We start from the raw sequence: 114962 nt of genomic DNA, 5'->3' as shown, positions 1-114962 counted from the left end.
TGACATCACCTGTTCTGTCGGCGAGCGCGTGGGGCCCGCCGGAGGGAAATTCGTGGGTTCAGCTGTTTTGCGCTTTTGGGATCGGAGAGCCGAACTGCTGACTCGCTCCGACCGGTCCCCTCTCCCCCTGGGAGAGGATTAGGGTGAGGGTGCTACCGGCGACTTCTGTGCTCGGCCACTTCCCTCACCCCCCGCCCTCTCCCAGAGGGAGAGGGAGCTATCCGTGCCGGCTGAAAGGTCCGGCGTACTCCTGGTATATCCATCCACTCCGATCAGTCCCCTCTCCCCCTGGGAGAGGGTTAGGGTGAGGGTGCTACCGGCGACTTCTGTGCTCGGCCATTTCCCTCACCCCCGGCCCTGGCTGCGCGCCCTGCTCCGAAGGGAGAGGGAGCTATCCGTGCAACCTTGAGGCTTACGCGTCAGCGCCATGCCCTTCCGCCATCGCCACCACCACCTTTCGCGGGCCGCTGAAAGGCGAGCGCGCGTGGGCAGCGAGCATGTTGTCGAGCATCAGGACGTCGCCGCTGGTCCAGGGGAAACTCACCTTGGCCTCCTCCAGCACGCCGCGGATTTCGTCGAGCACCGAGGGCTCGATGGGGCTGCCGTCGCCGTAGTAGACGTTGCGCGGCAGGTCTTCCTCGTCGACGATTTCCAGCAGGCTTTCGCGCACTTCCGGCGGCAGGTTCGAGACGTGGAACAGGTGCGCCTGGTTGAACCAGACCCAGTCGCGGGTGACCGGATGCTGCGCCACTGCCTGGCAGACCTGGCGGGTACGGAGTTCGCCGTCTTCCTTCCACTCCCAGGCGATCTTGTGGGCCTTGCAGTAGGCCTCGACCACCGCCGGATCGGCGCTGTTGAACACCTGTTCCCAGGCCACGTCCAGGCCGTTGCCAAAGTTGCGGGTGTACATCAGCCCGCGCTCGGTGAAGCGGCGGCGGATGCCTTCATCGACCCGGCGATAGATCTCACGGCTGTCGGCGATCGGCGTTTCGCCGCCGCTTTGCGCGGCCTGCACGCAGTAGAACCAGATCTTCATCGGCCACTCGCGGGTGTAGGCCTGCTCGTTGTGCAGCGGGATGTGCTGGTGCGGCGGGTACTCGGTGGAGGTGTAGATGCCGCTGGTGACGTTGCTGCGCGGGGTGGAGCCGAACTCGTAGTTGAGCAGCGGATGGCCGAAGCCGGCGGCGAACTCGCGGAAGCGCTCCGGCGCGCCGACCTGGAAGCCACGGAAGAGAATGCCGGCACAGACCGGCAGGCGCTCATCCACCAGCGGGCAAAGTTCGGCCAGGGCGTCGAGCAGGTCGATGCCGTCGCCGCGGGCCTGCACCAGCAGTGGCAGACCACCGCGCGCTTCGGCCAGGGGAGCAATGTCGAACAGAGTGGAGGTGGGCATCTGGATCTCCGCTTGAATCGATCAGGCCAGCGCTGCGCTGGTCGACTGGCCGGGCTGGCGCAGGTGGCCGAGCAGCAGCTCGAGCAGGCGCGCCTCGCCGGCATTGAGGAAGAAGTGGCCGCCGTCGAGCATCTCCAGGGAGAAGCCAGCGCTGGTCTCGTCCTGCCACGCGGACAGGGACTCCACCGAGAGCCGGTCGCCCTTGCCGCCGAACACGTGGATCGGGCAGGCCAGCGGCGCGCGGCGGCGGTAGTCGTAGAGGCCGCAGAGGAGAAAGTCGGCGCGCATCACCGGCAGGGTCAGGCGCAGCATTTCCTGGTCGGCGAACACCGCTTCGGACGTGCCGCCCAGGCGGCGCATACGCTCGATCAGCTGGGCGTCGCTCTGCTCTTGCGCCAGCTCGCGATGACTGTCGCGGCGCGCCGGTGCGGAGGCCGCCGAGGCGAACAGCGCCTGCGGCATCGGCAGACCGCGCTCACGCAGCGCATGGGCCAGCTCGAAGGCCAGCAGGCCGCCGAGGCTGTGGCCGAAGAGGGCGTAGGGCTGGTCCAGGCGTGCGGCAATTTCATCGGCCAGTTGGCTGGCCAGGGCGCGCAAGTCGGTCTGCAGGCTTTCGGCGAAGCGCCGGCCACGGCCGGGCAGCTCCACCGGGCAGACGTCGATCCAGCTCGGCAGCTGGCGCTTCCAGCGTGCATAGACCATGGCGCTGGCGCCGGAGTACGGCAGGCAGAACAGACGCAGCATGGGTTACTGCCCCTCGGCCATCTTCTGCCGCAGGCTGAGCGGGCGCATGTCGGTCCAGTTGGCTTCGACGAAGGCCAGGCAGTCGGCCTTGCTCCCCTGCTTGCCGGCTTCGCGCCAGCCGGCCGGAACTTCCTTGTACTGCGGCCACAGCGAGTACTGCTCTTCACCGTTGACCAGCACCTTGTAAACCGCATCTTCGCGATCGAACGCCATCGCCCTTCTCCTTCCGCTGTATGGGATGCCGGCCACCGGCCATTACCGATGTTTTCCAGCTCTGCCATGAAGACGAGGGAGACAATGAAATAGTTAGTGTTCTCGGATGCGATTAATTCTCATAAGATATGCACCGGCGAAATTTCCTGGCTTGCCCTTTACCCGAGTGCCGAGAGATCTGACGAATGGATGCGAATGAAAAATCTTCACACTTGTGTGGGAACCCTGTCGCAGAGCGATAGTCGGAGTCTCTCGAATAAATTGATAATAATTATCATTTGATCTAGATTGGCCGCCTCAACCCATGTGGACGTCCCCGCCTCCGCCGCCGCATAGGAAACCTTGCATGTCCAAGCCAATGCCCGCCGAGCCGCGCCCCGCTCTCCACGAGCTGTTCGCTACCCACCGGCAGACCTTCATCAATGCGGCCGCACGCATCCTCGGCTGCCGCAGCCATGCCGAAGACGTGGTCCACGATGCGTACATCAAGCTCAATGCGAGCGACCTCACTCCCGGCATCCAGTCGCAGAGCGGCTACCTGATGCGCGTGGTGCGTAACCTGGCCATCGACCTCTATCGCCGCCAGGCGCTGGAGAAGCGCTACTCGGGTAGCGAGGAAGAAGGCATGCACATCGCGACGGCGTCCGCGTCACCGGAGATCGAGCACGAGGACCGGCAGACCCTCGAAGCCATTTCCAGCGCCCTGCAGACGCTGCCCGAGCGCACCCGCTACGCCTTCGAGATGTACCGCCTGCACGGCCGCACGCAGAAGGAAATCGCCGAGGAACTGGGCGTCTCCCCGACCCTGGTGAACTTCATGGTGCGCGACGCGCTGATCCACTGCCGCAAGACCCTCAAGGGGCTGGAGGACGGCAAGGTCTGAGAGTCCGCTCTGAGCCTCAGCCTCCCGCCAGGGCGCGGAAGGTCGAGCGATACTGCTCCGGCGTGGTGCCGGACAGCCGCCGGAACATCGCGATGAACGCCGAAGGGCTGCTGTAGCCCAGGTTGAAGGCGATCTGCTGTACCCCTTCCCCCGATGCCAGTGCCTCGATGGCGGCGAGAAACCGCAGGCGCTGACGCCATTCGCCGAATGACATCCCCAGTTCACGCTGACAGGCCCGCGCCAGGGTGCGCTCGGTACTGTGCACGCGCTCGGCCCATTGAGCCAGTGTGCGGTTGTCGCCAGGCACGGCCTGCAGCGCGGCCAGAACTTCGCCCAGGGCGCCACTGCTGGCGTACGGCAGGTAATCGTCGTGGGGCTGCGCGGCCTGCAGCTGGTCGATCACCACTTCGGCCAGTCGCTGGTCGGCGGCGCTCTGCGGGATGTTTACCTGGCGTGCGGCGAAGTCGGAGAGGATCGCCTTGAGGATGTCGCTGATCGCCAGGGTGCAGGGGCTCTGCGGCAGCTTGCGCGCCAGTTCGGCGGATACGTAGAGCGAGCGGTAGATGATGGCCTGGCGGTTGTAGCAGCTGTGTTCGAGCCCCGGCGGCACCCATACGGCGTACTGCGGCGGCGAGAGAAAGCGCTGGCCGTCCACCTCCAGCTCCATCACCCCGTGGGACGCGTAGTTGAGCTGGCCCCAGGCGTGACGATGGCTGGGGGAATGGGTTCCAGCGTCGAACTCGTCGTAGCGGAAGTACAGGTCGGCGGGCAGCTGGTCGATGTCGGGAAGCGGGAGCGGCAGTGCGCGGGTCATGTCCGAATGCCGGGGTGGATTGTCCGGTTTTCATTATACGTCTGGTTTCGGACGAGCGGACAATACGCTCCGTTATCCCCGGAAGCGTTCCTTCATGAATTACCTGTTCCCCCTGCTGGCCGTGGTCATCTGGTCCGGCAACACCGTCGTCAACAAGCTCGCCGTGGGGCAGATCGCCCCGGCGGAGATCGGCTTCTACCGCTGGGTGCTGGCCGGCGCACTGCTGACGCCCTTCCTGCTGCGCGCCACCCTCGCCCACTGGCCGGTGATCCGCGCCAACCTGGGCAAGATCATCACCCTCGGCCTGCTCGGCATGGCCGTCTACCAGTGCCTGGCCTACTACGCCGCCGCGCTCACCTCGGCGACCAACATGGGCATCATTCTCTCGCTGATGCCGCTGATGTCCCTCGCCCTGGCCTCGGTGCTGCTGCGCCACAAGCTGAGTGCTGCCGCCGTGCTGGGCGCACTGGTCTCTCTGGGCGGCGTGCTGCTGGTGATCACCCAGGGCAACCCGCAGCAACTGATCAGCCACGGCGTGAACCTGGGTGACGGCATGATGATCATCGCCACCCTCGCCTACGGCGTGTATGGCGTGCTGCTGAAGAAGTGGAACCTGCCGTTACCGCCGCTGCTGATGCTCTATCTGCAGGTGCTGGTGGCCATCGTCGCGCTGGCGCCGCTGTACCTCGCCTCACCGCGCCACGGCCTGAACGCCGCCAACCTGCCGCTGGTGCTGTATGCCGGACTACTGGCGTCCATCGTCGGCGCGCTGGCGTGGATGCAGGGCGTGCAACGCATGGGGCCGAGCCGCATGTCGCTTTTCTTCAACCTGTTGCCGGTACTGACCGCCGCCATCGCCGCCGTAGTGCTGAACGAGCAACTGACCAGTTATCACCTGGTGGGTGGCGCGCTGACTCTGGCCGGCGTGCTGCTGGCCGAGCTGTGGCGTCCGCGGGAGAAGCCCGCAGCCGCCGTCAGCGCCCGCTGACTCGGATGCTCTTGCAGGAGCGAGCTTGCTCGCGAACCGATTGGCCCTGATGTCGCCGGAAAACTGTTCGCGAGCAAGCTCGCCCTACTGGTTGGCGCCGCCACGGAAGCCTCGTAGGACGCATAACGCGCCAGCGTTATCCGCCGCGAATGAGCCGGCGGATAACCTGTTCCAGGTTATCCGCCCTACGCCTGGCTCCTACCGCTCTACGCTGCCGCGGAATTCGGCCATGAGGGTCAAGACCAGCTCCGCCGCCGACATCTCCCGCGACAGCGGCGCGCCCTGCCCGGCCCATTGCACGGCGAAATCGCTGTTGCCCCTGGCCGTGGCTGCAGCCGTCAGTGCCTTGGCCGCATCGTAGGTGATGGGGTAGTCGGGCAGCGCCGGCGCATCCGCACTGCCCACGTCAGTGAATAGCCGATTGACCATCCCCCGCGCGGCACGACCGGAAATCGCTGCCGTCACTTCGGTGCGTTCCCCGCGCTCACCGCGCAGCGCCGCCTTGAACGCCGCGTTGGCCGAGGATTCGTCGGCAGAAATGAATGCCGTGCCCATCTGCACCGCCTGCGCACCCAGTTCGAACACCGCGCGCATGCCCTGCCCGTCCATGATTCCGCCTGCCGCAATCACCGGCAGCCCGGCACCCTTCACCAACGTCCGGACCAACGCAAAGGTGCCGATGCGCGCGTCCTTCTCCGGTTCGAACACACCACGGTGCCCGCCTGCTTCATAGCCTTGCGCGACTATGGCATCGATGCCCGCCGCCTCGATGGCGCGGCCTTCCGCCAGGCAGGTGGCGGTGGCCAACAGGCGGATGCCCGCAGCTTTCAGGCGACCGATCCACTCCTGCGGCGGCAGGCCGAAGTGGAAGCTGACCACGGCCGGGCGCGCCTGGATGAGGAACTCCAGCATCTCGGGATCGTCCAGGAAGCTGCGATAGATCTCGGTGATCTGCGTCGGTGGTTGCGCATCGAACTCGGCGAATAGCGGACGCAGGTGTTCCAGCCATGCGGCCTCACGGACCGAGTCCGCCGTGGCCGGACGGTGGCAGAACAGATTGAGGTTGAGCGGCTTGTCGGTCAGAGCGCGAGTCTGCTCCAGCAGGGCGCGGGCCTGTGTCGCATTGCTCGCGCCCAGGCCGATGGAACCCAGCCCGCCGGCATTGGACACCGCCGCCGCAAGCGCCGGGGTGGACACGCCGACCATGGGCGCCTGGATGATGGGATGCTGGATGCCGAGCAGTTCGGTGATGGGCATGACGGGTCCTCCAAGTCGGGCCGGCGATTGCCGCGCCTGGCTGATTTGCACTTGACCAACAATCTCACAAAGAGAATATTGTCGGCAACTTGTTCTCCAATGAAGATCAAACATGGATCTCTCCAGCCTGGAAATCTTCCGCTGCGTGGCCGAGGAGCAAAGCGTCACCCGCGCCGCGGCACGCCTGCAGCGCGTGCAATCGAACGTCACCACACGCATTCGCCAGCTCGAGGAAGACCTCGGCGCAGCGCTGTTCCTGCGCGACGGCAAGCGCATGACGCTGACCGACCAGGGCCGTGAATTCCTCCGCTACGCCGAGCAGCTACTGGCCCTGGCCAACGAAGCGCGGCAGTCGCTGCACCCGCAAAGCGCTACCGGCAGCTTGCGCCTGGGCAGCATGGAGGCCGCCGCCGCCAGCCGGTTGCCGGAAATCCTCGCGCGCTTTCACCGCACCTATCCGGAGGTGGAACTGCACATCAGCACAGGGCACAGCCAGAAGCTGATCAATGAGGTGTTGGAGCGCCGACTGGACTGCGCCTTGATCTCCCACCCGGACATCCTCCACGCCGAGCCGGGCTTCGAATCGCTACTCGAGCGCGGCCTTTGCGCCGAACCGGTGTTTCGCGAGGAGCTGCTGCTGGTGTTGCCTGGGGACCACCCGCCGGTAACCCGTCCCGAGGATGTGCAGATTCGCACCCTGGTGGGCTTCGCTCGCGGCTGCACGTACCGGCAATTGCTCGAACGCTGGTTGAAGGGAGCCTCGCTCGCCGTGCAGGAAGTCGGCTCTTACCACGGCATCCTCGCCTGCGTGAACGCCGGTTCCTGCTTTGGCGTATTGCCGCGCTCGGTGCTGGAGCTGCAACGGGAAATGCCGGACCTGCAGGTGGTGCCGCTACTGGAAGTGGACACCCTGCTGATTTGGCGCGACGGCTACGCCACCGGCGCCTTCCAGCGCTGGCGGGAAGCCCTGGAGGCACGCCCATGAGCCGCATTCGTCGCCTACCCGCCGCGCTGTCGGCGGCACTCATCCTGGCCGTCGGCATGGGTTTCGGCCGTTTCGCCTTCACCGGGCTCTACCCGCTGATGGTGAGCGACGGCGTCCTCAGCGTCACCGGCGGTTCCCTGGCCGCCTCGGCCAACTACGCCGGCTACCTGCTTGGCGCGCTAGTGCTGGCGCGCAGCCACGAACGGCATGCCGCACGTATCTGCGTGATCGCCCTGGTCGGCACCCTGGCCACACTGGCCGCCATGGCCATTCCAGCTCCAGCCTGGTTCGCCATCGGCGTGCGCCTGCTGGCTGGCGTGCTCAGCGCCATGGCCCTGGTCAGCGCCGCGCAATGGCTGTTGCAGAGCATGGGCGAAAGCCACGGCGCGCCGATAATGTTTGCCGGCGTGGGGATCGGCATCCTGGTCTCGGCGGAACTGATCGCCGCCGGCAACGCCTTCGGCCTCGGCAGCGCAGCGATCTGGTGCGTGCTGGCGCTAGCGGGGCTGGTGTTGTCGCTGCTGGCCGCGCCCGCGCTCAGCCGGGAAGCGCCGGCCGCGCCGCACCAGGCCGCGGGCGGCACGGGGCCGGCGGCCGAATTGTCCGCGCCGATCATCCTGCTGGTCTACGGGGTGGCCGGCTTCGGCTACATCATCACTGCCACCTACCTGCCGCTGCTGATGAAGAGTGGCCTGGGCGCCATCGACCCGTTGCAGGTCTGGGCCGCGTTCGGCCTGGGCGCTGCGCCATCGTGCTTCCTCTGGCACCGCTTACACCTCAAGCTCGGGGGTCGGCGTGCATTGGCGCTCAACCTGCTGGTGCAGGCGGTAGGCGTGATGCTGCCGGCGCTGGGCGACTCGGCCTTCCTTTATCTGGGCAGCGCGGTGTTGGTGGGCGGCAGCTTCATGGGGACGGTGACCATCGCCATGCCGGCGGCCCGCATGGTCGCCGCGCAGGTACGCTTCAACATGCTCGCGGCGATGACCGCACTGTATGGCGTCGGGCAGATCGTCGGGCCGCTGGCGGCGAGCGCTCTGCGTGGGTTGACCGGCAGCTTCATCCCGGCGCTGGGAGCTGCGGCCAGCGCGTTGCTGGTTGGGGCGTTGTGCTGTTTGCCGCTGCGCAGGACTGAGACGCTTGGCCGGCCGTTGTAAGGGCGCGCTTTGCACCGGGCAAGTCCGTGCGCGTGCATCCCCTCACCCCAGCCCTGAGCGCAGGAGTTCCAGCACGCAAGGCGCAACTCACGCAGTCGGTTGCTGGCGGAAGGACACGCCCAGGCGGTTCCAGACGTTGATCGCGCCGATGGCCACGGTCAGGTCCACCAGTTCGCGCTCGCTGAACTGCTCGCGGGCCAGTTCGAAGACCTCCAGCGGCACCTTCGACTCGGACAGCAGCGTCACCGACTCGCACCAGGCCAGCGCCGCCCGCTCGCGTTCGCTGAAGAACGGCGACTCGCGCCAGACGCTGACGGCGAACAGGCGTCGCTCGGTCTCGCCGTTGCGCCGGGCTTCCATGGCGTGCATGTCGGCGCAGAACGCACAGTTGTTCACCTGCGACACCCGCAGACGCACCAGCTCCAGCAGCGGCTTCTCCAGCGACAGCTCGAAGATGGCGGCTTCCAGCGCCAGCACCGCCTTCAGCGCTTCCGGCGAGGCGGTGTAGTAATCCAGACGCGGCTCCATGACGGCACTCCAGTAGATGACCCGGCCATTGTGCGCCCCGCTTCACCAGCACACGGTGACCAATCCGCGGAATTTCCACCGCGCAACTTCACCGTACCAGCCGTCGACGCTACGCTTGCGCCACTGCCCAGAAGCTGCGGAGTTCGTCCTTGGAACTGCACCTGATCATCCACGGCCAGAAGGATCTCGCCGGGCAACTCTATCGCCAGCTGCGCGAAGCCATCGACTCCGGTCGCCTGGCAGCCGGCACCCGCCTGCCGCCCAGCCGGCTGCTGGCCGAGCAGTTGGGCATCTCGCGCAAGACCATCTCCGACACCTACGCCCAACTCACCTACGAAGGCGTGCTGGTGGGCAAGATCGGCAGCGGCACCTTCGTCAACACCCACCTGCCGCGCCACGACAGGCGCCAGGACGGCGTGCGCTTCGCCAGCCAGGACAACATTGATCACTGGGCCAACCTCGACACGCGCCTGCGCCACCCCGGCGCAGGCACGGCGAAGGCCGACTTCATCGGCGGCGCCACCACCCAGTTACAGTTCCCCCAGGAGGAATGGCGGCGCTGCGTAAACCATGCCATGCGCCGGATGACCGGCTTGCGCGGGCATTACAGCGCGCCCGAAGGCATCGCCCCGCTAAGGGACGGAATCGCCCGGCACATCTCCTATGCCCGTGGAGTGAACTGCCAGCTGGACGACGTAATGGTCTGCAACGGCGCGCAACAGGCGCTGGACCTGCTCGCCCGCGTCATGCTCCGCCCCGGTGACAAGGTGGCCATGGAAGACCCTGGCTATACCCCGGCGCGACTGATCTTCCAGACCCTCGGCGCCGAGGTGGCCTGCGTGCCGGTGGATGCCGAGGGTATCTGCGTCGAACTGATCCCCGAGGGTACGCGGATGATCTACACCACACCCTCGCACCAGTTCCCGCTGGGCATGCCGATGAGCCCGGCACGCCGCGAAGCGCTGCTTACACGGGCGCTGGAACTGGGCGCGCTGGTGATCGAGGACGACTACGACAGCGAGTTCCGCTACGAAGGACGGCCCACCGACGCGCTGCAAAGCCTCGATCGCCACGGCGTGGTGGCCTACATCGGCACCTTTTCCAAGGTGCTGCTGCCGGAGTTGCGCCTGGGTTACCTGATTCCGCCGCCCAGCCTGTTCCCGGCGCTGGTGCGGGCGCGGCAGATTTCCGACTGGCACAGCTCGACGCTGCCGCAGTGGGCACTGGCCAAGTTCATCAGCGAGGGCTACCTGCTCAAGCACATTCGCCGCTGCCACGTCATCTACGCTGGCCGCCGCGAGCGCATCCTGGCTCGGCTGGCGAGCGACCTGTCGCCCTGGCTAAAAACGGTGCCCTCGGTGGCCGGCTTCCACCTCACGGCTCTCCTGCGCGAGCCGCTCAACGTGGCGTTGCTCTGCGAGCTGGCGCGCAAGGTCGAGGTCGGCCTCTACGGGCTGGCGCCTTTCCACCATCAGGTGCCAGTACGCGACGGGCTGTTGCTGGGTTTCGGCGCCATCGACACGCTGGACATCGACCCGGCGCTGGACAAGGTTCGCGACCTGTTGCAGCAGTTGGCCTGAGCCGCACGGCTAAAGGATATGGACTGTGGGAGCGAGCTTGCTCGCGAACAGCCCCTGCTGTTGAGTGGGTTCGCGAGCAAGCTCGCTCCTACGAAAAGCGGCCCGTACCGATAGGCGGTCGCGGGCTCTGCTGGGTGAGTTCAAATCACGCGTATTGGCCCTGTGGTTTTCCCCGGAAGTGGCTGTTCAGCCGCCGCCAGCGGGCACGTAATCTTCCAGCATCGGTTTTGAAAGCCGGTTCCGGCCTTTACCGGGCTTCAGCTTCAGCGCCCAATGGCCACCCCAGCACAAAGGAGCCCCGCCATGTCCCCGTCCGCCATCGCCATCGTTCGCGTCCAGGCATTCCCCGGTCAGGCTGCCGCGCTGGGCGAGCACCTCAATCAACTGGTCACCCAGGTCCGCCAGCAACCCGGCTGCCAGGGCAGCGAGTTGCAGGAACTGGCCGCCGACCGCTGGCAGGTGCTGACCCGCTGGACCAGCCAGGCCGAGCTGGAGGCGCACCTGTCCGGCCCGAAAGCACAACAGTGGCTCGGCCGGCTCGGCTGTGGCGACCTGGCGCTAGGACTGGAATTCGAAAGCCGCAGCGCCGAGTGACTCAGAACGCCGTGCGCACCAGCCCGCCATCCACCCGCAGCGCCGCGCCATTGGTGGCTGAGGAAAGCTCCGAGCAGACGTAGATCACCAGGTTGGCAATCTCCTCGGGGCGGGCGAAGCGCTGCAGCAGCGAGCCCGGCCGCGCGGTGCGGAAGAACTCCGCCTCGAATTGCTCGAATGGCTGGCCGCCGGAGAGCTTGTCGACGAAATCACCCACCCCCTCGGAGGCGGTCGGCCCCGGCAGCACGGCGTTCACCGTCACCCCGGTACCCGCGCAGTATTCGGCCAGACCGCGGGACAGACCGAGCTGGGCAGTCTTGGTGACGCCGTAATGGATCATCTCAAAGGGAATCTGGATACCGCTCTCGCTGCTGATGAATACCACCCGCCCCCAGTTCTTCTGCTTCATGCCCGGCAGGTAGGCACGGGACAGGCGCACGCCGGAGAGCAGGTTGACGTCGAGAAAGCGCAGCCACTCCTCGTCGGCAATCTCCTCGAAGGGCTTGGGATCGAAGATACCCAGGTTGTTCACCAACACATCTACCGCCGGATAACGCTGCACCAGCGCGGCAATCTGCTGCGGGTCGGACAGATCACCGGCGAAGCCCTCGACTTTCGCATCGGCCTGCTGCGCGCGTATACGTGCCAGCGCCTGGTCCACCGAGGACTGGCTGCGGCCATTGAGGATCACCCTCGCCCCTTCGCGGGCCAGACCCTGGGCGATGGCGAAACCGATGCCCTTGGTCGAGCCGCTGACCAAGGCGAGCTTGTCTGACAGGTACAGGTTCATGGTGCCTCCAACGGTGGGAATGACAGAACCCCCGCAGTGAGCCGGGGAGCGGAGAAAGGAATGAGAATAGGCGCTGGTTTCCACCGGCTGCCAGTTGCTCCCGCACTACGCTGCAGAAAAACAGCGCCTGTTGGGCCTGATCACTGCGCGCCGCGCTCGGCACAAACTCGCACAGGCTCTAAATCGGGCAATTCGCCCGACTCCTCTCCAGATGCTTTGTCTGACAGGTGTTTTGCCATGCCCCTGTAGGATCGCCGTTACATTTCCGCGACATTTTCGGCGCCAGTGTGTCGGTTATGTCCCTGTTCTGCTGGCGAAAATTCCAATCCCGACTAGCGTCAATTCCGTAAGCAGATATGCGTAGGACTGCTTTTCTCTGGGGAATTACTAGCCGGAATTAGGGAAATGCAGGCCAAATACCGCTCGAAGCTCTTCCAGCCAGTCGCCCACGCCCTGGCGCTGGAACAACGTATCCTTTTCGACGGTGCCGCGGCCGCGGCGGTCGATCAGCAACATCACGACAGCACCGCCGCCGAGGCGAAGGATACGACCAAGCCGACCACCGCCGTCGAGGCTCGCGCACAGGCAGCCGCTCCCACGCAGGCGGCGCCGCGCAACCTGGTGGTGATCGATGCCCGTCTGGAAAACCGCGATCAACTCGCCGCCAACTTGCCGGTAGGCACCACCGCGCTGGTGGTGGACGCAGGGCAGGACGCGATCGCGGCTATCAGCAACGCGCTGACGCAACTGGGCAAAGTCGATTCGATCCAGATCTTCTCCCACGGCGCCACCGGCCAATTCACCCTGGGTAACCAGACCTTCACCAGCCAGAGCGTCGACCAGCTTGGCGATCGCCTGAGCGCCTGGCGCGGCGAACTCAACGCAGGTGCGGACATCCAGCTCTATGGTTGCGATGTCGGCGCGGGCAGCGCCGGACAGGCGCTGGTCAACGAGCTGGCGCGCTGGACCGGCGCGGAAGTCGGCGCTTCCAGCAATGCCACCGGTTCCACTGGCGCGGGCGGCGACTGGAACCTGGAGGTGCGCGCGGGCGACGTGGACAAGTCAATCGCCCTGAGCGCCGATACCCTGGTGAGCTTCCAGGGCCTGCTCGCCGATGCCAGTCCCACCGTGGCCATGGGCAGCGGCGGCGCGGCAGTTCGGCTGGGCGATACCTTCACCTTCGACGTCATCTTCAGCAACCCATCCAGTCAGGTTGGTTTCGCGCCGTACATCGATCTGTTCATGCCCGCCACCGGGCGCGACGGCAATGATGGAGCGACCTTCGTCTCCGCCACGTACCTGGGCCAGGCGGTCACCAGCTACGTGATCACGTTCGACGCCAATGGCAACGCCACCCACCCGCTGGCCAAGGACGCCAACGGTAATGCCCTGGTGATCAACGCCGCCAGCGTCGGCATGAAGCCCGGCGACCAGATGGTGGTGCTGCAATTGCCCTACGCCAGCGTCACCAGCGGCCAGCCGGCCATCGACATTCAGGTCACCGCGCAGCTGAGCAACCTGGCCGACACCAGCTATTCCGACGGCGCACCCAACCTCACCATCAACGCCCGCGGCGGCTTCGAATACGGGAACGATTCGCTGAACAACCCAGCCCAGGACCCGACCCTGGTGGAAGCGGCGCTGCACAGCTTCGTGGTCACCCCGACCCTGCTGTCGGTGACCCAGACGGTGGACATGCCTGAGGGCGAGACCGTCACCGGGCCGAACTTCACCCGCACCGAGACGGTCACCGTGACGCCAGCGCCCGGCCAGACCCTGACCAACGTGACCGTCACCCAGACGGTGCCCGACCAGGTTCACGTCAGCTCCATCACCCCCGGCGCCGGCGGCACCCTGACTTCGATCACCCTGCACGATGGCACCGTACTGACCAATCCGACGCTAATCGCCGCGGCGCTGAACAACCCCAACGCCTTCGTCGCCAGCTACACGATTCACTACGACACGCTGAGCGCAGCCAGCACCACCACGGTCGGCTTCTACGTGCCGGAGATCGACGCCGCCGGGCGACCGGTGCTCGACCCCGCCACGGGCAACCCGCGCACTATCACCTTCGGCACCGCTACCGTGAACGGCGACTGGAACCCGCTGGACGTGCGCGATCGCCCGACCGACCCGGACGGTTATCCCTTCACCGTTACCGGCAACGGCGCGGGCGTCACCTTCGTCGCCAAGTCGATCACCCTGCTCAAGACGGTCAACCTGCAGACCGATGTCGGCACCCCCGGCATCACCCCCGGCGATACCCTGCGCTACACCATGGACGTGGCCATCTCGGACTTCTACGCCTTCGGCAAGAACATCCTCGGCCAGGGCCGCTTTACCGTCACCGACTTGCTCAGCGACGGCCAGACCTTCTCCGCCGCCAATCCGCCGAGCATCGTCATCCAGCAACACGGCGCGTCGCAGGTCATCCCGGTGATCTACACCGCCACGGTGAACGCCGATGGCAGCACCACCCTGATCTTCGACATCGGCGCTTCCATCGCCGCCGCCGTCCAGGGGCCGGGACTCTACGCGCTGTTCGGTGATCTGTGGGATGGCGACGTGCAGGAAGGCGCGACGCGCCTGACCCTGGTCTACGACGCAACCATCGACACCGCCTACACCTCCGACCACCCGCCCCACGACCCTCTCAACGAAGGCGATAGCGTCAGCAACAACGCGGTGGTAGATGCCAGCGTGCTGCGCGATTCGCTGAACATCGGCGGCGAGCAGACCGATGGTTCGAGCACCACCAGCACCATCAAGACCTCGCAGATCGATATCAGCCTGACCCAGGTGAACGGCGGCGCGCCACCGGCCAACAGCGAGCTGCGCCCTGGCGACGTAGTGACCTTCACCATCACCTACGACCTGTTAGTGGCCGACTACGAGAACTTCACCCTCACCGCCTACCTGCCACTGCCCCTGCTGGCAGCCCCGGGCGTCAACTGGGCACAGGGCACAGGTGTGGGTCAGTGGACCTTCGGGGCCGGCAACAACATTGCCGACATTCCCGACAGCGTAAGCACCGGACCGGGCAACTCGATCATTTTCAATTTCGGCAACTTCACCTCCGGCGGCCTCAACGGTGGCCGCGTACAGGTGCAGTTCACCATGGTCGTGGGTGACCAGCCCTTTGCGGACCAGCGCGAACTCGACGTGCTGGCACAGTCCAGCCAGACCACCACCATCGACAAGACGGTGCTGATTTCCTCGGACGTGGCGGTCATCGAATCGGTCGCCGAGCCAGTGCTGGACATCAAGCACGGCGTGGTCTCCACCACCAACGGCACGGTCACCGGCACCACCGGCACCTGGGCCCAGCCAGGCACCACCGGCACACCTTTCAGCGGCAGCGTCACCAGCCTGGCGGCGGTGGACGGCAACGTCAGCGGCATAGACGGCGCCGACACCCTGCGCCTGGCTACCGCCATCAAGAACAGCGGCGGTGGCAACGCCTACGATGTCGCCACCAGCATCACCCTGCCGGCGGGCCTGGCCTTCGTCGGCGGCAGCCTGTCGACCGCCAACCTGCAGATCCATCGCGGCGACGGCTCTCTGCTGGTGCAGGGCGTCGACTACAGCGTCAGCGGCAACAGCATTACCTTCCTCGATGCCAACAACCAGGGCACCCTGCTCGCCGGCCGCGCCGGCACGGCCAACGACCTCTCCGGTGCCAACGTCGTGGTGATCACCTACGATGTCACCGTAGACAACGCCATCCTCGCCTCACGCACCTTGCAGAGCAGTGCCGCGCTGACCCACTACGCCAGCGTCGAGGGCGGCCAGGACTTCACGCCGGTGGACATCGTCGAAGTCGCCAACCAGCAGGTGGCCGCGCCGACCATCACCAAGACCTACCAGAACGGCAGCCTCACCGACGACGACTCCAGCGCCGGGCACACCACCGGCAGCAACCTGGTGATCGGCGAGAAGATGACCTACGACATCGTCGTCACCCTGCCCGAAGGAAGCACCGCCAACCTGCGACTGTCCGACCTGATTCCGCCGGGTCTGCGCCTGGATCTCACGGCCTTCGGCGGTGCGGGCTACCAGATCATCACCACGGTCGCCGGCAGCGGCGCGCTGGGCCAGGATTTCGGTGGCAACGTCTCGGTGCTGACCTTCAGCGGCGACGGCAGCGATGGCGGCGACCTGAACCTGCTGTTCAGTGCCGCCGGCTCCACGGCGGACAACAACATCGGTAACAACGCCTTCGTCATCCGCCTGGTGCTGGTGGCGAGCAACGTGCAGGGCAACCAGCAGGGCGTCGCCCTGAACAACGGCGCGCAGCTGACCTACAGCGACCCCGACGGCGATACCCCCAACGGCGCCACGGCGGTGGACCGCACCGTCGCCAGCCCGCAGCAGCCTTCGGTGACCATCGTCGAGCCGACCCTGACGGTGAGCCAGCAGGTCACGGCCACCCCCACCTACGGCGGCTTCGACGAGGGCGACACGGTCACCTACACCATCACCATCAGCAACACTTCCGGCACCAATGCCTTCGATCTCAGCCTGCTGAACATACTGCCCACGCAGATGGACAACATCGTGATCACCGGCAAGGTCTACAACGGCGCCACCAACAACGGCGGCGTGGACTTCATCATCCAGAACGGCCAGCTGGTCACCGCCAACGGCGCCAACATCGATATCGCCAATGGCGGCAGCATCATCATTTCCCTGTCGGGCGTGGTGAACGCCTCGGCAGCCGGCCAGGCGGTCATCACGAACAACGTCGTGGTGCGCTGGACCAGCCTGGACGGCCTGAGCAACACCACCGACACCCTCGCGGGCGAGCGCGGCGGCGACGACGGACTGCTCAATTCCGGGGTGCTCAACGACTACCGGCAGATCAACACACTGTTGATTCCCGTCACCAACGGCATCCAGGTCTCCCGCGTCGGCGGTCTCGACGCCACGCCGCCAGCGACCAACTCCTCGGGCGCCACCGATACCGCCGGCCTGCAGGAAACCGTGGTGGTCGGCGAGATCGTCCGCTACCGCGTGGCGATCGTAGTGCCCACCGGCGACAACCCCAACTACCAGATTCGTATCGAATTGGCCCCCGGACTGGAATTCATTCCCGCCGACCTCAACAACATTCTCATCGCGTTGGGTTCCAGCACGGGCGGGCTCACCACGGACGCCACCAATCTGATCAGCGGCGGCTCGCTGACCATGATCGGCAACCAGAACAGCGACGTCTCGCTGCCGATCCATCCGGACCTCTCCGGTGACAAGCCCACCGGCATTTTCAATATCAACAGCGGGCGCCTGCAGATTTCTCCTGACGGCCGGACCATCACCTTCAACCTCGGCAACCTGACCAACACCGAGGTGAACGACGGCGACATCGAAGGGGTGATCCTCGAGTTCAACGTCCGTGTCGCCAACATCGCCAGCAACCAGAGCGGCGCGCAGCTGAGCATGAATGTGTTCGAACATGTCGGCGACGGCGCGGGGGTCGACCGCGGCCACAGCGCCACGATCTTCGAGCACGTCGTGGAACCGAGCTTCACCGGCATGGACAAGTCGGTGATCGACATCGCTGCCGGCAGCGTCGCCGGCACCACCAACGCGACAGTCTCGGTCAGCTTCACCCAGAACGGCGAAGTACCGGCGTACAACGTCGTGCTGCGCGACCAGTTCCCCAACGGCAGCGACTACGCGATCCAGAGCATCGTCATCAACGGCACCAACTACACCACCGGCAACCTGCCGGCAGGCGTCACCGCCAGCGTGGTGGGCGGTCAGGTGGTGCTCAACTTCGACCAGTTGAACGTCAACGACAAGGTGCAGGTGATCTACAGCGTCACCCTGCCCAACACCACCGTTCCCGACGACGTCACCAGCTCCGCGGTCCTGACCTGGACCAGCCTACCCACCAGCTTCGAGAACGCCGGCTGGGGCGGCTCGCTGCCACTGACCGCCGGCGGCGCCGACGGCGAGCGCACCGGCCAGGACGGCGTCAGCGGGCTGAACAACTACATCCTCAGCGACGGCGCCGGCATGGGCGTGGTGCAAGGCACCCTGTGGGATGACACGAAGTCGGCCACCGATAGCGTGACGCCTGACGGCCCTGGCCTTGGCGGCATCGACGTAACCCTGACCTGGGCCGGCGACGACGGCGTGTTCGGCAACGCCGACGACCGCACCTTCAGCACGGTGACCGCCGCCGACGGCACCTACCAGTTCGCCATCCTGCCCTCGGGCAATTACCTGGTGGCGGTGGCGCAGAACTTCGCCCAGGCGAGCAACAACCGCTTCCACGTGCGCGTCGACTCCGACAGCGGGACCTCCACCGTCGGCCTGGGCAACATCAACCTGAACCTCGCCGAAGGGGCCATCGGCATCGCCGATGCCGGCTACGTGCATCTCAACGAAGCGCCGATCAACACCGTCGCCGACCAGCACGGCCAGGAAGACACGGTGCTGCACATCGTCGGCCTCGCCACCAGCGATGTCGACGTCAACGCCGGCAATACCGACGGCGTCATGACCGTCACCCTCAGCGTGGTGCACGGCGTGCTCTGGCAGAGCGCAACGACGCCCGGCGCCAACGATGCACCTCCGGCCGGCGCCGGCCGCACCCTGGTGCTCACTGGCACCCTGCAGCAGATCAACGTGTTGCTCAGCCAGATTTATTACAAGGGCGACCAGGACTTCAACACCGCCCGCAATGCCGAAACCCTCACCATGGTCACCAACGACCAGGGTAACTTCGGTGACGCGGACGGCGATGGCATCCCCGGCGAAAACCCCGACGACGCCCTGAAAGACACCGACACCCTGAACATCGTCATCGACCCGGTGAACGACGCGCCCATCGCCCGTCCCGACATTGCCATCGCCATCGAAGCCGGCGGCTCGAACAACGCCACGGTCGGCGTCGACCCCACGGGCAACGTGCTGGACAACGACACCGACGTGGACATCGCCACCAACGGCGACATCCTCAAGGTCACCCGCCTGGAGAATTCCACCGGCGGCTTCGTGGTGGTGCCCGCTGCCGGTGTCGTCAGCCTCGCCGGCCGCTACGGCACGCTCTACATCACCGCGACCGGCGGCTTCCAGTACGTGGTCGACAACACCAATGCCGAAGTCCAGGCGCTGCGCACCGCGGGCGACGTACTGCGCGATTCGTTCGGCTACTTCATCACCGACACCGGCGGGCTTTCCAGCTCCACGTCCCTGACCATCGACATCCACGGCGCCAACGATACCCCCGTGGCGGTGCCGGATACCGCCACGGCCATCGAGGCCGGCGGCACCAACAACGGCACGCCGGGGCAGGACGCCACCGGCAATGTACTGACCAATGACACCGACGTGGACTCCGTGGCCCTGGGCGAAACCAAATCCGTCACCCTGGTGCGCTTCGACGGCACCGGCGGTGGCGCTATCCTCCCGGTCGCCCCCGGCTCACCGACCACCGTCGCCGGTCTCTACGGCAGCCTGACGATCAACGCCGACGGCACTTACCGCTACGTGGTCGACAACAGCAACCCCGTGGTCCAAGCGCTGGCTCCCAGCGATCCTCCACTTACCGAACAGTTCACCTACCAGCTCACCGACAAGGGCGGCCTGAGCGCCATCACTACGCTGACCCTGAGCATCCAGGGCGCCAACGACGCCCCGGTGGCGGTGGACGATCACGGCAACGCCACGGCCGGCGCCAGCGACGGCAGCCCGGCAGCGGTGAATGCCAGCGGCAATGTGATCACCGGTAACGCCGGGGTGGGCACCGACACCGATGTCGACACTGTCGACCGGCCCAACGCCGACAAGCTCAAGGTCGACGGCGTGCGCTCCGGGCTGGAAACCGCCGGTGGCACCCTGACCGGCGTCGTCAACGGCATCACCACCAACATCACCGGCACGGTCGCCCGGCTGTCCAACGGCAGCATCATCAGCGGCAACTTCGGCCAGCTCAGCCTGAACGACGACGGCACCTACACCTTCGTGGTCAACAGCGCCGACCCGGCCATCCGCGCACTCACCGCGAACCAGAGCCTGGACGTGATCTTCACCTACCGCATCCATGACACGGGCGGGCTGACCGACCAGGCGCAGCTGGTAATTACCGTGCTCGGGGTCAACGACCCGCCCATCGTGCAGCCCGTCGTCATCCACGCCACCGAAGCCGGCGGCCTGCTCAATAACGTCGCAGGGCTCGACCCGACCGGCAGTATCCGAGGCTCCTATACCGACCCCGATGGCGATGTCCTCACCATCACCGCCGTGGTCAACCCCAACGGCGTCAGTGGCAACGTGGGCACGGACCTGGCCGGAAACTACGGCGTGCTATTGCTCAACGCCGACGGCAGCTACCGCTTCGTAGTCAACAACCTGGATCCGGCGGTGCAGTCGCTGCGCACCTACAACGATACGCTCAGCGAAGTCTTCACATACAGCGTCAGCGATGGGAACGGCAAGACCGTCACTCGCACCTTCACCGTCATCATCCACGGGCAGAACGATACTCCCATCGCTGCCGACGACACGGGGGCCGCCATCGAGGCCGGCGGCACGCTGAACACCACGCCCGGCGCGCCCGCCACCGGCAACGTGCTGCCCAACGATCTGGATGTGGACGGCGCGGCTTACGGAGAAACCCATGTGGTCGACGCTGTGCGCACTGGCACCAAAGGCGCCGGCGGCACGCTGATCGACCTGACCGCCAGCGGCGGCGTGATCGCAGGGACCTACGGCACCCTGACCCTCAACGCCAACGGCACCTATACCTACACCGTCAACGACAGCCTGGCCGCCGTGCAGGCGCTGAAGAACGGCGACTCGCTGACCGAAGCCTTCACCTACCGCATGCACGACACCGCTGGCGCCACTTCCATTGCCCAGCTGACCATCACCATCGAAGGCCGCTACGACGCCCCGGTGGCCAACGACGACATCAACTACGCGGTGGCCAACCTCGACGGCAGCGGCGGGCGCAACCCCACCGGCAACGTGATCACCGGCCTGACCGGGATCTTCGCCGGCATCGGTGCCGACACCGATGTCGATGCCGGCGATCACATGCGTGTCACCACCATCGCGGTGGGCCCGGAGGGTGCGCAGGTGAACACCGTGGTGGTGACACCCGGCAGCCCGCAGACCATCGTCGGCGCGTTCGGCACCCTGGTGATCAATGCCGACGGCAGCTACCAGTACTTCGTCGACAACTCCAACGCGGACATCATCGCCCTCGGCCCGCTGGCGTTCGCCCTGGAATCCTTCACCTACCAGGTCACCGACGATGGCGGCCTCAACGACCAGGCCACGCTGATCATCCTGATCCGTGGCCAGAACCAGCCACCGGACACCGCGCCGGACTTCGGCACGGCGGTCGAAGACGGCGGCCTGCACAACAACGTGCCGGGCAGCAATCCATCGGGCAACGTGCTGGCCAACGACACCGATCCGGACACCATCACCACCATCCCGCAGGATGTGATGCACGTCGTCTCGTACTGGGCCGGCGACGGCCCCGTTCCGCCCGATGCCACCGTTCCCGGCCAGAGTCTGCGCGGCCTGTACGGCACCCTGACGATCAATTACGACGGCAGCTGGAGCTACGAGCTGGACAACTCCCTGCCGGAAGTCGAAGCCCTGCGCGCCAGCGGCCAGACCCTGCAGGACAAGTTCACCTACCTGAGCGCGGACATCTGGGGCGGCGCCACGCCAGGAGTGCTGACCATCACCATCGACGGGCGCAACGACACGCCGATTGCCAGCGACGACAACGCACTGGCCGTGGAAGCGGGCGGGATCAACAACGGCACGCCTGGTTTCGACCCGCGCGGCAACGTGCTGGACAACGACACCGATGTCGATGGCGTGCAGTACGGCGAAACCAAGTCGGTGGTGAACTTCACCAACCAGAATGGCGCCACGACCAATGCCGGCAACGTGCTGCAAGGTCTCTACGGCAAACTGACGATCAACGCCGACGGCAGCTACGAGTACCGCGTCGACAACGACAACCCCACTGTGCAGGCCATGCGCAGCGCCAACGAGAAGCTGCAGGAAGTCTTCACCTACCGCATGCGCGACACCGCCGGCGCTACCTCCGACGCGCGCCTGACCGTGGTCATCCAGGGTGCCAACGACAATCCGGTGGCGCGCGACGACAGCAACAGCGCCACCGACCAGACGCCGGCACCGCAGGCCACCGGCAACGTGCTGCCCAACGACAGCGACGTGGATGGCGGCGACTCGCTGACCGTCACCGGTATCCGTACCGGCCAGGAAACCGGCAGCGGTACTGCTGGTGTGATCGGCCAGCCGATTGCCGGGCGCTACGGCACGCTCGTCCTCAACGCGGACGGCAGCTACACCTACACCATCGACCTGAGCAACCGCGAAGTGCTGGCGGCGGCCGGGCTCGGGCAGGTGCTCAAGGACTACTTCACTTACACCATCAGCGACCTGGCCGGCGCCACCGACGATGCCGTGCTGACCATTACCCTGGACATCGCCACGCCGTACATCCCGCCGGGCCCGCATTTCGACCGCTTCGGCGACGACGGCTACCCGCGTGACCGCCTCCCGGACGTGGACCCGGCGATCTTCGTGCAGCCGGTGGTCGAGCGCATCGACGATCGCCTGTCGCTCTCCAACTGGGGCGCCGACGGCAGCAACATCGACATCTTCGCCACGCCGGAAATCGAGAGCCCGTCGCTGGGCGCGCAGCTGGGCCAGGTCAAGGGCCAGTTCGTCGCCCGCGCCGTGGCCGAAAGCCGCCGCGCGGCAACGCTGGACAAGAACTGGGTGGACGGCCGCCACGGCGTCATCAGCCTCAGCGCCGACGGGCTGCTGCCCGACCCGTCGCTGTGGGCACCCTTCCCCGCCGACATGGTCGGCAAGGCTGACAAGGCGCAGAACACCCAGGGCTTCCGCGCCCAGCTGCGCGAGGCCGCCCAGCGCCGGAGCGGCCAATGAGGAACTCGCGACTTTTTAGGATCGATCAAGGACAGACTATGCCTGCCTACGCACTGAAATGCCTGAGCGCCACCATCACCGTCAGCCTCTTCCTCAGCGCCTGCTCGGCGTTCGAGCCCAAGCCCTACACCGAGGAGGAAATGCGCCAGCGGGTGATCGACGACCAGGCGCGGATGTACAAGGAGCAGGAGCCGGTCAGCGGGCCGATCACCTTCTACGAAGCCTCGGCGCGCGCCCTGAAATATAACCTCGACTACCGCCTGAAACTGCTGGAAAGCGCGCTAGCCTCCGACCTGCGCGATGTCACCAGTCACGAGATGCTGCCGCGGGTGGTCGCCTCCGCCGGCTACGCCGGGCGCAACAATGATTCGGGCGGCACCTCCATCGGCATCGAGGACCGCCAGGTCAGCCTGCGTCCGTCCACCTCGGAAGAGCGTTACCGCCAGCTCTACAGCCTGGGCCTGTCCTGGAGCCTGCTGGACTTCGGCGTCGCCTACTACCGCACCCAGCAGAAGAACGACCAGATGCTGATGGCCGAAGAGCGCCGCGAGAAGGTCGCGCAGAACGTCCTGCAAGACGTGCGCAACGCCTACTGGCGCGCGCTGGGCGCCCAGCGCCTGCTGCCGGAAGTGGACGGCCTGCTGATGCGCACCCACCGCGCGCTGACCTCCGCCCGCGAGGCCGAGGGCAAGGGCCTGCTGCCGCGCCAGGACATCCTCGCCTACCAGCGCGCCCTGCTCGACTCGGTGTATATGCTCACCGTGCGCCGCCAGGACCTGGAATTCGCCCGCGCCGAACTGGCCGCGCTGATGTCGCTGCCGCCGAACACCAAAATGGTCCTGGCCGACATCGGCGAGCAGGCGTTGCCGCTGGTGACCAACAACGTCGAGCAACTCGAACGCCTTTCGCTGGAGCGCCGCCCGGAAATCATGGAGGAGTGGTACCGGAAGCGCGTCGACATGAACGACCTGAAGATCGCCAAGGCCCAGCTGTGGCCCAACGTGAGCTTCAACTACGGCTACGAGTACGACTCCAACAAGTACCTGTACAACAACGACTGGAACCAGACCGGCATCAACGTCTCGATGAACCTGCTGCGCCTGGCGCAGTACCCGGACATCAAGGCCGCCGAGGCCAGCCAGGAAAAGACCGACGACATGCGCCGCACCGCGCTGTCCATGGCCATCCTCACCCAGGTTCGCGTCGGCCTGCTGCGCTATCAGCTGGCCAGGCAGGAAGTGGAGTTCGCCGACGAGAGCCTGCGCGTCGACCAGAGCCTGCTCAGCTATGCCCAGTCCGCCCGTGGCGCCGCCCTGGGCAGCGAGTTGGAGCTGATCCGCGCCGAAGGCCGCTTCCTGCTCTCGCGCTACCAGCGCGAAGCCGCCTACTCCGACGCCCAGGCCGCATGGGGCCGGCTATACAACTCGGTGGGCTTCGAGGTGATGCCCAAGGAAATCGAGAACCACGACGTGAAGACCCTGGCGCGGGAAATCCAGCGCACGCTGGAACAACAGACCAGTACCAACCTGCTCGCCAGCAGCACCTCCAGTGGCACAGAAGGAACCGCCAATGCCGCGCAGTAAGCCGTACCTGCTCCTCCCGCTCTGCCTGATGTTGCTCCAGCCGGCGCTGGCCGATGACGCCCCCGACGGCCTGCCGCCGCTGCCGGACAACCAGGACCCCGGCGCCATCCGCGTGCTGCTGGTGTCCAACCTGGAAACCACCCTTTCCGCGCAAATGAACGGCACCCTCGGCGCGCTCAAGGCGAGCCTGGGCGACAAGGTCGCCAAGGACGCCGAGCTGGCCCAGCTCAACTGCGTGGAGGTCAACGCCCGCGCCAAGGTCGCCGCCGCCGAACTGACCATGGCCCGCTCCAACCTCGCCGCCAAGCAGAACCTGCGCAAGCTCGATGCCGTGGGCGACCTCGAAGTCGCCATGGCCAACACTGAAGTGCAGAAGGCCGACGGCGCCCTCACCCTGGCCCGCGCCCAGGCCGGCTACTGCCTGGTCGATGCGCCCTTCTCCGGGCGTATCGCCAAGGTCTACGTCAAGCCGTACCAGACGGTGACCGCCGGCACGCCGCTGTTCGACCTGGTCAGCGACGGCGCGCTGAAGGTCCGCCTCAACGTGCCCTCGTCCATGCTGCCCAGCCTGCGCCCGGACATGCCGCTGGAAGTGGACATCCACGAAACCGGCAAGCACTACCCGGCCAAGGTCAGCGTGATCAACGCGCGGGTCGACGCCGTGGCGCAAACCGTCGAGCTGGAAGCGAAGCTGGACGCCAGCTACCCCGAACTGATCGCCGGCATGAGCGGGGTCGCGCGCTTCCCCGAAAGCCATGAGTGAGCTGCTGCCGCCACCCCAGCTGCTGCTGAGCCTGGCCAATGTGCGGGACAAGGCGCTGACGGCCGACTCCCTCGGAGGCCTCGCTTTCAGCATCGCCAATGACCTGTTCCCGCTGCTGCGTTTCCACCAGGCGCTGGTGTTCGCCTGCCATGAATCGCGCAACGAGCTGCTGGCGGTGTCCGGCCTGGCCAAGCCCACGGAAGACTCGCCCTATCTGGTCTGGCTGGAACGCGCCAGCCGCTGGGTCGCCGGACAACTACCCGACGCCACACCCACCTGGCTGGCCCGCGACGCCATCGAGCCGCCCGCCGACATCGCCGAGGGCTGGAGCGAATGGTGGCCAGCCGGACTCTGGTGCGTGCCGCTGCACGACCGCGCCGGCAAGCGCCTGGGGCTGGTGCTGTTCCTGCTCGACGAGCCGCCGGCGCGCAACCTGCAACCGCTTCTGCAGGGCATCTGGCAGACCTGGGCGCACGCCTGGGCGTCGTTCGGGCCCCGCACCCGCCTGCGCTACTGGCGACCGAGCACGCGCCAGGTAATGGTCGGCGTCATTGCATTGGCCGCGCTGCTGCTGATTCCGGTGCGACAGACCGCCCTGGCGCCGGCGGAAATAGTCTCACGCAACGCTCAGGTGATCAGCTCGCCCATCGACGGCGTGATCGTCAAGATGCTGGTGCGCCCGAACCAGAGCGTCGAGGTCGGCACGCCTCTTTTCGAGCTGGACGAAACCACCCTGCGCAGTCGCGCCGACGTGCTGGCCAAGGAAGTTGCCGTGGCCGACGCCGAACTCATGGCCGCCAGCCAGCGCGCCTTCGACAACCCGCAGAGCAAGAGCGAACTGTCGGTGCTCGACGGCCGCTCGCGACAGCGCCGCGCCGAACTGGCCGCCGTGCAGGCGCAACTGGCGCGCACCCGCGTACTCGCGCCGCGCACCGGCGTGGCCGTGTACAGCGACCCCAACGACTGGCTGGGCAAGCCGGTGGTGACGGGCGAGCGCATCCTGCAGATCGCCGACCCGAAGGCACCGGGTATGCGCATCCAGCTGCCGGTGGCCGATGCCATCGCGCTGGAGCCGGGGGCACCCGTGGCGCTGTTCCTCACCGCCTACCCGCTCGACCCGCTGCACGGGGAAATCCTCGACACCAGCTACCAGGCCAAGCCCAGCGATGAAGGCGTGGCCTCCTACCGCCTGCTGGCCAGCGTGCAGGACGCCCCGCCCCATGCCCGCCTCGGCCTGCACGGCACGGCCAAGCTGTATGGCGAGCGAGTGATGCTCGGCTACTACCTGCTGCGCCGCCCGCTGGCATCCCTGCGCGCCTGGACCGGTTGGTAGTAGCGATGGACATCGCCGCCGAAGACCTGCCCACCCCGCCGCTACGCGACGATCTGCGCCTGGACGAAGCCGCGCCCGGCCCGGATGGCGAGCCGGTGTGGGTGATCCAGGACAGCGTGCTCAACCGCTTCTACCGCATCGGCTGGCTGGAGTTCGAATGTCTGCTGCGCTGGGAGCAGACGCCCCGGCAGATCAGCGAGCAGATCGCCGAGCAGACCGCGCTCAAGCCCGATGCCGAGCAGGTGCTGGGCTTCCGCCAGTTCCTCGAACACCACCAGCTGCTGCGTCCCGGCCCCGAAGCCCTGGCGCGCCTGGCCGCGCGCAGCGAAGGCAAACAGTGGACGACCTGGAACTGGTGGCTGCACCACTACCTGTTCTTCCGCATCCCGCTGTTGCGTCCGCAGCGCTTCCTGCGCGCCATCGCCGGCAGCCTCGACTGGTTGTTCAACCGGTACGTGGCCATCCTGGTGCTGCTGCTCAGCCTTACCGGCATCGTGCTGGTGGCGCACCAGTGGGACACCTTCACCCACGACGTGGTGGAGTCCTTCTCCTTCGAAGGCCTGCTCAGCTTCGCCGCCGCGCTGGTGGTGGCGAAGACGTTGCACGAGCTGGGCCACGCACTGGTGGCGACGCGGCTGGGCTTGAAGGTCGCGCACATGGGCATCGCTTTCGTGGTGATGTGGCCGATGCTCTACACCGATACCGGCGAGAGCTGGAAGCTGCGCAGCAACCGCCAGCGCCTGGCGATTGCCAGCGCCGGGATCATCACCGAGCTGGGCCTGGCCGGGCTGTCGACGCTGGGCTGGGCGCTGGCCGATCCCGGTCCCTTGCGCAACGGGTTGCTGTACCTGGCGACCACCAGCTGGGCGCTGTCGCTGGCGCTGAACGCCAGCCCCTTCATGCGCTTCGACGGCTACTTCATCTTCTCCGACCTGCTGGACTTCCCCAACCTGCATGAACGCGCCGGCGCCCTCGCACGCACCACGCTAAGACGCAACCTGCTGGGACTGGACGAGCCCTGGCCGGAGCACTTCCCCACCAGCAAGCGCCGGGCGCTGGTGGCCTTCGCCTTCGGTACCTGGGTCTACCGCCTGCTGCTGTTCCTCGGCATCGCCGTGGCGGTCTACTACTTCTTCTTCAAACTGCTGGGGATCTTCCTGTTCGCCGTGGAAATCAGCTGGTTCATCGTTCAGCCCGTGTGGCGCGAACTCAAGGTCTGGTGGCAGCGCCGCGCGGAAGTGAAACCGCGGCGCAAGCTGGTGTTTCTCGCGCTGCTCGGCGCCATCGTTCTGCTGCTCGCCATCCCCTGGCGCACCCAGGTACATGCCATGGGCGTGGCCCGCGCGGCGCAGCAACTGCACGTCTACGCCCCCTTCCCCGCGCTGCTGCGCGACCTGCGCCCCGGCGGCGAGGTGAGCAAGGGCGAAACCCTGGCGGTGATGGAAGAGCCCGATATCGCCGCCAAGGTGGCCGGCAGCGAGGCCAGCATTCGTGGTTATCAAGGGCGCCTGGCCGGCATGCTGGCCGATCCTTCGGGTCTCTCCGAGGAAGCCGTTACCCGCCAGCGCCTGGGCGTGGAGTACCAGCAGGCCCGCGCCGCGCGCAACGAGATGGCCCGCCTCAACCTGCAAGCGCCGTTCGCCGGGCGCTGGATGGACGTCAACCCCGACTGGAAGCCCGGCCAGTGGATCAACACCCGCGAACCCATCGGCGTGCTGGTGGACCCGCAGCACTGGCTGGTGGACGCCTACGTCAAACAGGACGAAGTGCAGCGTCTCACCGACGGCGGCCAGGTGCGCTTCTATCCCGAAGGCGTGCCGAACCCCATCGACGGCCAGGTGGTGCTGATCGGCACCACACGCATCAGCCAGCTGGAACAGCCGATGCTCGCCTCGCGCTACGGCGGCCCGCTGAACGTCAATCCGCAGGGCGAGGCGCTGGTGCCCAACCCGGCGCTGTTCCATGTGCTGGTGAAACTCGACGGCGCACCACCTGGCCTGCACGAAACCCGCGGCCACCTGCAGATCGAAGGCGCCCGGCGCAGCTGGCTGGGCGAAGGGTTTACGCGATTGCTGGCGGTGGCTTTGCGGGAGAGTGGGTTTTAGCTCCCAGCAGATACTCCTGCGCTCGGATCGGCCCTCACCCTCTCCCAGAGGGAGAGGCGACTGTGCGGTGCCGGTTGAAACCCCAGCGTCAGCCGGCACGATCTGCTCCCTCCGGGACCGTTCGGGGCAGGATGAAACCATGGTTCCCACCGGCACGATCCGCCCCTTCTCCCTGAGGGAGAGGGCTGGGGTGAGGGGGAAGCACAAACACGGAGCTAACGGGGAAGGACAATTGCTCCTGCAGGAGCCGTTCAGCGTTGGGCGGTTCGCGAGCAAGGACCAGGCGTCCCCCTCGGTCCTACGAAGAGCCCACCGATCCAGCTTTGGCTTTGACTCTTAAGTCTTCCAGGGAAATGACCGCACACTCCGACTGCCCCGTTCAGGAGGCCTCGTTGAAGCGGAGTTTCAGGGGTTGAGCGACATGGATGTCGCGAGAGCGTTGTCGGGCGAGGGATGGCCCGTCAACGCGGGCCCCTTAAACTGCGCTTCAACGAGGGTATTTTTCGCCCCAAGCGAAAAACCGGATGATTGGGGCAAGACCTTTGCCTTCTTTGGGTCGTTTGCCAAAGAAGGTCGCCCGAGGGGGCGAAACCAGAAGTCCGCGCGTACGCCGAAGCGGCGCTGGAACACCCAGCCCGAGGCAGCATAATTGCAGCTCAGGAGGTCAGGAGGTCAGGAGGTCAGGAGGTCAGGAACACTGCCAGCAGACCGCGGGCATAACCCTCTCCAGCAGGTTCAGCGACGCTCTACGCCACCTCACTCTCCACCCCCGCATCGAGATCCACCAGCAACTCGATCATCGCCCGCGCCGCCGCCGAAAGGCGGTCGCCGCTGCGGGTGACGATGCCGCAGCGCGCCTGGAGAATATCGACATTCTGCGGCAGGTTGCGAAAGTGCAACCTGACCAGCTCTCCGCGCGCCATCGGTTCGCTCAGCGCCTCCTCCACGGCGATGCCGATGGCATCGGTCTGGCCGACGATGCGCACCAGCGAGGCCATGTCCTCGCACTGCACATTGGTGGTGATGTCGATCTTGCCGCTGAGGTTGGCAAGCATCTTCCTCGCGCTGGGCGGAATCAGCGTAGCCGCCAGCGGATAGGCGAACATGTCGTTGGTGGAGAGGCTTTCCTTGGCCAGCAGCGGGTGCCCCTCGCGGCAGAAGAACAGCCCGCTGCGCGGCTTCAGCGCGCGGGTCTGGAAGTTCGGGTCGGCTTCGAAATGGCGGATGTCGGCGACGAAGAACTCGATCTCCTCGCGGCTGAGGCTGCGCGCCAGGCGCTCCCAGTTGTCCACGCCGAACTGGATGTGGATGCGCGGGTAGCGCTGGACGAACCGTGACACCGCGTCGGAGACCAGCTTCTGTGCCGGCGCCGGACCGCTGCCGAATCGCAGCTCGCCAGAGTCCAGCTTGTTCAGACGGGCCACCGCGTGGCTCAGGTTATTGGCGCCCTGCACCAGGCTCAGCGCATGCTGCAGCACCACCTGGCCCTCGGGGGTCGGGCGCAGGTCCTTGCTGCCGCGATCCACCAGACGGCAACCCAGCTCCTGCTCCAGGCCCTGGATGCTGCGGCTGAACGCTGGCTGGGTGATGCCCATGGCATCGGCGGCGCGAACGAAGCTGCGGTGTTCGTTGAGGGCGATGAAGTAGCGGAGTTGGCGCAAATCCATGATGCATTTCCGGCATAGAAAATAGTGGGCAAAGGCATTTGCCGCTGGGTATGCGCTGGTTTTAAATGCAAGCTCTTATTCCGTCAACGAAGAATAAAGCAAGCATCTATTCTTTTATGAACTAAGAATATAGCTCAGACCAGGAGTCGCCCGATGCCAGCCTTGCACCTCCTTTCCTCGCGAATGTGCCTGTCCCGCTGTCGCTGACAGCAGAAGCCGCTTCAACCCCACCGAAAACGTCGTTCGCCACTGCTGCGTGGCGCGGCCCCGTTTTGCCCGCGATTGGCGCCGGCAGATAAGGACACAGCATGATTTCGAGACATTTGCCCTTCCCCTTCAAACTCCACCGGCTGCGCTACGCCATCGTCCTGCTGGCCCTGGGCGGCGCGCTACCGGCATTCGCCGAGGAAGCCGAGGACGGCAGCACCACCGGCGAAACCAGCAAGCCCGTCAGCGCCGCGCCGGCCAAGGCCGATGCCACCCTGGGCAAGGTGACAGTCACCGCCCGCCGCCGCGAGGAGGATTCGCAGAAGGTGCCCACGCCGATCACCGTGGTCGGCGGCGAAACCCTGGAAACCCAGCGCGTCTACAAGGTGCAGGACCTGCAGCAGATACTGCCCAGTGTGAACGTCGCCTTCATCCACGCGCGGCAGTCGAGCATCGCCGTGCGCGGCATCGGCAACAACCCGGCCAGCGACGGCCTGGAAGGCAGCGCGGGGGTCTACCTGGACAACGTCTACCTGGGCCGCCCAGGCATGGCGGTGTTCGACCTGCTGGACATCGAGCAGCTGGAACTGCTGCGCGGCCCGCAAGGCACCCTGTTCGGCAAGAACACCACGGCCGGCGTGCTGAACATCAGCACCCGCGCACCGACCTTCAGCCCCGAGCGCAGCGTCGAGGTCTCCGGTGGCCAGGACGGCTACTTCCAGGGCAAGGGCACCGTCTCCGGCGCGCTGACCGACACCCTGGCCGGGCGCGTGTCCGCCTACCGCACCCGCGACGACGGCTACATCAAGAACGTCCACGACGACAACTACCTGAACGGCGGCGAGCGCCAGGGCATCCGCGGGCAACTGCTGTTCAAGCCCAACGAGGATTTCGACCTGCGCTGGATCAACGACTACAACGAGGAGGATTCGAGCAACGGCAGCATGGTGGTCTATGGCGCCGCCGACCGCTTCTGGCAGCGTGCTGCCGCGGTAGGCGCTTCGCCGATCCGCGATCCGGACCGGCACAAGGTCAACATCAACAGCCGCCAGCACGTCAGCGTGCACCAGGGCGGCAGCTCGGTGGAGGCCAACTGGAACCTCAACGGCGGCTACAAGCTGACCTCCATCAGCGCCTATCGCTACTGGCACTTCACCCCGGCCAACGACGAGCAGCTCAACGTCTCGGCGATCAACAACACCGGCGTGGAAGTCCACGACCGCCAGTTCTCCCAGGAAATCCGCCTGGCCTCGCCCACCGGCGGCTTCTTCGACTACGTGCTGGGCGCCTATGCCTTCAACCAGAACCTGGGCAACAAGACCTTCACCGACTACGGCCCGCTGGCCGACCCGTACCTGCTGGGGGCGAACCTCAACGCCCTGAACAACACCTACTCCAAGGCCAACGGCAAGATCGAGACCGACAGCTTTGCGCTGTTCGCCCAGGGCACCTGGCACCTCACCGACAAGCTGGACTTCACCGCCGGCCTGCGCGGCACCTACGAGGAGAAGGACGCCAAGGTCGAGCGCTTCGCTCCGATCGGCGGTGCGCCGGTCAGTGGCGTCGGCGCAGTGGTTCGGCGCAACCAGTTGGGCGCCTACGACTCGGGCGACCTCAGCCTCTACAGCTTCGCGCCCTCGGCCCTGCTGAGCCTGAGCTACCAGTTCACCGATGACCTGCTCGGTTATGCCTCGCTGTCCCACGGCGAGAAGTCCGGGGGCGTGAACCTGGCCGTGGCCAGTGCGCCAACAGCCGGCGCCGACTCCCTGCTGGTCGGCCCGGAGCGCGCCAACGACGCCGAACTGGGGATCAAGACCACCCTGTTCGACAACCGCCTGCAACTCAACACCAACCTCTTCTGGACCGGCATCCATGGCTACCAGGCGACCACGCTGTACCAGCCGCCGGGTTCGACCCAGCTGGTCTCGGTGCTCTCCAACGCCGGCAGCGTGCGTTCGCGCGGCCTGGAATTCGAGGCCACCGCACTGCCCATTCGCGGCCTGACGCTGAACTTCAACGGTTCCTACAACGATGTCACCTACCTGTCGTTCAAGGACGCCCCGTGCCCGGCGGAAATCTCCACCCAGCCCGGCGCGCCCGCCACTTGCGACCTCACCGGGCAACGCGTGGTCGGCGCCTCGAAATGGATCGCCAACCTCAATGGCGAATACGCCTGGAACCTCGACGACGGCATCCGCCCGTACGTGACCGGCAGCTACTCCTACCGCTCCGAGGCCGAGGGCACGCTGGACAACTCCGACCTCTCGAAGATCGACGGCTACGGCCTGGCGAACTTCTCCGTCGGCCTGCGCAAGGACCTCGGCGACGGCCAGCTGGACGCCTCGGTCTGGCTGAAGAACGCCTTCGACAAGGACTACTACCTGGCCGCCTTTGCCAGCATCAACGGCTCCTACACCGCCTCGGTGGGGCAGCCGCGGACTCTGGGCGCGTCGGTCCGTTACGACTTCTGATCCCCATCCGCCGCGCTCCCGGGCGCGGCGCTATTGCCACAGCAAGAGGACGATGAGATGAGCACTGCAGCACAAGCCATTCAGCAAGACCTGGTACACCTGGACATCCACCCGGTAGCCGGCCGCATCGGCGCGGAAATTCGCGGCGTCACGCTTTCCGGCGATCTCGACGCCGCCACCATCGAGGCCATCCAGGCTGCGCTGGTGCAGCACAAGGTGATCTTCTTCCGTGGCCAGACCCAGCTCGACGACCAGGGCCAGGAAGCCTTCGCCAAGCTGCTCGGCGAGCCGGTGGCGCACCCCACCGTGCCGGTACAGGAAGGCACCCATTACCTGCTGGAGCTGGACGGCGCCCAGGGCCGCCGCGCCAACTCCTGGCACACCGACGTGACCTTCGTCGACGCTTATCCCAAGGCGTCGATCCTGCGCAACGTGGTGGCACCGGAGTCTGGCGGCGATACCGTCTGGGCCAATACCGCCACCGCCTACGACGACCTGACGCCGGAGCTGAAGGCGCTGGCCGACTCGCTCTGGGCCGTGCACAGCAACGAATACGACTATGCCAGCGTGCGCCCGAACGTCGACCCGGCGCGCCTGGAGGAATACCGCAAGGTGTTCACCTCCACCGTCTACGAGACCGAGCACCCGGTAGTGCGCGTGCATCCCATCAGCGGCGAGAAGACGCTGCTGCTCGGGCACTTCGTCAAGCGCCTGAAGGGCCTCTCGCAGCACGACTCGGCGCACCTGTTCGCCGTGCTGCAGAGCCACGTCACCCGCCTGGAAAACACCGTGCGCTGGCGCTGGCAGCCGGGCGACGTGGCCATCTGGGACAACCGCGCGACCCAGCACTACGCCGTCGACGACTACGGCACCCAGCCGCGCATCGTGCGCCGCGTGACGCTCAGCGGCGAAGTGCCGGTGGGTATCGATGGGCAACGCAGCCGGACAATCAAGAAGGTTTGAGCCTTTCCCCAAAGCCCCTCACCCCCGCCCTCTCCCAGGGGGAGAGGGAGTAGATCGGCGCAACGGGATGACCCGCTGCATCGGACTGCCCCCTCTCCCTCCGGGAGAGGGTTGGGGTGAGGGAAGCCCCAAACTCAGGATTCTCGAGATGACCCAATCCAACGCCGTACAACAACCCACCCCCGAACCCTTCGCCATCGTCCCCCTCGATGCCCCGCTGGGCGCCGAAGTGCGTGGTCTAGACGCCCGCGAGCCGCTGACCCCGGAACAGATCCTGGCGATCAAGCAGGCCCACCGCGAGCACCACATCCTGATCTTCAAGAACCAGGACCTGGACGATCAGCAATACCTGCGCTTCGCCACGCTGTTCGGCGCGGTGTTCCAGCCGCCGGCAGATGTGCCCGTGCTGTCCTCCGGTGCCGACGGCAAGGCCCCGGACATCGTCAAGGTGGCCAACACCGAGGACGGTGAACTGGGCAACTTCGCCCTGCCGGCCCACGTCGACCACCAATGGACGCCGGTGCCCTCCTCCGGCTCCTTCCTCTACGCCCTGGAGGTACCCAGGACCGGCGGAGAAACCCAGTTCACCAACCTCGCCCGCGCCTACGAGACACTGGATGAGGCGACCCGCGCCGAGATCGACCCATTGCGCCTGATCAACTACAACCCGTTCATCCGCCTGAAGAGCGGCGGCTACAACGGCACCTTCGTGCGCTACCGAACCCCGGACATCGAGCCCATCCAGGGCACCGAGCATCCACTGGTGCGCACCCATCCGGAAAACGGCAAGCGCGTGCTGTTCCTCTCCGTGCACACCGAGGTTGAAATCCCCGGTGCCGATCCCGTGCAAGGGGCCGCACTGGTCGAGCGGCTGCGCGAACACCTGCAGAAGCCCGAGTTGATCTACAGCCACAAATGGTCGGTGGGCGACATCGTCTGGTGGGATAACCAGGCCGTGCTGCATGGTCGCAACGCCTTCCCGGCCAGCGAGAAGCGCCGTTTGAAGCGCATCAGCCTGTCTGGCAGCCGGCCGTTCTGAGGTTATGTCCGCCCTATGGGGCGGAAATCTCCGCGCAAGGGCTTTTGACCCTGTAGGAGCGAGCTTGCTCGCGAACGGATTACCCGGGCGCTCTGGCATCAGGCAGTTCGCGAGCAAGCTCGCTCCTACAAAAAAACCTGAGATACCCCTGCTGACGACGCTTTCTATGCTTATGCGAAATCGTTTCTTGTCCTGAATCAGCTATTCCTTTTATAGTTTCGGCAACTCGTCATAACAAGTTATGAACTATGGCCGAACTACTCCCCCTCTCCCCCGTTCCCCTGTACAGCCAGCTGAAGGAAATCCTCCGCACGCGCATCCTCGACGGCACCTATCCGCCGCTCAGCCGCATGCCGTCCGAGGCCGAGTTGGGCAAGGCCTTCGAGGTCAGCCGGATTACCGTGCGCCAGGCGCTGGGCGACCTGCAGAAGGAAGGGCTGATCTTCAAGATTCACGGCAAGGGCACCTTCGTCGCCAAGCCCAAGGCCTTCCAGAACGTCAGCACCCTGCAAGGCCTGGGCGAATCCATGACCCAGCGCGGCTACGAGGTGATCAACCGCCTGCGCAGCTTCAAGACCGTGCCCGCCAACGCCCAGGTTGCCGCCCGTCTGCAAGTCGCCGAGGGCGAGAACGTGGTGCAGATCAAGCGTGCCCGCCTGGTCAACCGCGAGCTGGTGTCGCTGGAAATCACCTGGCTGCCGGAGGCCGTTGGCAAGCGGCTGGAAAAGGCCGACCTGGTCAGCCGCGACATCTTCCTGATCCTGGAGAACGACTGCGCCCTGCCCCTGGGCCATGCCGACCTCGCCATCGACGCCATCCTCGCCGATGCCGAACTGGCCCGCGCGCTGGAGGTGGAAGAAGGCTCGCCGGTGATGCGCATCGAACGCCTGACCCACACCGCCGACGGCGCACCGCTGGACTACGAACACCTTTACTACCGCGGCGACGCCTTCCAGTACCGCCTGCGCATCGACCGCCACAAGGGACCGCACCAATGACCCAGTTCGATCTCTCCCAGATCCCCGAGGAAAAGGAACTCGCCTACGACATCGTGGTGATCGGCGGCGGCACCGCCGGCCCCATGGCGGCGATCAAGGCCAAGGAAGCCAACCGCGAGCTGCGCGTGCTGCTGGTGGACAAGGCCAACGTCAAGCGCAGCGGCGCCATCAGCATGGGCATGGACGGGCTGAACAACGCCATCATTCCCGGCCACGCCACGCCTGAGCAGTACACCAAGGAAATCACCGTCGCCAACGATGGCATCGTCAACCAGGCGGCGGTCTACGCCTATGCCACCCACAGCTTCGAGACCCTGCAGCAACTGGACCGCTGGGGCGTGAAGTTCGAGAAGGACGAGGTCGGCGACTACGCGGTGAAGAAGGTCCACCACATGGGCGCCTACGTGCTGCCCATGCCCGAGGGCCACGACATCAAGAAGGTGCTGTACCGCCAGCTCAAGCGCGCCCGCATCGAGATCACCAACCGCCTGGTGGTGACCCGCCTGCTCACCGACGAAGAAGGCGCGGTCAACGGCCTGCTCGGCTTCGACTGCCGTACCGCGCAGTTCCAGGTGATCCGCGCCAAGGCCGTGGTCCTCGCCTGCGGCGCCGCCGGCCGCCTGGGCCTGCCCTCGTCCGGCTACCTGATGGGCACCTACGAGAACCCCACCAATGCCGGCGACGGCTATGCCATGGCCTACCACGCGGGGGCGGAGCTCTCTAACCTGGAGTGCTTCCAGATCAACCCGCTGATCAAGGACTACAACGGGCCGGCCTGCGCCTACGTCACCGGCCCGCTGGGCGGCTACACCGCCAACAACAAGGGCGAGCGCTTCATCGAGTGCGACTACTGGAGCGGCCAGATGATGTGGGAGTTCCATCAGGAACTCGAAGGCGGCAACGGGCCGGTGTTCCTCAAGCTCGACCATTTGGCCGAGGAAACCATCCAGACCATCGAGGAAATCCTCCACAGCAACGAACGCCCCAGCCGCGGCCAATTCCACGCCGGGCGCGGCACCGACTACCGCCAGCAGATGGTGGAGATGCACATCTCCGAGATCGGCTTCTGCTCCGGGCATTCGGCCTCCGGCGTGTGGGTCAACGAGAAGGCCGAGACCAGCGTCAGGGGCCTGTACTCGGCCGGCGACATGGCCGCCGTGCCGCACAACTACATGCTCGGGGCCTTCACCTACGGCTGGTTCGCCGGCACCAACGCCGCGCAGTACGTCGTCGGGCGCGAGTTCAGCGAAGTCGATGCAGTCCAGGTCGAGCGCGAGCGCGAACGCGTCTTTGCCCCGCTCAAGCGCGAGCATGGCCTGCCGCCGGCGCAGGTCGAGTACAAGCTGCGGCGGATGGTCAACGACTACCTGCAGCCGCCCAAGGTGACCAAGAAGATGGAGATCGGCCTGCAGCGCTTCGCCGAGATCGCCCGCGACCTCGACCAGATGAAAGCCAACAATCCCCACGAGCTGATGCGCGCCATGGAAGTCAGCGTGATCCGCGACTGCGCCGAGATGGCCGCCCGCGCCTCGCTGTTCCGCACCGAGAGCCGCTGGGGCCTGTACCACCACCGCGTCGACTACCCGCTGCGCAACGATGCCGAATGGTTCTGCCATGCGCACCTGAAGAAGGGCGACGACGGCGCGATGACCAGCTTCAAGAAGCCCATCGAGCCTTATGTGATCGCCCTGGATGAGGATGAGCAGCAGGCTTACGAGAAGCTGCGGGTGAAGAGCGAGGCGGCATAGTGGGTCGTTCGCCGAGGAGCCCCTCACCCCAGCCCTCTCCCAGAGGGAGTGGGGGTCGTTCGGCGCGAAGGGCGACAATGTCGTCAGCCGGCGAGCGCCGATTTCTTCACCGCTCAGGACAGTCCCCTCTCCCTCTGGGAGAGGGTTAGGGTGAGGGAAGACCCCGAGCACCAGTACCACCCCGGAAACACCGAACAGAATCAGCCGACCGCCAAGACGGCCGGCAAGCAACACCATGAGGACCGCGTGCAATGGCCTACCAACCCCAGGAAATCTTCTTCCGCTCCAGCGCCCCGGTGACCGTGGACGAAGACAAGTGCATCGCCGACAAGGGCTGCACCGTCTGTGTCGAGGTCTGCCCGATGGACCTGCTAGCGATCAACCCCGCCACCCAGAAGGCCTACATGGCCTTCGACGAATGCTGGTACTGCATGCCCTGCGAGAAGGACTGCCCGACCGGCGCCGTGCGGGTCGAGATTCCGTACCTGCTGCGTTGAACCCGTAGCGCCGCTGCTCTTGTAGGAGCGAGCTTGCTCGCGAACCAGGGCCGGCAGAGAGCTGTTCGCGAGCAAGCTCGCTCCTACGAAGCACCCAATAAGAAACGCCATCCGGACCCACCGCCGGACGCCTGATGCACCGCCCCTCGTTTCCCACCGCAAGGCCTGCGGCGGAGACGATTCCAACACTGATGATTCGAGGGGAACACCCATGACCTTGCGCACCACCCTGGCCGGCCTCGCGCTCGCCATTGCCAGTCTTTCCGCCCATTCGGAAACGATCCGCGTCGCCATCGGCACGCAGGACACCACCATCAACTGCGCCGCCGGCGGCCTGCTGATCCGAGAACTCGGCCTGCTCGATAAGTACCTGCCCCACGACGGCCAGTACAAGGACGCGCAGTACGACGTGCAGTGGAAGAACTTCACCAGCGGCGCGCCGCTGACCAACGAGATGCTTGCCGGCAAGCTCGACTTCGGCGCCATGGCCGACTTCCCCGGCTCGCTCAACGGCGTCGCCCACGAGGCCGCCGGCAAGCGCAGCCTGTTCATCAGCGTGCTCTCGGGCAGCATCGAAGGCAGCGGCAACGGCATCGTCGTCCCCGCCGCGTCCAAGGTGCAGTCGCTGGCCGAACTCAAGGGCCAGACCATCTCCGTGCCCTTCGCCTCCACTGCCCACGGCCTGCTGCTGCGCGCCATCGCCGCGCAAGGCTGGGACCCGGAGAAGGACGTCACCATCATCGCGCAGCCGCCGGAAGTCGCCGGCTCCGCGCTGCAGGCCAACAAGATCGCCGCCCACGCCGACTTCGTACCCTTCGCCGAGCTGTTCGAAAGCCGTGGCATCGCCCGCAAGATCTACGATGGCTCCCAGGCCAAGGCGCCGACCTTCCACGGTGCGCTGGTGGAAGCCGACTACGCGCAGAAGTACCCGGAAATCGTCGAGGCCTACCTGCGCGCGACCTTTGAGGCCAACCAACTGCTCGCCAAGGAGCCTGAGAAATACAGCGAGCTGATCGAGAAGGTCGCCGGCATTCCCGCCGAGGTGAACTACCTGTTCCACGGCCCGCTGGGCCTGCAGACCCGCGACCTGACCTGGAAACCGGAATACCGCCAGGCCGTGGCCACCGCCATCGACACCCTGAAGCTGCTGAAGAAGGCCGACCGCGGGCTGAACGTCGAGCAGTTCGTCGACGATCGTTACATTCGCGAGGCCTTCAAGGCCGCCGGCGCCGACTACGACCAAGCGCTGAAGAACTACGCGCAGCAGCCGCTGCTGGGCAATGACGCTCTGACCAACAAGCCGATCACCGATACCCGCAAGGTCGCGCAGATCTGGGTGCGTGGCGAGCCGAAGGTGCGCAGCTACGCGACTGCCAAGGAGGCGCTGGGCCAGCTGGCCGAACTCAAGCAACAGGGCAAGGACATCCGCGCGGTGTACGCCCAGGCCAGCGACAGCGGCATCAAGCTGCTCGCCGGGCAGGCGTGGTTCGTGCGCGGCAAGGATGGCGCGCTGGACGCCTTCCTGCTGCGTGAACAGGCCGCTGCCTTCGCCCGCCAGCATGGCGGAGAAGTCGCCGACTTCGCCGCCGCCAGCCAGCAGGCCGTGGCCAGCCGCTGAATCGAGGACCAGCCCCGGCGCCTGCGCGCCGGTGCTGGCGGAGACGAGCCGATGAACACCACCACCCTCACTCGCTGGAGCCTGCGCCTGGCCTCAGTGCTGGTCTGCCTCGCGCTCTGGCAGGTGCTCAGCGCGCGCCACGTGAACCTCGGCGTGGTCACCTTCGCCAACGTGCCCGGCCCGCGTGACGTGCTCGATGCCGCCTGGCACCTCGCGCAATCGAGCAAGCTCGGCCGCCACCTGGGCAGCAGCCTGCTGCGGGTGCTCGCCGGCTACCTGCTGGCGGCTTTCGCCGGCATCCTCCTCGGGCTGGTCATCGGCCGCGGCCGCTGGGCGCGCGACAGCCTGCTGCCGCCACTGGAAGTGCTGCGGCCGATCCCGGCGGTGGCGTGGATTCCGCTGGCGATCCTGATGTTCCCCAGTTCCGAGCTGTCGATGATCTTCATCACCTTCACCGGCGCGCTGTTCCCCATCCTGCTCAACACCATCCACGGCGTCGAAGCGGTCGACCCGCGCCTGCTCGCCTCCGCCCGCAGCCTCGGCGCCAGCCGCCTGGCGCTGCTGCGTGAAGTGGTGCTGCCGGGCGCCGCGCCGAGCATCGTCACGGGCCTCGCCATCGGCATGGGCACCTCGTGGTTCTGCCTGGTGACCGCCGAGATGATCTCCGGGCAATGGGGCATCGGCTACTACACGTGGGAGTCCTACACCTTGCAGAACTACCCCGACATCGTCGTCGGCATGCTGCTGATCGGCATGCTCGGCATGGCCAGCAGCCTGCTAGTACGCCAGCTCGGCACCCTGGTCACGCCCTGGCAGCGCCAGGCCGGAGGCAAGCCATGACCCTGCCCGCCAGCGCGCCCGGGCGGGTGCGCGTCGACGGTCTGTCGATCCACCTGGGCAGCGGCCGCGATGCCTTCGAGGCCGTGCAGTCGCTGAGTTTTTCCATCGAGCCCGGCGAGTTCGTCTGCGTGCTCGGCCCCTCCGGCTGCGGCAAGTCCACTCTGCTCGGCGCCCTGGCCGGGCACCTGACGCCCAGCGCCGGCCTGCTGGAAGTGGACGGCCAAGCCGTCGCTGGCCCCTCCCCCGAGCGCGGCATGGTGTTCCAGCACCACACCCTGCTGCCCTGGCGGCGGGTGCGCGACAACGTCGCCTTCGGCCTGAAGATGCGCGGCGTGCCTCGCGCCGAGCGCCATCGCCAGGCGGATGAAATACTCCGGCTGGTGGGCCTGGACGGCTTCGCCCATCGCTGGCCGTCGCAGCTCTCCGGCGGCATGCAGCAGCGTGTGGAGATCGCTCGCGTGCTGATCAACCAGCCGCGTCTGCTGCTGATGGACGAACCCTTCGGCGCCCTCGACGCGCAGACGCGGATGATGATGCAGGAGCTGCTGCTGGATATCTGGACGCGCCTGCGCACCAGTGTGCTGTTCATCACCCACGACATCGACGAGGCGCTGTTCCTCGCCGACCGCATCCTGGTGATGAGCCCGCGCCCCGGGCGCATCCTCGAAGACATCCGCCTCGACTTCCCGCGCCCCCGCCACGCCGACCTGCTCACCACGCCTGAGTTCTCCCGGCTCAAGCGCCACTGCCTGGAACTGCTGCGCCACGAAGACGGCCGCCAGCTGCCACGCCTGACACCCCTGGGCCTGCCCACCCAACAACGGATACCACGATTCGCCATATGACTACCTTCAATGTGAGCACCGACAACCCCGACATCCTCGACCTGCAACCGCGCCTGCAGGACGCCGACGCCGGCGTGCGCCGCATCGCGCTGATCGAGCTGGCCGACCTGGAAGAGCCCGATGGCCTGCCCTGGCTGGCCCATGCGCTGAACCATGACGATGCCGCCAGCGTCCGCGCCGAGGCTGCGCGCCTGCTGGAAGCCTGGGAAGAGCCCGAGGTGGTGGACGCGCTCTGCCAGGCCCTGGCCGACACGGAGGAAGACGTGCGCGAAGCCGCCGCGCAGAGCCTGAGCGAGCTGAAGACCGCCGAAGCTGGCGTGCGCCTGTTGCCATGGGCGAGTCATGCCGACATTTTCGTCCGCCGAAGCGCCCTGCGCGCCCTGCGCGAACTGCGCCTGGAAGACGCCGCCGAACCGGCCCTGACGGCGCTGGACGACAGCGACGCCGGCGTGCGCCGCGAAGCCGTGGGCATCCTCGGCTGGCTCAAGCGCACCGACGCCCTGCCGCACCTGGCACGCCTGACCCGCGACGACCCGGACGCCGAAGTCCGCCGCGCGGCGGCCGGCGCCCTCGGCCTGGCCATCGACGCCAGCGTGCTGCCAGCCTTGCAGGCGGCGCTGCTCGACCCAGCCTGGCAGGTGCGCGAGGAAGCCGCCGGCACCCTCGGCAAGCTGGCCCTGCCGGGAGCCGGTGATGCGCTGGTGCAGGCACTGGAAGACGACTTCTGGCAGGTGCGCCTGCGCGCAGCACGCTCGCTGGGCAAGCTGCGCTACCTGCCGGCGCTGGACGGCCTGAAGGTCGTGCTCGGCCATGGCATCAGCAACCTGCGCAAGGAGGCGGCGCTGGCCCTGGGCGAGCTGGGCAGCGGCGATGCCATCGACGCCCTGCGCAGCGCCGAGCATGACGGCGACCCGGAAGTCCGCAAGGCCGTGCGCATCGCGCTGGCACAACTCGGGCAATCGGCATGAACACCCCGGTCGCGCTGCATCGTTCCAGCGTCGATGGAGAGCTGCGTATCCGCTGGGACGACGGCGTCGAACAGTGCATCGCCTTCGCCCGCCTGCGCGGCGCCTGCCCCTGCTCGCAGTGCCGGATGGCGCGGCTGCAGGGGCGCATTGACCTCGTCTCGGCCGGCGTCGTCCTGCAGGAATTTAACCTGCAGGGCTATGGCGTACAGCTGGTGTTCGACGATGGCCACGACCGCGGCATCTACCCCTGGGCCTATCTCAGGGCGCTCAACTGATCGCCTGGGACAGGTGCTCGAGTACGCGTTCGACCGCACGCTCCAGGCATCCCTTGAAGAAGTGATCGGCGCCGGCGTAGAGCACCACCTCACGCTGCGCCGGGCGCGCCCAGTCCAGCAGGTTGGCCAGCGGCGCCATTTCGTCCGCCTCGCCGTGCAGCAGCAGGCAGTCAACCGGCAACTCCTGCGCCTCGTAGTCGCGGCCACCCGGCACAGTGCCCACCGGCAGGCCCATCAGCGCGATGGCCTGCGCAGGCGGAGACAATTCGCCGGCCACGCGGGCGAACACATAGGCGCCGAAGGAAAAGCCCACCAGCGCCAACGGCAGGCCGGGATACTCGCTGCGCAGGTGCGCAATCACCGCGAGCATGTCCTGCGCCTCGCCGATGCCTTCGGCGTACTCGCCTTCGCTGCCATCCACGCCACGGAAGCTCGGCCGCACGGTCATCCAACCGGCGCCACAGAGCTTGCGCGATAGAGTCAGCGGTACGCGGTGTTTCGGGCTGCCGCCAAGCAGCGGCTGCGGGTGGCTGATCAGCACCATGCCCCGCAGCGGCACACCCGGCCGATCGATCAGCAACTGCAGCTTGCCCACCGGGCCATCGATCAGTTGCGTGCTGCGCTCTTCTTCGGACATCGACTCTTCTCGCGAAACGGACACGGAGCGCCGATTGTAGCGCCCCGTCCACTCATTCCAGCATTCGCGACAGCGCGGGGCCGCAATCCGTAGGGCGCATGACCTGGAACAGGTTATCCGCCGTACGGAATGGCAGCGGCCCCCACCAGCCTTGGCGTTAGAGGATCGACAGCGGGTAGTCGACGATCAGGCGGAACTCATTGACGTCGCCTTCGGCCTGGTCGGCATTGCCCCGGTGGATCGCCTCGCGCAAGCGGAAGGAAAGATCCTTCGCCGGCCCGGACTGCACCACATATTTGGCCTCCAGGTTGGTCTCGTGGTGCTTGCCGTCCTCGCCATAGCCATAGCCGCGGTACTGGCTGTCGGCGGCCATTTTCGTGCCGTCGATGCCATGACCGTTGACATAGCGGGCCATGAAGCTCAGGCCGGGGATGCCGTAGGTAGCCATTGCCAGGTCATAGCGCAGTTGCCAGGACTTCTCCTCCGGACCGTTGAAGTCCGAATACTGGATGGAGTTGGCGAGGAAGATCGAGTCGCCGGTGTCGCCGGGGCCGTTGACGCCGAAGGCCACGTAGTCGAACGGCGTGTCGCCGTGGACCTTCTGGTAGGCCAGTGTCAGGGTGTGCGCGGTGAGGAAGGTGTACGCGGCGGCGGCGGACCAGGTGGTGTTGCTGATCTCACCGGCCTTGGCGCTGCCGTCATCGTTGGTGCGGTAGAGGTTGAAGTCGAAGTTCAGCGACTGGTCATCCGCCAGCGGCAGCGTGTAGTTGGCGTTGCCGTAGTACTGGCGCCACACGTCTTCGAGTTTGGACGCATACAGCGAGAAGTTCAGCGTGTCGTTGACCGCGTACTTGCCACCCACGTAGTCGATGCTGCTGGCCTCGACGTTGGCATAGGAGGCCCAGATGCCATGGTCGCCGTTGGTAGTCACCGGGCCGTTGCCGCCGGTGAAGTGGCCGCCGTCCAGGTCCAGCCCTTCGATTTCGCTGCTCAGCACGTTGAAGCCGGTGGCGGTCTGCGGGAACAGTCGGGTGCCGCCAGCGGCGAACACCGGCGCGGTGGGCTGCAGGTCGCCCCAGCGCAGCTCGGTCTTCGACACGCGCAACTTCACCGCACCGCCGGCGCGGCCGTACTCGCTTTCCGGCGAGCCGTCGTCACGCACCGGCAGGTTGCCGGTGCCGGAGGTACCGGCGCCGCCATCCAGGCGGATGCCCCAGTTGCCGAAGGCCTCGACGCCGAAGCCGACGGTGCCCTGGGTGAAGCCGGAGCTGTAGTTCAGCGAGAAGCCCTGGGTCCAGTCCTTGCGGTCCCGGTCTCCGGACTTGCGGTCACTGTTGTAGTAGTAGTTGCGCATCAGCAGCGAGGCGGTGCTGCCTTCGATGAAGCCGGTGGCTTCGGATTGGTCGGACACGGCGGCGGCTTGCGCCAGTTGGAACGGAATGCCGGCGAGCGATGCGCTGACACAGGCACCGAGCACGGAAAGACGGAACGCGGACATCTGCTACCCCTTTGTTGGTCTTGTCTTGGCAGGTATATCGATTGAATGCTGAACAACTTTCTTATGTTTCCCCCGCCATAGGCAGAGCGAGCGAAGAGATAACAATCCAGTGCCGCGCTCTCCAACCAGCCTTATCGATAGTTGATATCGAGACGAATGATTCAGCATTTACTCCTCTGGCCGTTAAGCTTGCGCCCCGATGAAGAACATGAGTCCCGGATGCCCGCTCCAGAGCGTCCGGAGGATTGCTCCACTTCATCATCCTTTGGTTTGGCCGCCTCCCCAGGCGGCCTTTTTTTGCCCGAAGGAAAGTGATGGAACAGCCGTTCCAGACCATTTACCGGATAATTATCCTGGCCACTTCGCGAGATATACGAACAGTACGCCCTGGTAACTTTCCCTGAACTTCAGCGGACAAGTTCCGCAGGATCGGGCAAACAGTTCGCCGGCCCCAAGTTCACCCGGTACGCCGTTCATCCCCTGCTCCTTCCCGGCCGCAAAGAGTCACTTGCGCAAAGCAAGTGACCCATTTAGATTACAACCATAATTCTTTCCGACCAGACCTTGCCTGTCGCCTCGCCAGGCCCCGTAACAAGGCGGCTCGATTAGATGACGATATTAATGCAAAGAGGTCCAACCATGCGCAGAACCAGCTTCGACCACCTGCCCTGCCCAGTCGCCCAGGCGCTGGACCTGATCGGCGACAGCTGGAACGTGCTCATCCTGCGCGAAGCCTTCTACGGCTCCACCCGCTTCGACCAGTTCCTCGCACGATTGGGCATTGCCAGCAACGTACTCACCCGCCGCCTGCGCGCCCTGGTGGACAGCGGCCTGCTGCAGCGTCGGCAATACAACGATCACCCGCCGCGCTTCGACTACCTGCTCACCGAGCGCGGCCGCGACCTGCGCCCGGTGCTGCTGACCCTGCTGGAATGGGGCAAGCGTCACGCCGGCATGGCCACCGCGGCAGAACTGGTGGACACCCGCAGCGGCCGACAGGTGCGTATCGCCCTGGTGGATGCCGACAGCGGCGAGCCCATCGGCCCGCACCACCAGATTCACCGCCGCGAGGGCGACCGACTCGTCCCCGTCTTCCCGCAAGCCGATCCCCAGAACATTCCCCAAGCCGATCACGCCTGAGCGAGGCCACCATGAACCAGCCCGTCACCCTCCCCGCCACGCCAGCCGTCGACACGGCCAAACCGAAATCCCGCAAGGCGCTCAAGCTGGCCATCGCCACGGCGGCCATCCTTGGCGCAGGCGCCTATGCCGGGCACTGGTGGCTCGACGGGCGCTTCCTGGAGAAGACTGACGATGCGTATGTCGGCGGCGACGTCACCGTCATCAGCCCGCGCGTGGCCGGCTACATCGCCGAGTTGAAGGTCAGCGACAACCAGAAGGTGCATGCCGGCGACCTGCTCGCTCGCATTGACGACCGCGACTACCGTGCCGCCCTGGCCAAGGCCGAAGGCGCCGTACATGCCGAGGAAGCGGCGCTGGGGAATGTCGACGCTCAGGCCTCGCTGCAGGATGCGCTGATCCGCCAGAGCCAGGCGGAGATCGACGCAGCCGCCGCCGAGGAAGTGCGCACCCGCGACGATCAGCGCCGCTACGCGACCCTGGTGCGCACCAACGCCGTGTCGGTAGAGGCCGCACAGCGCGCCGACGCCAGCTTCAAATCCGCCCGCGCCAACAGCGACAAGGCCCGCGCCAGCCTGCTCGCCGCGCGCCGCCAGCTCGACGTGATCCACAGCCAGCGCCAGCAGGCCCAGGCCGCGCTGGAGCAGGCCGTCGCCGCCCGCGACCTGGCGCGCCTGGACCTCAGTTACACCGAACTGCGCGCCCCGGTGGACGGCTACATCGGCAACCGCCGCGCGCGGGTCGGCAGCTACGTCGCCGCCGGTACCCAATTGCTCGCCGTGGTGCCCGCACAGGGCCTGTGGGTCGACGCCAACTTCAAGGAAGACCAGCTGGCGCGCATGCATCCCGGCCAGGCGGTCACCATCGAGGCCGACATCCTGCCCGGCAAGGTCTTCCACGGTCACCTGGACAGCCTCGCCCCGGCCACCGGCGCGCAGTTCAGCATCCTCCCGCCGGAGAACGCCACCGGCAACTTCACCAAGATCGTCCAGCGCGTGCCGGTGCGCGTGCACCTGGACGATGCCGACGGCCACCTCGGCGACCTGCGCCCCGGACTTTCCGTACTGGTGGAAGTGGACACCCGTGCCCACGAGCATGGCGACGCCGACCAGCGCCTCGCCCAGGGCACTCGGCCGTGAACCTTTCCGCCAGCACGCGCTGGATTCAGAGGCACTGGAACAGCGAAGTGGTGCCGGTGAAAAGCCTGTCCACCGGCCGCAAGGTCATCTCCTTCGCCTGCATGTGCCTGGGCATGTTCATCGCCCTGCTGGACATCCAGATCGTCTCCGCCTCGCTGCGCGACATCGGCGGCGGGCTATCGGCCGGCGCCGATGAGCTGGCCTGGGTGCAGACCAGCTACCTGATCGCCGAGATCATCGTCATCCCGCTCTCCGGCTGGCTGTCCAAGGTGCTCTCCACGCGCTGGTTGTTCGCAGCCTCGGCGCTGGGCTTCACTCTCACCAGCCTGCTCTGCGCCATGGCCTGGAACATCCAGAGCATGATCGCCTTCCGTGCGTTGCAGGGCTTCCTCGGTGGCTCGATGATCCCCATGGTGTTCACCACCGGCTTCCTCTATTTCGACGGCAAGCAGCGGGTGATAGTCGCGGCCACCATCGGCGCCATCGCTTCCCTCGCGCCGACCCTCGGGCCGGTGGTCGGCGGCTGGATCACCGACATCTCCTCCTGGCCCTGGCTGTTCTACATCAACCTGGTGCCGGGGCTGTTCGTCGCCATCGTGGTGCCGATCATGGTGCGCATCGACAAGCCCGACCTGTCGCTGCTCAAGGGCGCCGACTATCCCGCCATCGTGCTGATGGCGCTGTTCCTCGGCTGCCTGGAATACACCCTGGAGGAAGGCCCGCGCTGGAACTGGTTCAGCGACGACACAATAGTCGCCACCGCGTGGATTTCCGCACTATGCGGCATCGCCTTCATCTACCGCAGCCTGACCGCCGCGCACCCCATCGTTGACCTGCGCGCCCTGAAGGAACGCAACTTCGCCCTCGGCTGCCTGTTCAGCTTCGTCACCGGCATCGGCATCTTCGCCACCATCTACCTGACTCCGCTGTTCCTCGGCCGGGTGCGCGGCTATGGCGCGCTGGACATCGGCCTGGCGATCTTCTCCACGGGCATCTTCCAGATCATGAGCATCCCGCTCTACGCCGCCCTCGCCCGGCGCGTCGACCTGCGCTGGATACTGTTGCTGGGCATGGTGATGTTCACCCTGTCGATGTATGAATTCGCCCCGCTGACCCACGACTGGGGCGCGGCCCAGTTGATGTTCCCGCAGGCCCTGCGCGGCATGGCGCAGCAATTCTGCGTGGCGCCCACCGTGACGCTGGCACTGGGCTCACTGCCGCCGGAACGCCTGAAACTCGCCTCCGGGCTGTTCAACCTGATGCGCAACCTGGGCGGCGCCATCGGCATCGCCGCCTGCGCCACGGTGCTCAACGACCGCGCCAACCTGCACTTCCTGCGCCTGGCCGAGCACCTGAACAGCGGCAACGAAGCGCTCAACCACTGGCTCGCGCCGTCCATGGAGTTGAATGGCGAACCCTCGCAGCAGGCGCTCAAACACCTGTGGGACATGACCTGGCGCGAGGCGCAGACACTGACCTTCGCCGACGCCTTCCTGCTGGTCGGCGCGTGCTTCGCGGTGACGCTGCTGCTGGTGCCACTGATGCGCAAGATAGCCCCGCCCCCGCAGCCCAGCGCGGACAGTCACTGAGCCGCCATCAACTCCTCGAGGAAGGCGACGAACACGCGGATGCGGCTGGATTCGCGCAGACTCGGCGGATAGAGCACGTTGATGACGCCGGATGTGTTCCCGGGGTATGAGTCGTACTCAGGGAGCAGGCGCACCAGTCGCCCGGCGCGGACGTCCTCGGCCACCAACCAGTCCGACAGCAGCGCAATACCGCCGCCGGCCAGCGCGGTCTCGCGCAGCACGTCGGCGTTATTGCTCTGCAAGCGGCCCTGCACGTTGAGCGGCCAGGTGTCCTGGCCGTCGCTGCAGGTCCAGGTCAGGTGCGCGCCGCCGTAGTCGAAGCGCAGGCACTGGTGCTCCATCAGTTCCAGCGGATGAGCCGGTTTGCCGGCGCGCTGCAGGTAGTCGGGACTCGCCACCAGCCAGCGTTGGAACTGGCCGATGGGACGGCTGATGATGTCGTCGCTGGTGAGGCTCGAACCCAGGCGCACGGAGAGATCGATCTGCTGTTTCGGCAGGTCGGTGATCTGGTCGCTGAGGGACAGGCTGACCTCCAGCTCAGGGTATCGCGCCAGCAGGCGCCCCAGGTGCGGGGCGATGACCCGGCGACCGAACTCCACCGGCACGCTGACGCGCAACCGCCCTTTCGCCTCGCGGCCACGGTCGCTGACCAGGCCGTCGGCCTCCACCAGCGCCTCGAGGATTTCCACGGCCTTGTCGTAGTAAGCCTGCCCGGCGAGGGTCGGGCTGCTGTGGCGGGTGGTGCGGTTGAGCAGCGTAGCGCCCAGTTCCGCCTCCAGCGCCGCTACCTGGCGGGTCACCGAAGAAGTCGCCACGCCAAGCTTGCGGGCCGCCGCCGAGTAGCCACCGCAGCGGACGGTCTCGACGAACATCGACAGGGCCTGCAGTTTGTCCATGGCGGCACTCCGGGAGCGGGAAACCCGGGAGTGTACCCAATCACCCCTGCGCTCGCCTTGCACGCCTGTGCTCTCAGGCGTGGCTGTCGCCGCGCAGCAGGAAGAGCAAGGTGGCGATGGTCGGGATTACCGCCGCGCCGATGGCGAACGGCGTCCAGCTGACGGCTTCGTAGAGCGGGCTGGCGACCAGCGAACCGAGCGCACCGCCGACGAAGATGCTGGTCATGTACACCGCGTTCAGGCGCGCACGGCTGTGCGGGTCGAGGGCGTACACCTCGCGCTGGCCGAGCACCATGTTCAGCTGCACGGCGAAATCCAGCAGCACCGCGCACACCACCAGCCAGAAGAACCCCGCACCGGGCAGCGCGCCGAGCAACAGGGCGAACGGCGCCAGCAGCAGCGCCACCAGGGTGCCCTTGAAGGTATGCCCGGCATCGGCCAGCCGCCCGGCGATGGGCGCGGCGACCGCACCGACCGCGCCGACCAGGGCGAATAGCGCGACCTGGGTCTGGCTGAAGCCATGGTGGCGGATCAGCTCGATGGGCGCGATGGTCCAGAAGGCGCTGAACGCGGCGAACAGCAGGCCCTGGTAGAGCGCACGTTCGCGCAGCACGGCGTAGCGCCGCGCCAGAGAGAACACCGAGCCGATCAGCTGCGGGTAGGTCGCGCTGTGAGCCGGCACACGGCGCGGCAGCGCCACCGCCATCACCAGCGCGATCACCAGCATCAGCACGGACGCCGCAAGGAACACTCCGCGCCAGCCGAAGACCTCTGCCACCAGGCTGGACACCGGCCGCGACAGCAGGATGCCGAGCAACAGGCCGCCCATGATGTTGCCCACCACACGGCCACGGGCCTCCTCCGGCGCCAGGTGCGCGGCCAGCGGCACGAGGATCTGCACTGCCACCGAGGTCAGTCCGATCAGCAGCGCGCAGGCCAGCAGCACCGACGGCGAATTCGCCAGCCCGGCGCCGGCCAGGCACAGCGCCACGGCCAGGGTGAAGCCGATCACCAGCTTGCGGCTTTCCAGCAGGTCCGCCAGCGGCACCAGGAACAGCAGGCCGATGGCATAGCCGAACTGGGTCAGCGAGACGATCAGGCTGGCGTTTTCGGTGGAGAGGCCAATCGCCGGGGCGATCAGCTCGACGATGGGTTGCGCGTAGTAGAGGTTGGCGACCACTGCGCCGCAGCAGAACGCGAGCAGCACCACCATCGCCGAGGACAGGGTTGGCTGCGCGTGGTCGGCCGGGAGAGAATTCGAAGCGGGATTCATGACCATTCCTTGTGGGAAAAACAGTGGTGCCAGCCTATGCCGGCAGCTTCCCGCGCAGAATCGGTCGGGCCGGCAATACAGCGGTGCGCGAAACGCAACGCTGCCTGCCGGCGCGAGGGTTCAGGCCATGTCGCTGTTGCTGAATTCCTCGGCGAGGAAGTCGATCAGCGTGCGCACCGAGGGCAGCAGGCCACGGCGCGAAGGGAAGATCGCGTGGACGATGCCGCACTTGGGCGACCAGCCCGGCAGCAGCTCGACCAGCCGGCCGGCGGCCAGGTCCTCGCGCACCGCCACGCGCGGTACGTGGGCGATGCCAACGCCAGCGATCACGGCATTGCGCAGGGCCAGCAGGTCGTCGGTGACCATGCGCGGCTTGTGCGAGATGAGCAGGCGCTCGCCCTCCTCGTTGAACAGCTCCCACTGATACTCGCGCTGCATGCTGCCCCAGTGCAGGCTGGGCAGTTGGCCGAAGCCCAGGGGCGAGCTGTCGCCGCTCATGCGTTCGAGGAAGTCCGGACGCCCCACCAGGCACTGGGTGCTGTTGCCCAGCACCTTCATCACCATGTCGGTGTTCTCCAGCGGCGGGAAGCGCACCCGCAGAGCAATGTCGAAACCCTCGTGAAGCAGGTCGACGCGGCGGTTGGTGCTCTCGATGAACAGCTCGACCAGCGGGTACTTGAGCATGTAGCGGGTGAGCATCGGCCCGACCCAGGAGTTGAGCAGCGTCGTCGGGCAGGCCAGCCGCACCAGTCCGCGCGGCTCGGCGCGGTTGCGCTCGATGACCTCGGACGCCCCTTCCGCCTCGACGCGCATGGCCACGCAGCGCTGGTAGTACTCCTGGCCGATCTCGGTCAGCGAGCAGTGCCGGCTGGTGCGGTGTAGTAGACGAACGCCGAGGCGTTCCTCCAGCTGGGCGATGCGCCGGCTGAGCTTGGACTTGGGGATGTCCAGCGCGCGGCCGGCAGCGGCGAAGCCACCCTGCTCCACCACCTGGGTGAAGTAATAGAGGGTGTTGAGGTCTTCCATGGATCGTTCTCCGGATGGAACGCTGGCAAAGGTGCGCAGCTTACCGTATCGACTGTTGCGATACGCGCCGGAGTCTTCCTCGCCGAGGTTTTACCCTGTCGGATGCCTGACGCAGACAGGGCCCGTCCCTGCCGGGGAACACGATTCCTGGCAGGGACGAGCCGAGTCGGCGATTGGATCAAGCGGGTGTCGCCACCCGCGCTGAAGCGTCGATCAGCCCTTCGCCGCCCAGGCGTTGAAGCGCTGTTCCAGGTCTTCGCCGTGGTCCACCCAGAACTCGAAATTCACGGGTACGGCCTGTTCCAGGTTCGCCGGCGCCGTGTTCAAGCGCTCGATCAGCTTCGGGTCGATCAGCTTGTTCGTCCCCAGGTTTACCGAGCCATAGCCCAGCTTCACCGTGTGGATCTTCTGCTGCTCGGGCGACAGCGAGAAAGCGATGAAATCCTCGGCGGCCTTCTTGTTCGGGCTGCCCTTGGGGATCGCCCAGGAGTCGATGGCATACAGGCTGCCGTTCCACACTACCTTCATCGGCACGCCCTCTTCCTGCGCAGCGAAGGCGCGGCCGTTGTAGGCAGTGCTCATGACCACGTCACCGCTGGCGAGGAACTGCATCGGCTGCGCGCCGGACTCCCACCACTGGATCGACGGTTTGATCTCATCGAGCTTCCTGAAGGCGCGGTCCACGCCTTCCTTGGTGGACAGCACCTTGTACAGGTCTTCCTTCTTCACACCGTCGGCCAGCAGGGCGATTTCCAGCGTGTACTTGGCGCCCTTGCGCAGGGAACGCTTGCCGGGGAATTTCTTCGTGTCCCAGAAATCCGTCCAGCCGGTCGGGCCGTTTGCGAGGCGTTTACCGTCATAGACCATGGCCATCGACCAGACCAGCAGGCCGGCGCCGCAGTCGGAGAGGGTGCCGGGCACATAATCTTCGGCCTTGCCGAGGATCGCCGGGTCGAGCTGTTCGAACAGGCCTTCTTCGCAGCCGCGCAGCAGCTCCGGGCCTTCTACCTGGACGACGTCCCAGTTGACGCCGCCGGTGTCGACCATGGCCTTGATCTTGCCCATTTCGCCGTTGTACTCGCCGGCGATCACCTTCATGCCTTCCTTCTTTTCAAAGGGTTTGTAGAAGGCTTCGGTCTGTACGTCCTTGCTGATGCCACCGAAGGAGATCACCGTCAGGTCAGCAGCCATGGCGCCGGACGCCACGCCCATGAACAGGGCTCCCAGAATCGGGTTTTTCATTTCCACCTCTTGGCTTTGTTGTTGGCAGATGGTTCAAGCACGCAGGGGCCCGGTCTCTGCGGACCGAGGCACGGTAACAGGGTCAGGCACGCCTATTGCCATTAACTGCGGTAGGCGGCCTCACCGTCCTCGATCAGGCGCAGGGCCGATTCCCAGGCCAGCAGGTGCAGGCCGTCGACCAGCGCCTCCTCTTCCTGCATGGCAACGCGTTCGCACACGGCGTGCGGGGGGTAACGCAGCTGGCGGCCACCGGCCAACGCCTGGACCTGCGCCTGGCAGGCGCGCTCGAGGAAGTAGATCTGATTGAAGGCCTCGGCAATGCAGCGCCCGGTAGCCAGCAGGCCGTGGTTGCGCAGGATCATCACCATGTGGCCGCCCAGGTCGTTGACCAGCCGCGAGCGCTCGTCCGGGTCCAGGGCGATGCCTTCGTAGTCGTGGTAGCCCAGGCGGTTGTAGAACTTCAGCGCGTGCTGGCTGATCGGCAGCAGGCCGTCTTCCTGGGCGGACACGGCGATGCCGGCGGCGGTGTGGGTGTGGATCACGCAGGCCACATCCTCGCGGGCGGCGTGCACCGCGGAATGGATGTTGAAGCCGGCGCGGTTGACGCTTTTCGGGCCGAAGCGCGGGTCGATGACGTCGCCCGCATGGTCGACCTTCACCAGGTCGGAGGCGCGCATTTCATGGAACATTACGCCATAGCGGTTGATCAGGTAGTGGCCCGGCTCGCCCGGCACCCGCGCGGAGATATGGGTGTCGATGTGGTCGGTCCAGCGGAAGTGCGCGATCAGCCGGTACAGCGCGGCGAGGTCGCAGCGCGCCTGCCACTCTTCGGCGGAAATGCTCGACGGATCGATGTTGTAAGCTGTGTCACGCATGACGGGCTGTCCCTGTTCTTGTTGGGGGGTTCTTATTCAGGCGCTGCGGCGGTTTGCCGCTTCACGTGACCGAGTGTGCTGGCCACGCCCCGCCCGCACCATGCACAGGGACAACGCAGAAATTGCAGTGCTGTTATGGTCCGCGGACCTGTACAGATTGCCCGTCGCTCACCCACCCAAGAATCGGACCTCCGGATGCTGTTGCTCGACCCCACCTCGGACATTCCCCTGGTCACCCAGATCGTCGAAGGCATCGCCCAGGCCATCGACGAGCAGCGCCTGCGCCCCGGCGCCAAGCTGCCCTCGATCCGCAAGTTCGCCCAGGCCAATGGCGTCAGCCACTTCACCGTGGTCGAGGCCTACGACCGGCTGGTGGCGCGCGGCTGCCTGAACGCGGTGCCCAATGCCGGCTTCTACGTGCGCGGCCCGCTGATCGAAGACAGCGCCAGCAATGCGGCACCCACCGAATTCGACTTCGATGCGCACCTGCTGCTGCACAAGGTTTTCCAGCCACTGGGCATGGAGCTGCGCCCCGGCGTCGGCCTGCTGCCCGAGCACTGGCTCGATGGCGAAGGCCTGCTGCGGGGGCTGCGCAGCCTGGCGCGGGAAGAGCCGACGCAGTTCGGCAACTACGGTCACAGCAAGGGCAACCCCAAGCTGCGCGGCAAGCTGGCCGACCGCCTGGGCGATGCGGGCGTGGCCGCCAGCCCCGAGCAGATCCTGCTGACCGCTGGCGCCAGCCAGGCGCTGGACCTGACCGTGCGCTACCTGGTGCAGCGTGGCGATCCGGTGCTGGTCGACGAGCCCGGCTACCACAACCTATTCCTCAACCTGCGCCTGCAGGGCGCGCAGCTGATGGGCGTGCCTCGGAGCGCCGACGGGCTGGATCTCGATCGACTTGAGCAACTGGCCCGCGAGCACCGCCCCAAGGTCTACTTCACCCAGGCGCGCCTGCAGAGTCCCACCGGTGGCAGCCTGTCACTGGCCGCTGCGCACCGCTTGCTGCAACTGGCCGAGAAGTACGATTTTCTCATCGTCGAGAACGACATCTATGCCGACCTCGACCCCGCCGGCCAACTGTTGCTGGCCAACCTCGACCAGCTGGCGCGGGTGATCTATATCAGCAGCCTGTCCAAGGTCATCGCACCGGCGCTGCGCACCGGCTTCATCGCCGCGCATCCCGAGCTGATCGAGGAACTGGTGCCGCTGAAGATGGTCAGCGGCCTGACTAGCTCGGAACTGACCGAAACCCTGGCCCTGGACATCCTCCTGCAGGGCCGCCACCGCAAGCACGTGCGCCAGTTGCGCGACCAGCTCGGCGAAGCCCACGACAGCGTGGCGCGGCGCCTGGAAGCTGCCGGCCTGGAAATCTTCCACGAACCCCGCGCCGGCTTGTTCCTCTGGGCCCGGCACCGCGCGGTGGACGATGCTACCCTGCTCGCCGGCCGCGCCAAGGAGGCGAAGATCCTGCTGTTCCCCGGCCAACTGTTCATGCCCGACGGTCGCAGCGTGCCGTGGATGCGCTTCAACGTTGCGCACTCGCTGGATGAGCGGCTTTACACCTTCTTATCCGCCCAGGGTTGAAGTCCACCGCCCTTCTGTAGGACCGAGGGGGACGCCCAGTCCTTGCTCGCGAACCGCCCAGGCGCCCTGGCTGCCTGCAAGTCCATTCGCGAGCGAGCTCGCGCCTACCAGAATTTCCAGGCATGTTTTTGCGGCCTGGAGGGTCTGACAGTCACAAAATTCAGCGGGGCCGAGTCCAAGGAAGAACAGCCGACATTTCGTCCGGCACGTCAGGAGCACGCCGTGAAATTTCCCGCCACCGACCTGCAGCAACTGCAACGCGCCCAGCAAGGCGACCCCGCCGCCCTCGACGCGTTGCTGCTTGCCCTGCAAGCACCGGTCTACAACCTCGCCCTGCGCATGCTCGGCCGCCGGGAAGACGCCCAGGACGCCAGCCAGGAAATCCTCCTGCGCATCACCACGCACCTCGCCAGCTTTCGCGGCGATAGCCAGTTCTCCACCTGGGCCTTCCGCATCGCCAGCAACGCATTGCTGACTGCGCGTACCAAGGTCCGCGAGACACCTACCGTGTCGCTGGAAGCCCTGGCGGACAAACTCGACCTCGGCCTGCGCCTGGCAGAAGCCAATGAACGCCCACTGGAACCGGCCGACAAGCTGGCCGCCGAGCGCATCGCCCTGGCCTGCACCCAAGGCATGCTGATGTGCCTGGAGCGCGAGCAGCGTCTGGCCTACGTGCTCAACATCGCCTTCGGACTGGATTCGGAGACGGCAGCCGCAGTGTTGGAGATCGAGCCGGCGGCCTACCGCAAGCGCCTGTCACGGGCACGCCAGCGGCTGGATGAGTTCATGCAGCAGCACTGCGGGCTGGTCAACGCGCACGCCGCCTGTTCCTGCGAGCGCCAGGCCCTCGCGCTGCCGCCTGGCGCTAGCGACACCCGCGAGGCCGAGAGCGAGCTGCTCGCCCTCACCCGCCTGGCCGATGCCGCGGCGGTGTTCCGCGCCCACCCCGATTACCGCGTCCCGCATCGGGTCATCGAAACCGTTCGCGCCGTACTGCAGCAGCACACCGGAGACTGGCAATGAACGCACTCGCCGATCTGGACTACCCCGAAGGCTTCCAGCCGCTGCAGCGGCGCAACCCGTTGCTCGATCTGCTTGGCCCATTTCTGGTGCGCGGCGAAGGTGACTCACTGGAGCTGGGCCTGCTGCTGGACGAACGCCACACCAACAGCCGCGGCGGCGTGCATGGCGGCATCCTCGCGACCCTGGCGGACATCGGCATGGGTTACGCCATGGCCTTCTCCAGCCAGCCACCGCAGCCGCTGGTGACCGCCAGCCTGACCCTGGACTACGTCTCCGGTGCCCAGGTCGGCGACTGGCTGAGCATCCGCCTGCTGCACAGCCGGCGCGGCCGGCAGATGGCCTTCGCCAATGCGCTGCTGTCGGTGGGCGACAAGGTGGTGGCGCAGGCCAGTGCGGTGTTCGCGGTCCCGCGCTGATCCAGCGGATATCGCCAGCGGCCGCGCGAGGCCTTAGACTTGCCGCCCATCAGCAACCGCCAGCAAGAGATCACTATGGGCGCCCAGTGGAAAGCCAAACATAAAGAAGTCGCCGCCAACGCCAAGGGCCGCATCTTCGGCAAACTGTCGAAGGAAATCATGATCGCCGCGCGCAACGGCGCCGACCCGGACATGAACCCGAAACTGCGCCTGGTCGTCGAGCAGGCCAAGAAGGCCTCGATGCCGCGCGACACCCTGGAGCGCGCCATCAAGAAAGGCGCCGGCCTCCTGGACGGCGCCGCCACCTTCGAGCGCGTGGTCTACGAAGGCTTCGCCCCGCACCGCGTGCCGGTGATCGTCGAGTGCCTGACCGACAACGTAAACCGCACCATCGCGGAAATCCGCGTGCTGTTCCGCAAGGGCCAGCTGGGCGCTTCCGGCTCGGTATCCTGGGACTTCGATTACCTGGGTCTGGTCGAGGCCACCCCGGCCAGCGCTGACGCCGACCCGGAGCTGGCCGCCATCGAAGCCGGCGCCCAGGACTTCGAGCCGGGCGAGGAAGAAGGCGACACCCTGTTCCTCACCGACTCCACCGACCTGGACACCGTCTGCCGCGCCCTGCCCGAGCACGGCTTCACCGTCGCCTCGGCCAAGCTCGGCTACAAGGCGAAGAACCCGGTGAGCCTGTCCGACGCGGAGCTGGAGGAAGTCGAAGCCTTCCTCGATGCCCTTGACGGCAACGACGACGTTCAGAACCTCTACGTCGGTCTGGCGTAAGTCGGGCTGGAGCAAGACAGAAACGGCGGCCGATTGGCCGCCCTTTTTCATTCCGGTGGAGAGGGCAAACTCCGGCGCTGGTATTACCTTGTAGGAGCGAGCTTGCTCGCGAACCCGCTTGACGCCTGAGCTGCCGGTGAATTTGTTCGCGAGCAAGCTCGCTCCTACAGGTTGGTTCGCCCCATCAGCACATCCTGGCTTCCCTCCGCTTTCTCACGCAGGAAATCCCAGGTCGTGCGCATCCGCGCGATGTCCTTGAGCTCGGTCGGCATCAGCATCCAGAAGGTCCGCACGAATTCGATTTCTCCCGCCAGAACCGGCTGTAGCGACGGGTCTTCGGCTGCCGCGAACGCCGGCAGGATCGCCAGCCCGGCGCCCTCCGCCACCGCGCGCTGCTGGGCGAGAATACTGGTGCAGCGCAGCGCCATATGCAGCGGCCGACCGATCTCGTCGAGGTACTGCAACTCCTTGCTGTAGAGCAGGTCGTCGACATAACCCACCAGGGCGTGCTCACGCAGGTCGTCCCGATTGCGGATCGGCCCACGCTCGGCGAGGTAGTCCTTCGACGCGTAGAGGCGCAGCACGTAATCGGTCAGCCGGGTAATGATGTACGGCCCGCGGCCGGGGCGCTCCAGGGTGATGACGATGTCTGCCTCGTGGCGCGACAGTTGCAGTGCGCGCGGCACCGCCAGCAGGTCCACTCCCAGGTGCGGGTGGCGGCGGTTCAACTCCACCAGTTGCGAGGTCAACAGCGTCGAGCCGTAACCTTCGGTGGCGCCGATGCGCACCTTGCCGGAGAGGTTGTCCTCGGCGCCGGCCAGGCGTTTCTCGATGACCTTGCAGGCACTTTCCATGGCCTCGGCCTGGGGCAACAAGCCGTGGCCGGCCTCGGTCAGTCGGTAACCGGCGGGCTCGCGCACCAGCAGTTGGGCGCCGATGCTCTTCTCCAGCGCCTGCAGGCGGCGGGCGACGGTAGTGTGGTCGACGCCCAGGCGTCGCGCGGCGACGGTCAGCTTGCCAGCACGGGAAAGCTCGAGGAAAAACCGCAGGTTGTCCCAGTCCATAACTGCCTCGGCGCGGAGCATGTCTGCAAAAACGCAGAGCATACTTGCAGATCACCCCATTGAGCACATCAAAAATGCACTGCTAGGATCGTTCCAGACAACAAGAAAGCCTTCAGGCTGGGAGAACCCCGATGACTGCAACTGCCGTCCCGACCGTCAAACTCTTCCTCGACGGCAAGCCCGTCGAGTCGACCACCTCCGAATGGCGCGACGTGATCAACCCCGCCACCCAGGAAGTCCTCGCCCGCGTGCCCTTCGCCACGCCCGAGGAAGTCGACCGCGCCGTCGCCAGCGCCAAGGCCGCGTTCAAGACCTGGAAGAAGACCCCCATCGGCGCCCGCGCGCGCATCTTCCTCAAGTACCAGCAGCTGATCCGCGAGAACATGAAGGAACTGGCGGCGATCCTCACCGCCGAACAGGGCAAGACCCTGCCCGATGCCGAAGGCGATGTGTTCCGCGGTCTTGAGGTGGTCGAGCACGCCTCGGCCATCGGCAACCTGCAGCTGGGCGAGCTGGCCAACAACGTGGCCGGCGGCGTGGATACCTTCACCATCCTGCAGCCCATCGGCGTGTGCGCCGGCATCACCCCCTTCAACTTCCCGGCGATGATCCCGCTATGGATGTTCCCGATGGCCATCGCCACCGGCAACACGTTCGTCCTCAAGCCCTCCGAGCAGGACCCAATGGTGACCATGCGCCTGGTCGAACTGGCCCATGAGGCCGGTGTGCCGCCGGGTGTGCTCAACGTCATCCATGGTGGCCCGGACGTGGTGAACGCCATCTGCGATCACCCGGACATCAAGGCTGTCTCCTTCGTCGGCTCCACCCGCGTCGGCACCCACGTCTACAACCGTGCGTCCCTGGCCGGCAAACGCGTGCAATGCATGATGGGCGCGAAGAACCACGCCATCGTGCTGCCCGACGCCAACAAGGAGCAGACCCTCAACGCGATTGCCGGCGCAGCCTTCGGTGCTGCCGGGCAACGCTGCATGGCGCTTTCGGTCGCGATCCTGGTGGGCGAAGCCCATGAGTGGATTCCCGACCTGGTGGCAAAGGCACAAACGCTCAAGGTCAGCGGCGGCACCGAGGCCAACACCGACGTCGGCCCGCTGGTTTCCTGCGCAGCGCTGGATCGCGTCAGCGGCCTGATCGAACGCGGCACCCAGGAAGGCGCCAAACTGGAATTGGACGGCCGCAACCCGCAGGTGGCCGGTTACGCCAAGGGCAATTTCGTCGGCCCGACCGTGTTCTCCGGCGTCACCCCGCAGATGACCATCTACCGCGAGGAGATCTTCGGCCCGGTGCTCTGCGTGGTGTCGGTGAAGACCTTCGACGAGGCCATCGAGCTGATCAACGCCAACCCCAACGGCAACGGCACCGCACTGTTCACCCGCTCCGGCGCCGCCGCGCGGCACTTCAAGGAAGAGATCGACGTCGGCCAGGTGGGCATCAACGTGCCGATCCCGGTGCCGGTACCGCTGTTCTCCTTCACCGGCTCGCGCGGCTCCAAGCTCGGCGACCTGGGCCCGTACGGCAAGCAGGTGGTGCAGTTCTACACCCAGACCAAGACCGTCACCGAACGCTGGTTCGATGAGAACGAGGTCGGCGGCGCGGTGAACACCACCATCAATCTCAAATAAGTCAGCCTGCCCGCCCGCTCGCCCCGAGCCGCCCCGGACTTCAGCAAGGATGCTGGTCCGGGCCCGGCACCACGCGGGCGGGCACCTCCTTTCGCGCCTGCCCGACCGGGCGCCCCGAACAAGAAGAAGAGGATCAATCCATGCGCATCGGCTTCATCGGACTCGGCAACATGGGCGGCCCCATGGCCGCCAACCTGCTCAAGGCCGGCTTCGACCTGAGCGTCTTCGATCTCTCCGCCAAGGCCGTGGAAGCGGCCGTCGACCTCGGCGCCCGCGCCCTGGCATCCCCCGCCGAAGTGGCGCGCGACGATGTCGAGGTGATCATCACCATGCTGCCCGCCGCCGCCCACGTGAAGCAGGTCTTCCTCGGTGACGACGGCCTGCTGGCCAACGTGCAACCCGGCGTGCTGCTGATCGACTCGTCCACCATCGACCCGCTGAACGCCCGCGAGGTCAGCACTGCCGCCCTCGCCCATGGCAACCCGATGCTCGATGCGCCAGTTTCCGGCGGCACCGCTGGCGCCGCCGCGGGCACCCTGACCTTCATGGTCGGCGGCGAGCAGGCCGATTTCGAGCGCGCCCGCACGGTGCTGGCGGCCATGGGCAAGAACATCGTGCATTGCGGTGGCGCCGGCAACGGACAGGTGGCCAAGGTAGCGAACAACCTGCTGCTGGGCATCTCGATGATCGGCGTGGCGGAAGCCATGTCCCTGGGCGTGAAACTGGGGATGGACGCGCAGGTGCTGGCCGGCATCATCAACACTTCCAGCGGCCGCTGCTGGAGCTCGGAAGTCAACAACCCGCTCACCGGCGCCCCGGCAACTCGTGGCTACAGCGGCGGTTTCGGCACCGATCTGATGCTCAAGGACCTCGGCCTGGCCAGCGAGGCCGCGCGCCAGGTGCGCCAACCCGTGCTGCTCGGCGCGCTGGCCCAGCAGCTGTTCCAGACCTTCAGCAACCAGGGCAACGGCCAGCTGGACTTCTCGGCAATCGTGAAACTCTACGAACAGAGCTGAAACCCTGCGTAGGAGCGGACTCCGTCCGCGATGGTCTCCGGCGCGATGCGAACCTATCGCGGACGGAGTCCGCTCCTACACCTGCCCCAGCAACCCACCCATCTCGGCTATCATGCGCGCTCCGCCCCACCGGATGCCGCCCGATGATCCTCCGCCCGCAAAGCCCGACACTCTGGGTCCTGCTGTTCTCCCTCAAGGGATCGATCATCCCGGCCATCTGGCGCAAGGTGCTCTACACGGTGCTGCTCAGCTCGCTGGTGGTGGCCACCCACGGCACGCTCTACCACTACAAGGTGATCATCACCTCCACGCCCTTCACCCTCTGGGGCCTGACGCTGGCGATCTTCCTGGGCTTTCGCAACAACGTCGCCTACCAGCGTTTCTGGGAAGCGCGCACGCTCTGGGGCGAACTACTGATAGTGACCCGCAACCTGGCGCGACAGACCCGTACGCTGCTGCCAGACCTGGACAGCGAAAGCCGTCATCAGTTAGGTAATCAGCTGATCGCCTTCACCTACGCCCTTCGAGACCAACTGCGCGGCATCCCGCAAAGCGACGATGTGCGCCGCCTGATGGGTGAGGAAGCTAGCGCCCTGGCCACCAGCCGCAGCCCGACCAACGTCCTGCTCGCCAGCCTCGGCCAGCGCTTCGCCGACCGTGGCCGTGCCAGCGGCGCCAGCGACATCACCCTGGCCGCCATCGACCAGCAGATGATTCGCCTGTCGTACGTACTGGGCGGCTGCGAGCGCATCCGCAACACGCCGATCCCCTACCCGTACATCCTGATGCTGCACCGCATCGTGCACGTCTATTGCTTCCTGCTCCCGTTCTGCCTGGTGGACAGTATCGGCTGGTTCACCCCGCTGGCGGTGTGCGTGCTGGCCTACACCTTCTTCGGGCTGGATGCACTGGGCGACCAGATCGCCGACCCTTTCGATACCCAACCCAACGACCTGCCGCTGGACGCCATGAGCCGCAACATGGAAATCGCCGTGCTGGAAATCTTCGGTGAAACCGACCTACCTGAGCCGCTGAAGCCGGTGGACGGCCTGCTGCTCTGATCCGGACTTGAGGACATCTGAATGAACCACCTGAAAGACGTGCCGCTGAACAAGGCCTACCTGCTGCTCAACCACGGCCCGAGCACCATAGTCACCAGCGAGCACGAAGGTGTCGCCAATGTCATGGCCGCCGCTTGGGTCATGCCGCTGGATTTCGATCCGCCCAAGCTGATGCTGGTGCTCGACCGCAACACCTGGTCGCGCCATCTGGTGGAAGGCTCGGCCGCCTTCGTCATCCAGCTGCCGACGCGCCAGCAGGCTGAGCTGACCCTGGCGGTTGGCTCGAGCAACGGTGGCGAGGGCAACAAGTTCGAGCAGCTGGACATTCGCACTTCCCGTGCGAAGCAGGTCGAGGCGCCGATCGTCGATGGCTGCGTCGCCTACCTGGAGTGCAAGGTGATCAGCGAGCCACACAACCAGGAGAAGTACGACCTGTTCATCGCCGAAGTAGTCGCCGCCTATGCGGATGAGCGCGCCTTCTCCAATGGCCGCTGGCACTTCCCCAGCGACGAGCTGCGCACCATTCATTACCAGGCCGGCGGCGCCTTCTTCGCCACCGGCGAGGCGTTCCAGGTCAGTCGGGCCTGACCGGCTGCCAGGTTGCCGGCGCCGAGCCCAGCTCGGAGGCCGGCAGCTCCCAGTAGAGCGGCGAGCCCGCGACCTGCAGCGGCGGACGCAGGCGCCGCGCGTGCCCCCAGGGCGTTGTCTCGATGCCCGGTGCCAGATCGGCGGTTGTCTCCGCCGCCAGCTCCAGCGAACCCACCGACGAAACTCCAGCCTCCAGCAGGCATTGCGCCGTGCGCGCCAGCGATAACCGCCAACGGCTGCCACGGCCACTGCGCCGGCGCTCGGCCAAGCCGCGCAAGGCGGCGGCCGCGATCAGGTAGCCGGTGGCGTGATCGAGCGCCTGCACCGGCAAGGGTACGGGCTTGTCTTCGCCCCGCCAGACACGCCCCGCCTCGGCGATGCCGCTGCTCATCTGCACCAGGCTGTCGAAACCACGCCTTTCGCTCCAGGGGCCTGACCAGCCATAAGCGTTCAGACTGACATCCACCAGCCCCGGCGCAATGGTCCGCCGTACATCGGCACCGAACCCAAGGCGATCCAGGGCATCGGTCCGATAGCCGTGTACCACTACGTCAGCGCTCGCGAGCAGCGCCTGAAAGCGCTCGCGATCCGCTGGTTGGCGCAGGTCCAGGCGCGCGCAGTGCTTGCCCAGGGTGACTTCCGGCACCACGCCAGGCTCATCCCAATCCGGCGGATCGATGCGCAGGACCTCGGCGCCAAAGCCGGCAAGAAAGCGTGTGGCAATCGGCCCGGCCAGCACTCGGGTCAGGTCCAGCACGCGCAATCCGGCCAATGGGCGCTCGCGGTCGATCTCGATATCCAGAGAAGGCGCGGACACCAGCTGGAGATCGCGCAATACCAGCGGCTCGCGGGCAACGGCGAGGCCTTGCGGGTGCTGTTTCCAGGCGTCCCAGGAGCGCATCTCGGCCGCACAACCGCCTTCCTTCACGATCGCCAGCTCCAGTTCGCCCGCATCCCAATTCGCCACGGCGTCTGCGACCCGATCACGATCATTCTCGGTACCGAGCACCCGAAGGGCAGCGGCGCGGTGATGCGGGGCATTGGTGTGCAGGCGAACCCAACCGTCGCGGGTGCGGTAGTTGCCGGCGATGGCGTCCCACAGGTCGGGAGGAGTCCAGCCCTGGGCGCGCAAGGAAGTGGAGAACCAGAAGGAAGCCAGCCGGCGGTCCACGACCAGGGACGTGGCGGCACCGGAGTCCGGCTCCAGCCACTCGCCCAGCGCGAGCCCCGCGCTGGCGATGCTGGCGGCGGCCAATTCGGTGACGAAGAAAGCCGAAGGCAGGGAGCCTTCGCTGCGAAAGGCCAGGTGACTCAGGCGTTCGGCCTGACCGCCCAGGGCAATCCAAAGTCGCTCTGCAAGAACGCGCTGCATCTCTATCTCCGCCTTTTCCTTGGAGTTTCACCTTAGCTGCGCAGCGTCAGGCGGGCGAGCCAACCTTGGTCGACAGGCAATAAAAAGCCCGCAATCAAGCGGGCTTTTCGATGGGGAGCTAATCCCTTAGCTGTTTTCATCCTCTGCTCCCGGGTGTGAAAAAAACGTGAAGAGAGGACCGGCCGAAACATTTTGTGGGAGATCACATTGTCCGGAGACTGTAACTCAGCTCGAATAGTCCAGCGCGGTCCAGATGCGGCTGAGCCCATCGCTGATCTGGCAGCTCGACAGATCGTCCGCTGCGCCCCGCGCGGACAGGCGCACGGTGGAGTCACCCTCGCCTTCGGTCAGCCATTGCAGGCGACCGCAGTTGGGCGTGTCAATCACGTAGCTGGCAGCAATCGCCGAGCGCTCCTTCGGTAGACGGATGGCGTCGCGCACCGTGCCGCGCTCCTCGATGCGCTTGCCGTCGGCCACGAGCACGGCCCAGGCCTCCTTGCCCTCAATGATGAGGTAGGCACCATTGGCACGCGGGACGTCCGCCTGGGGCTGGGCACAGCCCGCCAGCATCGCCACACCTGCGCAAAGCATCAGTTTCTGCAGCATCGCCATTGCTCCTGTTCTCAGATAAGTGCGCGCCGGGCCAGTGGCGACGGGCACTTCAGGGTTTCTGTCAGACCGCGAGAGTGATACTAGGAGAAAATACTGTTCATGCATACAGTATTTTGCGAAAATTTTTTAAACCTCGACGAAAGGCCACAGTCCATTGGCTACGTCGATCACCTCGAATCACAGGGCATGGGCCAGAACCCCATTGAGGAGCAAGCGATGGTGAGCATCCATCAGCTGAAATACACCGTGAACCACATGGCCATCGATGAAGTCAGCGAGGCCGTGTCGGAACTGCTGCTGGAGGGATTGGTCACAGAGGGCAAGACGCCCTTCAGCCGCACCCACTTCAACGCGTGCTTTGCGGAAATCGAGGCCCTGATGCAGCGCGCCGGCTACCACCGGCCGCTGGATGTAGTGGGTTACCAGGGCCAGGCCTACGCCATGTTCGATCCCAGCCGCTGGGATGCCGTGGAAGTCCTGCGCTGGCTGAAGGAGTACGTCGAGGAATCGAAGGCGGTCAGCACCGCCTGAGCAGGCGAGCTTTTTCGCAGGTCACAATTGCGGGAGCAGCGACTTGCGAAGGCCCACCCGGCGCACTAATGTCCCATGCACTTTTTCCGCTTGCCGAATCAAGGACGATTCCATGAGCGCCCCTTCTTCCGATGACAGCTGGCTCTGGGCCTACCGCAAACTCCGTAGCTGGGATGTGGGCCGGGTCAGTTCCGCGTTTCTCGCCACACTCTTCCACTGGCGCGGCGATACCGGGCTGTTCTACAGCCACGGCGGCCTGCGCAAATCCCGCCTGACCCGCGACGACCTGATCGACTGATCCGGCCTACTGCTGCTGGTAATAGCCATTACCGCGCGGATAGACCGAGCCGTTGGGGTATTCGATGCTCTGCCGGATGCCGCCGCTGCCCTGGTCGATGATCACAGTGCCCGAGCGTGTCTCGCCGTAGCTGCGAGGTACCCGAACACCACCATAACCGTCATTGCGCTGCCAGCTGGAAGAGCTCTCCACGCTTCCGCTCGCACCCGGGCTGATGTAGATGCGCTGGATCACTGGCGGCGACTGCTGCCATTGCGGCTGACCCTGGTAGTTCTGCTGGGACTGCCTTTCCTGCGTGGAAAACTGCTGCGCGTAGACGGGAAGCGCCAGGGCACAACAGGCGATGGCCCCGAGGATTCTGAGACCGATCATGGCGATATCCCGATGATGGAAAGGCTCCAGCTTACCAAGCCTTGCCGCTCGCTGCAGAGCCATGCATCAACTCAATCTAAATTCTTATAGATCAGCTAGTTACAGCATTATTATCACGTCATAAGTACGAAACAGCCTCATCAGGGTGGTGCTCGGCGGCAAGCCCCTCGAGACTGCTTCATTCTTCACCTGAATCAAGCTGATAGCGCCGACTCTTAAAGCTTTTTATAGAATATTTTTCCCTTTAAAAACAATATGATAAATAGATATCCTAAAGTTTTTTATTAGATGACGAAGACCTGTTGCGAAGCGTTCCCAGCGGGCACATGGCGCGGTGGCCCAACCAACGCCTACGTCTGGGCAAGCCACCCCTTGCCATTCCATTGCCACGATTGGCATTTCTTTCTCAATCAGTAAGATGCAGCGACTTTCGTAAGGAACGCCTCATGTTCGGACGCTGCCTGACCCTGCTGCTGATCCTCACCATCCCCACTATCGCCACCGCTGCCGCCCCGCGCACCTTCGAAGAAGCCAAGAAGGTCGGACGCAAGCTCTACGCCCGCCAATCAGTAGAGTTCTATTGCGGCTGCCGCTACAACGGCACCAAGGTCGACCTGAAGAGCTGCGGCTACACCCCCCGCAAGAATGCAAACCGGGCTTCGCGCATCGAGTGGGAACACATCGTCCCCGCCTGGGTGATCGGCCATCAGCGCCAGTGCTGGCAGAGCGGCGGGCGCAAGAACTGCTCGCGCAATGACCGGGTGTACCAGAAGGCCGAGGCCGACCTGCACAACCTGGTGCCGAGCATCGGAGAGGTCAACGGTGATCGGAACAACTTCAGCTTCGGCTGGCTGCAGCAGAAGCCCTCGCAGTACGGCGCCTGCCCGATGGTGGTGGACTTCAAGGCGCGCAAGGCCATGCCCCGCGCGCAGATTCGCGGCATGATCGCCCGCACCTACTTCTACATGAGCGACCGCTACGGCCTGAGACTATCCAACCAGGACCGCCAGCTGTTCACCGCCTGGAGCAAGCAGTACCCGGTGGAAGCCTGGGAGCGGCAGCGAAACCAGATGGTTGGCTGCGTGATGGGCTGGGGCAACCCCTATGTCGGCCCGATCGAAACCGACCGCTGCCCGACGCCGAAAGTGGCCAGGCGCTGAAGCCTGGCGACAGCCGCAAACGCCAGCAGTAGACTCCGACAGCCGTCCCGCGTGACGAGCCCCACCTTTATCTGTCTGGAGTACGCAGCATGTCCCTCTCGATCTACCAGGCTTCCGTTCCCGTCTTCATCCGCATGCTCGGCAACCTCTCGGTGATCCTCACCAAGGCTGCCGAGCACGCTCAAGCCAAGTCCATCGACCCTTCCGTCCTTATCAACGCCCGCCTCGCTCCGGACATGTTCGCCCTGGCTCGCCAGGTGCAGATCGCCTCCGACTCCGCCAAGGGCGCTGGCGCGCGTCTGGCCGGCGTAGATGTGCCGAGCTACGCCGATGACGAAACCACCTTCGACCAACTGCAGACGCGCATCGCCAAGACCATCGAGTTCCTCAAGACCCTCAAGCCCGAGCAATTCGAAGGCGCCGAAAACCGCACCATCGAACTGAAGCTGCGCACCCGCGAAGTCAGCTTCAAGGGCTCGGACTTCCTACTGGGCTTCGTCAACCCGAACTTCTATTTCCACATCACCACGGCCTACGACATCCTCCGCCACAATGGCGTGGAAGTCGGCAAGATGGACTACCTGGGCGGCGCCTGACCGCCCCGGGCGCTGGCCTCCCCGGCGCCCTTCAGCCGCGCGGCAGCGGCAACGTGGTGGTGGACTTGATCTCCGAGAGCGCCACAATGGAGTTGATCTCCTGGACCCCCGGCACCTGGGACAGCCGTTCGAAGAAGAAGCGCTCATACGCCTCCACATCTTCCGTGACGATGCGCAGCATGAAGTCCACGGCGCCCATCAGGACATGGCACTCCAGCACCTCGGGAAATGCCTCCATGGCCTGTGCGAAATCCGTCAGGTGATTGCGCCCGTGGGCGTTGAGCTTCACCTGGGCGAATATCTGGGTATTCAGGCCGATCTTCTTGCGATCCAGCAGGGTCACCTGCTTGCGGATCACCCCTTCCTCCTTCAACCGCTGAATCCGCCGCCAGCACGGTGACTGGGACAGGCCGATACGTTCGGCGATCTCCGCCGTGGAAAGAGTGGCCTCCTCCTGCAGCAGGGCGAGGATCTTGCGGTCATGAGCATCCAGCGAAATGGGCATAGATGATTCTGCACAGATAAATTAAAAGAATCATTAATGCACAGATTTCCGCCTAATAGACAAAAAAAGGCAAATAAATCCTCGGCACGGGCCGCAGAATATCCCTCACTCCCCCTGTATCGGCCAGCCGTCATGACGCTCCCCGCACTCCATCTCGTCGAATTATCCCTGGATCAACAGGACCGTCCGGTTCCCACCGAAGCGGCCGCCGACGTGCGCTACCTGATCCGTTCTGAGATCGATGCCGACATCCTCTGCCGTCTGCTGAACCAGTTCGCGCTCCAGGGCCACATCCCGGCCGAGGTCGAGTCCTCGCGCCGGGAGGACTGGATGGACATAGCCCTGCGGGTGAACACCCTGCCACGCTACCGCGCCGAGGTAATCGCGCAGCGCATGCGCGGCATGGTCAGCGTGTGCTCCGTCGATCTGCACGTGCAAGGCGCAGAAACTGTCCTTTCAGCGACATAAGCTGACTTTCTGGCGCTAGCCGGCACATCCTCCCGGGCTTAGAGTGCGAACCTGACCCTAGCGGTCTTTCACACACAACAACGATGAGAGATGTGCCCATGGCTCGCCCACGCCTGCTCCCCGACAACTTCACCCTGGCGCTGATCGCCACCGTGACCGTTGCCAGCCTGCTGCCCTGCGAAGGCACCGCTGCCGTGATCTTCGGCTGGATCACCAACCTGGGCATCGCGCTGCTGTTCTTCCTCCACGGTGCGAAGCTGTCGCGCCAGGCGATCATCGCCGGCGCCACCCACTGGCGCCTGCACCTACTGGTGTTCGCCTGCACCTTTATTCTCTTCCCGATCCTCGGCATGGCGCTCAAACCGGCGCTGTCGCCGCTGGTGACCCCCGACCTGTACCTGGGCATGCTCTACCTCTGTGCCCTGCCCGCCACCGTGCAGTCGTCGATTGCCTTCACCTCGCTGGCGCGCGGCAACGTGCCCGCCGCGATCTGCAGCGCCTCAGCCTCCAGCCTGATGGGTGTGTTCCTGACGCCACTGCTGGTGCAACTGTTGATCGGCGCCCACGGCGACACCGGCATATCGACCCTCGACGCCATCGGCAAGATCACCCTGCAACTGCTGGTGCCCTTTGTGGCAGGCCAACTGCTGCGCACTTGGATCGGCGCCTGGGTGGAGCGCAACAAGCCGGTGCTGAAATACGTCGACCAGGGCTCGATCCTGCTGGTGGTCTACACCGCCTTCAGTGCCGCCGTGATCCAGGGCCTCTGGCACCAGATCCCGCTGCCCGCCCTGGCCGGCCTGGTCGTTGCCTGCTGCGTACTGCTGGCCCTGGCGCTGATCGCCACCAACCTTCTCGGCCGCTACCTGGGCTTCTCCCTGGAAGACCGCATCACCATCGTCTTCTGCGGCTCGAAGAAGAGCCTGGCCACCGGCGTGCCCATGGCCTCGGTGCTGTTCGCCAGCAGCACGGTCGGTGTGATCCTGCTGCCGCTGATGCTGTTCCACCAGATCCAGCTGATGGTCTGCGCCGTGCTCGCCCAGCGCTACGCGCAGCGCCAGGAAGACAGCCACGCCTCGCTGGAACGCAGTAGCTGACGACCTGACGCCCATAAAAAAGCCGGTGCATCTGCACCGGCTTTTTTATTGCTGCCTCGCCGTCAGGCGCCGACTGGCGTGCGCATGGTGACGAATTCCTCGGCAGCCGTCGGGTGGATGCCGATGGTTTCATCGAACACCCGCTTGGTCGCCCCGGCCTTCAGCGCAACGGCGATGCCCTGGAGCATCTCCCCGGCATCCGGGCCCACCATATGGCATCCCAGCACCTTGTCGCTATCGGCATCGACGATCAACTTCATCAGAGTCCGCTCCTGGCTTTCAGTGAGCGTCAGCTTCATCGGCCGGAAGCGGCTCTCGAAGACTTTCACCTTGTGCCCGGCGCTGCGCGCTTCGTCTTCAGTGAGGCCAACGGTACCAATGTTCGGCAGGCTGAATACCGCGGTGGGGATCAGTTTGTAGTCCACCGGACGATACTCCTCCGGACGGAACAGCTTGCGCGCCAGCGCCATGCCTTCGGCCAGCGCCACAGGGGTCAGTTGCACGCGGCCGATCACATCGCCGATGGCGTGGATCGACGGCTCGCTCGTGCCATAAGCCTCATCCACTTTCACGTAACCGCGGTCGTCCAACTCCACGGAGACGCTCTCCAAGCCCAGGTTGTCCAGCTGCGGTCGGCGGCCAGTGGCGTAGAACACACAATCCGCCTCCAGCACACGACCATCCTTGAGGGTGGCGGCCAGGGTGCCGTCTGCCTGCTTGTCGATGCGCGCTATATCGCTATTGAATTGCAGGTCCAGCCCCTTCCTGGTCAGCTCATCGCGCAGGTGCTCACGCACGCTGCGGTCAAAGCCACGCAGGAACAGCTCATTGCGGTACAGCAGCGAGGTTTGTGCGCCCAGACCATGGAAGATGCCGGCAAACTCCACCGCAATGTAACCTCCGCCGACCACCAGCACCCGGCTCGGCAGCGACTCTAGGAAGAAGGCTTCGTTTGAGGTGATAGCGTGTTCCTTGCCGGGAATGTCCGGAACCTGCGGCCAGCCGCCGGTAGCAATGAGGATGTGCTTGGCGCTGAAGCGTTGCCCGTCGACTTCCACGGTGTGCGCGTCCCGCAGCGTTGCATGGCCTTCCAGCAGGGACACGCCACTGTTCACCAGCAGGTTGCGGTAGATGCCATTGAGCCGATGAATTTCGCGATTTTTGTTGGCAATCAGGGTCTTCCAGTCGAAGCTCGCTTCGCCCAAGGTCCAGCCGAATCCGGCTGCCTGCTCGAAGTCCTCATGGAAGTGCGCCCCGTACACCAGCAGTTTCTTCGGTACGCAACCGACATTGACGCAGGTGCCGCCCAGGTAGCGGCTTTCCGCCACAGCCACCTTGGCGCCATAGCCTGCAGCGAAGCGCGCGGCGCGCACACCGCCGGAACCCGCACCGATGACGAACAGGTCAAAATCGAAAGACATCATGGTTCTCCGCTTGGATATGTCGGGCAGCATACCTCATGGCGCCTAACCTATCCTGCCAACTGCCGGTCCCGAAGGAGGTATCGCCATGCGCCCGACCCTGACCCACCTGGCCCTGCACGTGCCCGACCTGGAAGCCTGCGTTGCGTTCTACGAGCGATTCTGCGGCATGCGCGTGATCCACGAGCGCGACGGCAAGGGCTCGCGCATCGTCTGGATGGCGGAACCGGGCAAGGAGCACAGCTTCATTTTCGTCGTCATGCCCGGCGGGCAGCAACGCCATCTGGCAAGCGATGATTACAGCCACTTCGGCTTCGCCGTGGACACCCGAGATGAGGTCGACCGCATCGCCAAGGATGCCGACATTGCCGGCTGCCTGGTCTGGGCACCAAGGGAAGAGCCCTACCCCGTAGGCTATTACTGCGGCCTACGCGACCCAGCCGGCAACTACATCGAGTTCAGCTACGGCCAGCCGCTCGGGCCCGGCTCGGAGGCGATGCCGATTCCACGCTCGATGTAGGCCGGAAAAACGAAAAAGCCACCCGAAGGTGGCTTTCCCGAAGAGTGGAAAGGTCCGGACTTACCAGGCCTTGCCAGTCTTGTAGAGGTGTTCGTAGCAGAAGTTTGTCGCCTCGATATAACCCTCGGCGCTACCACAGTCGAAACGCTTGCCCTTGAACTTGTAGGCCAGCACGCAGCCGTCCTGGGCCTGCTTCATCAGGGCGTCAGTGATCTGAATTTCACCGCCCTTGCCCGGCTCGGTCTGCTCGATCAGGTCGAAGATATCCGGAGTCAGGATGTAGCGACCGATGATCGCCAGGTTCGACGGGGCGTCTTCGGGCTTCGGCTTCTCGACCATGGTGTTCACGCGATAGATGTCGTCGCGGATCATCTCGCCGGCGATCACGCCGTACTTGTTGGTCTCTTCCGGCGGCACTTCCTGGATCGCCACGATGGAGCAGCGGAACTGGTTGTAAAGCTTGACCATCTGCTTGAGGACGCTGTCGCCTTCGAGGTTCAGGCACAGGTCGTCCGCCAGCACAACGGCGAAGGGTTCGTCACCGATCAGCGGGCGGCCGGTCAGGATAGCGTGACCCAGGCCTTTCATCTCGACCTGACGGGTGTAGGAGAAGGTGCATTCGTCGATCAGGCGACGAATACCGACCAGGTACTTTTCCTTGTCGGTGTTGCGAATCTGGTGCTCCAGCTCGTAGCTGATGTCGAAGTGGTCTTCGAGGGAGCGCTTGCCGCGGCCAGTGACGATACCGATTTCACCGAGACCGGCTTCCAGTGCCTCTTCAACGGCGTACTGGATCAGCGGCTTGTTCACCACCGGCAGCATTTCCTTGGGCATGGCCTTGGTGGCCGGGAGGAAGCGGGTACCGTAGCCGGCGGCCGGGAACAGACATTTCTTGATCATGGGAGTCCTTCGAGAGGGACAGGGGTGCGAGTTGCGCGCAGTCTAATCAGGCTGCGCCCGCCTTACAATGCCCCGGATTGCAAGCTGCACGACTCTTGTGGAGACTTGCGAAACTAGTGGCACCCGCATCTGACCATCACTGCCCCGATTTAGTTCTCGAAGTTACTGGCAAATGGTCAGCATCCTGCTCCAACTCGCCCCAACTCTACGCTCTGGCGCCCTGCGCAACGTCGCTTCCGGAAAGCCGCTGGCGCACCACTCCCCATATTGAGAGCTCATCGCCCTCCTCGACTTTCAGCGTCGGATATAGATCGCTAGCTGCCTGCAGAGCGAACGAACCGTCCACAATAGCCAGGCGACGGATAAGCGCCTCACCGTTCAGTGCGGCCACCACAATCTGACCGGGAGCCGCCAGCTCGGAGCGGTCGACCAACAACAGATCGCAGTCGTGAATACCCGCCTGCGTCATGCCTTCGCCACATGCACGGACTATGTAGGTATGGAAAGACGCAGCGCGGGTGACTCCGCCAGGCTGCACGACATCTCGGACTTCCAGAATGGCTTGCTGCATGAACCTTCTCCGAATACTGTATATCCATACAGATAACAGATAGCCGTCGATTCGACAAGCCATTGAATGGAACCTCCAGGAAGAAATGCCGATCAACCGAAAGGACAGCGCACCGATGACGGTGGACTACCCTTAGGGAGGGGTGAGGATATCGATATGAATCCAGGCACGTTCGTCACGCTCATGATTTTCGGCTGGGTCCTGCTGGCAGTGGTTACGCTGTGGGCCATCCTTCGCGTACCGATGCGTCGGGCTCGCTTGCAGAAGCCCAAGCACAAAGCGAAAGCCGATTCCTCGCGGCACCACCCAATCCCGCATTGAAACCACCAGCCGTGCAAAATGCCACGGCATTAGCACCCCGCTATGCAAGATGCACGAGAAGCGAGGCGGGATAAAAATCTAAGTATTTGATTTTAAATTATTTTTTATTTAATCCAGATTGGTATGCACCCTGCAATGAAAGGAGAAGGATCTCCCATTCATTGCCGAGGACGACACCATGCCAATCGACCGTCTGCCTGCCACCCAATACCTTTGCCAGGTCTTCTCCGATTTCGAAGTGAGCTTCACGGCTCGACCGGACGGCAATCTGATCATGACACTGAGCAAAGATGCGGGCGAACACATCGCCTGTCGTGTGGTGCGTCAGGAAGAGCAACGCAATGAAGAGCTGCTGACCAGCCTGGTTAGCCGCATTCGCCGCGATCTCGCGACTGAGTACGGTCCGCTACAGGAGCGCGATGCCGACCACTTCAAGGAAGAGGTCCCGCTGCAGAACTTCTACGAGAGCGCCGGGCCGCTGCGTCAGCGCCGCATCGTAAAGGCTGGCGCGAAGTTGCGCTCGATAGCCAATATCGGAGCCTGAATAGGCGAGAAATAAAAAAACCCGGCCTTGGCCGGGTTTCTACTTTTTGACGTGCTCGCCTCGATTCGGAAATGCGATCTGCAACGAATCGGGAAAGACGAAGATGGTGCCCGGAGCCGGACTCGAACCGGCACGCCCAAAGGGCGAGAGATTTTAAGTCTCCTGCGTCTACCGATTTCGCCATCCGGGCGGCAGCGCGCGTTGCAGTGTTTCCAGGTGCAAGCCCGGAAAGGGCTGGACTATATACAGCCCCACTCCCCCTGCGCAAGTTGCTGAAACTCGCAATCCCTGCAGCGGGCTATTAAAGAAAAAGCCCTGTAAATCTTCGATTTACAGGGCTTTTCTATTGGAGGCTGAGGTCGGAATCGAACCGGCGTTCACGGATTTGCAATCCGGTGCATAACCACTCTGCTACTCAGCCATGACACGGATGACTCAAAGCGAATCATCAAAATCTGGAGCGGGAAACGAGACTCGAACTCGCGACCCCGACCTTGGCAAGGTCGTGCTCTACCAACTGAGCTATTCCCGCGTTGTCGTGTTGACGGGCGCCATTCTAACGATTTGGAAATGCCTGTCAACTCCTTGATTCAAAAATACTTATTTCTCTTTTGGGGTCGTGTTCAGGTGAGGCCAGGCCGCTACCAGATAGTGCAGCATCGACCACAGGGTGAGGATGGCGGCAACAATCAGCAGTGCATAGCCAACCAGTACCCAGAAAGTCATCAGCGGCGGGTTGGCCAGGAGAATCACCAGCGCCACCATCTGGGCCGCGGTCTTCCACTTGCCCAGGCTGGACACGGCGACATGTGCCCTCGCCCCAATCTCCGCCATCCACTCACGCAGCGCCGAGACCACGATCTCGCGACCAATGATGATGGCGGCCGGCAGCGTCAGCCAGAGGTTCGCGTGCTCTTCCACCAGCAGCACCAGCGCAGTGGCGACCATCAGCTTGTCAGCCACCGGGTCGAGGAAGGCGCCGAAGGGCGTGCTCTGCCCCAGCCGACGCGCCAGGTAGCCATCCAGCCAGTCAGTGGCGGCGGCAAGGGCGAACACGGCGCTCGCAGCCAGGTGGCTGGCCGGGAACGGGAGATAGAACAGCAGGATGAAGATCGGAATGAGCAGAACGCGGAGCAGTGTGAGCAGGTTCGGGATATTCATCGGGTCGGAGGGTCTGCGAGTTGAGCCGGCATTCTACTCGCTGTGCAGTGCAGCATAAATCTGCTCTGCCAGCTTTTTGCTGATACCGGGGGCTTTGGCAATTTCATCGATACTGGCTCTGCCCAGCTCCTGCAACCCGCCGAAATGCTTGAGCAGGTCACGGCGGCGCTTGGGACCGACGCCAGCGACGTCTTCTAATGTCGAGGTGCGACGAGCCTTGCCGCGCCGAGCACGGTGGCCAGTGATCGCAAAACGGTGTGCCTCGTCGCGGATCTGCTGGATCAGGTGCAGCGCGGGCGAGTCAGCGGGCAAGGTGAATTCATGTTCGGCGTCATTCAGGTACAGCGTCTCCAGACCAGGCTTGCGAGTGACACCCTTGGCGACGCCAAGCAAAGTCAACCCGACCACTGCCAGTTCCTGAAGCACTTCCTGGGCCATCGCCAGCTGTCCTTTGCCGCCATCCACCAGAAGAATGTCAGGCATCTTGCCCTCGCCTTCCTTCAAGCGGCTGAAGCGGCGGGTCAGCGCCTGGTGCATCGCGGCGTAATCGTCACCACCGGTGATGCCTTCGATATTAAAGCGGCGATAGTCCGACTTCAGCGCACCTTCCGGGCCGAAGACCACGCAGGAGGCCACAGTCGCTTCGCCACTGGAGTGACTGATGTCGAAGCATTCGAGCCGCTGCGGCGGCTCGGGAAGATCCAGTGCCTCTCCCAGCGCCTCGAAGCGCGCGGCCATGTGCTGGCGGTTCGCGAGGCGGGCGGCCAGCGCCTGCTCGGCGTTGGTCACTGCCAGCTGTTGCCAGCGCGCACGAGTGCCACGGACCCGTGGGGTGATTTCCAGCAGACGGCCACGGGACTCCTCGATGGCCGAAGCCAGGATCGGGAAGTCTTCGTGCACAGCGTTGACGATCAACTCGTTCGGGAGATCGCGCTCGTGATGGCTGAGGTAGTACTGCCCGAGGAAGGCCAGCAGAACGTCGCCTACCTCCTCCTCGATCGCCACCTGCGGGAAGAAGTTCTTGCTGCCCAGGACCCGCCCGCCGCGCACGCTGATCAGGTGCACGCAGGCGCCACCTGGAGTGACGATGGCTGCTACAACATCGACGTTGCCCGTGCCGAACTCCATGCTCTGCTGATCCTGCACGCGGCGCAGGATCTGAACCTGGTCACGCAGCTCCGCGGCCTTCTCGAAGTCCAGGCGCATCGCCGCCTGCTCCATACTGGTGGACAACTCTTCCGCCAGTACATTGCTGCGCCCGTCGAGGAACATGATCGAGTGGCGCACGTCTTCGGCGTATTCCTCCTCGCTCACCAGCCCGACACAAGGCGCCTTGCAGCGTTTGATCTGGTACTGCAGACAAGGACGCGTGCGATTGCGGTAGTAGCTGTCCTCGCACTGACGCACGAAGAAGGCCTTCTGCAGCAGCGCAAGGCTTTCGCGAATGGCGCCAGCGCTCGGGTACGGACCGAAGTAACGCCCCTTGGCCTTCTTTGCACCACGATGGATGGTCAGGCGCGGGAAAGGGTCCTCGCTCGACAGGAAGACGTAGGGATACGACTTATCGTCGCGCAGCAGGATGTTGTAGGGCGGCCGCCATTCCTTGATCAACGTCTGCTCGAGCAGCAGCGCCTCGGTCTCGTTGGCGGTGATGGTCATTTCGACCTGGGCGATCTTCGCCACCAGGGCAGCCGTCTTCGGGGCCAGGCCGGACTTGCGGAAATAACTGGAGAGGCGCTTCTTGAGATCCTTCGCCTTGCCGACGTACAGCAACTTGGCCTCGGCGTCGAACATGCGATAAACGCCCGGCCGCCCACTGCAGGTGGCCAGGAAAGCCGCCGAATCGAACAATTGCGCCATGATCAGTTGCTGGCGTCGACCATGCCGTGCCGGACAGCCAGCAACGCCAGTTCGACGTCACTGGTGATCGAGAGCTTCTCGAAGATGCGGTAGCGGTAGGTATTCACGGTCTTGGGCGAGAGACACAGCTTGTCCGAGATGCTCTGCACCTTGTGGCAGTTGGCAATCATCAGCGCGATCTGGATCTCGCGCTCGGATAGCATGTCGAACGGTGATGCGTTTCTTTCCGGTTCGAAGGATTTCAGCGCAAGGTTCTGGGCGATCTGCGGGCTGATATAACGTTGGCCGGCGAACACCTGGCGAATCGCCTGGACCATCTCGTCCAAGGCCGCACCCTTGGTGAGATAGCCGGCCGCGCCAGCCTGCATCAAGCGAGTCGGGAACGGATCCTCTTCGCACACCGTCACCACCACGACGCGCACGTCGGGCTGGCTGCGCAGCAGTTTTCGGGTGGCTTCCAGGCCGCCGATGCCGGGCATCTTCACGTCCATCAGCACAACATCGGGCTTGAGCTCGCGCGCCAGCTGCAATCCACGCTCACCGGAGTCGGCCTGCCCGACGACCTGCAGGCCGTCGATATCAGCCAGCATGCGGGTAATTCCGGTGCGCACCAGATCGTGATCATCGACCACCAGCACCTTAATCACGCAGCACCCCTTGAGCAGAATGGAATGGCGAGCCCCCGAAAAGAGACTCCGAACAATTGTCGAACCTTAACAGAAAGCGGCTCTACGACCTAGCTTGGAAGCGGTTCGCCAAAATGCAAGCGCCAGAGAAATGCAGCGCAGGCGGGATAGATGCTGACAGATGCCTGCCGGGCCGTCTAGGACGGCCGTACCGGGGAGTTCTCTGCCAGGGAGGATCGACTAATACAGGTGGAATTCAGGCTTCGACTGCATCCAGCAGGGCCCACGGCTTGTAGCCTGCGCCGCGCGCTGCCTTCTCTGCTTCGAGGATCGCCTCGGTGCGGCTCAGCGAACGCGAACGATACTCGAAACGAAACGCGGGCCCACTTTCTGCCCGCACGCTGAGGACAATCAGATAGCCCCGCATGGGGTTACTGGCTTCTCGAGTGGTTTTCACTTTCTTCGGAGCCACGCCCAGCGCTTCGCGCATCTGCCGCTCGAGATCTTCGACTTGGTTCATTCAGGGTTTTCCGGATAGAGGGACTTGAAGTTTAACCGAGCGGATCAACGTCCTACAGAATCATCTATCGGGATGACCGACTTTTCTGACACCGTTCAACTTGCGCAACGCAATTTCCATGGGTTCGATGCGTAAGAGGAAAGCAGCGCCTTATGGTCTGGCCCGTACTGAGTGGGCACAGACATAAGGGCGGTCTGCGGCGCAATAATCATTGCGGTAGCCACTGGCTGGAAACACGAGTCAACGCACAACATGCAGATAATGCAAATGCCGCTCGTACTGATCCAGGATGTCGGCAATCACGTCGTCCCGGCTCCAGCCCATGATGTCGTAATCCTGGCCACCCTCGCGCAGGTGCACCTCGGCGCGGAAGTACTTGCGGGCCTCGCCGCCATCGCTGTCGTCGAGCATCACGAAGCTCGGGCTGGTAAAGGCTCGCGGGCGAACCTCATAGCGGAAGTGCGCCTCACCTGAAGGTGAGAGATCGAGGCTGACACGGCCATCATCCAACTCCACTACGGTGACATCTTGACCCTGCTTGCGCAGTTCTGCCGCCACTTCCTCGCAGGCCGGGCGGACCACTTCGCTGATGAAGCGGGTGACATGGGAGCGACGTGGCTTCATGGCGATGCTGCGCAGACGGCGCTGCCAGCCGCCTTCGTGATGGGGTGCATGGCGCGGTGCAGGCAAAGCCTGGTTGCGCAGGCCGCGTCGCGTGGCGTCCAGATTCAGCGCGCGGAACAATCCCCAGATCGATGCCAGCAGGATGACAGAGAACGGGAGCGCGCTGGCGATGGTCGCCGTCTGCAAAGCTTTGAGGCCGTTGGCCAACAGCAGCGCCACGGCGACCACACCGATGCTCACCGACCAGAAAATACGTTGCCACAGCGGTGAATGCGAATGGCCCGAGGAGGCCAGCATATCCACCACCAGTGCGCCGGAGTCGGCGGATGTCACGAAGAACACTATCACCATCAGCACCGCCACCAGGGAAATCACCCCCGACAGCGGGAAGTGCTCCAGGAAGGCGAAGAGAGCCAGCGAGCTATCCTGGTCGACGACGGTCGCTAGGTCACGCACGCCTTCATTGAGGATCATGTGGATGGCGGAATCGCCGAACACCGTCATCCACAGCAGGGTGAAGCCGGCCGGAACGAAGAGCACGCCGCAGACGAATTCGCGGATTGTCCTGCCGCGCGAGATGCGCGCGATGAACAGGCCCACGAAAGGCGACCAGGAGAGCCACCAGCCCCAGTAGAGCAAGGTCCAGCCACCAATCCAGTCGGTCGGCTGATAGGCGTAGAGGTTGAAGGTCTTGTTGACGATGTCCGACAGGTAGGCGCCAGTGTTCTGCACGTAGGTCTGCAGCAGGAAGACGGTCGGCCCGAGCAGCAGCACGAAGAGCATGAGGATCACGGCCAGCGCCAGGTTCAGCTCGGAGAGGATGCGGATGCCCTTGTCCAGGCCGCTGGCGACCGAGAGCGTGGCCAGGCCACAGGTAACCGTGATGAGGATGATTTGCACGGTGGAGTTCACCGGCAGGCCGAACAGGTGGTGGAAACCACTGTTGATCTGTAACACCCCGTAGCCTAGCGACGTGGCGACGCCGAACACGGTGCCAATGATGGCGAAGACGTCCACGGCGTGGCCGATAGGCCCATAGATGCGCTCACCAATCAACGGGTAGAGCGCCGAACGCAGGGTCAGCGGCAACCCCTTGCGGAAGCTGAAGTACGCCAGGATCAGGCCGACGATGGCGTATATCGCCCAGGCGTGCAGCCCCCAGTGAAAGAAGGTGATCTTCATCGCCTCGCGCGCGGCAGCAACGGTACCCGCCTCACCCACCGGCGGGCTGGTGAAGTGCATGACCGGCTCGGCGACACCGAAGAACATCAGGCCGATGCCCATGCCGGCGGAAAACAGCATGGCGAACCAGCTGCTGCTGCGGTACTCCGGCTCGCTGTGGTCGGGGCCGAGCTTGATATCGCCATAGCGGCTGATCGCGAGGAACACCACGCTGATCAGAATCAGCGCCACGGCGAGGATGTAGAACCAGCTGGCGTTGACAACTATCCATTGCTGGACCCTCTCGAACTGCGCCTGGGCCTGCTCCTGGAAGGCCACGGCGTAGAGCACCAGAATGAAGATCAGGACGGCACTGGTATAGAAAACCGGCGGATTGAGGGTACTGCGGGGGCGGGAAGAAGTCTCCATCGAATGTTATCTCCTGTAACGCATCGACCGGCGCCAGTGACGGGCGCAGGTGTCGCCTAGGGTAACCGGATTTCGCCCAAGGCATGTCCGATGGATCGCTCGCGCCCCTGCGGCGGCGGCGTTGTGACCCGCAGGTTTCAGGCACTCAGGGAGCGCCCAGGAACCACCGATAGTAGGGGTTGTCGCCATCCTCCAGAGCCACCTGCCTAGCATCGCGCGCCCAGGCCTCGCGGTCGCCTCGGTAGGCGTGCAGACTGAGGTCGTAGAACTGTCGCAGCCTCCGCCAGCCATCGTTGACCGATGCCCGGACCGATGGCAGGGCGTTCTCAAGCGGGGGCGCCGTGCGCAGGGCGAGCAGGGTCGGCAGCACGCGGGCAATCTCCTTCGGACGAACCCAGGGCGCGTATTCGATGCGCGGGTGATCGTCCGTCACCGGCAGCGCATCGCCGGCGTAACGCTCCAGTCCCGCCCGGTCGGTGACCCAGGTGGCCAGCAGCGCTTCGACCGAATCGACTCCCACCTCCCCCAGCGCGGCGGCAACTTCCGGTTGTTCGAAGCGCTGGCGGATGGTCGTCACGTCCAGGTGCAGCGGCTGCGGCGAGCCCACCAGCAGCATCTCGTGGAACTCGGTAGTCCACAGCGTCGCGTAGGGGAAGACGTCGATGAAGCTGCGCACCAGCGAGCGGCTTTCCTCGTCGTTCTGCGTCGGCAGCGGCAGCCACTGGGCGACCACCCCGCCCTCCTCCAGGCGTGCAGCGGCCAACTGGTAGAAGTCGCGGGAATACAGGTTGACCACCCCGGCGGCTGAGGGAGGCGGCGGCTCCAGGGTGATCATGTCGTAACGCTCGGCGCTGCGCAGCAGCTCGCGGCGACCATCGCGCAGGCGGATGTCCAGGCGCGGATCGTGGATGGCGTCGAAGTTACCCTTGAAGCTCGGCGCCGCGGCCAGCACTTCGGGCAGCAACTCGGCCACCACCGGATGCTGCAGGTCACGGTAGCGCAGCATGGCGCCGGCAGTGATGCCGGTGCCGAAACCGATCACCAGCGCAGAGCGCGGCTCGCCATTGTGAATCAGCAGCGGCAGCAGCGCCTGGAGGCGCATGTAGCGCAGCGACGGCATGGCATCGCCGGTGTTGGAGACACCCTGGATGTAAAGGCGGTTGAAGCGGTTGTCGCCCCTGCCCTGCTCGATGACCGCCACGGTGCCGCCGCGGCCTTCGGCATAGAAGCCGATCCGCCCATTGCGTGCCCCCGGCATCAGCTCGGCCAGGTGCCGCGGCGGCGTCAGGGCGCCGATTGCCACGGCAAGCACCGCCACGGCGACGACGCCAATGCGCAGCCTCCTGCTCATACCTTCGCCGCGCCAGACGGCCAGCAGGCCGATGGCGGCGGCCAGCGTCCCGAGCACCGCCAGCGTGCGCACCAGCCCCAGCCCAGGGACGAGAATGAAGCCGGTCAGGATGACCCCGACGATGCCGCCCAGGGTGTTGAGCGCCACCACGACGCCAACATCGCGGCCCACATGGTTTCGATCAACCGACAGCCGGAGGGCGATGGGGAAAGCGGCGCCCAGCAGGGTCGTCGGCAGGAACACCACACACAACGCCGCTACCGCGAAGCGCGCGCACATCCCCGCCAGCTCGCTGCCGCCGACTTGCATCACCAGCCATTCGACTCGGGTCTGCAGGCCGATCAGCCAAGTTCCGAGACCTGCGATCTGCGCAATGGCCAGCAGCCCCGCCGCGGCGATGAGCAGACCGAACAGGCCCCAGGGATCACGGATGCGGTCGGCGCGCCGGGCATACAGGGCGCTGCCCAGTACCAGCCCGCAGAGGTAGGTGGCCAGGACCACGGCGAAAGCGAAGGTGCGAGTGCTCATGAACTGGACGATGGATTGCGTCCAGACCACCTCGTACCCCAGCGCAACCCCACCGGCAACGCAGTAAAGCGCTATGGCCAGGCGTGCCGCGCTGCTGCGCGGGCCGGCTGCCGGTGCATCCTGCGTCTGGGTCCGTGCCGCCTGCTGGCGAATCAGCAATGCCCCGCCAGCAGCGAACAGGTTGAACACACCCGCCGCACAGGCGCTGCCCAGCACACCCAGCCAGGGCAACAGCACGAAGGCAGCCAGCAGTGTGCCGGCGATCGCGCCTGCGGTGTTGGCCGCATACAGGCCACCGCCGGCGCGGCCCATCTGGCCTTCGGCGGGTTCCAGCGCGCGCACCAGCACCGGTAGCGTGCCGCCCATGAAGAACGCCGGCACGCCGACCAGAACGAACGGCAACGCCCAGGCCAGGGCGCCGAAGGCGTCTTCCAGGAAAGCAAAGGCGCTGGCGGCATTGACCAGCGCGACGGTGGCGGCTACGGCCAGCACCGCCACCAGGAACTCGAGACCGGCGTACAGCCGCAGTGGTCGCTCCAGGTGATCCGCGAGACGGCCGAAAGCCAACCCGCCCAGGGCCAGCCCGGCGAAGAAGGCACTGATTGCGGTGGTGACGGCATACACCTCCACCCCCACCACCAGGGAGAGCTGCTTGACCCACAACACCTGAAAGATCAACGCCGACCCGCCCGAAGCGAACAGCAGCAGTGCCGGCACCCAGGCTGCGAGTCCTGGCTGCGAGCGCAACTGGGTCGGTTTGACGCGACGGGTGTTCATCGGGGACGAGCTGACCGCTGAGGGCATCGAAACAACCTTGTCTGACAGTAAAGCCCCCGCGACAGCCAGGCTGTCGCGGGGGACGGGAAAGGCGCCTCGTTACAGGCGCCCCGGCTACCACTCACTACTTGGCGCCCTGCTTCATCTTCGCTTCGATCTTCGCATCCACATCCTTGCGGATCTGGTCGATGCTGAAGCTGGCCGGGCGTTGGCTCGGCGGATAATCGACAAAGGTCTGCAGGAAGGCCGCCGCCTTGCGTGTGCCCTGGAACAGCAGGTAGTCGTTCTTGGTCAGCCAGTCGTAGTACTGATCGGAGACCACGTCCGCCCGCTCGTAGGGGTCCATGCGCAGGTTGAACAGCTTGGGTACGCGCAGGCAGGTGAAGGGCTCGCTCCAGACCTGCAGGCCGCCAGGGGCGCGCTGCTCGCACCAGACGATCTTCCAGTTGTCGAAGCGCATGCCCACCAGCTCGGCCTCGTCGTTGAAGTAGTAGAACTCCTTGCGCGCGCTCTTGTCGGTCTTGCCGGTCAGGTAATCGAGCTGGTTGTAGCCGTCCAGGTGCACCTTGTAGCTCTTGCCACCTACGTCGGCACCCTTGAGCAGACGCTCCTTGATGTCGGTGTCGCCAATCGCAGCCAGCAGGGTTGGGAACCAGTCCAGCCCGGAGAACATCTGCGTGGAGACGCTGCCCGGCTTGATGTGGTTCGGCCAGCGGATCATCGCCGGCACCCGGTAGGCGCCCTCCCAGTTGGAGTTCTTCTCGTTACGGAACGGGGTGGTTGCCGCATCCGGCCAGGACCACTGGTTCGGCCCGTTATCGGTGGTGTAGACGACGATGGTGTTGTCGGCGATCTTCAGGTCATCCACCGCCTTGAGCAGCTTGCCGACGTCGCCGTCGTGCTCGAGCATGCCGTCGGCGTAGTCGTTGCCCGGCATGCCGCTCTGCCCCTGCATGGACTCGCGGACGTGGGTGAAGGCGTGCATGCGAGTGGTGTTCATCCAGACGAAGAACGGCTTGTCCGCCTTCACCTGTTTGTCCATGAAGTTGATCGCGGCCTGGGTGGTATCGTCGTCGATGGTTTCCATGCGTTTGCTGGTCAGGGCGCCGGTGTCCTCGATCTTGCCATCGGCGGTGGAGTGGATCACCCCGCGCGGTGAGGCAGCCTTGACGAAGTCCGGGTCATCCTTGGGCCAGTAAGGGCGCTCGGGCTCTTCCTCGGCGTTGAGGTGATACAGGTTGCCGAAGAACTCGTCGAAGCCATGCTTGGTCGGCAGGTACTCGTCCTTGTCGCCCAGGTGGTTCTTGCCGAATTGGCCGGTGGCGTAACCGTGAGCCTTGAGCGCCTGGGCAATAGTGACATCGCGGTCCTGCAGGCCAACCGGAACGCCCGGCATACCCACCTTCGAAAGGCCGGTGCGCAGGATCGACTGGCCGGTAATGAAGGTGGAGCGGCCTGCGGTGCAGCTGTTCTCCGCGTAATAGTCGGTGAACATCATGCCTTCCTTGGCGATGCGGTCGATGTTCGGCGTCTGGTAGCCGACCACGCCGAAGGCGTAGGCACTGATGTTGGTCTGGCCGATATCGTCGCCGAATATCACCAGGATGTTCGGCTTGTCCGCCGCACTGGCAACCGAGCATCCCATTATCGCCGTCGCCGCCAGGGCGAACCGCGATATCCATCTTCCCGTGCGCTTCATTGGTATTTCTCCATTCCAGTTACTGGTCGTTTGCCACGACTGCGTTCACTGGAGATGCCGACTACCTGGCTGGAAATCCCCGTGTCCCTGCGGTTTTGCTTGCTGGCTTGCTATTGGTCGAACGGATAGATCCGCTTCCACTCCCTTGCCATGTCCACTACTACCCAGTCCTTGCTCTTGGCCATGTCGAGCGCATTGTCCAGGCGCCCGACCTTGCTCTGCCGATCGTAGGCCCACTCGCGTTTTTCATCGGTATGGTGCACCAGGCCGGCAAAGCGCAGCCCTTTGCCCGCGGTGGTCCATTGCAGCATCTGCAGGTCGCCGTCGGAGTTGCCGAAGGCCAGGATCGGCCGACGGCCAATGATGCTGTCGATGCTCTCCGGCTTGCCGGGGCCGTCGTCGTTGTGCAGCAGCTTGGGCAGGCGCTGGATGGAAAGCTGACCGTCTCGATCCTCGAAGCGACTGCCCAGCGTGGTGCCGATCACCTGTTCGGGCGGAATGCCGTAGACCTCTTCGGCGAAGGCGCGCATGAATGCCACCTCGCCGCCGGAAACGATGTAGGTCTTGAAGCCATTGGCACGCAGGTAACCCAGCAGCTCCAGCATCGGCTGGAACACCATCTCGGTGTAGGGCTTGTGGCTGCGCGGATGCCGGGCGCTGGCCAGCCAGCGGCGGGCATTGGCAATGAACTCCTCGGTGCTGACGCCCGCATGGGTGGCGGCGACTATCTCCAGGATGCCCTGCATGCCGCTGTCGGCCAGGGCCTTGTGGTCCCCCTCGAGCACTGCCTTGAACGGCTGTTTCTCTTTCCATTCCGGGTGTTGCGGCGCCTGCCGTTTCACTTCGTCCAGGGCGAAGAGCACCTGGAAATACATCGGCTGCTCGCTCCACAGCGTGCCGTCATTGTCGAACACGGCGATGCGCTCGGCCGGCGGCACGAAGTCCTTGCCGCCCTGCTGGGTCACCGCTTCGACAAAGGCGACGATGGCCTCTCGCGAGGGGCCGTCGTTCCATGCCGGCAATGCGTCTGCCGCGCGGACCAGGAGCGGCATGCCCAGGAGCAGCAGGAGCATCCAGCGGGCCAGCGGTTGAGCGAGTGTCGAATGCATGTCACATCCTTGGATCACGGATTCAAAGGTTTGAGGGCATGGGCCGGCAAGCTCGTCGGCTCGCTCGTGCCCAGCTCCCGGCGGATGTCCGGCAATGCCTGGATCAGTTGCCCCGGCTCCGCGCCGGGCTGCGCGCCCGGGCGCCCATAACGGCCCCTGAGAAACGCTAGCAAAGGATTGACGGATTTGACGGAGCGTTCAGGAATCGCTGCACTCATTTCACGACAACCGTTCGTCCGACGAAGCCACAGATACAGCGCCCCCACCTGTGGCGGGTCGCCATCGAGCTGCTGGCGGACCTGTCGCCAAGCGTATGCAGGCGACTCCCACCAGGCCTGGCGGCGGCGTTCGACAGCGCCCAGCACGGCTACCCGCAACGGTCCACCCCAGGTGCGCAGCACATAGGCAAACGCCGCCAGTAGCATCAGCGCGACGGCCAATGCCAGCCAGTGGCTGGCGATACGCACCTGCGCCCGGCGGCCCAGTTCGCGCAGATCGTCACTGATCGAGAAAGGCGCTTCATAGACAGCCGACCCGTTGGCCGACAGCTTCAATGCGGGGGCGGAGGCCGAATGTTCTTCGCCGCTGTCCGCCGACCACCAGGGCAACTCGATGGCAGGAAGCTGGAAGTCGCCGGCGCGGGTGACCACATAGGTCACCGCGTCCATTCGTTCGCCGCCCAGCACTCCGCCACGCCCATCGCTCAGGGGCTGCACGGTCGGTGCTTGCAGGTAGCGGCGCAGGCCATCGACGTCGGTGAATGCCGGTGCGGGAATCAGCATCGCCTGTGCGCCCTCGGCGCGGACGTGCACCTTGCGCGTCACGCTGTCGCCCACACGCAGCGGTTCATGGGACTTCGTGAGTTCCTGGCTGATGGTCACCCGGCTCGCCACCAGGCGCTGCGCCGATTCGCTACCTGCGCCGGCGGGCTGGCGTGCCGTGAAGTGCAGCGCCTGGCTGTGCACCTGCACCGGACCACTGCCCTGCCCCGGCTGCACCTGAATATCCAGCGGCGGGATAGCGAAAGCGCGCGCCGACTGTGGAGTGATCTGGTAATGGAAGCGCAGACCAAAGAAGGTCTTGCCGCCGATCTTCTCGGTGAGGTGCGTGGCCTCGCTGGCCGGCTCGGAGACCACTGCGTCGACCAGTTTGAGCGGCGGCAATTGCGGCGGCTGGCTGAACCAGGTGTCCACCAGCAGGTCGAGCTGCAGGTTGAGCGTGCCGCCCACCATCACCGAATCCCCCGGCAGCAGCTGGGCGCGAACCTTTACCTCGGGTTCTGCGCCGAAGCCGAGCAACGGCAGGCACAGCAGCAGGATTGCCAACACGCGCGTCATGAGCCCGCCCCCGCCGCCGCGTCCTGCAGCATGAACTTGCGGCGCAGGAACTGTGCCGGCGAGGTGCTCAGGTTGTTCAGCCACTGCTCGTCCGACTCGGCCGCGCCTTTCTTGAGCACCACGTTCTTGCCCTTGTCAGCCGTATTGTCGAAAACCTCCTGGTCGGGCTTCTCGTCGGGTGGCCCGGCCTCCTGCTGGTCCTCACGGTCCTTCTGCAAGGCAAGCGCCAATGCCAGGTTCGCCGTGGCCTGCGGGAACTCCGGCTGCCGCGCCAGCGCTTGGCGATAAGCACCGACGGCCTGGTCGAACTTCGACAGGCGCACGTAGGTGTTGCCCAGGTAGAAGTACGCCTGCGCCGTGTCCAGCCGGGCGAAGCTGGCCAGCGCCAGCGGGTAGTCCGCCGCATGGTAAGCGGCCAGGCCTTTCCAGAAAGGATCACGGAACCGCGCCGCCGCCTGCGGGTAGTGCCCGTGCTCGAACGCCCAGCGCCCCTGCTGATCGGCAGTGAAGAAGGCATCGGCGAGCACGCCGGCGCGCGCCGGCTGCGGCAGTCCGCCCAGACTCGCGGCGAACAGCAGCGCGCTCAGCCAGTGCACCTTCCAGCCCTTGCGTACACTCAACAGCACGAGCAGCAGCAAGGGCCAGCACAACCAGTAGCCGGCGTCCTTCCAGTGCAGTTGCCGCTCATCACCCTGGGCAGCCCGGAAATGCTGCTGGGCGTGCAGTTCGATCCAGTCCAGGTCGTCGTCGTTGAGGGTCAGGCTGCCCAGCGGTGCGTCCGCGGCGTCCGCCAGGCCCTTCAGTCCTTCAGCGTCGAAAGTGCCGAGCAAGGGACGGCCCGCGGAGTCCTGCTGGCCACCGGCGAGCAGGCCGCCATCCTGGCTGCCGACTGCCAGCACCAACACCTGCAGATCGCTCCCGCGCAGCGCCTTGTCGATGGCGTCGAACTGTTGCTTGTCGGCGCCATCGGTCAGCAACACCAGCGTGCCCGGCGACTGCTCGGCGGCCAGCAGTTGCACGGCCTTCTCGATGGCGCCCAGCGCATCCTTGCCTTCGCTCTGGATCAGGCCGGGCGAAAGCGCCTGCAGGAAACTATCGAGCAGCGCCGCGTCCTGAGTCGCGGGCAGCACCAGGTGCGCGCTGCCGGCATAGGCGATCAGCGCCGTGGGGCTGCCCGGCCGGCGGGCGATCAGATCGTGCAGCTTGTGCTTGGCCGCCTCGATGCGCGAGGGCGGAACATCGTTGGCGGCCATCGACGGCGACAGATCCAGCGCCAGGATCAGCGGCGCGCGGTTCTCCAGGAAAGCCGGGCGATCTTGCTCCCAGGTTGGCCCGGAAGCGGCCACGCCGCCGATCGCCAGCAAGGCGCCCAGCAGTTGCACCGGGCGCACGCGGTGCTGGTCGGCCGGGGTGATCACCAGATGCAGCAGCAGGTGCGGCGCAATGATCCCGTCAAGGCGCCGCGCGAGGTCGTGGCGGCGGCTCCACAGCAGCGGCAGCAGGATGCCCGGCAGCAGAAGCAGCAGCCATACCGGGCGGAGGAAATGGAAGGCGCTGAGATCGATATCCATCAGCCCTCCGTTTCCTGGCCGACCTGCGCCGCACGCGGAACGGCCAGCCGCCCGGCAATGGCCGCCAGCACATGCGCCACCAGCAGCAACAGCAAGGCAGCGCCCAGCGGCAGCCAGAACAGGTCGCGCTTGGGTTGGTGGCTGAGGGTTTTCACCTGGTGCGGGGTGATCTGGTCCAGCGTCGCGTAGACTTCCTGCAACGCCTCGCGGTCGCCCGCGCGGAAGAACCGTCCGCCGGTGGTATGGGCGATATCGCGCAGGGTCTGCAGGTCCACCTTCGACTCGCCGCTGGCCTCGGGGTCGCCGATGCCGATGGTGTGCGCCACCACACCGCGCTCATGGGCCATGGCCGCGGCGTGGCTCGGCGTGATGGCACTGCCGGTGTCGTTGCCGTCGGTGAGCAGGATCAGCACCTTCTGCTGTTCCGGCGCGTTTTCCAGCAGTTTGAGGGTCAGGCCGATGGCGTCGCCCAGGGCGGTGTTGGGCCCGGCCATGCCTATGCCCACTTCGTCCAGCAGCATCAGCAGGCTGACGTGGTCCTGGGTCGGCGGCGATTGCGCGAAAGTGCCGGTGCCGAAGACGATCAAGCCGATGCGGTCATCCTTGCGCTGGCCGATGAAGTCGCGCACCACGCCCTTGACGATGCTCAGACGATCCACGCGATTGCCTGTGGCATCTCGGTAGTCGCTGGTTTCCATGGATTGCGAGATGTCGATGGCCAGCATCAGGTCGCGGATCGGCTGCACGCGCTGGATGGGCTTCTCCACCAGCACCGGGCGCGCACAGGCGAGCAGCACCAGTGCCCAGACCAGCAGGTTGAGCGGCAACTGCCAGCGCCCGCCAGCGGCGCCGCCACGGCTCGGCTCCTGGCCCGCCGCGTGGCTCATGGCGGCGAAGAACGGCACCCGCAGGGCGCTGCGCGACTCGCGGTAGGCCGGCAGGTAGCGCCAGGCGAGCCAGGGTAAGAGCAGCAGGAGTAGCAACCAGGGGTAGTCAAGCTGCCACATGGTGCACCTCGATCCATTGCCGGCAGGTCGACAGGAGGGATTGCACCTCCTGCTCGTCCATATTCGCAACCCTGGAGTCAGGTGCGTATGCCAGCAGCGTCAGTTGCCGCTGCAGATCGGCCGGCAGCGCCGTCGGGCTGCGTGCCAGCAGAAAGGCCTGCCAGTCGACGCCACCCAGAGGCGCCGAAGCCGCACCATCGGGCATCGACAGCGCGACACGCTTGACCAGAATCGGCAACTGGCGCAGCGCGGCCAATCGATGGGACGGCTCTCTGATGGCCGCACCGAGTTCATCGAGCAGGGCCAGCGCCTCGCGCCGGTAGCGATCACGCTGCCATTTCCGGTAACGCGAGAACCCCCAGGCTGCCAGGATCAGCAGCAGCACGATGGTGAGCCAGACCCAGGCCCAGGTCTGCGGCCAGTAGCTGACCAGCGGAGCCGGCGGCGCCAGCTCTTGGAGTTGATCGATGCTGGGGACGCTCATCGCGCCAGGCGCCCGAGTTCGCCGCGCAACTGCTCCAGGGCGTCGCGGCCGCTGCTGAACATCATCAGCGGCACCTGGCTGCGGCGCAGCAGCGTCGCGACATCCTTGAGCCGCCCGGAAAGAAACTCACCCAGCGGCCGGTGCACCTGGCGCCGGCCCACCTCCAGTTCGACCTGCAGCTCGCCCTGGGTAACCGTCACCCGTCCCTTATCAGGCAGCTTGATGGCGATGGGATCGAAGACCTGCAGGGCCAGCACATCGTTGTGCGCGCTCAATTGCCGCAGCAGTTGCAGCGTCTGCTCAGTGACACCGGCGAAGTCGCTGATGATCACCACCAGGCTGTCGTGGCCGGCCACGCCCAGAGACTGACGCAGTACGCGGTCCAGCTGCCCCGGTGAGTCCTCGTCACTGCGCGTGGCATGCAGCGCATGATTGTGCCGGACGATGGACGCGCACAGCGCCTCCACCCTCGACCGGCTGCGCAGGGGGCGGATGTACTCGATGTTGCGGTCGCCGAACACCAGGCCGCCGACTCGGTCGCCGGCCTGCAGCGCCATCCAGCCGCCCAGCGCGGCCAGCTCGGCGGCGAGCACCGACTTGAAGCTGCGCCGGGAGCCGAAATACATGCTCATGCGCTGGTCCACCAGCAGCAGGGTCGGCCGGTCGCGCTCCTCGGTGTAGCTGCGCACGAAGGGCTTGCCGTAGCGCAGCGAGGCACGCCAATCCAGGTGGCGCAGGTCGTCGCCGGGGTTGTACTGGCGCAACTCGTCGAAGCTCAGCCCACGCCCGCGCAGGCGCGCCGCATGGCTGCCAGAAAGGATGCTGGAAAGCGGTTGCCGCGACAGAAAGCTCAGCCCGCGCACGCGATGCTCCAGCAGCATCAGCTGCGGCAGCGAGGCATAGACAAAACCATCGGCAACCGGCTGCGATTCGGCCATGGAAACCCTCCTCAGGCCGGGATCGCCACTTTGTCGAGCAGACGGTCGATCACCTGATCGGCCGCCACGCCATCGGCAACGGCGTCATAGGACAGCAGCAGGCGATGGCGCAACACCGGGTGCACCACGGCACGCACGTCATCGGGAGTGACGTAGTCGTTGCCCGCCATCCAGGCGTGGGCGCGCGACACACGGTCCAGGCTGATACCGCCGCGCGGGCTGGCGCCGACCTTCAGCCAGCGCGCCAGGTCGGCGTCGTAGTCGGCGGGACGCCGCGTGGCATTGATCAAGTCGATGAGGTAGCGGTCGATGGCCTCTGACACATACACGTCGCCGACTTCCTTGCGGGCGGCGAACACGGCTTCCTGCGCGAGCGGCGTGATGGCCTCGGGCGCCGCGCCGGCCTGCTGGCTGCGCTCCTCGGCGCGCACCAGCTGCAATACGCGGGATTCGTCCTCGACCCGTGGATAGTCGATCAGCAGTTTCATCAGGAAGCGGTCCATCTGCGCCTCGGGCAGCGGGTAGGTGCCCTCCTGCTCAATGGGGTTCTGCGTCGCCAGCACCATGAACAGCCCCGGCATGCGGTGGGTCTGCCCGGCCACGGTGATCTGGCGCTCCTCCATGGCTTCGAGCAACGCCGCCTGGACCTTGGCCGGCGCGCGGTTGATCTCGTCGGCGAGGATGACGTTGCCGAACAGCGGCCCCGGCTGGAATTTCAGCTGGTTGCCCTGCTCCGTCTGCTGGAGGATTTCCGCCCCGGTGATGTCAGAGGGCAACAGGTCGGGAGTGAACTGCACGCGGCTCATCCGCGCATCGAGATATCTGGACAGCGCCTTGACGGTGCGGGTCTTGGCCAGGCCGGGGAGACTTTCCAGAAGCACATGACCATTGGCCAGGAGCCCCAGCAGGATATGCCGGACGGTTTCTTCCTGACCCAGTACCTGCGCCGATACGGCGGCTTCCAGACTTGCAATCTGCTCACGCGTGGACACGGTCTGTTCCTTGTTCCGTCGATTCGGATTCCTTGCCGATGGCGTGCCAGAGCTGCTCTCCCGACACACTGCCGTGCCACCGCTTGCGGAGTAACTGTAGCAACTGTGAAACGCCGCGCCATGGTGGCACCTGTCGTGAAATGAGCAGGCGCGCGTAACGGAGGCCTACCCAACCGAGGGCTGAATCCGGACCGGCTTAGTTCACCCGGAGCAGGTCAACCGGCCTCGCGCCAACGACGGCGGGCGTGCTGGTAGGCGTCCTGGTCGCCGTAGCCCAGGCGTGTAGCGATTTCGCCGGCAGTCAGCCCCTGCAACTCGAAGTGCTGCTCCAGCTCGCCACGAACCAGATCCAGCAACTGGCGGAAGCTCAGCCCCTGCTCTTCCAGCCGCCGGCGCAAGGTCCGAGCGCTCTGGTGCAAGGCCGCGGCTTGCTCCTCCAGGCCCGGCACCCGCCCCTCGGCGAGGGCCCGGCGCATGTTCCGCGCCAGCTTCCCCGCCCAGCCACTGAGTTGCCGCTGGCGCCCCAGACGACGATCCAGCTCCTGGCAGATGATCTCGAGCATACCGGCGTGACGACCCACCAGCGGCCTGGCGAGATCCTCTTTCGCGTAGTACAGGCGATTGCCGCGACTGGCAAATTCCACCGGTACGCCGAATGCCTCGGCATACTGTGCGTGATAGGCAGGGCGCGGATGGCTGAACTCCACGCGCGACGGTTTGATCACGCAGCCGGTAGCCTCGCGCATCACGGTGAGGCTCATGACGAAATAGTGCTCGACGGTGAAACGGGCGAGATCCACCGGGGCATCGATCATCACCTCCACCCCGGCACCCTGGTCGTCCTCGACGTAATCGAGCGTGTCCATGTCCGACGCCAGCCGCCCGTATCGCGCCCAGAGCTGCAGGGCCTCGCCAACAGTGGCGCAGTAGCCGGCGGAGATCGCCAGGATGTGGCGGTCCTGCGCCGTGAACTGCCCGAACAGGTGCAATCCGATGGCGGGGTCATGCTGCTGCGCCTCGGCCAGCAGCTCTTCCAGGGCAACCATGCTGTAGTCGCCCTCGCGATGCCGGCGCATGCCCAGCAGGTAACGCTCCAGTACCTGCCCCAGCGAGCCGCGATGGTAACGCTGAGGATTGGCCACTTCTCGGGGATTTCTGTCCATTTCACGCCTGACGCGGGCCGAGCCCTTGTTTTCTTATTGTGCTTGCTGCGCCCCGAGGGGCAACCAAGAAGCTAACAAGAAGAGAGTGCCATGAACTCTGAACTGCTCGCCAATAATCCAACCCCCGTGGTGGTCGCCATTTTCGTTGCCTTCATCCTGCTGGAAATGGCCTGCGCCCGCTTCCGTCAGCCCGCCTCCCGGCGCCGCGATGCCATGGTGGAAATCTTCGGCTCGGGCATCCTGCTGCTGATCACCTTCCCGCTGATCCTGTTCACCACCAATCACCTGCTGGGCCACTTCGCCCCGCAATGGCAGGGCCAACTGGCGGACCTGCCGTGGTACGCCGCCCTCGGACTGTTCCTGGTGCTCGACGACATGACCCAGTACTGGTGGCACCGCCTGACCCACCGCGTCCCCTTCCTCTACGCCCTGCACCGCGCGCACCATTCGGCGCCGTACATGAGCATCCGCATCGTCTATCGCAACAACAGCTTCTACTACCTGCTGATGCCCGGCATCTGGCTGACCAGCGCGCTGGTCTACCTCGGGCTGGCCAACTTCTATTACGGCTACCTGATCGTGAAGATGCTGGTGATCTTCGGCGCGCACAGCAGCGTCGCCTGGGACGACAAGCTCTATCGCATCCGCGCACTGCGCCCGCTGATGTGGCTGCTGGAGCGGACCATCTCCACGCCCTCCACCCATTCGGCGCACCACGGCCTGAACGCAGAGGACGGCGTGACGAACTACAAGGGCAACTTCGGCAACCTGCTGTTCTTCTGGGACGTGCTGTTCGGCACCGCGAAGATCACCCGCCGCCGTCCCCCGGCCTATGGCATCGAGGACATGCATCCGGTGAGCTGGCAACAGGAAGTGTTCTGGCCGCTGGTGCGTAATGCCCAGCCACAGTCGCAAACAAAAGAAGTACCGGAGATCGCCCGATGAACCTGAACGTCACCCTGATCGCCGGCTCCAGCCAGGCATCCAGCCAATCCTCCAAGGTGGCCCGCTACCTGGCTGCGCGCCTGCAGGCGCTGGAAATCTGCAGCACTGCCAACATCGTCGACCTCGGCCGAACTCCGCTGCCGCTGTGGCCGGCATCGATCGAAGACCAGGCCTGGGTGGAGCAGACCGGGCAACTGCAGCGCGCCGATGCTCTGGTGGTGATATCCCCCGAATGGCACGGCATGGCCTGCCCGGCGCTGAAGAACCTGTTCCTCTACGCCGGCTACGCCGAACTGGCGCACAAGCCGGCGCTACTGGTGGGCGTATCGGCGGGCCTGGGCGGTTCCTACCCGCTCTCCGAGTTGCGCGCCTCCAGCTACAAGAACTCGCGCATCTGCTACCTGCCCGAGCAACTGGTCATCCGCCAGGTCGACCAGGTCCTGAACGCCTCCGACCCCACCGGTGAAGACGACCTGCGCATCCGCCGCCGGGCCGACTGGGCGCTGCGGGTGCTGGGCGAATATGGCCACAGCATGAAAGGCCTGCGCGAGCGCATCGAGCTGGAGCACAGCGACTTCCACAACGGCATGTAGGGGCTCGGGGAATGTCCGCTCCGGTTCGGTAGCGACCAAAGAACAAGGCGCTGAACCGTGTGGCAACGAACCTGCAACGGTTAAAGAAGGTCACGAGCAAGATCAGCCAGTCGCACTGGGCGGTAACTCCTACGGGTACGATCCTTCGGGTTTGCGTTCATCCTCGCTGACCAGCTCCCGCAATGTATCGAGAAACAGCTTGATCACCGGCGAGTCGTCATCCGCACGATAGGTGGCATACAGAGGCACTTCCGGCAGAGCGGGTACCAGACGTCGAAATACCAGCCCCGCCGGCGCCATCGGCTCGATGGACGCCGGCAGCAGTGCCACACCGAAACCAGCCCGCACCAGGCTCAGCAAGGTTTGCACCTCGATGACCTGCTGGCGGATCTGGGGGGTGAACCCGGCCTTGATGCAGCACTGAAAGAGGAAGTCGGCAAAGCGCGATTGCTTGAGCTCCAGCGCCACGAAAGGCTCCTGCGCCAGATCCGCCGGCGCCACGCTGTCGCTCCGGGCTAACGGATGGTCGGCCGGCATGACCACGCGGATCGGTTCGTAGAGCAGCAGTTCATTACGCAACTGCGGATCGTCGTAACCGACCCGGAACACGCAGGCATCAATGCGCTTTTCCTTCAACGCCTTGACCTGTGCCGCGGGGGTCATTTCATGCAGGCGCCAGGTCACCTGAGGGTAGCGCTCGCGGAAGAGGTGCAGGGCCCGTGGCAGCACACCGATCATCACCGAACTGATCATGCCGATTTCCAGCTCGCCGACCTGCCCCCGGCCGGTCTGGCGAGTCAGGGCCAGCGCGCGCTCCAGCTGTTCGAACACCAGTGGCACCTGCTCCTTGAGCATCTGTCCGGCCGCCGTCAGCTCGACCCGATGGTGGCTGCGTTCGAACAGCGGTGTCCCCAGCTCCTCTTCCAGCAGTCGGATCTGCTGGCTCAGCGGCGGCTGGCAGATGTGCAGCCGCTCGGCAGCCCGGCCGAAGTGCAACTCATCAGCCAGGGCCATGAAGTACCGCAGCAGGCGCAGGTCCATGGCGGCTACCCCAGGGTCAGTGGCGTCGAGCGCTGGCGCACGCCGGTCAGGCTGAACAGGGCATTGGCGATGGCCGGAGCCACCGACGGGCTGCCCAGCTCACCAACGCCGCCGGGCTTGCCCGGCTCGCCGTCCAGCACCAGGATGTCCACGGCCGGCATGTCCGACATGCGGGTCACCCGGTAGTCGTGGAAGTTGCTCTGCACCACCCGCCCCTGCTTGATGTCCATGCGGTCGAACAGCGCGTGGCCGAGGCCCCACATCAGGCCACCATAGATCTGTTCCTCGACGCCTCCTGGCGACACCGCCAGACCGCAATCGACCACGCAGGTGAGCTTGTCGACGCTGATGGCACTGTCCTTTCGGGAAAGCCTGGCGATCACCGCAATGAAGCTGGTGTACCCCTGGTTGGTGGCGACGCCCAATGCCGTTCCTTCTGGCAAAGGCTGGCCCCAGCCGGCGCGCTCAGCGGCCTGTTTGAGCACTGCGACGTGACGGGGCCGTTCGTGCATGTTGGCCAGGCGAAACGCCAGCGGGTCCAGCCCCGCCTCATGGGCCAGTTCGTCCATGAAGCTTTCCACGGCGAACACGTTGGGGATGAAGCTCACCGAGCGATACCAGCCGCTGGGCACCCCGCTTTCATGCCGGACCCACGCTAGGTCCAGATTCGCCGGGCGATAGGCGAAATCCCACGCGGTAATGGCTTCGGTGGTGCTGTAGTCCATGTGGTCCGGGCGCTCGAAATAGCCAGGCTCCCACTGCTCCGGCGAGGCCGGCGATACCGCATTGAGCTGCAAGGCGGTCAGTTGCCCCTTGGCGTCCAGAGAGCCCTTGGCGCGGTGCAAGGTGGCCGGGTGCATGAACAGCGCGCGCATTTCGTCTTCGCGGCTGTTCATCAGCTTGACCGGCACCCCGGCCTGTTGCGCCAGATAGGCCACCTCGAACAGCCAGTACTTGGACTCACGCGCGCCGAAACTGCCGCCGGACACCAGCTCGTGGATAGTGACCTTGTCCTTGCCGATCCCGCACACTTTTTCCGCGGCCTCCAGCGCCGACGACGGCACCTGTACCCCGCCCCAGTAGCTGATGGCGTTGTCCGATACCTGGGCGGTGATGCACACCGGCTCCAGCGGGTTCTGCACCTTGTAAGGCATGCGATAGTCAACCTCGAGCAACTTCGCGGCTTTCGGCCATTGCGCCGTGACATCCCCCGCCGCCAGTGCGGTAACCCGTTGTGCGGCCTTGTCGCCAACGGCCGCTGCCTGCGCGGCCGCCAGCTGATCGCTATCGAAAGCGCCCAGGGGCGAATCGCTCCATTGCACCTGCAACAACTCGCGCCCCTGATGGGCAGCCCAATAGTTGTCGGCAAGGACAGCGACGCCCTCCTGGTTGCCCCCCAGCACATCGGGCCGGCCTGGAATCGCGATGACCTTGCGCACGCCCGGCACCTGCAGCGTCGCGCTGGAGTCGAGCTTCAGTACCCTGGCGCCGATCACCGGCGCGCGCTGGACCACCGCCACCAGCATCTGCGGCAGCGTCACGTCGATGCTGTAGGTGAAGCGCCCGCAGACCTTGGCCGCCGCATCCCGCTTGTGGCGCAACTTGCCGATGTACTTGAACTGCCGCGGATCCGTCAGCGTGACCTTGGCCGGCGCCGGCAGTTGCGCGGCGAGCCCCGCTACCTCACCGTAACCACAGCTGCGCTGACTGGAGGCGTGCAGCACCCGACCGTCTTCAGTGGTGCAGCTCTCGGGAGTGACCTTCCACCGCTTGGCAGCCGCCGCGATCAACAGCGCGCGGGCTGTCGCGCCTGCCGTGCGCAAGCGCTCGTACTCCAGCGAAACGCTGGTGCTGCCGCCCGTGGAATAGACCTTCCAGATCGGGTGAATGTAGGCCTCGAAGAATGGATTTTCCGGCGTGATCACCTGCACCATCATCGGGTTGACGTCCAGCTCTTCCGCCACGCATGCAGCCAGCGCGGTCTGGGTGCCGGTGCCGGAATCGTGCTTGTGCACCACCAGTTTCACCGTGCCGTCGGGCAGTACCCGCACCCAGGCATTTGGCTCGAAATCACCGCCTGGAGCCGGGCCGTTGGCCTGCGTCGCTGCCGCGTCAGAGGGAAGATAGAACGCAATCGCCAGGCCGGAAGCGACGGTGGCCGCCTGCTTGAGAAAACGCCGGCGCGACGGCTCGACAGTCCCGTCATCGACAAGTCTCATCACGCCTCCTTCGGCGCGGACGCCGCACGCTTGATGGCCTTGTTGATCCGCCCGTAGGTGCCGCAGCGGCACAGGTTGCCGGACATGGCGTTGCGGATCGAGTCATCGGTCACCACCGCCCCGGTGCTGAGCAGCGCGGCGGCGGACATGATCTGGCCGGATTGACAGTAACCGCATTGCGGAACATCTTCGGCAACCCAGGCCAACTGCAGCGGATGCTGCCCATTGGGCGACAAGCCTTCGATGGTGGTGATGCGGTGCCCCGCGACGGCGGCAACCGGCAGCTGGCACGAACGCACCGCGATGCCATCCAGGTGCACGGTACAGGCGCCGCACAGGCCCATGCCGCAACCGAACTTGGTGCCGGTCAGTTTCAGGTGGTCTCGCAACACCCACAACAGCGGCATGGACGGTGACGCCTCTGCCAGCTCGTGTCGTTCGCCGTTTACCGTTAACTCGATCATTGTCAGGCTCCAGGAGAGCGGCCCGTCTTTGCGCGGGCCTGGTGACCGAATAGTGGTAACCCGGGAAAATTCGGGCCAGCAACGATTTCTGCCATCGTGTGTAAGCAGGACTAACAGCATGTACAAGCGATACCCGTCGGTGCAGTCCATGAGTGCTTTCATCCAGGCCGCCCGCAGCGGCAGCTTCTCCAGCGCTGCGCGCAAGCTCGACCTCACCCACAGCGCGATCAGCCAGCAGATCCGCAGCCTCGAAGACTTCGTCGGGCAGGCGCTGTTCGTGCGCGAAGGAGGCGGCAGCAAGTTGACCGACGCCGGCCAGTTGTTCGCCAGCGTCCTGAGCGACGGCCTGGCGCAGATCGACCGGGCGCTGTCATCGGTCAAGAACCGCCGGGTAGCGCAACGACTGACGCTGGATGTGGACAGCGAACTGGCCCAGAGCTGGCTCAATCCACGGCTCCCCGAATTGCTCGATGCGCTGCCCGAGCATGAGGTGGCGCTGCTGTCGATGCCACGCACCGAGCGCGTTTCCTTCGAGCGGGTGGACCTGGCGTTGCGCTACGGCTACGGCGACTGGGAGGACTGCGAGATGACGCAGCTCTGCGGTGACCGGGTGGTGGCAGTGGCCTCTCCGGCGTTGCTGGAGCGCCATGGTTTACAGGTCCCGCTCACCCCGGAGCAGGTACTGGAACTGCCGCTGCTGGGGTACACGCGCCGCTCGTGGATTCCATGGCTGGATTCGGTCGGGATGGCGCCGATCGAGCCGGGCGCACGGATGGTCTTCGACAATGCAGCGAACCTCATCGCAGCGGCCGAAGCCGGGGTCGGCGCAGGGTTGGTGCGCGGCCTGCTCGCGGCGGACGCCTTACGCGCAGGGCGTCTGGTGGAACTGAACGAGGCGGAGATTCCAGCGCATTACAACCTGTACGCGGTATGGCCGCCAGGACAGGCGGAACGGGTAGCGCCGGTGGTGGAATTGATCAAGCGGATGGCTGCGCGAACGCAGGGCTGAACCCGCCGCGCACAGGCCGGTGGCAGGCGCAACGCCACACCGGCGAACGGCCATATCGAGCACGTATCAACTCCTCGCCCAATTAATATTGTACGAACCTTCTGCCCCCTTCCAATACTGCCCACCAAGCAGCCAGCGTCCCAGAGCGGATGCGACCGGGCGAGGGAATGCGCGAGCCTGTCGCGCATAGAAACGGCCGATTATCCGGGACGTGGTTGCTGCGAACCGCAAGGTTCCCTTCCCCGCTATCAGGAGATCGACTTCAATGATCATCGATATCAGCTGCTATCCAACTGACCAGGTCGACCTGGCCTGGAGGCATGACGGCGACCCGTTCACCGGCGAGCGTCTGCTGGAGATGATGGATGGCCCGTACGTGGTCAACGGCAAACCTCGCCGCATCGACAAAGCCTTCATCCAGCCGCCGCAAGGCAACACCATCTACACCTGGACCGACGGCGAACTCAGCGGTCGCGAATCCATCGACGCCTACATGGCCTACACCCTGAAGATGGTCCAGACCTACCCGGACCGCTTCATCGGCTGCTTCGTCTACAACCCGCGCTGCGGCGTGGAGAACGGCGTCGAAGCGATCGAGCGCTATGTCAGGGAACATGGTTTCAAGATGGTCCAGATGCAGGCCAACATGCACGCCTATCGCCCCGACCGCGCACTGGACTGGGTGCGCCCGGCCTTCGAGAAGTGCGCCGAGTTGGGCATCCCGGTCAAGCTGCACACCGGCGACGGGCCCTACAGCATCCCATCGGAATGGGTTCCGATGATCAAGGAATTCCCCAACGTCAACTTCATCATGGCCCACTTCGGCGTGCAGACCGGCGGGGTCTATGTGTTCGAGCCGATGCAATGGGCGATGGAACTGCCCAACGTCTACTGCGAGTCGGGCTGGTGCCTGCAATCGCGGATCGTCGAATTCGCCAAGGTCCTGCCGACGCACAAGATCCTCTTCGGCACCGACACTCCGCCGAACGAGCCGGGCATGTGGCTACGCCTGCTGGAAGTGCTCTGCCATGAGCCGCCCCAGGGCCTGAACCTCGACGAGGACACCCTCGAGGAATACCTGGGCAACAACACCGCGCGAATGATCGGGCTTGAGCCGACTCCGCCGCCGCGTTCCGTTTCCGAAGCCGAGGCGCAACTCAAGCGCACTGTCACGACTCAACTGGCCAGGAGCTGAACCCATGATCATCGATACCCATCTGCACCCCACCAATCTGGTCGATGAGGCCTGGCGCCACACCGGCGAACCCTTCACTGGCGAGCGCATGCTCAAGCTGATGGACGGCCCGTACATGATCAACGGCAAACCGCGCCGCATCGACATGGGCTTCATCCAGCCGCCGCCGGGCAACACCGGCTACCGCGACGGCAACCGCCGGGGCCGCGAGGGCGTGCGCGACTACATGTCCTATGTCGCCGAACTCTGCGTGAAGTACCCGGACCGCTTCATCGGCAACTTCACTTTCAACCCGCGCTGGGGCCCGGAAAACGGTGCGGCGGAGCTGGAATTCCACGTCAAGGAATACGGCTTCAAGATGCTCAAGCTGCACGCCAACATGCACGGTTATCGCCCGGACCGCGCACTCGACTGGCTACGTCCGGCAATGAAGGTCTGCGCCAAGTACAACATCGTGGTGCTGATCCACACCGGCGACGGGCCCTACACCATCCCGACGATGTTTTACCCAATCATCCGCGAGTTCCCGATGGTCAATTTCATCATCGGCCACTTCGGCATCCAGACTGGCGGCAACTACTCGTTCGAGGCGTTCTGGATGGCCATGGACACGCCGAACGTGTACTGCGAGTCCGGCTGGTGCTTCCAGTCGCGGATCGTCGAGTTCGCCAAAGACCTGCCACGCCACAAGATCGTGTTCGGCACCGACTCGCCGCCGAACGAGCCGGGCATGTGGCTGCGGGAACTGGAAGTGCTGTGCTCACCGGCACCCCAGGGCCTGGGCATCGACGAGGACCACCTCGAGGACTACCTGGGCAACAACATCGCCCGGCTGTGCGGCATCGAGCCGACACCGCCACCCAGGAACCTGGTCGAGGCAGACGCCCGTCTGCGCAAGACCTACCTGTAACACAGCGGGACTTCCAGGCGCACAGATGAACCGGTGTTCGATCGGGCAGGCCACTGGCCTTTCGATCGAACGTCGCCCTCGGCCCTGCGCGCCTGTTTTTTTCCAGGAGGTGAAAGCATGCCTGTCTCCACCCTCGGCGATACCCAGGATTTCCACGATTTCATCGACAGCTATCGCCGGCAGTATCCGGACGATGTACTCACCATCGAGTCCCCCCTTTCCGCCGACCAGGAGGTCACCGCCCTGGTCGATGCCCTGGCCGCGCAGGGCCGCGACCCGCTGCTGATCTGCGAGAAGGTCGGCTCGCTCGGCGTCCCGGTGATCACCAACCTGTTCGCCTCCAGGACCCGCATCGCACGGATCTTCGGCGTCACCCCGGCGCAGCTGCACGAAACCTTCCAAAGCCGCGCCAACCAACCGATCCCGCCGCGCCATGTGGAAACCGGCCCGGTGCTTGACGAGGTATTCGAGGGCGAAGCGCTGGACCTGGCACTACTGCCGATGCTCAAGCATTTCGACAGCGACCGCGGGCCGTACATCACCAACGCGATCATCATCGCCGAGGACCCGGTCACCGGCATCGCCAACATGAGCTACCACCGCTCGATGCGCCACGCCCGGCAGACCCTCGCCACCAGCCTGCACTCTCGTGGCCACCTGTGGCGCATGCTGCAAAGCGCCCGCGAGCGCGGCGAAGAACTGCACGTGGCCATGGTGGTCGGCGCACACCCGTTGTTCATGCTGGCTGCCGCCGCCCGGCTACCGTTCGGCAGTGACGAGCGCGCCGTGGCCGGCGGACTGTTCGGCGCACCGCTGGAACTGGTCAGGACCCCGCGTTATGGCATCGGCGTGCCGGCTTACGCCGAGTTCGTCCTGGAAGGTGCCATAGACCCGGCCGGGTATGCCGAAGAAGGCCCGTTCGGCGAGTTCAGCGGGTACTCCTCGGACCGCTCGACCAACAACGTCCTGCGGGTCGACACCCTGATGCGCCGCAAGGACGCCTGGCTGGTGGACGTGGTTGGCGGCCGCTACGCCGAACACCTGACCCTGGCGCGGCTGCCACGGGAAGCCGAGATGAGCGAGAAACTCAAGGCACGCTTCCCCTCCGTCACCGCCGTGCATTACCCCAACTCCGGCACCCACTTCCATTGCTACGTGGCGCTGGACCAGAGCCGCGATGGCGAAGCGCGGCAGATCATGCTCGCCCTGCTGGGCTGGGACCCGTACCTGAAGACCGTGATCGCAGTGGACGGTGACATCGACATCACCGATGACAGCCAGGTGCTCTGGGCGCTGGCCACGCACTTCCAGCCCCACCAGGACATCTTCGTCGTCGACGGCCTGCCTGGCAGCCCACTGGACCCCTCCTCCTCGGTCAACGGCACCACGTCGCGGATGGGCCTGGATGCCACCCGGGGTTCGGGATTCGACGGCATCAGGGCGCAACTGGACCAGGACGTCGTCGAGCGTGCCCGTGATCTTCTCAAGAGCCTTCAGTCATGAATCGCCAGCGGATGGTGGTCGGCATCAGCGGCGCGTCGGGCTTTATCTACGGCGTGCGGCTGCTGGAATTGCTCGCCGAGCTGGACATCGAAAGCCACCTGGTGATCAGCCGTGCCGCGCTGCTGACCATGGCCCACGAAACCGACTACAAACTGACGGACGTCACTACGCTGGCCAGCCACTACCACCGCGCCGACGACGTGGCCGCCGGAATCGCCAGCGGCTCGTTCCGCTGCCTGGGCATGGTAGTCGCGCCGTGCTCCATGCGTACCCTGGCGGAAATCGCGACCGGTACCTCCACCGGCCTGATCGGCCGTGCCGCCGACGTCACCCTCAAGGAGCGCCGGACGCTGGTGCTGATGGCCCGGGAAACACCGCTGACCCTGGCCCACCTGCGCAACATGACTGCCGTCACAGAGATGGGCGGCATCATCGCCCCGCCGGTACCGGCCTTCTATGCCCGCCCGCACTCCCTTTCGCAAATGGTCGATCACAGCCTCGGCCGTGTCCTCGACCTGTTCGGCCTCGACGCCGGAACCGCGCTGCGCTGGGGCGAACCCGGCCCGGCGTCCACCGGCCATTTTTCGCAATCGAAGGAGCCCGCATGAACAGCCCACTCCAGCAACCGACTCCGAACCGCAAGATTCCGGTGACCATCCTCACCGGCTTCCTCGGCGCCGGCAAAACCACGCTACTCAACTACATCCTCAAGGAAAACCATGGTCGCAGGATTGCCGTGATCGAAAACGAGTTCGGCGAAGTCGGCATCGACGGCGACCTGGTGCTCAGCTCCGAGACCGAAGAAATCTACGAGATGGTCAACGGCTGCGTGTGCTGCACCGCGGAGGTTCGCGAGGACCTGGTGCGTATCGTCCGCGAGCTGGTGGCGCGCCCCGTGCGGCTCGATCACATCCTCATCGAAACCAGCGGCCTGGCCGACCCGTACCCGGTGGCACAGAGCTTCTTCATCAACGACCCGATTTCCGAGGAAGTGGAACTGGACGCCATCGTGGCCATGGTCGACGCCAAGCACATCACCCAGCACCTGGAGGACCTGCAGCTCGACGGCGCGGACAATCAGGCCGTGGACCAGATCGTCTGTGCCGACCGGATCGTCATCAACAAGATCGATCTGGTCAGCGCTGTCGAGGTGGAGAGCCTGAGCGAAAAGATTCGCGGCCTGAATGCCACGGCGGACCTGGTGACCTCCAGCTATGCGGCGATCGACCTGACGAAGATCCTCGGAGTCGGTGCGTTCGAATCAACCCAGAAACTGATGGAAATCGGCTCTGACCACGATCACCACGCCGAAGAACATCATCACGACCACGACGATCTGGCGCATGACCACGATCCCAGTGTGTCTTCCGTCGGCATCGCCGTGGATGGCGCGGTGAACCTGGGCGCCTTCCACCGCTGGATCAGCGAGCTGCGCGTCCAGCAGGCCGACAACCTCTACCGCATGAAAGGCGTGCTGGCGGTCAAGGACCAGGATCAGCGCTACGTGCTGCAGGGCGTGCACAGCCTCGTCGAGTTCCGCGCCTCCACCTCATGGGGCACGGAACCACGCTCCAGCAAGATCGTGTTCATCGGCCGCGACCTGGACCGCGCGGCGTTGAACCAAGGATTCGCGGCCTGTCTGGCCGGCTGAGAAAAAGCATCGGCGCCGGTGGATGGCGGCTCCGGGCACGCAGAACGAATACCCCTCTCAACCCAATAAAAACAGCAAGAGGTGATTCCCCATGTCGTCAGCCGTCTCCACCGTCCACCCCGTCGACCAGGTATTACCGGTCCGGCAAATGCTCACCCTCGGCCTGCAGCACATGGCCGTCTCGTACATCGGCGCCATCGCCGTGCCGCTGATCGTAGCCAGCGCCTTGAAGATGTCCGAAGCCGATACCGTGGTGCTGATCAGCACCACGCTATTCTGCTCCGGCATCGCCACCCTGCTGCAGACCGTCGGCTTCTGGAAGTTCGGGGTGCGCCTGCCGATCCTCCAGGGCGTGGCGTTCAGCAGCGTCGGCCCGGTCATCGCCATCGGCAGCGACCCGCTGGTTGGGTTTACCGGTGTGTGTGGAGCCGTGATCGGCGCGGGAATCTTCACCCTGCTCGCCGCACCACTCGTGGGCCGATTGCGCCGGTACTTTCCACCGGTGGTCACCGGTTGCATCGTCACGGTGATCGGCCTGCAACTGTTCCCGATCGCCTACGAGTGGATCGGCGGTGGCCGCCACGCCAGTGATTTCGGCGCACCGGCCTATCTTGCCGTCTCCGTGGTGGTACTGGCGACCATCCTGCTGGTCAACCGCTACGGCACGCCAATGCTGCGCAACATGGCGGTGCTGCTCGGCATGCTGGTAGGCGCGGGGCTGGCGTACAGCCTGGGCATGGGTAGCTTCCACAGCGTACAGGAAGCGCCCTGGCTCACCCTGCCCTACCCCTTCCACTTCGGCCTGCCGACCTTCAGCCTGATTCCGATTGCGACCATGGTGGTGGTGATGATCGTGCAGATGGTCGAGTCCATGGGGCTGTTCGTGGCCATCGGCGACATCACCGAAAAACCGGTGGCCGAGAAACAGGTGATCAGCGGGCTGCGAGCCAACGGCCTGGCAAGCACCATTGCCGGAATGTTCGCAGCGTTCCCGTTCATTGCCTTCATGGAGAACGTCGGACTGGTGATTCTCACCGGTGTGCGCAGTCGCTGGGTAGTGGCAATCAGCGGGCTGATGATGTGCTCTGTGGCGCTGGTGCCCAAGGCCGGAGCGATCATCGCGTCGATGCCCACCGCCGCCCTCGGCGGCGCCGGGATCGCCATGTTCGGCGTGGTCGCTGCGGCCGGCATTCAGACCCTGGCCAAGGTCGATTACGAGCGCAATCGCTACAACATCCTGATCGTCGGCTTCACCATCGTCGCCGCCCTGGTGCCGGTGATGGCGCCGGCCCTGTTCAAGCAGTTGCCCGAGTGGTCGCAGCCTTTCCTGCACAGCAGCGTGGTGATCGCCTGCCTGGTGTCGGTGCTGCTCAACGCGACGCTCAACGGCGTCAGCGCTCCCGACAGTACGGCCAGCAAGTCCGCCTCCCACACCCTCTGACTGGAGAAGCCCATGACTCGACTTCAGAACACCCTGATCAAGAACCCGCAGGCGGTGATGACCGGCCTGCACGGGCCACTCGCCCGGGCCGGCCACGTCGACATCCGCATCGTCGACGGCCGCATCGCCGAAATGGCGGAGGGCCTGACGGCTCACCCCGGTGAACGCGTCATCGACGCACGTGGCTCAGTGGTGTACCCGGGCTGGATCAACACGCACCATCACCTGTTCCAGAACCTGCTCAAGGCGGTGCCGGCGGGCATGAACCAGGACCTTCAAGGCTGGCTGGCCAGCGTGCCCTATCCCCGCCTCAACCTCTTCACCCCGAAGCTGGCGCGGATCGCCGCGCGCCTGGGCATGGCCGAGCTGCTTTTGTCCGGGGTGACGACGTGCGCCGATCACCATTACCTCTACCATGCCAACGGCACCACCGAGACCGGCGACCTGCTGTTCGACATGGCCGAAGCATTCGGCATGCGCTTCGTCCTGTGCCGGGGCGGGGCGCTGGAGTCGGCCAGCGCGCATCCGGGCTTCTCGAAAACGGCACTGCAACCGGAGTCACTGGAACAGATGGTCGGCGACATCGAGCGACTCAAATCGCTGTACCACCAGGACACCCCGGATGCGATGCGCCGGGTGGTAGTGGCACCGACCACGCCGACCTTCTCGCTACCGCCGACACTGCTACGCGAGCTGGCCCACTCCGCACGCGGCCTCGGCCTGCGCCTGCACACTCACCTTTCGGAGACGCAGAACTACGTCAACTTCTGCCGCGAAAAATACAACTGCCTGCCCGTGGAGTTCGTCGCCGAACACGAATGGCTCGGCCCTGACGTATGGTTCGCCCATGCGGTCCATATGCAGCCGGGGGAAATCCGCATGCTCGCGCAAACGGGCACCGGCATCTCGCACTGCCCGGTTAGCAACGCACGGTTGGGCAGCGGTATCGCACCGGTGCCGCAGATGTACGAGGCCGGGGTGCCAATCTCCCTCGGGGTCGACGGCGTGGCCTCGAACGAGTCCGGCAGCATGGTCGCTGAAGCGCATGCCGCCTGGCTGATCCATCGCGCGGAGCAAGGCGCGGCAGCCACCACGGTCGAAGACGTGATCCATTGGGGAACGGCCGGCGGGGCCAGGGTGCTGGGGCTGGACTCGGTCGGCACACTGCAAATAGGACAGGCAGCTGACCTGGTCATCTACAGCCTGGATCATCCGCGCTTCTTCGGCTTCCACGACACCGCGCTGGCGCCGGTGGCCGCCGGCGAGCCGATCAGCGTGCGCTACAGCATGGTCGGCGGCCGGATGGTGGTCGACGACGGCGTGATTCCAGGGCTGGACCTGGAACGCATGCGCGCCGAAGCCTGGGACGGCGTACGGCAGCTGATACAGGTCGACGACTGATCCACCGGCTGCCTTCAGACCGGCCCTCACTTCCCCACTGGACAACTCGACAGGCGCGGCCAGCCGCGCCGTGCCGGGAGACGCGCGCCCTGCGCAAAAGCCCCACCGGGAAAAGAACCAGGAATCCCCCGTGTCAACGGCGGATGACTCACGGGATACAGAAGATGCAGAAACCTACCTTGCCCGCCTGCCACGCCCTTGCCGTCGGCGTACTGTCCTTGACCGCGGTCGTTGCTGCCCAGGCAGCCGAGTGGAGCGACAGCTCTTTCAGCTACCTGTACGGCACCCGCTTTGCCGAGCCGGGCATCGATGATTCGATCACCAAGAACATCGTCGAATTCACCTATGTCGATGGATATCAGTACGGCGGCAACTTCCTCGACGTACAGGCGCTGTTTTCCGATAGCAAGGACCCGGCTGAAGGCAGCGACGACGGCGCCACAGAATTCTACGTGGTATACCGCCATCAGCTGTCACTCAACAAGATTTCCGACCGGGACTTCAAGTGGGGCCCCGTGCGCGACTGGTCGCTGTCGGCCGGGCTCGACTGGAACACCAAGAACACCGCTTTCGCGCCGGAAAAACGCATGTTCGTCGTCGGCCCGACCCTCAACTTCGACGTGCCGGGCTTCTGGGACCTGAGCCTGATGTACCGCACCGAGAAGAACCACAATGGCCTGCCCTTCGCCCGCGAGCACGATATCCGCTTCGACGATACGTACTATGTGGAAACCGCCTGGGACACCCCGTTCCAGCTCGGCTCGGTATCACTCAAATTCAGGGGTTTCGCCAACTTCGTCCCGCCCAAGGGCAAGGACAGCTTTGGCAACGACACCGTGAGCGAGACGCTGGTACACGCGGCTGTGCTGGTAGACGTGGGCGAGCTGACGTTCGGCAGGAAGAACACGCTCTTCGCCGGGGTGGGTTACGAATACTGGAAGAACAAGTTCGGCAACAACTCCGCCAACACGCCCGGCACCGAGGCCAATACGCCGTTCCTGAACCTGGAATGGCATCTGTGAGAGGCGATGACAGTATTCGGGGGACCGCTTCGGGTCAGCAATTGCCGGAGGCGAGCGCCGACCCGAGGTCGGCGCGGTGACACGGAGCGTCAGATTTCTTCCGGGTTACTGGCGAGTCCGCCAGTCAGTAGTCTGCTCGAACGCATGGGCCGTACGGTAGATATCCGCCTCGGCGAAATGTCGACCGACCAGTTGAAGACCTATCGGGAGACCATCATGACTGGCGCAGGGAATCGACATGGCAGGATGACCGGTAGCGTCGAAGCCACAGGTATTTCCCAGCATCTCGAACGCGCGGGCCAACACTTCAGCCAGCGGTGCGTCCGGGGCCGGCAACGGTGTGGCGCGAACTGGCAGGGTCGGCATCAACAGCAGATCGTAGCTGCTCAACAGGCCGTCATAGTCAGCGCGCAGGCGGCGAGCGAGATTTTGCGCCTTTGCGTAAAAGCGGCCTCGATAGTTTCGATTGGCGTACTCCCCCAGGATGAAGGTCATCTTCACAGTGTCCGGAAGGTCATCGGCGCGATCACGCCAGCGAGCGTGGTGTTCCATCATTCCGGTCAGGTAAAGGCCGCGCCAATTGAAGCCGTGGCTGTTGCCTTTCATCATCTGCTCGGAGGCTCCTTCGGCCGCTATCGCCAGCCAGATCGCCGGCCCCTGGCTGTGAGCAGGCAATGAAACGTCCTCGACCGTGGCACCCAAAGCGCGGAACACATCCGCCGCCTGGCGTACGGCCTCATCTACGAAGGGCTCGGAGTTGGCGTGGGCAAAGCCTTCGCGCAGGACGCCGATGCGCATGCCGACAACACCGCGACCCAGCGCATCCAGATAGCCGCCAGCGGGGGCCAGCGCATTCTGCCTGGGGTCCAGGCCATCCGGACCAGCCAGCACTTCCAGCATAAGGGCATTGTCGCGCACGCTGGCCGTAATCGGCCCCAGGTGGTCCAGTGTCGATTCGATAGGCATCGCGCCGGTATAAGGCACCAGCCCATGCGTGGGCTTCATGCCGTACACGCCGCAGTAGGCCGCCGGGATGCGCACGGACCCACCCTGATCGCTGCCGATGGCCATGTCGACCTCACCCGCGGCGACCAGCGCTGCGGAGCCCGAGGACGAACCGCCCGCCGAATAGCCCTGGCGCCGCGGATTATGTACCGGGCCGCTGGCCGCCGTGTGCGACCCACCGGAGAAGCACAGCGCTTCACAGACAGCCTTGCCGGTGATGGTCGCCCCGGCATCCAGGAGCCGGCTGACCACGGTGGCATCGATCTCCGGGACGTAGCCATCGAGCGTGAAGGTGCCGTTGAGCATGGGCAGGCCGGCCACAGCGACGTTGTCCTTGATCACGACGCGCTTGCCCAGCAGAGGCCCTTCCGCGTTCCCTGGAATGAGCGCCTTGCATTGCCAGGCGCCCAGTCGCTTTTCATCCGCCGAGGGCACGCGCAGGTCCTTGCGGGGATAGCGCACGGGCGGCAGATAGTCAGGGAGACTATCGAGCAGGTCATATGCGTCGAAGTTTGCCTGAAGCAAATCCTGATATTCGTTGAGTTGCGATGGACTGAATGTCATGCCGAGGCTCTTGGCGATCTCGCCAAGCTCAGCGGAATCCGGTCTGCGTATGGCCATGTTGATGTCTCACTCTGCAGAGAAGAAAACGGGGGCGACGAGGGGCTGATATTCCGGGAAGACCTCGCCGCCCCCAAAAGCTGTTCGTCAGGCCAGGAGCAGGTAGCCGCCGAACAGGTCGACCACCACCGTGCCTGCGTCCGCCGCATCGCCCCACAGTTCCTGGGTGGTGAATTGGACGTGGTAGGTCGGCTCCAGCGGGCTGTCCCGCCCGTGGCCGACGGCGTCAGGGAATGGCCACGAATGGCGGGTGCGGTGCAGCACCACGCCACGCTTGCCGCGCACATAACCGGGCATGCGGATATGTCCGGAGACGCGCTCGTCGCGGACCACCACCTCGTCGCCAACCTGGAACGGCCGGCGCGGCGGGTTTGCCTCGCGCCCGGGGCCCATCGGCAACGCCAGCGGATAGCTCCCGCCGGCCAGCTGCGCCAGGTGCTCCTGGCTGAGCAGGCCCTTCTCGACGAACAGCGAGGCGACACCGATGACGATGCGATCGTAGTAGCCGGAGGACAGGTAATGCCGTGGCTCCATCCGCTCGATGGCGTGCCGCAGCTCATCGACGTTGAACAGCCCGAGCTCACCCGCGCCCAGGAACAGCAGGCTATAGCCCAGGTGCTCCCAGTCCTCGTGGAAGACGGGTTTGTAGCTCAGCGAATTGGCCACATGGGCGACCGGCCCGAAACCTTGCAGGCCGCCAAGATCATGAATGCCGTCCATGTTCAGCTCACCTCCTTCGTCGAATCGCTGGCTGCGGGCACTTCCGGGCGAGCAATGCCGATCAGCACATCCTTGGTCACCAGAGCGGCGAGTTCTTCCTCGCTCCAGCCTTCGGTGCCTTCCGGGCGCACCGGCAGCACCATGTAGCGAGTCTCGGCTGTGGTGTCCCAGACCCGGATAGCGACTGACTCGGGCAGGTCCAGCCCCATCTCGCGCAGTACGCTGCGGGATTCACGCACGACCCGCGCGCGGTATTCGAAGCTCTTGTACCAGTCCGGCGGCAGCCCCAGGACGGGCCAGGCGGTACAGGAGCAGAGCGTGCAGACGATGACGTTCTGCAGGGTCGGCGTATTTTCCAGGGCGACGATGTACTCGCCCTGCACCCCGGTGTAGCCGAACTGGTCGCAGGCTGCGGTGCCGTCGCGCAGAAGCAGCTCGCGATAATCCGGGTCAACCCAGGCACGGGCCACCACCCGCGCGCCGTTGGCGGGATCGAAGTCGTTCTCCATGACCTGCGTGAAGTTTTCGACATAGCCTTCAGGCACCACGCCTTTTTCTTCCAGGGCGTGCTTGAGGGCGAACGCGCGGTCGGCAGCGGTGCCTGCAGAGATGTTTGCTTTTTGATTCATGTCTGTCTCCTCGTGACTGGCCGCTCAGATGCCACGCATCAACCCGGTTCCGGGATGGCAGTTGAGGTATTCGTAGCGCTGGTCCTGAGCCCGCAGCACGCTGACTTCGTGGTAGCCCTTCCACTTGAGTTCACCCTGCAGCGACTGGACCATCCGCAGGAAGGTACCGAAGATCTCGATGTGCGTGGGATGGGACTCGGACCAGCGTTCCAGATGGGACATGGAGCGCCAGTGGCTGACGGAGAAGCTCTTTTCCTGGGGCTGCCCGTTGGCATCGATGTGCCGCAGGTAGCGGTTGCTGTAGCAGCCCACCGGCTGTCCCTGATCGCGCAGGAAGTCCATGCCGGCGCGCAGGACCGGTTCCATCTCGCCCAGATACAGCTCGCGCTCGCGACCTTGGGTCTCGCTCCAGTCCTGCCCGGAGCGGATCACCACCAGGTTTTCGTGACCGCTGACGCTGACCATGTCCGATGCATGGCTGAAGGCGAGCTTGCCCGACGGCGTCATGGCGTCCGTTTGCGAAATAGGGATGCGGTCGCGCATCGATCCCCAGTAACCGTGCTCCTGGATCTCATTGCTGCGCGAGCCCATCGCCAGCCCCACGCCTTCCATGCCCTCGGGCATGGCATACAAGGTCTCGAAGCGCTCGACGCCGGGCGTGATGACTTCGCGGAAGAACCCCAGACCGCTGCTTGCATCGAGGCGCGAAGGCCACGCCGCGCCATTGCGCTCGTCCGCTTTCCAGCGCTCGAAGGCCGCAGGATCATCCCAGTAGGCGATGGCGATCAGGTTGTCGTAGCCATCCGAATCCCGGTAATGGGCGAGATCGTGATAGCGCGGACCGTCAACCTGCTTCAGGCTCTCCACGATCATGCGCAGCGCGGAGCAGGCCGCACCGAGCTGGCTTTCGCCCTTGCTCTGCACGCCGATGTACGCCATGACATAACGGGTGATCGCGGCATCGGCGCGGCCGACCCAGGCCGGGAACGGAGGGGTGTAGTCGTCGTCGACGCGGCGCGCGCGCGAACGGGGGCAAAGCAGATGCTTGTCGATTGCTGATTCCATGGAAGCCTCACAGTTTTTTGTTGTAGGTCGCCGGCAAACCGGCGGTGGTGCGAGTGGGTCGATGCTGTGTCTGAAGACGGAGTGCCAGAAGACACGGCGTCAGAAGATGTGCGCGTAGCGCAGGTTCAGGCGGAAGTCTTCGCGCGGCCCGTTCTCCACCGCGAGGTCGCGCCCCAGCTGCAGCTGCAGCTGGTCCTTGGGGGTGACGAAATGGCTGGCGGTCACGCGGATGTTGGTCGTGCGCTGGCGGTCATCCCGATCCACACCGTCCACGCGGGTCTCCCCGCCCCACAGCTGGCCGATTCCAAGACCGAGGCTGGTTGCCTGGTCCGGCATGTAGCGGCCCATGAGTTGGGCGCTGTAGGAGGTCTTCTGCTCCAGCTTGAGCGACGCCGGGCCGTAGTCGTCGTTGTTGGCGTACCAGATGACATCGCCGATCAGGTCGACGGCCCACTTGTCACTGAAGTGCTTGATGTAGGCACTCTGGAAATCGACCTTCCAGCGGTTCTCCCCCAGATTCAGCGCATCGTTCTTGTCATAGCTGCCCGTGGGCGCGAAGAGATAGGCGTTGACGCTGAAGACATCGCGAGCATCGTTGAGCAGCACCTTGATCGGTGCGGTAAGGATGAGATCGCCCGTGCCGCTGGTATCCCCCAGCGGCGATGCGTCGCCGTTGCCCGACAGATGGCCGAACGGCAACAGCACCTGCGGATCGATGGTGACCTTGTCGCTGAGCTGGTAGACGTGCAGCAGACGCAGGATGCCGACGTCGGAGGTGATGTTGAAATCCGAGCTGACGGAATGGCCGTCGCTACGTAACGCATTGGTCGTCGCGTGTTGGTAATAGACCAGACCGATGGTTGCACCCGCTGGGTACTGCTCGTAGTCACCCGGCGCCACCTCCACCGCCAGGGAGGAGAACGACACGCCGATCAGGATCAACCCCGCGAGAGCGGAGCGTTTCAGTTCGCAAAACAGGGATCTTGTTGTTTTCATGGTTTTGCCTTGAGCCGGAGCCCCGAAGGGCATTGAAATGCATGACCGTCCTGATTACCCGCCCCTGTTCGAGGATGGCGGTCCGACGCTCTGGCCTGTCTGCCAGGTCTTCCTTGTCACGGCTCAAGCATGAAACTCAAAGCGACGCCCTTCTTGGCTGAAGCGGAACAACAACTTTGTTCGAACGGCCCTTGCGTCCGGTTTGCTGGCGGGCAGCCGATTGCTGTTGTATGAAGGAATCAAGGGCGCGACAGCCCGATAGACGAAACCTTCGAGTCGGCCTTTGCGAGCGAAGGCAACGACGGATTCATCCTGAAAAGTAATGAACAACAGGGGTGCATCGACGATGGACAACAATCAAGGGGCTGAGCCGGCGCCATCGCCTGAGCTCTGGTCCAGTGACCGCATCGAACTGGCAACGCTCAGCAACTCATTCCAGGATCGGGTCGACTACTGGCGGGAAATGATCCTGCGGCTGTTCGCCGATGTCGAAATCGGCGCCCTTCCCAATCCGGCGTTCTTCGGCCGCGTGCGCTCACAGAAGTGCGAGCTGCTGCGCGTCAGCGACGTCGGCGCTTCGGCACAGGCCGTCAACCGCCGACACCTGCACCCCCGCTGTCGCGAGGA

General features: G+C 65.2%; 100 protein-coding genes and 3 tRNA genes (2 of these 103 cut by a window edge). 53 read left to right on the top strand and 50 right to left on the bottom strand.

Annotation, left to right across the window (positions count from 1 at the left end; all coding sequences use genetic code 11):
• The 4 genes from IB274_RS06675 to IB274_RS06660 form a co-directional block, all read right to left on the bottom strand.
• A protein-coding gene (locus IB274_RS06675; protein WP_192431231.1) for a non-ribosomal peptide synthase/polyketide synthase crosses the window boundary here: on the bottom strand, position 1 shows a 1-nt sliver of it. The gene continues 12803 nt to the left of window position 1, outside the view; just 1 of its 12804 coding nucleotides falls inside the window; its start codon straddles the left edge of the window (only 1 of its three bases is visible, at position 1); its stop codon lies beyond the left edge, outside the window.
• Positions 2-412: 411 nt separating this feature from the next.
• Entirely contained in the window at positions 413-1393 is a 981-nt protein-coding gene (locus tag IB274_RS06670) for a TauD/TfdA family dioxygenase (protein WP_192431230.1), read from the bottom strand.
• Between the two features lie 21 nt (positions 1394-1414).
• Positions 1415-2137: a thioesterase II family protein gene (locus IB274_RS06665; protein ID WP_192431229.1), complete on the bottom strand. Its 723-nt coding sequence runs from the start codon at positions 2135-2137 to the stop codon at positions 1415-1417.
• Positions 2138-2140: 3 nt separating this feature from the next.
• Positions 2141-2350, bottom strand: coding sequence for an MbtH family protein (locus IB274_RS06660; RefSeq protein ID WP_192431228.1), 210 nt, complete (start codon positions 2348-2350; stop codon positions 2141-2143).
• 346 nt (positions 2351-2696) lie between these two features.
• Between IB274_RS06660 and IB274_RS06655 the strand changes: the two genes are divergently transcribed.
• Entirely contained in the window at positions 2697-3233 is a 537-nt protein-coding gene (locus IB274_RS06655; RefSeq protein WP_192431227.1) for an RNA polymerase factor sigma-70, read from the top strand.
• A 16-nt stretch (positions 3234-3249) separates the two neighbouring features.
• On the opposite strand, the gene IB274_RS06650 is transcribed toward IB274_RS06655, so the two are convergent.
• Entirely contained in the window at positions 3250-4047 is a 798-nt protein-coding gene (locus IB274_RS06650) for an AraC family transcriptional regulator (RefSeq protein WP_192431226.1), read from the bottom strand.
• A gap of 94 nt (positions 4048-4141) precedes the next feature.
• Here IB274_RS06650 and IB274_RS06645 point away from each other — a divergent pair, with 94 nt between their 5' ends.
• Positions 4142-5035: a DMT family transporter gene (locus tag IB274_RS06645; protein ID WP_192431225.1), complete on the top strand. Its 894-nt coding sequence runs from the start codon at positions 4142-4144 to the stop codon at positions 5033-5035.
• Positions 5036-5233: 198 nt separating this feature from the next.
• On the opposite strand, the gene IB274_RS06640 is transcribed toward IB274_RS06645, so the two are convergent.
• Positions 5234-6292, bottom strand: a complete 1059-nt coding sequence (locus IB274_RS06640) for an NAD(P)H-dependent flavin oxidoreductase (protein ID WP_192431224.1) — start codon at positions 6290-6292, stop codon at positions 5234-5236.
• A 112-nt stretch (positions 6293-6404) separates the two neighbouring features.
• Here IB274_RS06640 and IB274_RS06635 point away from each other — a divergent pair, with 112 nt between their 5' ends.
• Positions 6405-7277, top strand: coding sequence for a LysR family transcriptional regulator (locus tag IB274_RS06635; protein ID WP_192431223.1), 873 nt, complete (start codon positions 6405-6407; stop codon positions 7275-7277).
• The gene (locus IB274_RS06630; protein WP_192431222.1) at positions 7274-8431 is read left to right on the top strand and encodes a YbfB/YjiJ family MFS transporter; all 1158 of its coding nucleotides are present in this window, start codon (positions 7274-7276) and stop codon (positions 8429-8431) included. Before IB274_RS06635 ends, IB274_RS06630 begins: the two co-directional genes overlap by 4 nt.
• Positions 8432-8518: 87 nt before the next feature.
• Here IB274_RS06630 and IB274_RS06625 read toward each other — a convergent pair whose 3' ends face one another.
• The gene (locus IB274_RS06625; protein ID WP_192431221.1) at positions 8519-8959 is read right to left on the bottom strand and encodes a carboxymuconolactone decarboxylase family protein; all 441 of its coding nucleotides are present in this window, start codon (positions 8957-8959) and stop codon (positions 8519-8521) included.
• A 149-nt stretch (positions 8960-9108) separates the two neighbouring features.
• Between IB274_RS06625 and IB274_RS06620 the strand changes: the two genes are divergently transcribed.
• Both IB274_RS06620 and IB274_RS06615 read left to right on the top strand, forming a co-directional pair.
• On the top strand, positions 9109-10539 hold the full coding sequence (locus tag IB274_RS06620; RefSeq protein ID WP_192431220.1) for a PLP-dependent aminotransferase family protein: 1431 nt from the start codon (positions 9109-9111) through the stop codon (positions 10537-10539).
• A gap of 303 nt (positions 10540-10842) precedes the next feature.
• Positions 10843-11133 carry a putative quinol monooxygenase gene (locus IB274_RS06615; RefSeq protein ID WP_192431219.1) on the top strand — a complete coding sequence of 97 codons (291 nt, stop codon included), beginning with the start codon at positions 10843-10845 and terminating at the stop codon, positions 11131-11133.
• 1 nt (position 11134) lies between these two features.
• Here IB274_RS06615 and IB274_RS06610 read toward each other — a convergent pair whose 3' ends face one another.
• Positions 11135-11923 carry an SDR family NAD(P)-dependent oxidoreductase gene (locus IB274_RS06610; RefSeq protein ID WP_192431218.1) on the bottom strand — a complete coding sequence of 263 codons (789 nt, stop codon included), beginning with the start codon at positions 11921-11923 and terminating at the stop codon, positions 11135-11137.
• Between the two features lie 405 nt (positions 11924-12328).
• Between IB274_RS06610 and IB274_RS06605 the strand changes: the two genes are divergently transcribed.
• The 5 genes from IB274_RS06605 to IB274_RS06585 are packed head-to-tail and all read left to right on the top strand — an operon-like array spanning position 12329 to position 28660.
• Complete coding sequence (locus tag IB274_RS06605) at positions 12329-22876, top strand: VCBS domain-containing protein (protein WP_192431217.1); 10548 nt, start codon at positions 12329-12331, stop codon at positions 22874-22876.
• Positions 22877-22914: 38 nt separating this feature from the next.
• Positions 22915-24459 (top strand): TolC family protein, encoded by a 1545-nt coding sequence (locus tag IB274_RS06600; RefSeq protein WP_192431216.1) that lies wholly within the window; start codon positions 22915-22917, stop codon positions 24457-24459.
• Positions 24446-25222, top strand: coding sequence for an efflux RND transporter periplasmic adaptor subunit (locus IB274_RS06595; protein WP_192431215.1), 777 nt, complete (start codon positions 24446-24448; stop codon positions 25220-25222). Before IB274_RS06600 ends, IB274_RS06595 begins: the two co-directional genes overlap by 14 nt.
• Complete coding sequence (locus tag IB274_RS06590) at positions 25215-26555, top strand: efflux RND transporter periplasmic adaptor subunit (protein ID WP_192431214.1); 1341 nt, start codon at positions 25215-25217, stop codon at positions 26553-26555. The genes IB274_RS06595 and IB274_RS06590 overlap by 8 nt, the downstream gene beginning before the upstream one ends.
• Before the next feature lie 5 nt (positions 26556-26560).
• Entirely contained in the window at positions 26561-28660 is a 2100-nt protein-coding gene (locus IB274_RS06585) for an HlyD family efflux transporter periplasmic adaptor subunit (RefSeq protein WP_192431213.1), read from the top strand.
• A gap of 746 nt (positions 28661-29406) precedes the next feature.
• Here IB274_RS06585 and IB274_RS06580 read toward each other — a convergent pair.
• On the bottom strand, positions 29407-30327 hold the full coding sequence (locus IB274_RS06580; protein ID WP_192431212.1) for a LysR family transcriptional regulator: 921 nt from the start codon (positions 30325-30327) through the stop codon (positions 29407-29409).
• Positions 30328-30635: 308 nt separating this feature from the next.
• Here IB274_RS06580 and IB274_RS06575 point away from each other — a divergent pair, with 308 nt between their 5' ends.
• The 11 genes from IB274_RS06575 to IB274_RS06525 all read left to right on the top strand — a co-directional run bounded on the left by IB274_RS06575 (position 30636) and on the right by IB274_RS06525 (position 42796).
• Positions 30636-33005 carry a TonB-dependent receptor gene (locus tag IB274_RS06575; RefSeq protein ID WP_192431211.1) on the top strand — a complete coding sequence of 790 codons (2370 nt, stop codon included), beginning with the start codon at positions 30636-30638 and terminating at the stop codon, positions 33003-33005.
• Positions 33006-33062: 57 nt separating this feature from the next.
• On the top strand, positions 33063-33968 hold the full coding sequence (locus IB274_RS06570) for a TauD/TfdA dioxygenase family protein (RefSeq protein WP_024767020.1): 906 nt from the start codon (positions 33063-33065) through the stop codon (positions 33966-33968).
• Positions 33969-34116: 148 nt separating this feature from the next.
• Entirely contained in the window at positions 34117-35007 is an 891-nt protein-coding gene (locus tag IB274_RS06565; RefSeq protein ID WP_037014834.1) for a TauD/TfdA dioxygenase family protein, read from the top strand.
• A 248-nt stretch (positions 35008-35255) separates the two neighbouring features.
• Positions 35256-36005, top strand: a complete 750-nt coding sequence (locus IB274_RS06560) for a GntR family transcriptional regulator (protein ID WP_192431210.1) — start codon at positions 35256-35258, stop codon at positions 36003-36005.
• Positions 36002-37753: a fumarate reductase/succinate dehydrogenase flavoprotein subunit gene (locus IB274_RS06555; RefSeq protein WP_192431209.1), complete on the top strand. Its 1752-nt coding sequence runs from the start codon at positions 36002-36004 to the stop codon at positions 37751-37753. The genes IB274_RS06560 and IB274_RS06555 overlap by 4 nt, the downstream gene beginning before the upstream one ends.
• 251 nt (positions 37754-38004) lie before the next feature.
• Positions 38005-38250: a ferredoxin family protein gene (locus tag IB274_RS06550; RefSeq protein WP_024767017.1), complete on the top strand. Its 246-nt coding sequence runs from the start codon at positions 38005-38007 to the stop codon at positions 38248-38250.
• A gap of 211 nt (positions 38251-38461) precedes the next feature.
• Positions 38462-39868 (top strand): ABC transporter substrate-binding protein, encoded by a 1407-nt coding sequence (locus IB274_RS06545; RefSeq protein ID WP_192431208.1) that lies wholly within the window; start codon positions 38462-38464, stop codon positions 39866-39868.
• Positions 39869-39919: 51 nt separating this feature from the next.
• Positions 39920-40708, top strand: coding sequence for an ABC transporter permease (locus tag IB274_RS06540; protein ID WP_192431207.1), 789 nt, complete (start codon positions 39920-39922; stop codon positions 40706-40708).
• Entirely contained in the window at positions 40705-41553 is an 849-nt protein-coding gene (locus IB274_RS06535) for an ABC transporter ATP-binding protein (RefSeq protein ID WP_192431206.1), read from the top strand. Before IB274_RS06540 ends, IB274_RS06535 begins: the two co-directional genes overlap by 4 nt.
• Positions 41550-42521: a HEAT repeat domain-containing protein gene (locus tag IB274_RS06530; protein WP_192431205.1), complete on the top strand. Its 972-nt coding sequence runs from the start codon at positions 41550-41552 to the stop codon at positions 42519-42521. Before IB274_RS06535 ends, IB274_RS06530 begins: the two co-directional genes overlap by 4 nt.
• Positions 42518-42796 (top strand): DUF971 domain-containing protein, encoded by a 279-nt coding sequence (locus IB274_RS06525; RefSeq protein ID WP_192431204.1) that lies wholly within the window; start codon positions 42518-42520, stop codon positions 42794-42796. The genes IB274_RS06530 and IB274_RS06525 overlap by 4 nt, the downstream gene beginning before the upstream one ends.
• On the opposite strand, the gene IB274_RS06520 is transcribed toward IB274_RS06525, so the two are convergent.
• Both IB274_RS06520 and IB274_RS06515 read right to left on the bottom strand, forming a co-directional pair.
• On the bottom strand, positions 42789-43433 hold the full coding sequence (locus IB274_RS06520; protein ID WP_192431203.1) for an alpha/beta hydrolase: 645 nt from the start codon (positions 43431-43433) through the stop codon (positions 42789-42791). The genes IB274_RS06525 and IB274_RS06520 overlap by 8 nt on opposite strands.
• 157 nt (positions 43434-43590) lie before the next feature.
• Positions 43591-44931: an OprD family porin gene (locus IB274_RS06515; protein ID WP_225614707.1), complete on the bottom strand. Its 1341-nt coding sequence runs from the start codon at positions 44929-44931 to the stop codon at positions 43591-43593.
• 639 nt (positions 44932-45570) lie between these two features.
• Here IB274_RS06515 and IB274_RS06510 point away from each other — a divergent pair.
• The 3 genes from IB274_RS06510 (at position 45571) to IB274_RS06500 (ending at position 48799) form a co-directional block, all read left to right on the top strand.
• A complete protein-coding gene (locus IB274_RS06510; protein WP_192431202.1) occupies positions 45571-46071 on the top strand; it encodes a winged helix-turn-helix transcriptional regulator in 501 nt (166 codons plus the stop codon).
• Between the two features lie 11 nt (positions 46072-46082).
• Entirely contained in the window at positions 46083-47210 is a 1128-nt protein-coding gene (locus IB274_RS06505; RefSeq protein WP_192431201.1) for an HlyD family secretion protein, read from the top strand.
• A 101-nt stretch (positions 47211-47311) separates the two neighbouring features.
• Positions 47312-48799 (top strand): DHA2 family efflux MFS transporter permease subunit, encoded by a 1488-nt coding sequence (locus IB274_RS06500; RefSeq protein ID WP_225614737.1) that lies wholly within the window; start codon positions 47312-47314, stop codon positions 48797-48799.
• Here IB274_RS06500 and IB274_RS06495 read toward each other — a convergent pair.
• The 5 genes from IB274_RS06495 to IB274_RS06475 all read right to left on the bottom strand — a co-directional run bounded on the left by IB274_RS06495 (position 48793) and on the right by IB274_RS06475 (position 54111).
• Positions 48793-49695 (bottom strand): LysR family transcriptional regulator, encoded by a 903-nt coding sequence (locus tag IB274_RS06495; protein WP_192431200.1) that lies wholly within the window; start codon positions 49693-49695, stop codon positions 48793-48795. The two genes, IB274_RS06500 and IB274_RS06495, sit on opposite strands and share 7 nt — an antisense overlap.
• A gap of 73 nt (positions 49696-49768) precedes the next feature.
• Positions 49769-50968 (bottom strand): MFS transporter, encoded by a 1200-nt coding sequence (locus IB274_RS06490; protein WP_192431199.1) that lies wholly within the window; start codon positions 50966-50968, stop codon positions 49769-49771.
• A 120-nt stretch (positions 50969-51088) separates the two neighbouring features.
• Positions 51089-51994, bottom strand: coding sequence for a LysR substrate-binding domain-containing protein (locus IB274_RS06485; RefSeq protein WP_192431198.1), 906 nt, complete (start codon positions 51992-51994; stop codon positions 51089-51091).
• Between the two features lie 213 nt (positions 51995-52207).
• Positions 52208-53236 (bottom strand): ABC transporter substrate-binding protein, encoded by a 1029-nt coding sequence (locus IB274_RS06480; protein ID WP_192431197.1) that lies wholly within the window; start codon positions 53234-53236, stop codon positions 52208-52210.
• A gap of 101 nt (positions 53237-53337) precedes the next feature.
• Positions 53338-54111, bottom strand: a complete 774-nt coding sequence (locus IB274_RS06475; protein WP_192431196.1) for a class II aldolase/adducin family protein — start codon at positions 54109-54111, stop codon at positions 53338-53340.
• A 195-nt stretch (positions 54112-54306) separates the two neighbouring features.
• On the opposite strand from IB274_RS06475, the gene IB274_RS06470 reads away from it, so the two are divergent.
• The 4 genes from IB274_RS06470 (at position 54307) to IB274_RS06455 (ending at position 57911) form a co-directional block, all read left to right on the top strand.
• Complete coding sequence (locus tag IB274_RS06470; RefSeq protein WP_192431195.1) at positions 54307-55695, top strand: PLP-dependent aminotransferase family protein; 1389 nt, start codon at positions 54307-54309, stop codon at positions 55693-55695.
• 222 nt (positions 55696-55917) lie between these two features.
• Complete coding sequence (locus tag IB274_RS06465) at positions 55918-56718, top strand: RNA polymerase sigma factor (protein WP_192431194.1); 801 nt, start codon at positions 55918-55920, stop codon at positions 56716-56718.
• Positions 56715-57134, top strand: coding sequence for a PaaI family thioesterase (locus IB274_RS06460; RefSeq protein WP_192431193.1), 420 nt, complete (start codon positions 56715-56717; stop codon positions 57132-57134). Before IB274_RS06465 ends, IB274_RS06460 begins: the two co-directional genes overlap by 4 nt.
• Before the next feature lie 75 nt (positions 57135-57209).
• Positions 57210-57911: a YebC/PmpR family DNA-binding transcriptional regulator gene (locus IB274_RS06455; protein ID WP_192431192.1), complete on the top strand. Its 702-nt coding sequence runs from the start codon at positions 57210-57212 to the stop codon at positions 57909-57911.
• Positions 57912-58075: 164 nt separating this feature from the next.
• On the opposite strand, the gene IB274_RS06450 is transcribed toward IB274_RS06455, so the two are convergent.
• Positions 58076-58975: a LysR family transcriptional regulator gene (locus IB274_RS06450; protein WP_192431191.1), complete on the bottom strand. Its 900-nt coding sequence runs from the start codon at positions 58973-58975 to the stop codon at positions 58076-58078.
• Positions 58976-59106: 131 nt separating this feature from the next.
• Between IB274_RS06450 and IB274_RS06445 the strand changes: the two genes are divergently transcribed.
• From IB274_RS06445 to IB274_RS06430, 4 genes are all read left to right on the top strand, one after another.
• On the top strand, positions 59107-60615 hold the full coding sequence (locus IB274_RS06445) for a CoA-acylating methylmalonate-semialdehyde dehydrogenase (protein ID WP_192431190.1): 1509 nt from the start codon (positions 59107-59109) through the stop codon (positions 60613-60615).
• A gap of 140 nt (positions 60616-60755) precedes the next feature.
• Positions 60756-61631, top strand: coding sequence for a 3-hydroxyisobutyrate dehydrogenase (gene mmsB / locus IB274_RS06440; RefSeq protein ID WP_192431189.1), 876 nt, complete (start codon positions 60756-60758; stop codon positions 61629-61631).
• Between the two features lie 143 nt (positions 61632-61774).
• A complete protein-coding gene (locus tag IB274_RS06435) occupies positions 61775-62692 on the top strand; it encodes a bestrophin family protein (protein WP_192431188.1) in 918 nt (305 codons plus the stop codon).
• A 21-nt stretch (positions 62693-62713) separates the two neighbouring features.
• Positions 62714-63280 (top strand): flavin reductase family protein, encoded by a 567-nt coding sequence (locus IB274_RS06430; protein ID WP_192431187.1) that lies wholly within the window; start codon positions 62714-62716, stop codon positions 63278-63280.
• On the opposite strand, the gene IB274_RS06425 is transcribed toward IB274_RS06430, so the two are convergent.
• Together IB274_RS06425 and IB274_RS06420 are read right to left on the bottom strand one after the other, a co-directional pair.
• The gene (locus tag IB274_RS06425) at positions 63267-64652 is read right to left on the bottom strand and encodes a CoA transferase (RefSeq protein ID WP_192431186.1); all 1386 of its coding nucleotides are present in this window, start codon (positions 64650-64652) and stop codon (positions 63267-63269) included. The genes IB274_RS06430 and IB274_RS06425 overlap by 14 nt on opposite strands.
• A 225-nt stretch (positions 64653-64877) precedes the next feature.
• Positions 64878-65258 (bottom strand): hypothetical protein, encoded by a 381-nt coding sequence (locus tag IB274_RS06420; protein WP_192431185.1) that lies wholly within the window; start codon positions 65256-65258, stop codon positions 64878-64880.
• Positions 65259-65480: 222 nt separating this feature from the next.
• Between IB274_RS06420 and IB274_RS06415 the strand changes: the two genes are divergently transcribed.
• Both IB274_RS06415 and IB274_RS06410 read left to right on the top strand, forming a co-directional pair.
• A complete protein-coding gene (locus tag IB274_RS06415; protein ID WP_192431184.1) occupies positions 65481-65795 on the top strand; it encodes a transcriptional regulator in 315 nt (104 codons plus the stop codon).
• Between the two features lie 112 nt (positions 65796-65907).
• Positions 65908-66093, top strand: coding sequence for a hypothetical protein (locus tag IB274_RS06410; protein WP_192431183.1), 186 nt, complete (start codon positions 65908-65910; stop codon positions 66091-66093).
• Between the two features lie 6 nt (positions 66094-66099).
• On the opposite strand, the gene IB274_RS06405 is transcribed toward IB274_RS06410, so the two are convergent.
• A complete protein-coding gene (locus IB274_RS06405) occupies positions 66100-66465 on the bottom strand; it encodes a hypothetical protein (protein WP_192431182.1) in 366 nt (121 codons plus the stop codon).
• Between the two features lie 446 nt (positions 66466-66911).
• Here IB274_RS06405 and IB274_RS06400 point away from each other — a divergent pair, with 446 nt between their 5' ends.
• A complete protein-coding gene (locus IB274_RS06400) occupies positions 66912-67625 on the top strand; it encodes an endonuclease (protein ID WP_192431181.1) in 714 nt (237 codons plus the stop codon).
• An 89-nt stretch (positions 67626-67714) separates the two neighbouring features.
• The gene (locus IB274_RS06395) at positions 67715-68221 is read left to right on the top strand and encodes a DUF1993 family protein (protein ID WP_192431180.1); all 507 of its coding nucleotides are present in this window, start codon (positions 67715-67717) and stop codon (positions 68219-68221) included.
• 31 nt (positions 68222-68252) lie between these two features.
• On the opposite strand, the gene IB274_RS06390 is transcribed toward IB274_RS06395, so the two are convergent.
• Entirely contained in the window at positions 68253-68726 is a 474-nt protein-coding gene (locus IB274_RS06390; RefSeq protein ID WP_138215542.1) for an Lrp/AsnC family transcriptional regulator, read from the bottom strand.
• 132 nt (positions 68727-68858) lie between these two features.
• Between IB274_RS06390 and IB274_RS06385 the strand changes: the two genes are divergently transcribed.
• Positions 68859-69194 carry a hypothetical protein gene (locus IB274_RS06385; protein WP_192431179.1) on the top strand — a complete coding sequence of 112 codons (336 nt, stop codon included), beginning with the start codon at positions 68859-68861 and terminating at the stop codon, positions 69192-69194.
• A gap of 98 nt (positions 69195-69292) precedes the next feature.
• On the top strand, positions 69293-70291 hold the full coding sequence (locus IB274_RS06380; protein ID WP_192431178.1) for a bile acid:sodium symporter family protein: 999 nt from the start codon (positions 69293-69295) through the stop codon (positions 70289-70291).
• Between the two features lie 62 nt (positions 70292-70353).
• Here the strand turns inward: IB274_RS06380 and gorA are convergent, their stop codons facing one another.
• Positions 70354-71712: a glutathione-disulfide reductase gene (gene gorA, locus IB274_RS06375; RefSeq protein ID WP_192431177.1), complete on the bottom strand. Its 1359-nt coding sequence runs from the start codon at positions 71710-71712 to the stop codon at positions 70354-70356.
• An 88-nt stretch (positions 71713-71800) separates the two neighbouring features.
• On the opposite strand from gorA, the gene IB274_RS06370 reads away from it, so the two are divergent.
• Complete coding sequence (locus IB274_RS06370) at positions 71801-72232, top strand: VOC family protein (RefSeq protein ID WP_192431176.1); 432 nt, start codon at positions 71801-71803, stop codon at positions 72230-72232.
• 60 nt (positions 72233-72292) lie between these two features.
• Here the strand turns inward: IB274_RS06370 and galU are convergent, their stop codons facing one another.
• Both galU and IB274_RS06360 read right to left on the bottom strand, forming a co-directional pair.
• Complete coding sequence (galU, locus tag IB274_RS06365) at positions 72293-73132, bottom strand: UTP--glucose-1-phosphate uridylyltransferase GalU (RefSeq protein WP_024767166.1); 840 nt, start codon at positions 73130-73132, stop codon at positions 72293-72295.
• Positions 73133-73337: 205 nt separating this feature from the next.
• Complete coding sequence (locus tag IB274_RS06360; protein WP_192431175.1) at positions 73338-73703, bottom strand: LexA family protein; 366 nt, start codon at positions 73701-73703, stop codon at positions 73338-73340.
• A 499-nt stretch (positions 73704-74202) separates the two neighbouring features.
• Between IB274_RS06360 and IB274_RS06355 the strand changes: the two genes are divergently transcribed.
• A complete protein-coding gene (locus IB274_RS06355) occupies positions 74203-74568 on the top strand; it encodes a DUF3509 domain-containing protein (protein WP_192431174.1) in 366 nt (121 codons plus the stop codon).
• A 104-nt stretch (positions 74569-74672) separates the two neighbouring features.
• Here IB274_RS06355 and IB274_RS06350 read toward each other — a convergent pair.
• From IB274_RS06350 to IB274_RS06265, 18 genes are all read right to left on the bottom strand, one after another.
• Positions 74673-74758: transfer RNA gene (locus IB274_RS06350), tRNA-Leu, on the bottom strand.
• Positions 74759-74915: 157 nt separating this feature from the next.
• Positions 74916-74989: transfer RNA gene (locus tag IB274_RS06345), tRNA-Cys, on the bottom strand.
• A gap of 35 nt (positions 74990-75024) precedes the next feature.
• Positions 75025-75100, bottom strand: a tRNA-Gly gene (locus IB274_RS06340).
• 68 nt (positions 75101-75168) lie between these two features.
• Positions 75169-75729 carry a CDP-diacylglycerol--glycerol-3-phosphate 3-phosphatidyltransferase gene (pgsA, locus tag IB274_RS06335; protein ID WP_192431173.1) on the bottom strand — a complete coding sequence of 187 codons (561 nt, stop codon included), beginning with the start codon at positions 75727-75729 and terminating at the stop codon, positions 75169-75171.
• Positions 75730-75762: 33 nt separating this feature from the next.
• Positions 75763-77589 carry an excinuclease ABC subunit UvrC gene (uvrC, locus tag IB274_RS06330; RefSeq protein WP_192431172.1) on the bottom strand — a complete coding sequence of 609 codons (1827 nt, stop codon included), beginning with the start codon at positions 77587-77589 and terminating at the stop codon, positions 75763-75765.
• A 2-nt stretch (positions 77590-77591) separates the two neighbouring features.
• The gene (uvrY, locus tag IB274_RS06325; protein WP_192431171.1) at positions 77592-78236 is read right to left on the bottom strand and encodes a UvrY/SirA/GacA family response regulator transcription factor; all 645 of its coding nucleotides are present in this window, start codon (positions 78234-78236) and stop codon (positions 77592-77594) included.
• A 235-nt stretch (positions 78237-78471) separates the two neighbouring features.
• A complete protein-coding gene (locus IB274_RS06320) occupies positions 78472-78735 on the bottom strand; it encodes a hypothetical protein (protein WP_225614705.1) in 264 nt (87 codons plus the stop codon).
• A gap of 240 nt (positions 78736-78975) precedes the next feature.
• The gene (locus IB274_RS06315; protein WP_192431170.1) at positions 78976-80949 is read right to left on the bottom strand and encodes a BCCT family transporter; all 1974 of its coding nucleotides are present in this window, start codon (positions 80947-80949) and stop codon (positions 78976-78978) included.
• A 145-nt stretch (positions 80950-81094) separates the two neighbouring features.
• On the bottom strand, positions 81095-83605 hold the full coding sequence (locus tag IB274_RS06310; RefSeq protein WP_225614704.1) for a fused MFS/spermidine synthase: 2511 nt from the start codon (positions 83603-83605) through the stop codon (positions 81095-81097).
• Between the two features lie 124 nt (positions 83606-83729).
• Entirely contained in the window at positions 83730-85304 is a 1575-nt protein-coding gene (locus IB274_RS06305; RefSeq protein ID WP_192431168.1) for an arylsulfatase, read from the bottom strand.
• A gap of 110 nt (positions 85305-85414) precedes the next feature.
• A complete protein-coding gene (locus IB274_RS06300; protein ID WP_192431167.1) occupies positions 85415-86413 on the bottom strand; it encodes an HAD family hydrolase in 999 nt (332 codons plus the stop codon).
• Between the two features lie 14 nt (positions 86414-86427).
• A complete protein-coding gene (locus IB274_RS06295; protein ID WP_318652859.1) occupies positions 86428-87741 on the bottom strand; it encodes a hypothetical protein in 1314 nt (437 codons plus the stop codon).
• Positions 87742-87746: 5 nt separating this feature from the next.
• On the bottom strand, positions 87747-89321 hold the full coding sequence (locus IB274_RS06290; RefSeq protein WP_192431165.1) for a VWA domain-containing protein: 1575 nt from the start codon (positions 89319-89321) through the stop codon (positions 87747-87749).
• Positions 89321-90328 carry a VWA domain-containing protein gene (locus IB274_RS06285; protein ID WP_192431164.1) on the bottom strand — a complete coding sequence of 336 codons (1008 nt, stop codon included), beginning with the start codon at positions 90326-90328 and terminating at the stop codon, positions 89321-89323. Before IB274_RS06285 ends, IB274_RS06290 begins: the two co-directional genes overlap by 1 nt.
• Positions 90315-90812: a DUF4381 domain-containing protein gene (locus IB274_RS06280; protein WP_192431163.1), complete on the bottom strand. Its 498-nt coding sequence runs from the start codon at positions 90810-90812 to the stop codon at positions 90315-90317. The genes IB274_RS06285 and IB274_RS06280 overlap by 14 nt, the downstream gene beginning before the upstream one ends.
• The gene (locus tag IB274_RS06275) at positions 90809-91750 is read right to left on the bottom strand and encodes a DUF58 domain-containing protein (RefSeq protein ID WP_192431162.1); all 942 of its coding nucleotides are present in this window, start codon (positions 91748-91750) and stop codon (positions 90809-90811) included. The genes IB274_RS06280 and IB274_RS06275 overlap by 4 nt, the downstream gene beginning before the upstream one ends.
• Positions 91751-91761: 11 nt before the next feature.
• Positions 91762-92742 (bottom strand): AAA family ATPase, encoded by a 981-nt coding sequence (locus tag IB274_RS06270; RefSeq protein WP_192431161.1) that lies wholly within the window; start codon positions 92740-92742, stop codon positions 91762-91764.
• A gap of 215 nt (positions 92743-92957) precedes the next feature.
• Positions 92958-93905, bottom strand: a complete 948-nt coding sequence (locus IB274_RS06265; RefSeq protein ID WP_192431160.1) for an AraC family transcriptional regulator ligand-binding domain-containing protein — start codon at positions 93903-93905, stop codon at positions 92958-92960.
• A 90-nt stretch (positions 93906-93995) separates the two neighbouring features.
• Between IB274_RS06265 and IB274_RS06260 the strand changes: the two genes are divergently transcribed.
• A complete protein-coding gene (locus tag IB274_RS06260; RefSeq protein ID WP_192431159.1) occupies positions 93996-94850 on the top strand; it encodes a sterol desaturase family protein in 855 nt (284 codons plus the stop codon).
• Positions 94847-95443, top strand: coding sequence for an NADPH-dependent FMN reductase (locus IB274_RS06255; RefSeq protein WP_192431158.1), 597 nt, complete (start codon positions 94847-94849; stop codon positions 95441-95443). The genes IB274_RS06260 and IB274_RS06255 overlap by 4 nt, the downstream gene beginning before the upstream one ends.
• Before the next feature lie 129 nt (positions 95444-95572).
• Here IB274_RS06255 and IB274_RS06250 read toward each other — a convergent pair whose 3' ends face one another.
• Genes IB274_RS06250 through IB274_RS06240 form a run of 3 tightly spaced genes read right to left on the bottom strand, consistent with a single transcriptional unit; the run spans position 95573 to position 99167 of the window.
• Positions 95573-96484 carry a LysR substrate-binding domain-containing protein gene (locus IB274_RS06250; protein WP_192431157.1) on the bottom strand — a complete coding sequence of 304 codons (912 nt, stop codon included), beginning with the start codon at positions 96482-96484 and terminating at the stop codon, positions 95573-95575.
• A gap of 5 nt (positions 96485-96489) precedes the next feature.
• Positions 96490-98703 (bottom strand): xanthine dehydrogenase family protein molybdopterin-binding subunit, encoded by a 2214-nt coding sequence (locus IB274_RS06245; protein ID WP_192431156.1) that lies wholly within the window; start codon positions 98701-98703, stop codon positions 96490-96492.
• Positions 98703-99167, bottom strand: a complete 465-nt coding sequence (locus tag IB274_RS06240; RefSeq protein WP_192431155.1) for a (2Fe-2S)-binding protein — start codon at positions 99165-99167, stop codon at positions 98703-98705. The genes IB274_RS06245 and IB274_RS06240 overlap by 1 nt, the downstream gene beginning before the upstream one ends.
• Before the next feature lie 118 nt (positions 99168-99285).
• Between IB274_RS06240 and IB274_RS06235 the strand changes: the two genes are divergently transcribed.
• From IB274_RS06235 to IB274_RS06195, 9 genes are all read left to right on the top strand, one after another.
• Positions 99286-100176 carry a LysR substrate-binding domain-containing protein gene (locus IB274_RS06235; protein ID WP_192431154.1) on the top strand — a complete coding sequence of 297 codons (891 nt, stop codon included), beginning with the start codon at positions 99286-99288 and terminating at the stop codon, positions 100174-100176.
• 265 nt (positions 100177-100441) lie between these two features.
• Complete coding sequence (locus IB274_RS06230) at positions 100442-101371, top strand: amidohydrolase family protein (RefSeq protein ID WP_192431153.1); 930 nt, start codon at positions 100442-100444, stop codon at positions 101369-101371.
• A gap of 4 nt (positions 101372-101375) precedes the next feature.
• The gene (locus IB274_RS06225) at positions 101376-102281 is read left to right on the top strand and encodes an amidohydrolase family protein (RefSeq protein WP_192431152.1); all 906 of its coding nucleotides are present in this window, start codon (positions 101376-101378) and stop codon (positions 102279-102281) included.
• Positions 102282-102398: 117 nt separating this feature from the next.
• The gene (locus tag IB274_RS06220; protein ID WP_192431151.1) at positions 102399-103784 is read left to right on the top strand and encodes a UbiD family decarboxylase; all 1386 of its coding nucleotides are present in this window, start codon (positions 102399-102401) and stop codon (positions 103782-103784) included.
• Positions 103781-104392: a UbiX family flavin prenyltransferase gene (locus IB274_RS06215; RefSeq protein WP_192431150.1), complete on the top strand. Its 612-nt coding sequence runs from the start codon at positions 103781-103783 to the stop codon at positions 104390-104392. Before IB274_RS06220 ends, IB274_RS06215 begins: the two co-directional genes overlap by 4 nt.
• On the top strand, positions 104389-105435 hold the full coding sequence (locus IB274_RS06210) for a CobW family GTP-binding protein (RefSeq protein ID WP_192431149.1): 1047 nt from the start codon (positions 104389-104391) through the stop codon (positions 105433-105435). Before IB274_RS06215 ends, IB274_RS06210 begins: the two co-directional genes overlap by 4 nt.
• A 91-nt stretch (positions 105436-105526) precedes the next feature.
• On the top strand, positions 105527-106876 hold the full coding sequence (locus IB274_RS06205; protein ID WP_192431148.1) for a nucleobase:cation symporter-2 family protein: 1350 nt from the start codon (positions 105527-105529) through the stop codon (positions 106874-106876).
• Positions 106877-106888: 12 nt separating this feature from the next.
• Positions 106889-108277 carry an amidohydrolase family protein gene (locus IB274_RS06200; protein WP_192431147.1) on the top strand — a complete coding sequence of 463 codons (1389 nt, stop codon included), beginning with the start codon at positions 106889-106891 and terminating at the stop codon, positions 108275-108277.
• A gap of 164 nt (positions 108278-108441) precedes the next feature.
• The gene (locus IB274_RS06195; protein ID WP_192431146.1) at positions 108442-109299 is read left to right on the top strand and encodes a hypothetical protein; all 858 of its coding nucleotides are present in this window, start codon (positions 108442-108444) and stop codon (positions 109297-109299) included.
• Between the two features lie 105 nt (positions 109300-109404).
• Here IB274_RS06195 and IB274_RS06190 read toward each other — a convergent pair whose 3' ends face one another.
• The 5 genes from IB274_RS06190 to IB274_RS06170 form a co-directional block, all read right to left on the bottom strand.
• Positions 109405-110925, bottom strand: coding sequence for an amidase (locus tag IB274_RS06190; protein WP_192431145.1), 1521 nt, complete (start codon positions 110923-110925; stop codon positions 109405-109407).
• An 87-nt stretch (positions 110926-111012) separates the two neighbouring features.
• Positions 111013-111645 (bottom strand): nitrile hydratase subunit beta, encoded by a 633-nt coding sequence (gene nthB, locus IB274_RS06185; protein ID WP_192431144.1) that lies wholly within the window; start codon positions 111643-111645, stop codon positions 111013-111015.
• Between the two features lie 2 nt (positions 111646-111647).
• Positions 111648-112274, bottom strand: coding sequence for a nitrile hydratase subunit alpha (gene nthA, locus IB274_RS06180; RefSeq protein ID WP_192431143.1), 627 nt, complete (start codon positions 112272-112274; stop codon positions 111648-111650).
• A gap of 24 nt (positions 112275-112298) precedes the next feature.
• The gene (locus IB274_RS06175; RefSeq protein WP_192431142.1) at positions 112299-113339 is read right to left on the bottom strand and encodes a phenylacetaldoxime dehydratase family protein; all 1041 of its coding nucleotides are present in this window, start codon (positions 113337-113339) and stop codon (positions 112299-112301) included.
• Positions 113340-113438: 99 nt separating this feature from the next.
• On the bottom strand, positions 113439-114305 hold the full coding sequence (locus IB274_RS06170; protein WP_412548413.1) for a transporter: 867 nt from the start codon (positions 114303-114305) through the stop codon (positions 113439-113441).
• A 376-nt stretch (positions 114306-114681) separates the two neighbouring features.
• Between IB274_RS06170 and IB274_RS06165 the strand changes: the two genes are divergently transcribed.
• Positions 114682-114962, top strand: partial view of a helix-turn-helix domain-containing protein gene (locus tag IB274_RS06165; RefSeq protein ID WP_225614702.1) — the start only. It continues 751 nt past the right edge of the window; the window shows 281 of its 1032 coding nt (coding positions 1-281); the start codon lies at positions 114682-114684; its stop codon lies beyond the right edge, outside the window.

The sequence above is a fragment of the Pseudomonas sp. PDM18 genome (genome assembly GCF_014852585.1).
Lineage (GTDB): Bacteria > Pseudomonadota > Gammaproteobacteria > Pseudomonadales > Pseudomonadaceae > Pseudomonas.
The sequence above is the reverse complement of the archived record's forward strand: the minus strand, read 5'-3'. Positions and strand labels throughout refer to the sequence as shown.

Coding starts and splice junctions, on each gene's coding strand:
- IB274_RS06670 (WP_192431230.1), bottom strand. CDS start 1,393: ATGCCCACCTCCACTCTGTTCGACATTGCTCCCCTGGCCGAAGCGCGC.
- IB274_RS06665 (WP_192431229.1), bottom strand. CDS start 2,137: ATGCTGCGTCTGTTCTGCCTGCCGTACTCCGGCGCCAGCGCCATGGTC.
- IB274_RS06660 (WP_192431228.1), bottom strand. CDS start 2,350: ATGGCGTTCGATCGCGAAGATGCGGTTTACAAGGTGCTGGTCAACGGT.
- IB274_RS06655 (WP_192431227.1), top strand. CDS start 2,697: ATGTCCAAGCCAATGCCCGCCGAGCCGCGCCCCGCTCTCCACGAGCTG.
- IB274_RS06650 (WP_192431226.1), bottom strand. CDS start 4,047: ATGACCCGCGCACTGCCGCTCCCGCTTCCCGACATCGACCAGCTGCCC.
- IB274_RS06645 (WP_192431225.1), top strand. CDS start 4,142: ATGAATTACCTGTTCCCCCTGCTGGCCGTGGTCATCTGGTCCGGCAAC.
- IB274_RS06640 (WP_192431224.1), bottom strand. CDS start 6,292: ATGCCCATCACCGAACTGCTCGGCATCCAGCATCCCATCATCCAGGCG.
- IB274_RS06635 (WP_192431223.1), top strand. CDS start 6,405: ATGGATCTCTCCAGCCTGGAAATCTTCCGCTGCGTGGCCGAGGAGCAA.
- IB274_RS06630 (WP_192431222.1), top strand. CDS start 7,274: ATGAGCCGCATTCGTCGCCTACCCGCCGCGCTGTCGGCGGCACTCATC.
- IB274_RS06625 (WP_192431221.1), bottom strand. CDS start 8,959: ATGGAGCCGCGTCTGGATTACTACACCGCCTCGCCGGAAGCGCTGAAG.
- IB274_RS06615 (WP_192431219.1), top strand. CDS start 10,843: ATGTCCCCGTCCGCCATCGCCATCGTTCGCGTCCAGGCATTCCCCGGT.
- IB274_RS06610 (WP_192431218.1), bottom strand. CDS start 11,923: ATGAACCTGTACCTGTCAGACAAGCTCGCCTTGGTCAGCGGCTCGACC.
- IB274_RS06605 (WP_192431217.1), top strand. CDS start 12,329: ATGCAGGCCAAATACCGCTCGAAGCTCTTCCAGCCAGTCGCCCACGCC.
- IB274_RS06600 (WP_192431216.1), top strand. CDS start 22,915: ATGCCTGCCTACGCACTGAAATGCCTGAGCGCCACCATCACCGTCAGC.
- IB274_RS06595 (WP_192431215.1), top strand. CDS start 24,446: ATGCCGCGCAGTAAGCCGTACCTGCTCCTCCCGCTCTGCCTGATGTTG.
- IB274_RS06590 (WP_192431214.1), top strand. CDS start 25,215: ATGAGTGAGCTGCTGCCGCCACCCCAGCTGCTGCTGAGCCTGGCCAAT.
- IB274_RS06585 (WP_192431213.1), top strand. CDS start 26,561: ATGGACATCGCCGCCGAAGACCTGCCCACCCCGCCGCTACGCGACGAT.
- IB274_RS06580 (WP_192431212.1), bottom strand. CDS start 30,327: ATGGATTTGCGCCAACTCCGCTACTTCATCGCCCTCAACGAACACCGC.
- IB274_RS06575 (WP_192431211.1), top strand. CDS start 30,636: ATGATTTCGAGACATTTGCCCTTCCCCTTCAAACTCCACCGGCTGCGC.
- IB274_RS06570 (WP_024767020.1), top strand. CDS start 33,063: ATGAGCACTGCAGCACAAGCCATTCAGCAAGACCTGGTACACCTGGAC.
- IB274_RS06565 (WP_037014834.1), top strand. CDS start 34,117: ATGACCCAATCCAACGCCGTACAACAACCCACCCCCGAACCCTTCGCC.
- IB274_RS06560 (WP_192431210.1), top strand. CDS start 35,256: ATGGCCGAACTACTCCCCCTCTCCCCCGTTCCCCTGTACAGCCAGCTG.
- IB274_RS06555 (WP_192431209.1), top strand. CDS start 36,002: ATGACCCAGTTCGATCTCTCCCAGATCCCCGAGGAAAAGGAACTCGCC.
- IB274_RS06550 (WP_024767017.1), top strand. CDS start 38,005: ATGGCCTACCAACCCCAGGAAATCTTCTTCCGCTCCAGCGCCCCGGTG.
- IB274_RS06545 (WP_192431208.1), top strand. CDS start 38,462: ATGACCTTGCGCACCACCCTGGCCGGCCTCGCGCTCGCCATTGCCAGT.
- IB274_RS06540 (WP_192431207.1), top strand. CDS start 39,920: ATGAACACCACCACCCTCACTCGCTGGAGCCTGCGCCTGGCCTCAGTG.
- IB274_RS06535 (WP_192431206.1), top strand. CDS start 40,705: ATGACCCTGCCCGCCAGCGCGCCCGGGCGGGTGCGCGTCGACGGTCTG.
- IB274_RS06530 (WP_192431205.1), top strand. CDS start 41,550: ATGACTACCTTCAATGTGAGCACCGACAACCCCGACATCCTCGACCTG.
- IB274_RS06525 (WP_192431204.1), top strand. CDS start 42,518: ATGAACACCCCGGTCGCGCTGCATCGTTCCAGCGTCGATGGAGAGCTG.
- IB274_RS06520 (WP_192431203.1), bottom strand. CDS start 43,433: ATGTCCGAAGAAGAGCGCAGCACGCAACTGATCGATGGCCCGGTGGGC.
- IB274_RS06515 (WP_225614707.1), bottom strand. CDS start 44,931: ATGTCCGCGTTCCGTCTTTCCGTGCTCGGTGCCTGTGTCAGCGCATCG.
- IB274_RS06510 (WP_192431202.1), top strand. CDS start 45,571: ATGCGCAGAACCAGCTTCGACCACCTGCCCTGCCCAGTCGCCCAGGCG.
- IB274_RS06505 (WP_192431201.1), top strand. CDS start 46,083: ATGAACCAGCCCGTCACCCTCCCCGCCACGCCAGCCGTCGACACGGCC.
- IB274_RS06500 (WP_225614737.1), top strand. CDS start 47,312: ATGTGCCTGGGCATGTTCATCGCCCTGCTGGACATCCAGATCGTCTCC.
- IB274_RS06495 (WP_192431200.1), bottom strand. CDS start 49,695: ATGGACAAACTGCAGGCCCTGTCGATGTTCGTCGAGACCGTCCGCTGC.
- IB274_RS06490 (WP_192431199.1), bottom strand. CDS start 50,968: ATGAATCCCGCTTCGAATTCTCTCCCGGCCGACCACGCGCAGCCAACC.
- IB274_RS06485 (WP_192431198.1), bottom strand. CDS start 51,994: ATGGAAGACCTCAACACCCTCTATTACTTCACCCAGGTGGTGGAGCAG.
- IB274_RS06480 (WP_192431197.1), bottom strand. CDS start 53,236: ATGAAAAACCCGATTCTGGGAGCCCTGTTCATGGGCGTGGCGTCCGGC.
- IB274_RS06475 (WP_192431196.1), bottom strand. CDS start 54,111: ATGCGTGACACAGCTTACAACATCGATCCGTCGAGCATTTCCGCCGAA.
- IB274_RS06470 (WP_192431195.1), top strand. CDS start 54,307: ATGCTGTTGCTCGACCCCACCTCGGACATTCCCCTGGTCACCCAGATC.
- IB274_RS06460 (WP_192431193.1), top strand. CDS start 56,715: ATGAACGCACTCGCCGATCTGGACTACCCCGAAGGCTTCCAGCCGCTG.
- IB274_RS06455 (WP_192431192.1), top strand. CDS start 57,210: ATGGGCGCCCAGTGGAAAGCCAAACATAAAGAAGTCGCCGCCAACGCC.
- IB274_RS06450 (WP_192431191.1), bottom strand. CDS start 58,975: ATGGACTGGGACAACCTGCGGTTTTTCCTCGAGCTTTCCCGTGCTGGC.
- IB274_RS06445 (WP_192431190.1), top strand. CDS start 59,107: ATGACTGCAACTGCCGTCCCGACCGTCAAACTCTTCCTCGACGGCAAG.
- mmsB (WP_192431189.1), top strand. CDS start 60,756: ATGCGCATCGGCTTCATCGGACTCGGCAACATGGGCGGCCCCATGGCC.
- IB274_RS06435 (WP_192431188.1), top strand. CDS start 61,775: ATGATCCTCCGCCCGCAAAGCCCGACACTCTGGGTCCTGCTGTTCTCC.
- IB274_RS06430 (WP_192431187.1), top strand. CDS start 62,714: ATGAACCACCTGAAAGACGTGCCGCTGAACAAGGCCTACCTGCTGCTC.
- IB274_RS06425 (WP_192431186.1), bottom strand. CDS start 64,652: ATGCAGCGCGTTCTTGCAGAGCGACTTTGGATTGCCCTGGGCGGTCAG.
- IB274_RS06420 (WP_192431185.1), bottom strand. CDS start 65,258: ATGCTGCAGAAACTGATGCTTTGCGCAGGTGTGGCGATGCTGGCGGGC.
- IB274_RS06415 (WP_192431184.1), top strand. CDS start 65,481: ATGGTGAGCATCCATCAGCTGAAATACACCGTGAACCACATGGCCATC.
- IB274_RS06410 (WP_192431183.1), top strand. CDS start 65,908: ATGAGCGCCCCTTCTTCCGATGACAGCTGGCTCTGGGCCTACCGCAAA.
- IB274_RS06405 (WP_192431182.1), bottom strand. CDS start 66,465: ATGATCGGTCTCAGAATCCTCGGGGCCATCGCCTGTTGTGCCCTGGCG.
- IB274_RS06400 (WP_192431181.1), top strand. CDS start 66,912: ATGTTCGGACGCTGCCTGACCCTGCTGCTGATCCTCACCATCCCCACT.
- IB274_RS06395 (WP_192431180.1), top strand. CDS start 67,715: ATGTCCCTCTCGATCTACCAGGCTTCCGTTCCCGTCTTCATCCGCATG.
- IB274_RS06390 (WP_138215542.1), bottom strand. CDS start 68,726: ATGCCCATTTCGCTGGATGCTCATGACCGCAAGATCCTCGCCCTGCTG.
- IB274_RS06385 (WP_192431179.1), top strand. CDS start 68,859: ATGACGCTCCCCGCACTCCATCTCGTCGAATTATCCCTGGATCAACAG.
- IB274_RS06380 (WP_192431178.1), top strand. CDS start 69,293: ATGGCTCGCCCACGCCTGCTCCCCGACAACTTCACCCTGGCGCTGATC.
- gorA (WP_192431177.1), bottom strand. CDS start 71,712: ATGTCTTTCGATTTTGACCTGTTCGTCATCGGTGCGGGTTCCGGCGGT.
- IB274_RS06370 (WP_192431176.1), top strand. CDS start 71,801: ATGCGCCCGACCCTGACCCACCTGGCCCTGCACGTGCCCGACCTGGAA.
- galU (WP_024767166.1), bottom strand. CDS start 73,132: ATGATCAAGAAATGTCTGTTCCCGGCCGCCGGCTACGGTACCCGCTTC.
- IB274_RS06360 (WP_192431175.1), bottom strand. CDS start 73,703: ATGCAGCAAGCCATTCTGGAAGTCCGAGATGTCGTGCAGCCTGGCGGA.
- IB274_RS06355 (WP_192431174.1), top strand. CDS start 74,203: ATGCCAATCGACCGTCTGCCTGCCACCCAATACCTTTGCCAGGTCTTC.
- pgsA (WP_192431173.1), bottom strand. CDS start 75,729: ATGAATATCCCGAACCTGCTCACACTGCTCCGCGTTCTGCTCATTCCG.
- uvrC (WP_192431172.1), bottom strand. CDS start 77,589: ATGGCGCAATTGTTCGATTCGGCGGCTTTCCTGGCCACCTGCAGTGGG.
- IB274_RS06320 (WP_225614705.1), bottom strand. CDS start 78,735: ATGAACCAAGTCGAAGATCTCGAGCGGCAGATGCGCGAAGCGCTGGGC.
- IB274_RS06315 (WP_192431170.1), bottom strand. CDS start 80,949: ATGGAGACTTCTTCCCGCCCCCGCAGTACCCTCAATCCGCCGGTTTTC.
- IB274_RS06310 (WP_225614704.1), bottom strand. CDS start 83,605: ATGAACACCCGTCGCGTCAAACCGACCCAGTTGCGCTCGCAGCCAGGA.
- IB274_RS06305 (WP_192431168.1), bottom strand. CDS start 85,304: ATGAAGCGCACGGGAAGATGGATATCGCGGTTCGCCCTGGCGGCGACG.
- IB274_RS06300 (WP_192431167.1), bottom strand. CDS start 86,413: ATGCATTCGACACTCGCTCAACCGCTGGCCCGCTGGATGCTCCTGCTG.
- IB274_RS06290 (WP_192431165.1), bottom strand. CDS start 89,321: ATGGATATCGATCTCAGCGCCTTCCATTTCCTCCGCCCGGTATGGCTG.
- IB274_RS06285 (WP_192431164.1), bottom strand. CDS start 90,328: ATGTGGCAGCTTGACTACCCCTGGTTGCTACTCCTGCTGCTCTTACCC.
- IB274_RS06280 (WP_192431163.1), bottom strand. CDS start 90,812: ATGAGCGTCCCCAGCATCGATCAACTCCAAGAGCTGGCGCCGCCGGCT.
- IB274_RS06275 (WP_192431162.1), bottom strand. CDS start 91,750: ATGGCCGAATCGCAGCCGGTTGCCGATGGTTTTGTCTATGCCTCGCTG.
- IB274_RS06265 (WP_192431160.1), bottom strand. CDS start 93,905: ATGGACAGAAATCCCCGAGAAGTGGCCAATCCTCAGCGTTACCATCGC.
- IB274_RS06260 (WP_192431159.1), top strand. CDS start 93,996: ATGAACTCTGAACTGCTCGCCAATAATCCAACCCCCGTGGTGGTCGCC.
- IB274_RS06255 (WP_192431158.1), top strand. CDS start 94,847: ATGAACCTGAACGTCACCCTGATCGCCGGCTCCAGCCAGGCATCCAGC.
- IB274_RS06250 (WP_192431157.1), bottom strand. CDS start 96,484: ATGGACCTGCGCCTGCTGCGGTACTTCATGGCCCTGGCTGATGAGTTG.
- IB274_RS06245 (WP_192431156.1), bottom strand. CDS start 98,703: ATGAGACTTGTCGATGACGGGACTGTCGAGCCGTCGCGCCGGCGTTTT.
- IB274_RS06240 (WP_192431155.1), bottom strand. CDS start 99,167: ATGATCGAGTTAACGGTAAACGGCGAACGACACGAGCTGGCAGAGGCG.
- IB274_RS06235 (WP_192431154.1), top strand. CDS start 99,286: ATGTACAAGCGATACCCGTCGGTGCAGTCCATGAGTGCTTTCATCCAG.
- IB274_RS06230 (WP_192431153.1), top strand. CDS start 100,442: ATGATCATCGATATCAGCTGCTATCCAACTGACCAGGTCGACCTGGCC.
- IB274_RS06225 (WP_192431152.1), top strand. CDS start 101,376: ATGATCATCGATACCCATCTGCACCCCACCAATCTGGTCGATGAGGCC.
- IB274_RS06220 (WP_192431151.1), top strand. CDS start 102,399: ATGCCTGTCTCCACCCTCGGCGATACCCAGGATTTCCACGATTTCATC.
- IB274_RS06215 (WP_192431150.1), top strand. CDS start 103,781: ATGAATCGCCAGCGGATGGTGGTCGGCATCAGCGGCGCGTCGGGCTTT.
- IB274_RS06210 (WP_192431149.1), top strand. CDS start 104,389: ATGAACAGCCCACTCCAGCAACCGACTCCGAACCGCAAGATTCCGGTG.
- IB274_RS06205 (WP_192431148.1), top strand. CDS start 105,527: ATGTCGTCAGCCGTCTCCACCGTCCACCCCGTCGACCAGGTATTACCG.
- IB274_RS06200 (WP_192431147.1), top strand. CDS start 106,889: ATGACTCGACTTCAGAACACCCTGATCAAGAACCCGCAGGCGGTGATG.
- IB274_RS06195 (WP_192431146.1), top strand. CDS start 108,442: ATGCAGAAACCTACCTTGCCCGCCTGCCACGCCCTTGCCGTCGGCGTA.
- IB274_RS06190 (WP_192431145.1), bottom strand. CDS start 110,925: ATGGCCATACGCAGACCGGATTCCGCTGAGCTTGGCGAGATCGCCAAG.
- nthB (WP_192431144.1), bottom strand. CDS start 111,645: ATGGACGGCATTCATGATCTTGGCGGCCTGCAAGGTTTCGGGCCGGTC.
- nthA (WP_192431143.1), bottom strand. CDS start 112,274: ATGAATCAAAAAGCAAACATCTCTGCAGGCACCGCTGCCGACCGCGCG.
- IB274_RS06175 (WP_192431142.1), bottom strand. CDS start 113,339: ATGGAATCAGCAATCGACAAGCATCTGCTTTGCCCCCGTTCGCGCGCG.